Annotated in this window: 79 protein-coding genes, 3 pseudogenes and 2 other annotated features (1 of these 84 cut by a window edge); of the genes and pseudogenes, 70 read left to right on the top strand and 12 right to left on the bottom strand. The window is 41.8% G+C overall.

Annotation, left to right across the window (positions count from 1 at the left end; genetic code table 11):
- Together BLL40_RS02740 and BLL40_RS02735 are read left to right on the top strand one after the other, a co-directional pair.
- Positions 1-2388: RHS repeat-associated core domain-containing protein (locus BLL40_RS02740; protein WP_173799878.1), on the top strand; the 2388-nt coding region annotated here is incomplete at its 5' end.
- 5 nt (positions 2389-2393) lie between these two features.
- On the top strand, positions 2394-2933 hold the full coding sequence (locus BLL40_RS02735; RefSeq protein ID WP_073710351.1) for a DNA ligase-like domain-containing protein: 540 nt from the start codon (positions 2394-2396) through the stop codon (positions 2931-2933).
- Positions 2934-3134: 201 nt separating this feature from the next.
- Here BLL40_RS02735 and BLL40_RS16740 read toward each other — a convergent pair.
- Positions 3135-3279 (bottom strand): annotated as a pseudogene (locus tag BLL40_RS16740) (IS6 family transposase); the annotation flags it as partial.
- Between BLL40_RS16740 and BLL40_RS17500 the strand changes: the two are divergent.
- The 10 genes from BLL40_RS17500 (at position 3258) to BLL40_RS02690 (ending at position 8494) form a co-directional block, all read left to right on the top strand.
- Positions 3258-3557, top strand: a complete 300-nt coding sequence (locus BLL40_RS17500; protein WP_073710350.1) for a hypothetical protein — start codon at positions 3258-3260, stop codon at positions 3555-3557. The pseudogene BLL40_RS16740 and the gene BLL40_RS17500 sit on opposite strands and share 22 nt — an antisense overlap.
- Positions 3554-3964: a hypothetical protein gene (locus BLL40_RS02725; protein ID WP_073710349.1), complete on the top strand. Its 411-nt coding sequence runs from the start codon at positions 3554-3556 to the stop codon at positions 3962-3964. The genes BLL40_RS17500 and BLL40_RS02725 overlap by 4 nt, the downstream gene beginning before the upstream one ends.
- A gap of 358 nt (positions 3965-4322) precedes the next feature.
- Positions 4323-4565: a hypothetical protein gene (locus tag BLL40_RS02720; protein WP_073710348.1), complete on the top strand. Its 243-nt coding sequence runs from the start codon at positions 4323-4325 to the stop codon at positions 4563-4565.
- 710 nt (positions 4566-5275) lie between these two features.
- Entirely contained in the window at positions 5276-5575 is a 300-nt protein-coding gene (locus BLL40_RS02715) for a hypothetical protein (RefSeq protein ID WP_073710347.1), read from the top strand.
- Positions 5576-5839: 264 nt separating this feature from the next.
- On the top strand, positions 5840-6139 hold the full coding sequence (locus BLL40_RS02710; RefSeq protein ID WP_073710346.1) for a hypothetical protein: 300 nt from the start codon (positions 5840-5842) through the stop codon (positions 6137-6139).
- Positions 6140-6191: 52 nt separating this feature from the next.
- Positions 6192-6458: an ArpU family phage packaging/lysis transcriptional regulator gene (locus tag BLL40_RS02705; RefSeq protein WP_143180076.1), complete on the top strand. Its 267-nt coding sequence runs from the start codon at positions 6192-6194 to the stop codon at positions 6456-6458.
- Positions 6459-6555: 97 nt separating this feature from the next.
- Positions 6556-6699: an XtrA/YqaO family protein gene (locus BLL40_RS17300; RefSeq protein ID WP_159434180.1), complete on the top strand. Its 144-nt coding sequence runs from the start codon at positions 6556-6558 to the stop codon at positions 6697-6699.
- A gap of 37 nt (positions 6700-6736) precedes the next feature.
- The gene (locus BLL40_RS02700; RefSeq protein WP_073710344.1) at positions 6737-7600 is read left to right on the top strand and encodes a hypothetical protein; all 864 of its coding nucleotides are present in this window, start codon (positions 6737-6739) and stop codon (positions 7598-7600) included.
- Positions 7601-7617: 17 nt separating this feature from the next.
- On the top strand, positions 7618-7962 hold the full coding sequence (locus BLL40_RS02695) for an STAS-like domain-containing protein (protein ID WP_073710343.1): 345 nt from the start codon (positions 7618-7620) through the stop codon (positions 7960-7962).
- A complete protein-coding gene (locus tag BLL40_RS02690) occupies positions 7955-8494 on the top strand; it encodes a type II toxin-antitoxin system VapC family toxin (protein ID WP_073710342.1) in 540 nt (179 codons plus the stop codon). The genes BLL40_RS02695 and BLL40_RS02690 overlap by 8 nt, the downstream gene beginning before the upstream one ends.
- A 507-nt stretch (positions 8495-9001) precedes the next feature.
- On the opposite strand, the gene rpsD is transcribed toward BLL40_RS02690, so the two are convergent.
- The 3 genes from rpsD to hisJ form a co-directional block, all read right to left on the bottom strand.
- Positions 9002-9604 (bottom strand): 30S ribosomal protein S4, encoded by a 603-nt coding sequence (rpsD, locus tag BLL40_RS02685; protein ID WP_073710341.1) that lies wholly within the window; start codon positions 9602-9604, stop codon positions 9002-9004.
- Between the two features lie 238 nt (positions 9605-9842).
- Positions 9843-10322, bottom strand: a complete 480-nt coding sequence (locus BLL40_RS02680) for a GAF domain-containing protein (RefSeq protein ID WP_073710340.1) — start codon at positions 10320-10322, stop codon at positions 9843-9845.
- 2 nt (positions 10323-10324) lie between these two features.
- A complete protein-coding gene (gene hisJ, locus BLL40_RS02675; RefSeq protein WP_073710339.1) occupies positions 10325-11137 on the bottom strand; it encodes a histidinol-phosphatase HisJ in 813 nt (270 codons plus the stop codon).
- 206 nt (positions 11138-11343) lie between these two features.
- Between hisJ and ezrA the strand changes: the two genes are divergently transcribed.
- From ezrA to BLL40_RS02640, 7 genes are all read left to right on the top strand, one after another.
- Complete coding sequence (ezrA, locus tag BLL40_RS02670; RefSeq protein WP_083566218.1) at positions 11344-13068, top strand: septation ring formation regulator EzrA; 1725 nt, start codon at positions 11344-11346, stop codon at positions 13066-13068.
- Positions 13069-13136: 68 nt separating this feature from the next.
- Positions 13137-14276 (top strand): cysteine desulfurase family protein, encoded by a 1140-nt coding sequence (locus tag BLL40_RS02665; RefSeq protein ID WP_073710338.1) that lies wholly within the window; start codon positions 13137-13139, stop codon positions 14274-14276.
- Complete coding sequence (gene thiI, locus BLL40_RS02660) at positions 14273-15466, top strand: tRNA uracil 4-sulfurtransferase ThiI (RefSeq protein WP_073710337.1); 1194 nt, start codon at positions 14273-14275, stop codon at positions 15464-15466. Before BLL40_RS02665 ends, thiI begins: the two co-directional genes overlap by 4 nt.
- Positions 15467-15549: 83 nt before the next feature.
- A complete protein-coding gene (gene rarD / locus BLL40_RS02655) occupies positions 15550-16455 on the top strand; it encodes an EamA family transporter RarD (protein ID WP_073710336.1) in 906 nt (301 codons plus the stop codon).
- 74 nt (positions 16456-16529) lie between these two features.
- Entirely contained in the window at positions 16530-17030 is a 501-nt protein-coding gene (tpx, locus tag BLL40_RS02650) for a thiol peroxidase (protein ID WP_073710335.1), read from the top strand.
- Between the two features lie 86 nt (positions 17031-17116).
- Positions 17117-18109, top strand: a complete 993-nt coding sequence (locus BLL40_RS02645) for a class I SAM-dependent methyltransferase (protein ID WP_073710334.1) — start codon at positions 17117-17119, stop codon at positions 18107-18109.
- 7 nt (positions 18110-18116) lie between these two features.
- Positions 18117-18962: an EcsC family protein gene (locus BLL40_RS02640; RefSeq protein WP_073710333.1), complete on the top strand. Its 846-nt coding sequence runs from the start codon at positions 18117-18119 to the stop codon at positions 18960-18962.
- 18 nt (positions 18963-18980) lie between these two features.
- Here the strand turns inward: BLL40_RS02640 and BLL40_RS02635 are convergent, their stop codons facing one another.
- Positions 18981-19301 carry a hypothetical protein gene (locus BLL40_RS02635; protein ID WP_073710332.1) on the bottom strand — a complete coding sequence of 107 codons (321 nt, stop codon included), beginning with the start codon at positions 19299-19301 and terminating at the stop codon, positions 18981-18983.
- A gap of 241 nt (positions 19302-19542) precedes the next feature.
- On the opposite strand from BLL40_RS02635, the gene BLL40_RS02630 reads away from it, so the two are divergent.
- Both BLL40_RS02630 and argH read left to right on the top strand, forming a co-directional pair.
- The gene (locus BLL40_RS02630; RefSeq protein WP_073710331.1) at positions 19543-20745 is read left to right on the top strand and encodes an argininosuccinate synthase; all 1203 of its coding nucleotides are present in this window, start codon (positions 19543-19545) and stop codon (positions 20743-20745) included.
- A 2-nt stretch (positions 20746-20747) separates the two neighbouring features.
- Positions 20748-22124 carry an argininosuccinate lyase gene (gene argH / locus BLL40_RS02625; RefSeq protein WP_073710330.1) on the top strand — a complete coding sequence of 459 codons (1377 nt, stop codon included), beginning with the start codon at positions 20748-20750 and terminating at the stop codon, positions 22122-22124.
- Between the two features lie 165 nt (positions 22125-22289).
- On the opposite strand, the gene BLL40_RS02620 is transcribed toward argH, so the two are convergent.
- The gene (locus BLL40_RS02620; RefSeq protein WP_073710329.1) at positions 22290-22739 is read right to left on the bottom strand and encodes a universal stress protein; all 450 of its coding nucleotides are present in this window, start codon (positions 22737-22739) and stop codon (positions 22290-22292) included.
- 340 nt (positions 22740-23079) lie between these two features.
- Here BLL40_RS02620 and BLL40_RS02615 point away from each other — a divergent pair, with 340 nt between their 5' ends.
- Positions 23080-24393: a DRTGG domain-containing protein gene (locus BLL40_RS02615; protein WP_073710328.1), complete on the top strand. Its 1314-nt coding sequence runs from the start codon at positions 23080-23082 to the stop codon at positions 24391-24393.
- 251 nt (positions 24394-24644) lie between these two features.
- Here the strand turns inward: BLL40_RS02615 and BLL40_RS02610 are convergent, their stop codons facing one another.
- Positions 24645-24953 carry a YtpI family protein gene (locus tag BLL40_RS02610; RefSeq protein ID WP_073710327.1) on the bottom strand — a complete coding sequence of 103 codons (309 nt, stop codon included), beginning with the start codon at positions 24951-24953 and terminating at the stop codon, positions 24645-24647.
- 84 nt (positions 24954-25037) lie between these two features.
- Here BLL40_RS02610 and BLL40_RS02605 point away from each other — a divergent pair, with 84 nt between their 5' ends.
- The 8 genes from BLL40_RS02605 to pyk all read left to right on the top strand — a co-directional run bounded on the left by BLL40_RS02605 (position 25038) and on the right by pyk (position 35995).
- Positions 25038-25973: a DHH family phosphoesterase gene (locus BLL40_RS02605; RefSeq protein ID WP_073710326.1), complete on the top strand. Its 936-nt coding sequence runs from the start codon at positions 25038-25040 to the stop codon at positions 25971-25973.
- A 92-nt stretch (positions 25974-26065) separates the two neighbouring features.
- Positions 26066-29323: a DNA polymerase III subunit alpha gene (dnaE, locus tag BLL40_RS02600; protein WP_073710325.1), complete on the top strand. Its 3258-nt coding sequence runs from the start codon at positions 26066-26068 to the stop codon at positions 29321-29323.
- A 96-nt stretch (positions 29324-29419) separates the two neighbouring features.
- Positions 29420-30658 (top strand): NADP-dependent malic enzyme, encoded by a 1239-nt coding sequence (ystJ, locus tag BLL40_RS02595; RefSeq protein ID WP_073710324.1) that lies wholly within the window; start codon positions 29420-29422, stop codon positions 30656-30658.
- Positions 30659-31198 carry a FadR/GntR family transcriptional regulator gene (locus BLL40_RS02590; protein WP_083566215.1) on the top strand — a complete coding sequence of 180 codons (540 nt, stop codon included), beginning with the start codon at positions 30659-30661 and terminating at the stop codon, positions 31196-31198.
- Positions 31199-31235: 37 nt separating this feature from the next.
- Complete coding sequence (accD, locus tag BLL40_RS02585) at positions 31236-32096, top strand: acetyl-CoA carboxylase, carboxyltransferase subunit beta (protein WP_073710396.1); 861 nt, start codon at positions 31236-31238, stop codon at positions 32094-32096.
- The gene (gene accA, locus BLL40_RS02580; RefSeq protein ID WP_073710322.1) at positions 32093-33064 is read left to right on the top strand and encodes an acetyl-CoA carboxylase carboxyl transferase subunit alpha; all 972 of its coding nucleotides are present in this window, start codon (positions 32093-32095) and stop codon (positions 33062-33064) included. Before accD ends, accA begins: the two co-directional genes overlap by 4 nt.
- 178 nt (positions 33065-33242) lie before the next feature.
- Complete coding sequence (gene pfkA, locus BLL40_RS02575; protein WP_073710321.1) at positions 33243-34202, top strand: 6-phosphofructokinase; 960 nt, start codon at positions 33243-33245, stop codon at positions 34200-34202.
- A 23-nt stretch (positions 34203-34225) separates the two neighbouring features.
- A complete protein-coding gene (pyk, locus tag BLL40_RS02570; RefSeq protein WP_073710320.1) occupies positions 34226-35995 on the top strand; it encodes a pyruvate kinase in 1770 nt (589 codons plus the stop codon).
- On the opposite strand, the gene ytvI is transcribed toward pyk, so the two are convergent.
- Positions 35982-37010 (bottom strand): sporulation integral membrane protein YtvI, encoded by a 1029-nt coding sequence (gene ytvI / locus BLL40_RS02565; RefSeq protein WP_073710319.1) that lies wholly within the window; start codon positions 37008-37010, stop codon positions 35982-35984. The genes pyk and ytvI overlap by 14 nt on opposite strands.
- A gap of 70 nt (positions 37011-37080) precedes the next feature.
- On the opposite strand from ytvI, the gene BLL40_RS02560 reads away from it, so the two are divergent.
- The 23 genes and pseudogenes from BLL40_RS02560 to BLL40_RS02455 all read left to right on the top strand — a co-directional run bounded on the left by BLL40_RS02560 (position 37081) and on the right by BLL40_RS02455 (position 59026).
- Positions 37081-37536 (top strand): DUF441 domain-containing protein, encoded by a 456-nt coding sequence (locus tag BLL40_RS02560; protein WP_073710318.1) that lies wholly within the window; start codon positions 37081-37083, stop codon positions 37534-37536.
- 94 nt (positions 37537-37630) lie between these two features.
- A complete protein-coding gene (locus BLL40_RS02555) occupies positions 37631-37861 on the top strand; it encodes a hypothetical protein (RefSeq protein ID WP_073710317.1) in 231 nt (76 codons plus the stop codon).
- 303 nt (positions 37862-38164) lie between these two features.
- Positions 38165-39283, top strand: a complete 1119-nt coding sequence (gene citZ, locus BLL40_RS02550; protein WP_073710316.1) for a citrate synthase — start codon at positions 38165-38167, stop codon at positions 39281-39283.
- Positions 39284-39397: 114 nt separating this feature from the next.
- On the top strand, positions 39398-40666 hold the full coding sequence (gene icd, locus BLL40_RS02545) for an NADP-dependent isocitrate dehydrogenase (RefSeq protein WP_073710315.1): 1269 nt from the start codon (positions 39398-39400) through the stop codon (positions 40664-40666).
- Between the two features lie 67 nt (positions 40667-40733).
- A complete protein-coding gene (gene mdh, locus BLL40_RS02540) occupies positions 40734-41675 on the top strand; it encodes a malate dehydrogenase (RefSeq protein WP_073710314.1) in 942 nt (313 codons plus the stop codon).
- 141 nt (positions 41676-41816) lie between these two features.
- Positions 41817-42177: pseudogene (locus BLL40_RS18185) on the top strand (response regulator); the annotation flags it as partial.
- 65 nt (positions 42178-42242) lie between these two features.
- Positions 42243-42533 (top strand): annotated as a pseudogene (locus tag BLL40_RS18180) (winged helix-turn-helix domain-containing protein); the annotation flags it as partial.
- A complete protein-coding gene (pnpS, locus tag BLL40_RS02530) occupies positions 42530-44305 on the top strand; it encodes a two-component system histidine kinase PnpS (RefSeq protein WP_073710312.1) in 1776 nt (591 codons plus the stop codon). The pseudogene BLL40_RS18180 and the gene pnpS, both read left to right, overlap by 4 nt.
- A 244-nt stretch (positions 44306-44549) precedes the next feature.
- Positions 44550-47171 carry a DNA polymerase I gene (polA, locus tag BLL40_RS02525; RefSeq protein ID WP_073710311.1) on the top strand — a complete coding sequence of 874 codons (2622 nt, stop codon included), beginning with the start codon at positions 44550-44552 and terminating at the stop codon, positions 47169-47171.
- Between the two features lie 12 nt (positions 47172-47183).
- Positions 47184-48026: a DNA-formamidopyrimidine glycosylase gene (gene mutM, locus BLL40_RS02520; protein WP_073710310.1), complete on the top strand. Its 843-nt coding sequence runs from the start codon at positions 47184-47186 to the stop codon at positions 48024-48026.
- Entirely contained in the window at positions 48023-48619 is a 597-nt protein-coding gene (coaE, locus tag BLL40_RS02515; RefSeq protein WP_073710309.1) for a dephospho-CoA kinase, read from the top strand. The genes mutM and coaE overlap by 4 nt, the downstream gene beginning before the upstream one ends.
- A gap of 147 nt (positions 48620-48766) precedes the next feature.
- The gene (locus tag BLL40_RS02510; RefSeq protein WP_073710395.1) at positions 48767-49798 is read left to right on the top strand and encodes a glyceraldehyde-3-phosphate dehydrogenase; all 1032 of its coding nucleotides are present in this window, start codon (positions 48767-48769) and stop codon (positions 49796-49798) included.
- Positions 49799-50017: 219 nt separating this feature from the next.
- Complete coding sequence (gene speD, locus BLL40_RS02505) at positions 50018-50401, top strand: adenosylmethionine decarboxylase (protein ID WP_073710308.1); 384 nt, start codon at positions 50018-50020, stop codon at positions 50399-50401.
- 104 nt (positions 50402-50505) lie between these two features.
- Positions 50506-50964, top strand: coding sequence for a transcriptional regulator NrdR (gene nrdR, locus BLL40_RS02500; RefSeq protein ID WP_073710307.1), 459 nt, complete (start codon positions 50506-50508; stop codon positions 50962-50964).
- A 55-nt stretch (positions 50965-51019) separates the two neighbouring features.
- Entirely contained in the window at positions 51020-52411 is a 1392-nt protein-coding gene (locus tag BLL40_RS02495) for a replication initiation and membrane attachment family protein (RefSeq protein ID WP_073710306.1), read from the top strand.
- Positions 52398-53327: a primosomal protein DnaI gene (gene dnaI, locus BLL40_RS02490; protein WP_073710305.1), complete on the top strand. Its 930-nt coding sequence runs from the start codon at positions 52398-52400 to the stop codon at positions 53325-53327. Before BLL40_RS02495 ends, dnaI begins: the two co-directional genes overlap by 14 nt.
- A 334-nt stretch (positions 53328-53661) precedes the next feature.
- Entirely contained in the window at positions 53662-55593 is a 1932-nt protein-coding gene (gene thrS / locus BLL40_RS02485; protein ID WP_073710304.1) for a threonine--tRNA ligase, read from the top strand.
- 123 nt (positions 55594-55716) lie between these two features.
- Positions 55717-55851 (top strand) — a sequence feature (ribosomal protein L20 leader region).
- A gap of 91 nt (positions 55852-55942) precedes the next feature.
- Positions 55943-56446 carry a translation initiation factor IF-3 gene (infC, locus tag BLL40_RS02480; protein WP_143180075.1) on the top strand — a complete coding sequence of 168 codons (504 nt, stop codon included), beginning with the start codon at positions 55943-55945 and terminating at the stop codon, positions 56444-56446.
- A 23-nt stretch (positions 56447-56469) separates the two neighbouring features.
- The gene (gene rpmI, locus BLL40_RS02475) at positions 56470-56667 is read left to right on the top strand and encodes a 50S ribosomal protein L35 (RefSeq protein WP_018394127.1); all 198 of its coding nucleotides are present in this window, start codon (positions 56470-56472) and stop codon (positions 56665-56667) included.
- A 33-nt stretch (positions 56668-56700) separates the two neighbouring features.
- A complete protein-coding gene (rplT, locus tag BLL40_RS02470; RefSeq protein ID WP_018394126.1) occupies positions 56701-57057 on the top strand; it encodes a 50S ribosomal protein L20 in 357 nt (118 codons plus the stop codon).
- A gap of 142 nt (positions 57058-57199) precedes the next feature.
- Entirely contained in the window at positions 57200-57439 is a 240-nt protein-coding gene (locus tag BLL40_RS02465) for a DUF1294 domain-containing protein (RefSeq protein ID WP_073710394.1), read from the top strand.
- Positions 57436-57921 carry a dUTP diphosphatase gene (locus BLL40_RS02460; protein ID WP_073710302.1) on the top strand — a complete coding sequence of 162 codons (486 nt, stop codon included), beginning with the start codon at positions 57436-57438 and terminating at the stop codon, positions 57919-57921. The genes BLL40_RS02465 and BLL40_RS02460 overlap by 4 nt, the downstream gene beginning before the upstream one ends.
- A gap of 16 nt (positions 57922-57937) precedes the next feature.
- Positions 57938-59026, top strand: a complete 1089-nt coding sequence (locus tag BLL40_RS02455; RefSeq protein ID WP_073710301.1) for a M42 family metallopeptidase — start codon at positions 57938-57940, stop codon at positions 59024-59026.
- A 10-nt stretch (positions 59027-59036) separates the two neighbouring features.
- On the opposite strand, the gene asnB is transcribed toward BLL40_RS02455, so the two are convergent.
- On the bottom strand, positions 59037-60917 hold the full coding sequence (gene asnB / locus BLL40_RS02450; RefSeq protein WP_073710393.1) for an asparagine synthase (glutamine-hydrolyzing): 1881 nt from the start codon (positions 60915-60917) through the stop codon (positions 59037-59039).
- 106 nt (positions 60918-61023) lie between these two features.
- Positions 61024-61227 carry a small acid-soluble spore protein SspI gene (gene sspI / locus BLL40_RS02445; RefSeq protein ID WP_073710300.1) on the bottom strand — a complete coding sequence of 68 codons (204 nt, stop codon included), beginning with the start codon at positions 61225-61227 and terminating at the stop codon, positions 61024-61026.
- A 92-nt stretch (positions 61228-61319) separates the two neighbouring features.
- On the opposite strand from sspI, the gene BLL40_RS02440 reads away from it, so the two are divergent.
- From BLL40_RS02440 to pheT, 3 genes are all read left to right on the top strand, one after another.
- A complete protein-coding gene (locus BLL40_RS02440; RefSeq protein WP_073710299.1) occupies positions 61320-62075 on the top strand; it encodes a TrmH family RNA methyltransferase in 756 nt (251 codons plus the stop codon).
- Positions 62076-62120: 45 nt separating this feature from the next.
- Positions 62121-62351, top strand: a binding site (T-box leader).
- A gap of 44 nt (positions 62352-62395) precedes the next feature.
- On the top strand, positions 62396-63430 hold the full coding sequence (pheS, locus tag BLL40_RS02435) for a phenylalanine--tRNA ligase subunit alpha (protein WP_073710298.1): 1035 nt from the start codon (positions 62396-62398) through the stop codon (positions 63428-63430).
- An 18-nt stretch (positions 63431-63448) separates the two neighbouring features.
- Positions 63449-65863: a phenylalanine--tRNA ligase subunit beta gene (gene pheT / locus BLL40_RS02430; protein ID WP_073710297.1), complete on the top strand. Its 2415-nt coding sequence runs from the start codon at positions 63449-63451 to the stop codon at positions 65861-65863.
- A 92-nt stretch (positions 65864-65955) separates the two neighbouring features.
- On the opposite strand, the gene rnhC is transcribed toward pheT, so the two are convergent.
- On the bottom strand, positions 65956-66873 hold the full coding sequence (rnhC, locus tag BLL40_RS02425) for a ribonuclease HIII (RefSeq protein ID WP_073710296.1): 918 nt from the start codon (positions 66871-66873) through the stop codon (positions 65956-65958).
- Between the two features lie 91 nt (positions 66874-66964).
- On the opposite strand from rnhC, the gene zapA reads away from it, so the two are divergent.
- From zapA to uvrC, 11 genes are all read left to right on the top strand, one after another.
- Positions 66965-67243 carry a cell division protein ZapA gene (gene zapA / locus BLL40_RS02420; RefSeq protein WP_073710295.1) on the top strand — a complete coding sequence of 93 codons (279 nt, stop codon included), beginning with the start codon at positions 66965-66967 and terminating at the stop codon, positions 67241-67243.
- Positions 67244-67310: 67 nt separating this feature from the next.
- Positions 67311-69017 carry a DNA polymerase/3'-5' exonuclease PolX gene (polX, locus tag BLL40_RS02415; RefSeq protein WP_073710294.1) on the top strand — a complete coding sequence of 569 codons (1707 nt, stop codon included), beginning with the start codon at positions 67311-67313 and terminating at the stop codon, positions 69015-69017.
- Between the two features lie 24 nt (positions 69018-69041).
- A complete protein-coding gene (locus tag BLL40_RS02410; RefSeq protein ID WP_073710293.1) occupies positions 69042-71396 on the top strand; it encodes an endonuclease MutS2 in 2355 nt (784 codons plus the stop codon).
- An 18-nt stretch (positions 71397-71414) separates the two neighbouring features.
- Positions 71415-71822, top strand: a complete 408-nt coding sequence (locus tag BLL40_RS02405; RefSeq protein WP_073710292.1) for a DUF350 domain-containing protein — start codon at positions 71415-71417, stop codon at positions 71820-71822.
- A 201-nt stretch (positions 71823-72023) separates the two neighbouring features.
- A complete protein-coding gene (locus BLL40_RS02400) occupies positions 72024-73712 on the top strand; it encodes a long-chain-fatty-acid--CoA ligase (protein ID WP_073710291.1) in 1689 nt (562 codons plus the stop codon).
- Between the two features lie 105 nt (positions 73713-73817).
- Complete coding sequence (locus tag BLL40_RS02395) at positions 73818-74411, top strand: fatty acid metabolism transcriptional regulator FadR (protein ID WP_073710392.1); 594 nt, start codon at positions 73818-73820, stop codon at positions 74409-74411.
- A gap of 1 nt (position 74412) precedes the next feature.
- Complete coding sequence (locus BLL40_RS02390) at positions 74413-75186, top strand: enoyl-CoA hydratase (RefSeq protein ID WP_073710290.1); 774 nt, start codon at positions 74413-74415, stop codon at positions 75184-75186.
- 19 nt (positions 75187-75205) lie between these two features.
- A complete protein-coding gene (locus tag BLL40_RS02385) occupies positions 75206-75979 on the top strand; it encodes an electron transfer flavoprotein subunit beta/FixA family protein (RefSeq protein WP_073710289.1) in 774 nt (257 codons plus the stop codon).
- Positions 75980-76007: 28 nt separating this feature from the next.
- Positions 76008-76988 (top strand): electron transfer flavoprotein subunit alpha/FixB family protein, encoded by a 981-nt coding sequence (locus BLL40_RS02380; protein ID WP_073710288.1) that lies wholly within the window; start codon positions 76008-76010, stop codon positions 76986-76988.
- 248 nt (positions 76989-77236) lie between these two features.
- A complete protein-coding gene (trxA, locus tag BLL40_RS02375; RefSeq protein WP_073710287.1) occupies positions 77237-77551 on the top strand; it encodes a thioredoxin in 315 nt (104 codons plus the stop codon).
- Positions 77552-77611: 60 nt separating this feature from the next.
- Positions 77612-79387, top strand: coding sequence for an excinuclease ABC subunit UvrC (uvrC, locus tag BLL40_RS02370; RefSeq protein ID WP_073710286.1), 1776 nt, complete (start codon positions 77612-77614; stop codon positions 79385-79387).
- A 234-nt stretch (positions 79388-79621) separates the two neighbouring features.
- On the opposite strand, the gene BLL40_RS02365 is transcribed toward uvrC, so the two are convergent.
- A complete protein-coding gene (locus tag BLL40_RS02365) occupies positions 79622-80056 on the bottom strand; it encodes a YslB family protein (RefSeq protein WP_073710285.1) in 435 nt (144 codons plus the stop codon).
- Between the two features lie 221 nt (positions 80057-80277).
- Here BLL40_RS02365 and BLL40_RS02360 point away from each other — a divergent pair, with 221 nt between their 5' ends.
- From BLL40_RS02360 to sdhB, 3 genes are all read left to right on the top strand, one after another.
- Entirely contained in the window at positions 80278-80886 is a 609-nt protein-coding gene (locus BLL40_RS02360) for a succinate dehydrogenase cytochrome b558 subunit (protein WP_073710284.1), read from the top strand.
- A gap of 71 nt (positions 80887-80957) precedes the next feature.
- Positions 80958-82724 carry a succinate dehydrogenase flavoprotein subunit gene (gene sdhA / locus BLL40_RS02355; protein WP_073710283.1) on the top strand — a complete coding sequence of 589 codons (1767 nt, stop codon included), beginning with the start codon at positions 80958-80960 and terminating at the stop codon, positions 82722-82724.
- Positions 82724-83434 carry the 5' portion of a succinate dehydrogenase iron-sulfur subunit gene (sdhB, locus tag BLL40_RS02350; RefSeq protein WP_073710282.1) on the top strand. Its footprint extends 57 nt past the window's final position, so only the first 711 of its 768 coding nucleotides appear in the window; its start codon is at positions 82724-82726; its stop codon lies beyond the right edge, outside the window. The genes sdhA and sdhB overlap by 1 nt, the downstream gene beginning before the upstream one ends.

The raw sequence follows: 83434 nt of genomic DNA, 5'->3' as shown, positions 1-83434 counted from the left end.
GACCCACTCGGCTATAAAGTTTCTTACACGTATAATAACTTTAGCCAGCCGCTAACCGTTACCGATGTGGATGGCACAATGACATACCAATACAATGCGTATGGAGATGTGATTAAGGAAATTAATCCGCTGAATGAAGAAACAACATATACGTACTATGAACCATATGGAAATGTAAAAACAATGACGCCTCCAGGCGGAGTGGCAGAAACCTATGAATATGATGCGATGCAAAACTACGCCAACAAGTTTTCCGATGCGCTTGGACGGAAAACATCGATTATCAATGACAAATACGGAAACGCAAAAGAAGTAACCGATCCAAAAGGAAATAAAGTTACGTTCGATTACGACGAGCAGGAACGACTGAAATCGGCAGTCGATGAAAAAGGGAATAAAACTTCGTATGTATATGATGATAACGGGAATTTAAAAACTATTACCAATCCGCGCGGCTATACGACAACAATGGACTATAACAATCAAAACCAGTTTATGTCAAGGGAAGAGCCACTTGGACAGAAGACTATCTATGGATACGATGCGCTCGGCAATATGACAACCGAGACAAAGCCGGATGGTGCGATTGTCAAAACCGACTATGATGCCAACAGCCAACCAACGGATATCCGTATTAATGGGTATTTAAAATGGCATTACGAGTATGATAAAAATGGAAACACTACCGTAATCCAAAACGGAGAAGACCAGAAGATTACGAGCCTTACGTATGACAAGGCTGATAAGCTGAAAACCGTTACAAAAGAGCAGCAGGCCATTGAATATGGCTATTCAGTCACTGAAACACTAACAGATATTAAAGGGATGTCGGGAGCTGCTTTCTTTACCCAGCGTCTTGCCTTTGATCCAGCGGACCGGTTGAAAAATGTGTACCGGAATGGTGCCGTTCAAGGAGCCTATGACTATTACCCAACCGGGGAGCCAAAACAGCGAAGATATGTAAACGGAATCTGGACCGATTATACGTACGATAATGCGCAGCAGATGAAAACGCTGAAAGTGACCAAAGGAACGACCGTTCTTTTAGACGAATCACTGGGTTACGACTTAAACGGAAATATAAATGCGGTTACTTCTTCTTCCGGCAACAAGGCGTTTACGTATGACAAAACTAATCAGCTGGAAACACAATCCATTGATTCTGCCCAGCTGTCTGAATCCTATGTCTATGACGCCGTCGGCAACCGGGAAAGCAAAACGACTGTCAAAAATGGGGTCACTACGACCACGGCTTATACCTATGATGCCAACAATCAGTTAAAAACGGTGGGTGGTGGACAGGCCTATACGTATGACAGCAATGGCAACCGGACCAAGGACAGCCAGTACACGTATGTGTATAATAAATTTGACCAGCTCACGGATATTAAAACAAATGCGGGCGTAACTGTCGCCACATTTAAATATGATGATGAGGGGCGCCGAGTCAGCAAGACCGCTGGCGGCCAGACGACAAACTATCATTATGGCCAAGGTATCAATGTCCTATTTGAAACAGATACAGCCGGCAATATTACAGCCGAATATCTGTATGATCCGGATGGCTTCCCGCTGGTGATGACCAAGGGCGGGCAAAACTATTACTACACGTATAATGTGCTAAAAGAAATTACCGGCTTAACGAATGCATCGGGTACTGTGGTTGCGTCTTATACGTACGATGCGTGGGGCAATATTTTGTCGCAAAGCGGTACAATGGCAGTCGAAAATAAGATCCGCTACAAAGGATACCGGTATGATGACGAAACAAAACTATATTACCTAATTGCGCGCTACTACCAGCCGACAGAGGGCGTCTTTCTTTCTCCTGATCCAGAAGGCGGCGATACGAACGACCCAAAAACACAGAATGGTTATGCATATGCTAGCAGTAACCCGGTTATGATGTCTGATCCAGATGGCAACGTCGCTTGGTTAGTGGTTAATGCTGGATTTGCGGCGTATAGTGGTTATAAAGCTTATAAGAGTGGGAAAGGCTGGCAAGGCGTTGCTGGAGCAGCAGCAATGGGCGCTATCGGTGGAGGCAAATTCAAAGTTGCTAAAGCGGGTATAAAAAGCATAAAGAAAAAACCATTTCAAGTACACCACTTTGCCACTAATAAAAGTAAGAGGTATACAAAACAGTTTCAAAAAATAGCTAATAAATACGATTTAGATTTGGATGCTGGTTGGAATAAAAAGCGAATGAGACACCAAGGAAGACATCCTAACGCTTACCACGATTATATGCTAAGAAATATGAAGAAGTTAGATAGGTATGCCAAAGGAAATAAAAAAGATTTTCAAAGAGGTTATCGAAGCTTACGTAAAAATGTGCAAAAAAATCCCGCCATGTTATACTCTAATTATTGGAAAAAAGGAAGGTAGAGAAGATGGACTTAATCTATGATTACTTAGATGATATTCAATACGATATTTTGTCTTTAGATAGTAAAGCACTAGAGAAAAAATACTTTGAAATTTGCAAGGACACAGCTAATAAGGATATAGCAAAAGAAATCCAACAAGTAGATTTAAATAATTATATTGCTTCCTTGACAGAAAAATTCCAACAGACTTTGCAGCATTCCCACAATCAAAATATAAAAGCTATTTATTTTGAATATGATATTGATAACAATTGGGAAGGAACTTTTTTTCTGTGTTCAGAATATAACTCTTTAAGCGAAGAAGATGATGATTGGGCCTCTGATTGGATTGAAGTTATCGATGGATCTTCTCTGCCTGAATTTAGTCAAATTTACGATCAATATGGTGGATTTGAAGAAGATGATGAAGCAGGTGTAACTATTTATTTAATTGTACGAACTATCTTAGCTTTTATGGCTTCTGTCCAACTTTTTAATACTGATGTACCAGTATGTATAGCTTATCATGACCAAGATCCCATTATACGTATAAAAGAAGATTAATATTTAAAATAAGTATACAGAAGGTATTAACGAAAGTAGAATTTCTTTTGCAAAGATTGGTATTAAGTGGATAGATAAATAAATATTTAATAGAAGTAGGAAAAGGAGCAGATTACTATATTCTGCTCCTTTTATTGGGTTCTGGTGCAAATAATTGGGGAAGGTATAAAGAGACGAAAAGTTTCCTAGTGGAATCTGGTCTTAAGCAACAATTCCAAATAGTTGATGGATGAACCTTCACTTGATTTTGGACAGACTTATCCCGTAAAACAAATTGCCCTTTTTTTACCATATGCATCGCATCTATTCCAAAAATAATGGACGTTGCTGTGCGAAAAGATTTCAATTTATAAAACTTCAAAAGCAAAGAATATTGCGAAAAAATTCAAATATGATAGTAAAGCTTATGAACATGCAAGTACAAATAGATATGTACCACGTCATATCATCGCAAATACTATTGTATATGGTAAAAAAGAAAAAGATGGTGCTAAAGGATATAACAAATATACAACTACCATCTATAAAAATAATGTACCACGTAATTTTAAGGTTGTTTATAATCCTAAAACAAAAAAAGTAAGACATTACCATTACAGTGACAAAAAGAAGAAAAAGAAATGAAAGGACCAATTAGGATGATTTCATTAATTGAAGATGAATTTTGGAAAATAGAAATAGAGAATCAGAATAAAAGATTTCGTTTTAAAATTAATCACGGCGATAGTATTGAAATATATACTGCTTATATGGAATTTGACTTAGAAATCCTTCTTATTGCTCAAAGAACATTGCAGGATTTAGTTAAAGAGAGTGAGAATGGCAAAAGAAAAAGTAAATACGATTCCCTTGAACTCTTAGAAGACCTAAAAGGTCAATTCCTTGTGACAATCGATTTGAAAGAATACCATAACTTTGATTTCAAATTTATCAACTACTCTTCAGAATTTCAACTAGATTTAAATGGACATGCTAATGAGATATTTCAACTGCATAAGGCAATTAATTTACTTGTTCAAAAAATGTCATAACCTATAGTAAAATTAATTTTAGGATAACCCGCTCTAATAATAACTGTTTGAGCGGGTTATTTGTTTTTTAGTGTTTTCTCTGAATTCGCATTGTTATACAAGTTAATGAAGGAATCCCACCTTATCAGCAAAACCGACGGCCGCACGACGACATATTATCACTACGCAAGGGATCAATGTCCTATTTGAAACATCAGGCTCTTTTCCCGTCATTAAATGCTCTAAAATAGCATATTTGCAAACAGGCTATAAATCCATATATCAAGGTTTGAGTGGAGTTTACATAGGGAATTGGCCTTTATTTTTCCTTATGATTTAGGATGTAACAGACCATGACACCATGTAAAGGAGCGTGACCATGAATCTAAAATATGATTGGGAGCAGGCAGAACGGTACTTTATCGGATCGGGAGAAGAAAGTGGTCTTACCTTAAAGGATACCAGCGAGCAGTTTAATATCCCTTATCAGACTGTACGAAGATATGCAGCCGCGCATAAATGGCATAGCAGACGATATAGAGCATGGATAAAGAAAAAGCACGGAATGGAGTTTGAGGATCATTTAAAGGCTTTGCATGATGAAGTAATGAACGGCGGTTAAATGCTACAAAGGCGACATTTCCCACACCCTAAAAAGGGATTGAATTAAAACGCTACAAATGATGGTAAATGGTGGTCAAAACGACGAAAATCTTAATGCTACAAACCCTAGTAAAACCTAGTATTTTTACAATGTAAACCGTAAGCATTCGTAAGGTTTTCAAATGCTACAAAGGTTAGCAAATGTTAAGGTTTTTCTTATACTGTAAAATGACAGTGAACCTGAATTTTAAAAACAAACTCAAACTTAAATATTGCTGTAACGTTAAAACTTAACGTTACAAACCGCTTACCAGTGCGGGTTGAAAGCATGTTGAAACGTTACAAAGAGTTCCTTTTGAATGGTAACACTCAATGGTAACGTTACTATTGGAATGCTCCTTTTATTCGGAACGTTCCCAATAGAGCACTCTGTAAAATACTATAAAACAGTGCATATAAAATAAGAAAAAGGATGCAACGTTTGTGTGCAACGCGTTGCAACTTTAATGCAACCTTTTGTTGTGCTTATCGTTGTATAAAAGCTGATGAAACGCTTGTTTTTAGCGGGATGGAGTGTGAGAAAAAGCAACTGCCACCGTACTTTCACCATACCAAAATAGGGGATTGTGTAAGGAATTGGTGAGGGAAAAGTTGTAACAATTATTCAACAATCACACAACAAAAAAACATTATTTTTTCCGAAACGAACACGGTAAAGGGGTGCAACGGATGCAACGCGATCCAGAGACTGGCCGTTTCCTGCCGGGCAATCAAATAGGGGTGGGAAATAGCGGCAATAGACGGCCAAAATGGGGCAATAAGAATGCGGTGAAACATGGATTTTACGAGACTTTCATTGCTCCCAGAATGCAGCCGGATGGGAGCCTGCATCTTTATAAAAAGGGTGCGGGTATTGTGGCCATACAGCCGGAAGGATTCAGACAAGAAGAGGATGGCAGTATAAGTATCCGTGATGATGTAGCGGCTGTGCTGGATGGAATGGGCTTTATACTAGAGCAAAGAACCTAACTCTTCACGCACGTATAGTGACAAATGTGACACCCTAAAAAGAGAAGGGCCAACAAAACAAAAAACAGGACTATCATTTTGGCATTTTCGGCAGTCCTAAAAAAGAATTATTGGAATAATTGGAGTCCATAAAAAAAGTCGGCTCTTTCGGCTGCCTTAAAAAGGGGCGTACCAAAAAGTACAGGCTTTCAGTGTCGGGTATGCTGTCTTTTTTTCAGAAGGTAGAACCGCTTCCAAATAACTCATTGATAGGAGTGATTGCCAATGTACCATGATTTGTTCACGGATGAACTGGAACGGCTTAAACAGAGCAAACAGGCTACTCAGTGGGTTTTAAAAGCGGGTGGCATACAAATAGGCTTTGAAGCAACAATAAAGGATGTACATGGTTTACCGCGCAGATCAGTCCGCTTCTCGAAAATTAAAAACGTGTATGTATCGTTCGATGACGAATGTGAATTACAAATGCAGAATGAGCATATTATGCATATCGTGAATGAATCCGGTGAAATTGTTGCACGGTTTGGCGAAAAGCCAGCTCCTAAAGTGAATGTGCAATCATGAGCGCCTTTTATTGCTCCTGGAACGACAATGCTTTTACAGAAAAGCCCGGGATATGCGCCAGGAGCCGCTTCTCGAAAAGGAATATGAATGGCTTCAACAGGCATTGAATCAACTGATAGGCGATGAAAAAGCAATCATTAAGCGACGTTACTTAACTGATGATGTTTATGATTATATGGTTTGGCCAGAATTGAAATGGAGTGAACGGACATATCAACGCAAAAAGCAAAAGGCTCTTTGCAGATTGGCGATCATGATACAAAGCGAGAGTAACATTATTGAAAGCACTGGTGGCATTGTCGCCTGGTTTGGGCAGTAACCAAATATAAGAGTGTAAGAAGGAGCGGATCAGCCGCTTCTTTTTTGTTTGAATAATTTGATAGTAGAACTATGTGACACAGCTAAAGTCAGATATAATGAAAATACTAAGCAGTTATGTGGTGGTGATCTGTGACGACAAGGTCAAGATCAGAGAGCTACCGCTGCACGGTGAATATAAGGTCGTCATGCATCAGGGTAAGGTGAAGAGGATGAGGCGGCAGGAAGGGGAGGAGTTTTAAATGTATATACTAGAAACAAATCGCCAAGGGATATTTCATGGATAGTATTAAGATTGAAATTCCGGTTACAGTCGAAAATGATTATTATGGATTTAATTTTATGTCTTATTTATTTACAAGTACGGAAGGTTTTGCCGATAAAAATATAGAATTAAATTTTAAATCGACAAGATGGTTTGAAGCAAATCTAGCTTCAGTTTTAGGAGCATGGATTGAATCAAAAGTCTACGATGGCTGTACTATTATAATGAGTGATATTAACGTTTCGATTGAAAAGGTTTTTAAGAAAAACGGTTTTTACGAAACATATAACCTAGGTGCTATAAATGACACCTTTGATTCAACAATCAAATACCATGTTTTCTCAGTGTCAGAGGTAGATGAGTTTTCAAACTATGTGACAGATAACGTTATCCCTAAAATTAGATTAGATCTATCCAATTCTGTTGAAAAGAGCTTTAAATTAAGTTTAAATGAAGTTTTTCTGAATGTGAATCTTCATGCTAGAAGTGACAAAGTTTATACCTGCGGACAGTATTATCATAAAAATAATAAAGTAGCTTTTACAATATCAGACCTAGGAAATACTATTGGATTAAATGTACGTAATAAATATCCACATATAGAATTCTTAGATCATGAGGCAATTGACTGGGCTACTCATTATGGTCACACTACAAAAGACATAACTGAGGCTGGAGGTATTGGACTTCATATAATTGATGAGTTTTTAACAAGTAATAATGGGATTTTTCAAATAATATCAGGAAATGGTTTTTGGGAAAACAATGAAGGGAACATAAATACACGGTTGCTGGAATATTATTTTCCTGGAACAGTAGTGAATATTATCTCAAAACTAGAGCAAACTTTTAGCTTAAATAGTGAAATATTTTTTTAATCCAAGGAGGGTTAAATATGGAGCGTGTCTTTGTTAAGGATATTATAAATTCAAAAATTGCAGTTTCTCCAGAGAAAGGGGAGTTATTATATCGTTATTTAGAAAATGCTATTCATAAAAGAAAAAAAACTACTTTAAGCTTTTTGGATGTAAATGATACAACAACCGCGTTTTTAAATAAAGCTATAGGAAATCTTTACAATCATTTTTCATCGGATGTGCTTAATCAAACTCTTACAATCGCGGATATGGATAACTTAGATAAGTACTTGTTAAGTAAAGTTATAACTAGAGCAAAACTTGACATCAAAACTAATGAAAATTTAACAAAAAATATTGATGAGGTATTTGAAAATGAGTGATTACATTCATCTGGATAGTTTCAATCCGAATGCCGAAGACAAAATATTTTTAGACACGAATATTTGGATGTATTTATACTGCAGTATTGGTAATTACAATGAGAATGTAGTCGGGAAATACAATCATCTTTTTGAAAAGATAATTGATTCGGAGGCACGAATATATACAAGCGCTCTTCAAATATCCGAGTTTTTTAATGCTTATTGTAGACTTGAGTATAATCTAGCTAAAGAATCTAATCCTGGATTACATTACAAAAGAGATTTCAGGAATAGTCAGGAGTTTAAGGACACTATTGACTATTTAAAAATTATTATTAATGATCGAATTTTCAAATATGCAACAAAGTTAGATGATGGTTTTGCATCACTTAAATTAGAGGAAATCTTTAATGTGGGTAATTCTTTTGATTTTAATGATGAGTATTTTGTTAGTCTGTGTTTAAAAGATTCTATTTTGATAGTTACAAATGATCGAGATTTCCTTCAACATCCGAGTGAAGTAAAAATAATTTCAAATTTACATATTTAAAAAGTTCTCTCAGTCATCTAAAGGGATACTAAGCAGATATGGAAAATCGTGCACTGTTTGGTGTCTTTTTTTTATTGCATTATGCTCCCCTTAAACGTTACAAAGAGAAGCGGCGAAGTATGAACGAAATTTCCGCTTCATCTAATTACGAGAGGGCTGATTAGGTGTAACGCAAAAACTTACCGTTACAGGCAGCTACTCAAAAATGAGTAAAAGCGGGTGGACTTTTCAACCGTCCCCAATTTGACGACAGTCATTACTCGGCAATTACTCGATGTTTCGTCAAATAAAAAAGATTGAAGCGCTATGCTCCAATCTGTTATCCCTTACATATTTCTATACACACGCCGCCTAGTTTTTATTAGCCCCGATCTAGCCCCACTTAGCCCCAAAACAGGGTTATTCTATGCAGTATTTTGCCTAGTTCATATAAAGAAAAAACCCTATAACCATTGATATATCAAGGTTTCTAGGGTTTTGATCGCTACTCTTTGCAAAGAAAAATGATTAACGAGAGTAGAACTCAACGATAAGTGCTTCGTTAATTTCAGCAGGAAGTTCTGAACGCTCTGGAAGGCGTGTGAATGTACCTTCAAGTTTGTCAGCATCAAACGTCAAGTAGTCAGGTACGAAGTTATTTACTTCTACTGCTTCTTTAACGATTGTGAAGTTGCTTGATTTTTCACGAATACCGATTGTTTGACCAATTTTCACACGGTAAGATGGAATGTCAAGACGTTTTCCATCAACAACAACGTGACCATGGTTAACAAGCTGACGTGCTTGACGACGAGTGCGGGCAAGACCTAGACGGTAAACAAGGTTATCAAGACGTGATTCAAGAAGAATCATGAAGTTTTCGCCGTATACACCTTTCATTTTGCCAGCGCGATCGAACAAGTTACGGAATTGACGCTCAGTCACGCCGTACATGTGACGAAGTTTTTGCTTCTCTTGAAGCTGCATTCCGTATTCAGACAATTTTTTACGCTGATTCGGGCCGTGTGGACCTGGAGCGTAAGGACGTTTTTCGATTTCTTTACCTGTACCGCTTAGTGAAATGCCGAGTCGGCGGGATAATTTCCAGCTTGGACCTGTATAACGAGCCATAATATGACTCCTCCTTCAATGTTTTTATTTTGTTGTAAAATAAAAACCGGTGTGAATTAACTGCAAGCACATTTTGTTTTCATGCACCATCGCCCTGCAGCAACGGGTTACACGATGCCCCTTTTCCGAATCATACCGGACAAAGAAACAAAATGAAATCAAAACAGCATACACATAGGCTGCATTTATTTTACACAAAGAATAGTATATAACGCACAAATAAGACTGTCAATCTTTTTTAAAGGAAACGAGTCAATACGTTCGCAAAGTGTGTGAGACCAATTTCATCTACTTCTTTGAAGCGGTTTACTTCCGGACTGTCAATATCGAGTACACCAATCAGTTCACCATCTTTTACGAGAGGCACGACAATTTCTGAGCGAGATGCCGCGTCGCATGCAATGTGTCCGGGAAAATCATCGACATTAGCGATACGAATCGTTTTTTGTTCAATTGCAGCTGTTCCGCAGACGCCTTTACCTAAAGGGATACGGACACAGGCAGGCAATCCTTGAAATGGACCAAGGACAAGTTCATAGCCATCATATAAATAAAAGCCGACCCAGTTGATTCGGTCCAAAAATTGGCCGAGAAGTGCAGATGCATTGCTTAAATTTGCTATTTGGTTAGGCTCTCCTGCTAAGAGTGCTTCCAGCTGCTTCGTCACGAGTGCATACTGTTCTTGTTTTGTATCAGAATAGTGAACATGTTGAAACAAGATTAAACACTTCCTTCCAATAATGTAAAATCTATTTTGTCAAAACCTTGTCCGATGCCAGCTGCTGTATGCGCATCCGATCCATAAATAAGGGGGATACCGAGTGAACGGGCTGAGTGCGCAATGTGCTCGGGAGGATAGGATTCAAGACAAAGCGGTTTGACGGTGCCGGCTCCATTGTAATCCAATGAATAGCCGTTCTTTTTCACTGCTTGTAAAATCGCCATGATCCGGTCATCAAACGATACATGGCACGGATACATACGCTGAAATTTATGAACAAGAGTTATATGTCCAATGCGTTCTGGTTTAAATGCTCCAAGATTTGCTTCCACTGATTGCAGTAATGTATCATAATACGATGTATAGACGGCTTCAACTGATCCGAATCGTTCTGCTATGAGACGAAACTCATCTTCGCTAAAATCAACACAGTAATAACGGTCTGCATGACGTAAAAAATGCACTGATAAAATGCTATCATCAAGGTATGACCCGTATTCATTAAGCAGATGAGTTGTCTCACGCTCAAAACCTTGGATGAAATCAACTTCAAGGCCTGTTCGAATACGGATGGACGCTTTATACTGTTTTTTCGCTGCTTCGACATCTTTTAAATACGGTTCCAAATCGTTCCAGTCCATTGCGCTGTCCCATTCAGGGGCGGGATCGATGAAGTTTTTGGGAAGCGGCGCGTGTTCAGTGAAGGTAATATCGGTAAATCCGCACTCAATTGCGCGTTCAATATATTGATTAAGTGAATCTTTTGAACCGTGTGGACAATAGGTAGTATGAATATGTCCATCTCTAAACATATGCTAAATCTCCTTTTTTAAAAATGTGACGGCTTTTTTGACATTTTTTTGCGAAAACTATACGAAAAAACACAAGTTCCCATCCAAAAAATGTGTAGTCGTGCTATTATTAATACTAGTGAAATTATACGTAATTGTACTAAAGGACGCAATGTGTGGCGTCTATTTTACATATATCTTATTTATTCGTTGTTACGAGGGGGCTTATGATGGTGAAATTCGTCATTGGAGCGGTAATTGTCGCATTGGTTTTGCTCATTTACATAATAATAACTAGGAAAAAAAATGCGACGGAAATTGATCGGCTTGATATGAAAAAGACGGAGCTTTTGCATCGTCCTGTGAATGAAGAATTGACAAAAGTAAAACGGCTCAACATGACTGGACAGACGGAAGAACTGTTTGATAGATGGCGTGCAGAGTGGGATGAAGTTGTAACAGTTGATATCCCTGCTATCGATGAAAAGTTATTTGAATCTGAAGGAAAGATAGATCAATTTCGGTTCGGAACAGCCAAAAAGACGAATGCTGACATTGCCGGCCACCTCGATCAAATTGAGAAAAAAGTGGATGGGATTTTAACTGAACTTGACCAGCTTGTAGGCAGTGAAGAGAAAAACCGAGCTGAAGGAGAAGACATGCATGCGCGGCAGCGTGATGCTAGAAAACGGCTTCTTGCACATCGTCATACGTTTGGGAAAGCGGCAGCTGTTCTTGAAGTGCAGTTAGATGTATCAACGGGGCGATTTGAAAAATTTGCTGACTTAACAGAAGATGGTAATTATTTAGAAGCGCGAGAGCTATTGATGGAAATTCAAGTGGAAATGGACAAGATCCAGCATAAAATGGAACGTATTCCTGTGCTGATGACAGAAGTAAATCACATATTGCCGGCACAATTGGCTGAAATTGAAAACGGTTATAAAGAAATGAAGCAGGATGGTTATTTACTTGACCACTTGCAAATTGAAAAAGAAGCGAATGTGTTAAAAGAAGATCTCAGCCGTTGTCGTGACTTTCTCGTAAAAACGGAAGTGGAAGAAACAGAACTCATCGTATCAGATGCAAAAGACAGCATTGAATTTTTCTATGACTTGCTTGAAAAGGAAGTCATAGCTCGGCACAATGTTATGAAAGATGAAGGTCAAATCGGTTTGATTATTGATGAGATAAGAGGATATAATGGCGATTTAATTGAAGAAACAGATGTTGTGAAGCAAAGCTACCAGCTGGATGAGGAAGAGTCAAGCGTACCGCGCTATCTAGAGGAAGAAATTTATCATCTCGAAAAACAATATGAAATTTTACATGGACGGATTGCGGAAGAAAAAACAGCTTATTCGTTTTTATATGATGAATTGAAAGATATTCAAGCACGGATTAAAGAAATGAAAAAAGAGCAGGAAGGATTTACAGCCTTTTTGCAAACGCTCCGAAAAGATGAAGTAGAAGCAGGGGAAGAATTACAGTCATTGCGGCTGCATGTACAGCAAATTACACGTAAAGTGAAGCAAAGCAATTTGCCAGGGCTGCCAGATTATTACCGCGATATGGCGGAAGAAGCACACCATCGCTTAAAGGAAACAAACACCTATTTAAATGAGAAACCGCTTAATATGAAAGCTGTCCGTGAGAAACTGGATGCAGCGAAAAGTGCGATCAATCATTTGACGAATAAAACAGATGAATTAATTGAGCAAGTTGAGCTGTCTGAGCGAATGATCCAGTTTGGTAACCGGTACCGGGGGACACATCCATCAATCGGGTCAAAGCTAAATGAAGCAGAAATAGCTTTCCGTCATGCGGATTACGGAAAAGCACTTGAATTATGTGCCACGGCGATTGATAAAGTTGATTCAAGGGGATTAAAAAGATTCGATGCGCAATATACCGAAGAACGAAAAAAGAAAGAAACAGCCGTCTCAAAATAAAAGAGGCGGTTTTTTTTTAGTTGATGTGCTAACATGGATAGGTGAAAAAAGATGAGGAGTCTTAAATGATGATTTATTTTGATAATAGTGCGACGACGATGCCGGATGAATCGGTCATGGACACGTTTGTGAAAGCAGGTATTCGCTTTTTTGCAAATCCCTCCTCTTTGCATTCACCGGGGATGGAAGCGGAGCGTTTAATAGAAAAAGCACGTGAACAAATTGCTGGGTTAATGAAGGTGTCTACAGATGAAATCATCTTTACTTCTGGAGGCACCGAATCGAATAATCTGGCGATAAAAGGAGTTGCCTCTTTTTATAAAGGCCGCGGCCGCCATATCGTCACAACGATGATCGAGCACCCATCTGTATTTGAAGCATGTCGTGACCTTGAAAAGAGCGGATATAGCGTTACATATGTAAAGCCAGATGAAAACGGGATCGTTCAAAAGAAAGAGATTGAACAGGCGATCACAGGTGAGACGGTTCTTGTATCCGTTATGCACGTGAATAACGAAACAGGTGCTGTACAGCCGGTTAAAGAGATAGGGAAGCTATTGAAAAAATATCCATCTGTTCTATTTCATGTTGATGACGTACAAGGCTTTGGGAAAGTGCCCCTTGATTTACAAGCAGCGTGTGTAGATTTATTGTCTGTATCTGGGCATAAATTACATGGCTTAAACGGAACAGGTTTTTTATATAAGCGACAGGGTGTACAGGTTGCCCCTCTTTTTTCTGGCGGGGGACAGGAACGGGGTTTTCGGAGCGGTACAGAAAATGTATCGGGAATTGCATCATTAGCAAAAGCGATACGTCTTCTGCAACAAAGTGATCCGGAAAAGACAAGAGAGATGACAGGATTTATTCGCGGCCAGCTAATAAAGCGTGAATGGTCTATTATTCATACACCGCCTCAGTCAGCCCCGCATATACTTCATTTTTCCATACCAGGTATAAAGGGGGAAGTGCTTGTTCATGCGCTTGAGAAGGAAGAAATTATTGTTTCTACAACAAGTGCATGTTCATCAAAGCAAAATAAGCCAAGTCGGATACTCGAAGCGATGAATGTAAATAGAGAACATGCTGCGTCTGCTATTCGAATCAGTCTTTCACGGTATAACACAATGGAAGAATCAGTAAAATTTATTGACGCACTGGACCGCATCGTGCCGGTTCTGGCGAAAAAAAGGAATGAACGAACATGAACTATGACCGCATTTTAATCCGTTACGGTGAAATGTCAACAAAAGGACGCAACCGGAGCAAATTTACAAATAAAATGAAATCAAATATTAAGCGGCTGCTCGCAGATGATCGCATTCAGGTGGAAGCGCAGCGTGATCGTATGTTTATTTATTTAAATGGTGCCTCATTTTACGAGGTAAAAGAACAGCTTTTGCACGTATCGGGCATTCAATCATTCAGTCCAGTTGTGAAAACGTCTCAGGAACTTGATGAAATGAAAGAAGCAGCACTTGAATTGGTGAAAAGAGCAATGATTGGTGCGACGACATTTAAAGTCGAAACACGCCGCGCTGATAAAACATTCCCACTTGATACACACGCGTTAAATCATGAAATTGGTGGTCATGTATTGCGGGGGACAGAAAATGTAACAGTTGATGTACATCATCCGAATCTCACACTTGTTGTTGAAGTCCGTCAGGAAGCGGTCTATTTGTCTTGTGAAACGTATCCTGGAGCAGGTGGATTGCCAGCAGGTGCGGCGGGGAAAGCAGTCTTGCTATTATCCGGCGGTCTTGATAGTCCTGTCGCAGGTTATATGATGATGAAACGCGGTGTGGAAATTGAAGCAGTCCATTTTTTTAGTCCACCTTACACAAGTGAACGAGCGAAGCAAAAAGTGATGGATTTAGCGGATACCTTAACGAAGTATGGCGGCCATGTACGCCTGCACATCGTGCCATTTACACATATTCAAGAAACGATACATAAGCAAGTACCGGAAAATTATACGATGACGTCGACGCGCCGCATGATGATGCGAATTGCCGACCGTATTCGTGAACAGACAGGTGCACTTGCCATTGTGACGGGGGAAAGTCTTGGACAAGTTGCGAGTCAGACGATGGAAAGCATGGCGGCGATTAATAATGTCACAAATACACCGGTCTTGCGTCCGCTTATTGCGTCAGATAAACTTGACATTATGGATACGGCCCGTAAAATTGGCACGCATGATATTTCCATTTTACCGTATGAAGACTGCTGTACGATTTTCACACCGGCCGCACCAAAAACACGGCCAAGAACAGAGAAAGTCCAATATTTTGAAAGCTTTCTCGATTTTGAACCGCTTATTGAGCAAGCAATACGTGATACAGAAACGATTATGCTGCCGAAAAAAGAAAAAGAAATGGATGACTTGTTATAAGATCAAACCGCGTCTGCGTTTGAAAAATGGCGCGGTTTCTGACTGGAAACGATTGTAGGTATAGAAAGAAATCAGGTGCAAATATGCAAAATGAAGTGAAAACGGGTATTTTATTGACAGCCGCTTCTTATGTGATATGGGGGCTTATTCCTATTTACTGGAAAATGGTCACGCACGTGTCAGCATATGAAATACTGGCCAATCGAGTCATCTGGTCGTTTGTTTTTACGATCATCCTGCTTATCGTCTTAAAAAAGCTAGCCCCGTTGCAGAGCGTATTAAAAGAAATGAGGATGTACCCCAAAAAAGCCCTCGCTCTTGCCGCTGCATCATGTTTAATTAGTATAAACTGGTTCGTTTATATATGGGCAGTAAACCATGATCAAATTATTGAAACGAGTATGGGGTATTATATTAACCCCCTTATGAGTGTCTTGCTTGGCGTTGTTGTGTTAAAAGAAGTGCTGTCGAAAATACAGATTTTATCGTTTCTTCTCGCTGCATGCGGCGTGCTTGTTATGACATTTTCATATGGTTCTTTTCCGTGGGTGTCGCTGTCGCTTGCGGTCTCATTTGCGCTATATGGACTCGTGAAAAAAATGATTAAAATGGATGCGGCAGTCGGATTAACAATTGAAACGGCTGTTGTAACGCCATTAGCCCTTCTTTATCTTGTATACGGATCGATGCAGGGCAGCATTCACTTGTTTTCAGGCGATATAAAAACGGATTTGCTACTAATGGGGGGTGGAATATTGACAGCTATTCCATTGTTGTTATTTGCAAAAGGTGCGCAAAAGCTCTCGCTGTATATGCTCGGTTTTCTACAATATATTGCGCCGACGATGACATTGTTGCTTGGCGTGTTCGTGTACAAGGAGATGTTTACCCAATCGCAAATGCTATCATTTTTCTTTATATGGAGCGCGCTCGCTATGTTTACATACGCTCAACTGAAGGGAGTACAAAAGAAAAAAGCAGCGGCTTAACTCTTTTCCGTTGCAATCGCTATAACATGTTCTGTATGATGTAAATATACTGCTGAATTTGGAGGGAATTATATATGACAAGCGTAACATTTAAAGGAAATCCAATGACATTGATTGGCAATGAAGTGAAGGTAGGGGACAAAGCACCTGATTTTAACGTACTTGCAAACAATCTATCTTCAGTAACTCTTGCAGATACAACGGGTAAAGTCCGCTTGATCAGTGTTATACCTTCGATTGATACTGGTGTATGTGATGCACAAACACGCCGTTTTAACGAAGAAGCATCGAAAGTAGACAATGTTCAAGTACTGACGATTTCAGCTGACCTTCCGTTTGCTCAAGCACGCTGGTGTGCAGCTGCAGGTCTTGAAAATGTAAAAACGTTGTCAGACCATCGCGATTTTTCTTTCGCTGAAGCGTATGGTGTCGGTATGAAAGAACTTCGTCTGCTTGCACGCTCTGTATTTGTTATTGATTCAAATGATACGGTTACATACGTAGAGTACGTTGGTGAAGGAACAGATCATCCGAACTACGATGCAGCAATTGAAGCAGCAAAAGCAGCAAACTAATTCAGTTCAGGCTCGTTTTCTCAGCCGGCTTTGACATTTTGTCGGAGCCGGCTGTTTTTCGCGAAAAGAAAGAGAGGATTTTAATTATGAATCAAGAAGTAACCATTGAACAATTATTTTCAGTGTTCGATGAATCGGCTGTATTGCTGGGCCGTGCACTGTCAATTGCATACTTGGAGGCACTCGGTGAAACGGCGGAAAATTTGTTTCATGGCTATGTCATGCAGGAAGAATTAAACGATATGGATGAAAAACGTCTTCAAAAATTATATGACAATGTCAAGCTCGATTGCTATTCAAAAGAATCGATCCGTAAATCCTATCAGCTGGCCATTTTAAAAGGCATGAAAGAGCACGTACAGCCGAATCATCAAATGACACCTGATTCAATCGGGATATTTATTTCCTATTTAATACGAAAAAGCAATGGCAATAAAAGAACGTTTACACTTCTTGACCCGGCGATTGGAACAGGCAATCTTGTGATGACTGTACTAAATGAATTTGACGAAATGGTGGAAGCGCATGGGGTTGATCTTGACGATGTCTTATTAAAGCTTGCGTATGCAGGAGCAAATATGCTTCATCATCCCATTACCTTGCACAATCAGGATGCACTTGAACGACTATTAATTGATCCGGTTGATGTTGTTGTCTGTGATTTGCCGATTGGCTATTATCCAAATGACGTCGGAGCAGCGAAATATCGTTTAAAAGCAGATAACGGTCATTCGTATGCACATCATTTATTTATTGAGCAAAGCTTGAACCATATTAAACCTGGCGGACAACTATTTTTTATCATCCCGAATAACCTGTTTGAATCGGTAGAAGCAAAAAAACTGCAGTCATTTTTAACAGAAGAGGCGTACATTGAAGGAGTCATTCAGCTGCCAGAATCATTATTTAAAAATAAGCAGGCAGCTAAAAGTATTTTGATGATGCGTAAAAAAGCATTGGGTGTGAAAAAGCCGAAAGAAGTACTGCTTGCGTCTATGCCATCTTTGACCGATAAAAAAGCGATAGCGAATATTATGCAAAAAATTGACCGCTGGTTCAGCGTTCAGCAGAAAGGATGACGTCGTAATGTGGACAGAACGTGACCGCGTTTACTGGGACAGGCTCATGAACTGGGAGCAGCAGCTTATTTCATATGAAGGAAATGATATTGAATATTCTACGGCCAGTGTGATTGAGCGGCTTATGCAGGAAATTCCAGAAAATATGCGTGATCAGGTATTTTCACAAATAGACAATGTGTTGTTTAATGTACATTCCCTATTGCAAGGATCGCAGCTGCAAACAGAAGCGCGTGATCGCATTTTAACAACGGCGCGTATTTTTCGAGAAGATATTGAAACGGTGTTGGATTTGCGCAAGTTAACGATCGACCAACTACGCTACATAAGCCGCCAGCAAATAGCAAGAAGCCGGTTTTATTCTGCGACGCAAGGAGCGGTCACAGGAACAGGCAGCGTACTGGCTGTTGCTGCAGATTTTCTGGCAATGGCTGCAGTCAATTTGCGTGCAGTGCAGCTTACCGCATTTTCATACGGATATGACGTTGCGTATCCATTTGAAATGACCGCCTCATTAAATGTATTTCATGCATCCATGCTGCCAGACCGTTTAAAAGCAGACGGATGGGCACAGTTAATAACAGACGTGGAAGATGGCAAAGAACCTTTTTATTTTTATGAAGGAACAGAACATATAACGGATGAATCGTGGCTGGAAGAACCGCTCCGTCAAAGTGTGAAGCTGGCTGCGGTTATGGCGCTTCGCAATAAAAAAGTATCAGGTATTCCACTCTTGTCTGTCGCAATCGGTGCTGGCGTGAATTACCGTTTAACGAAAAAAGTGACCGAGTTTGCGGAAAGCTATTATCAATACCGCTATTTAAATGAAAAAAAAGAAAGAACCGGGGGATAATGCCGGTTCTTTCTTCCGTTAGGAATGAATTTTTTGCTGTGCATCAACTTCAGTTACATTCGGCACTGTACGGAACCAGAGCCATAGATCATTAATGATGGAAGCGAGTTCGCTAATCTCCGTGTTCAACTGGCATGATGTTGCAAAACGCTCTTCATTATTCAAAGCATCCTGTTTTTCATTGATTGACCTTTCCAGCTCTTGAATCCGATCAGGAATTGTTCCTCGCTCTGTTTCCCATTTATGCATAATGAACTGTTGCTCTTCAAGTTGGTATTCCGCCCATTCACGTGTCAGAATAGGAATGGATATACCAAGCCGATCATCATATTGAAACATCCTATCACCTACTAAAATGATTTCTATCTATCTTAATAGATGTTACGTGAAATGGCAAAATCGGTGTTCTTTACGCTTATACATGATATCTACATAAATACACAAAAAGGTGTATTTTTTTCTGAAAAGCACTTGAAAGGAAGGGGATAACATGATATTCTTTATACATATTAACAGAATAAAAATAAAAATTAATGAATAATTATACTGGTTTTCGCAACTTAGAGGAGGAAAAAGGTAAATGGGTAATAAAGTCGTTCTGGCTTATTCAGGTGGTCTTGATACATCCGTCGCGATTCCGTGGCTGAAAGATAAAGGATATGACGTTGTAGCAGTATGTCTTGATGTTGGAGAAGGAAAAGATCTTGAATTTATTAAAAACAAAGCACTTCAAGTTGGTGCTGTTAAAAGTTATATGATTGACGCAAAAAAAGAATTCGCTGAAGATTTCGCGCTCGTTGCCTTGCAGGGGCATACATGGTACGAAAATAAGTACCCGGTCGTATCCGCGTTATCACGTCCGCTTATTTCAAAGAAACTAGTTGAGATCGCGGAGCAAGAAAACGCAACGGCTGTTGCTCACGGCTGTACAGGAAAAGGAAATGACCAAGTGCGTTTTGAAGTGGCGATCCGCGCATTGAATCCGGATCTTGAAGTGTTAGCACCTGTTCGTGACTGGGCTTGGTCACGTGAAGAAGAAATTGAATACGCGAAGCAGCACAATGTTCCAGTTCCAATTGGAAAAGAAAGCCCGTTCTCAATTGATCAAAATCTTTGGGGGCGCGCGAATGAGTGTGGCGCGTTGGAAGATCCTTGGGCAGCACCGCCGCTTGACGCATACGACTTAACGGCTCATTTAGAAGATACACCAGATACACCAGATATCATTGAAATTGACTTTGAAGAAGGCGTTCCAACAGCGGTAAACGGTGAAAACATGGAATTGGCCGAATTAATTCTTCATTTAAATGATGTCGCAGGCAAACATGGAATTGGCCGTATCGATCATATCGAAAATCGCCTCATTGGCATTAAATCTCGTGAAGTATATGAAACACCAGGTGCAACAACACTAATTACAGCACATAAAGAGCTGGAAGATATTACACTTGTAAAAGAATTGGCGCACTTTAAGCCAGTCATCGAAAAACGCCTGACTGAAATTATTTATGATGGACTATGGTTCAATCCGATTCGTGAATCACTTGTGGCGTTCTTAAAAGATACGCAGAAATATGTAACAGGGACAGTGCGTGTAAAACTCTTTAAAGGCCACGCTATTGTTGAAGGAAGAAAATCACCATATTCATTGTATGATGAAAGCTTGGCAACTTATTCTAAAGACGATGCGTTTGACCATGCATCAGCAGTTGGCTTTATCAACCTATACGGCCTTCCAACAGTTGTCAGCTCACGTGTTCATAAAGAGAAGGGGCTTAAGTAATCATGACGAAAAAGTTGTGGGGCGGCCGATTCCAAAAATCAGCGGAAGAATGGGTAGACGAATTCGGTGCCTCCATCTCCTTTGATCAGGAACTTGTCTTTGAAGACATCGAGGGAAGCATCGCCCACGTTACGATGCTCGGTGAAACAGGCATTTTAACAAAGGAAGAAATGGATCAAATCAAGACTGGACTTGAGGCTTTAAAGAAGAAAGCTGAATCCGGTGAAATCGAATATTCGACTTCTCTTGAAGATATTCATTTAAATTTAGAAAAAGCATTGATTGATTCAATCGGTCCGGTAGGAGGAAAGCTTCACACTGGACGGAGCCGTAACGACCAGGTTGCAACCGATATGCATTTGTACTTGAAGAAGCAAGTCAAAGAGATTATCGGCCTTATCAGCCAGTTCCAGTCTGTTTTAGTGGAGAAAGCAGACAAACATATAGAAACAATCGCGCCAGGATACACTCATTTACAGCGTGCGCAGCCGATTTCATTTGGGCATCATTTAATGACGTACTTCTGGATGCTGCAACGTGATAAAGAACGGTATCAAGAAGCGTTGAAACGAATCGATGTGTCTCCGCTTGGGGCAGGGGCACTTGCTGGTACAACGTTTCCTATTGACCGTAAACGTTCAGCTGAACTATTAGGCTTCTCTGCTGTGTATCAAAATAGCATCGATGCTGTCAGTGATCGTGATTTCATTTTAGAATTTTTAAGTGCTTCATCTATTTTAATGATGCATATGTCTCGGTTTGCGGAAGAGATTATTCTCTGGTCGAGTCAAGAGTTTCGCTTCGTCGAGATGGACGATACGTTCTCAACAGGTTCAAGTATTATGCCGCAAAAGAAAAACCCGGACATGGCGGAGCTTATCCGTGGCAAAACGGGACGTGTCTATGGCAACCTGTTCAGCTTACTGACTATTTTAAAAGGCATTCCGCTTGCCTATAACAAAGATATGCAAGAGGATAAAGAAGGTATGTTTGATACCGTGCATACGGTTCTAGGCTCACTTAAAATTTTCGCTGGCATGGTCGATACAATGACGGTAAACGAAGGCCGCATGAAAGACGCTGTGAATAATGATTTCTCAAATGCGACTGAGCTGGCGGATTATCTTGCTGCGAAAGGCATTCCGTTTCGTGAAGCGCATGAAATTACCGGTAAACTTGTCTTTACATGCATTCAAAAGAACTGCTTCTTGCTTGATCTTTCAATGGAAGAGCTGAAAGAAGCGTCGAATGTGATCGAAGAAGATATTTACGGTGTTCTATCCCCTTATGAAGCGGTTAAGAGAAGGAAGTCTCTCGGCGGCACTGGTTTTGATCAAGTCGAAAAACAGATTCAGACGGCGAAAGAACTGCTTAAATAAAATAAAAATCCGCCAAAGGAGTGGCGGATTTTTGTTGTTGGAAATGATGGCGATTCGTCATATCTAGAGAGAACAGCTTCCTATGATTGGAACTTACTCATGCTCTATTTAAGTTATTCAGATGAAAAATCGCTGTCCATTTTGTGGACGGCGATTTTTTCGTGGTTACTCTGCTGTTTCATCTGTACGAACGATTAGCACATCGCATTTTGCAGCGCGTGTAATATGTTCAGAAACACTTCCGATTAGGAACCGTTCCATCGCATTTAAACCAGTTGCTCCACAGACGATGAGATCCGCTTGTACTTGTTTAGCTACATCTTTTGGAATAATGACTTTGGGGGAACCAAATTCTGTAAAAATGTTAACTTGCTTGACACCGGCATCTGCCGCTTCTTTTTTGTACTCGTCGAGAAGTTCTTTGCCGTATTTCGTTGCGCGTTCTGCAATTGAACGGTCATAGGCTTCAATTGCGGCGAATGAACGTGTGTCAATGACGTGCACAAGATTCAAGGTAGCATCATTCCGTTTGGCAATGTCAACAGACTTTTTAAATGCCCACTCTGCTTCTTTTGAACCATCAACCGCTACTAATACATTTTTGTATTTTAACATAAGTCATTCCCCTTTCTGTATCATCTTTATTGTACAACAAAACAGATAAATAGGAAGTAAGAATTGTGAACAGTTCCACAATTTAACTGGTTAATTGACAACTTTTCAACAAGAATGTGTCCGATTTTATTGACTAATGGAAGAGTAATGAAACCGGGAGGCTCTATTCAACTGTAAGGAGAAGGCTGTCTCATTTGAGGTGACTTCTTTTTTTTGATGCTCTTTTGTTCTATAATAAACATGAAGAAAAGATCAAAGGCTAAATTCGCGGCACCACGCCGCAACACCTTTGTAACCCACATCTTGTGGGCCCAAGTGCGGAAAGGGACGGGTGGATCAGTTGGTAACTAAACACGAACAAATTCTTCAACATATTGAGGAATTGCCAATCGGTGAAAAAATTTCCGTTAGGCAGATCGCGAAGGTCCTTTCATTAAGTGAGGGAACAGCTTATCGAGCGATTAAAGATGCGGAAACAAAAGGGCTTGTCAGTTCAATAGAACGAGTCGGAACCATCCGGATTGAGCAAAAAAAGAAAGAAAATATTGAAAAGCTGACGTTTGCTGAAGTTGTCAATATTGTCGACGGACAAGTGCTGGGCGGACGGAATGGATTACATAAAACACTGAATAAATTTGTCATCGGCGCGATGCAGCTCGAAGCAATGATGCGCTACACGGGATCCGGTAATTTACTGATTGTTGGAAACCGTGTAAAAGCCCATGAGCTTGCTCTTCAGGCAGGGGCAGCTGTCCTCATCACAGGCGGATTTGAAGCGGGGGAGGAAGTAAAGAAACTTGCTGATGATCTTGAACTGCCAGTTATATCAACAAGCTATGATACGTTTACTGTTGCAGCGATGATTAACCGGGCGATTTACGATCAGCTCATCAAAAAAGAAATTGTCCTCGTCGGCGACATTTTTACACCAGTAGAAAGCAGTGTTTTTTTAGAACTCGGTGATACGGTTGGTCACTGGCTCGATACAAACCGGGAGACATCGCATAGTCGTTTTCCAGTTGTAGATGAAAATTTGAAGGTATTCGGCATTGTGACGGCGAAAGATATTATGGGGAACGGCCGTGAAATCATGATTGATAAAGTAATGACAAAGCACCCGATTACGGTCACGCTGAAAACAAGTGTGGCGTCTGCTGCCCACATAATGATCTGGGAAGGCATTGAATTATTGCCGATTGTCGATGAACAAAGCAGGCTACAGGGTATCATTAGCCGCCAAGACGTATTGAAAGCTATGCAAATGGCGCAACGTCAGCCGCAAACAGCGGAAACACTCGATGATACGATTGCGAAACAGCTAATCTTGCCAGAAGATCGAGAAGCAGGAAATGTCTATCAATTTGAAGTGACACCGCAAATGACGAATCATCTTGGAACGATATCTTATGGTGTTTTTACAACCATTGTGACAGAAGCAGCGAAAAGGGCGCTTCGTGCGCATAAGCGCGGAGATCTCATCGTGGAAAATATAACAATATACTTTTTAAAACCCGTACAGATGGAATCAAAACTAGATATATATCCAAAAGTGATGGAAATTGGACGGAAATTTGGAAAAGTGGATGTAGAAGTGTACAATGCAGGCGTTCTTGCAGGCAAAGTCATGATGATGTGCCAGCTTATTGACAGATAAAGTGAATCTACCATCTGTGTGGGGGATCATCCCACACAGATGGTAGAGGAACTCAGGTAAAGAGCGCCGCGTCCTGCGGCAATACCTGAGTGACCAGGCTCAGCCTGGCCCGAACCAATCGGGCCTTTACAGGCAGTTTGTCCCCCACTTATCTTTTTTAAATTCCTCCTAAGTCTTGAAGTGGGGGTCTTACTGCCCGTTAATCTGCGATAAAAAGCAGACTTGAAAGCAGTCTGCTCTTCGGGCGAATATTAGCGATCCATTTCATCTGCTTCAGATTGAGCAAACGGCAAGTAATGCTTGTACATTTTATATCCGGCAATCATGCTGGCAAATCCATATAAAATGAAAACCGCGGCGATGATATAAGCAACGGTTGTTTGCTGAATGAGCAATGTGTTAATACCGAAAAGGCCGACGAACAACCCGAGCGCCATGCTTGATTTGGCAGATAGCCATTTTCGCTCCACCGGGCGTCTGCTGCGGACATACTGTACTTTGTACAAAAGGTAAAAAACAAACGCTATTACAATGGCAACGACAAAAAAGAAATTGGGCATAAATAAAGTACCTCCGTTTTTAAGCTCTTGTTCATTGTAACGGGAATTCCACCCGGAATCCACCTTTAGAGAAGGAGAAATTACGTGAAACAACACATTATTGACAAAATTAAAGAGTACGATACGATCATACTTCACCGTCACGTGCGCCCAGATCCGGATGCATACGGATCACAAGGAGGACTGGCAGAGATTATTAAAGCAACATTTCCGGAAAAAACAGTTTTTACAGTCGGTGAAGAAGAACCGACACTCTATTTCATGCGGCGTCTCGATCAAATCGATGACAGCGTATATGAAGGAGCACTCGTTATTGTATGTGATACAGCGAATCAAGCCCGCATTTGCGACCAGCGTTTTAAACTAGGCAAAGAAGTGATTAAAATTGACCATCATCCAAATGAAGATCCTTACGGGGACCTGCTATGGGTTGATACAGATGCCGCTGCGTGCAGTCAGATGATTTACGAGCTATATAAAACATCTGACGGTCAGTTGAAAATGAGTAATGAAGCAGCCCGTCTTTTATATGCTGGTATTGTAAGTGATACAGGCCGCTTTCTTTATTCTTCAACAACGATTGAAACAATGCAATATGCCGGTGAATTAATGCAATATGATTTTAACCGTCAAGAACTATTTAACGGTATGTATGAAAAAGAGGCGCACGTACTGAAAATGGAAGGCTATATTTTGCAAAACTTTCATATGGAGCAGTCGGGTGTAGCGGAAGTACGGTTAACAAAAGAGCTGCTTGAAAAGTTCAAGGCGACACAGGCTGAAACGTCGCAGCTCATTAGTATTTTAAATGGTGTGAAAGGCATTCAGGCATGGGTATTTTTCATTGAAGAAGATGATCAAATCCGTGTTCGCTTCCGTTCGAAAGGAACCGTTATTAACAGTCTTGCTGTAAAATATGGCGGTGGCGGTCATCCACTGGCAGCCGGTGCAAGTATTTATTCATGGGAAGAAGCTGAAAATGTCTTTAACGATTTAAAAGCATTGATTACGGAAAGATAGATGAAACTTCATTCAATAAGGAGAATTTTTTCTCCTTCTTTTTTTACTAAAACAAGAACATACATTCACTATAAAAGAAAGGAGCGGAGAATGTGTTTATTCATCTTGAAACAGAAACAGCTTTTAGCTTTCGGTCATCGACGTTGATGCCTGAATCATTAGTTAAAAAAGCACAACAATCCGGATGCAGCGCTGTTGCATTGACAGATTACAATACACTTCACGCAGTCATTCCGTTTTACAAAGCTTGTTTAACATCAGGCGTTAAACCAATACTTGGATTGAAAGCAGTTATTCAATCGAAATCTAGGAGCGGTCAATCGTATCCGCTCCTTTTATACGCGAAAAACGAAAAGGGATTTTCCCAACTTGTGAAAATATCGAGTGCTATTCAAACGAAGGCAAAAGACGGGCTCCCATTAAAATGGCTGGAGGCCTACGCAGATGGATTAATAGCGGTGCTACCAGGAATGGACGGTGAAGTGACAGAAGATGCGGCAGTTTATTTCAATGAGCTGTTTGAGCACTTTTATATCGGTATTCGCGGGTATACATCTGAACAAAGAGTAAGAGAGATCGCGATCGCTTTTGGGATCCCGCTTGTAGCGATCGGTAATGTTCAATATGCAGAAAAAACAGGTGCATTTGCATCGCGCTGTCTCCAGGCTATCCGTGACAATAGACTGCTCGAAATAGAAGACGAAATAACAGAACCAGTTCATGCATTTGCATCAATTAATGAAATAAAAAAGAAGTTCCGTGACAATCCCGAAGCGATTAAAAACACAGAGGAAATTGCGCGGTTATGTGAGGTGAAACTGTCATTTGATGAGCGGCTGATCCCATCATATCCACTGGCAAATGGAGAAACGGCAGATTCTAGACTACAAAAATTATGTCTCCAAGGATTAAAACAGCGAGATGATGTGTACATGAACCGGATTAAATATGAATTGTCCGTCATTAGCAAGATGAGGTTTAGTGACTACTTTTTAATTGTTCATGACTTTATGTCATACGCAAAAAAACAAGGCATTTTAACTGGACCGGGTCGTGGTTCTGCTGCGGGTTCACTTGTTGCTTATGCCCTGGGGATTACGACGGTTGATCCGATTGAGTTCGGGCTTTTATTTGAACGGTTTTTAAACCCGGAGCGTGTGACGATGCCAGATATTGATATTGATTTTCCAGACAACCGCCGGGATGACGTGATTCGATACATTGTCGGCAAGTATGGTGCGCTTCATGCAGCAAAAATTGTCACGTTTGGCACATTATCAGCGAAAGCAGTCATGCGGGATGTAGCACGTATATTTGGATTTGAGACAGCGGAACTATCCCGTCTTTCAAAGCTCATTCCTTCCGCTTCGGGAACGAAGCTTTCGGATACGGACTTAACAGATTGGATTAATGAGTCACCTGTTCATGAACGTATTTATAGGACGTCTTTGCTGCTAGAAGGACTGCCGCGCCATACATCGACACATGCAGCGGGTATGATTATATCGGAAGAACCGCTGACAAACCAGGTGCCGATCATGGATGGGCATGATGGTGTATATTTAACGCAATATGCGATGGATGCACTCGAATCAATCGGGCTGTTGAAAATTGACTTGCTTGGGCTGCGTAATTTAACCACTATCGAGCGCATTCAATCATCGATTAAACGTGCGACAGGGAAGTTAGTTGATTTCAATTCGCTGCCGCTGGATGATGAATTGGTCTTTGAACTGCTTGGCAAGGGGAAAACAGCAGGTATTTTTCAATTCGAATCAGATGGTATGAAAAATGCACTTATGCAATTAAAACCGGACCGTTTTGAAGATATGGTGGCTGTCAATGCATTGTACCGGCCAGGTCCGATGAGTCAAATCTCTGTTTATATAAAAAGGCGCTATGGTGCGGAGCAGGTTAACTATATGCATCCAGTATTAGAACCCATTTTAAAGCCGACGTATGGCATTATTGTATATCAAGAGCAAGTTATTCAAATCGCGGTTGAATTGGCCGGTTTTACACCCGGCGAAGCGGATATGCTTCGCCGCGCTGTCAGCAAAAAGAAAAAAGAAACGCTGGAAAAAGAGCGTGGCCATTTCATTAACGGTGCACGCCAAAAAGGCATTGGAGAAAACATTGCATCTACTGTGTATGATTTTATTGTCCATTTTGCCGATTATGGATTTAATAGAAGCCATGCAGTCGCCTATAGTATGATAGCTTACTGGCTTGCTTGGCTAAAAGCGCACTATCCTGCGCATTTTCTAGCCGAGCTTTTACAATCTTCTGTTGGCAATGAAGATAAGTTTCGACAATATATGGCGGAAGCAGCTGAATATTTGATTCCGTTTCTCGCACCGTCTGTTAATAAAAGCGGTTATTCATTTCAAACGGCGAAAGAAGGGATCCGGTTTGGACTTATTCCGCTGAAAGGGATCGGTCAGTCTGCCGCAAAAGCCATTATTGATGCAAGACGAAACGAGCCGTTTAAAGACTTATTCGACTTTTGTCTGCGCGTTCCGCTCCAGATCATCAACCGGAATGTCATCACATCGCTTATTGTCTCGGGTGCAATGGATGAGTTTGGGAAAGATCGGGCCGTTTTGCTTGCGAGCATGGATGCAGCGCTTGAACATGCGGCGCTGTTAAATCCAGATGAAGGGAGCTTGTTTGAAGGACTGGGACTCTCGTTTAAACCAAAATACACGGAGGCAGACGAAATGCCAGTGGACGTTAAACTTGAAAAAGAGAAAGACGTGCTTGGCGTCTATATTTCTGATCATCCGATTGCAAGAAGCCGGCCATCATTAACAGCGGCTGGTGCAGTTCCGCTTATATCCCTTTCAATAAGCCGCCACGTTCAAGCGGGTGGATTGATCGGTGCCATTCGTGAAATTCGGACGAAAAATGGCGATAAAATGGCCTTTATAAACGTAATGGATGAGACAGGAGAGAGGGATGCGGTTCTATTTCCAGAAGTATACCGGAAATACGCGACGACGATTGAAAAAGGGGCTGCCGTGTTCATCACTGGTTCAGCAGAAGAGCGTAATCATGCGGTGCAGCTTGTTGTCCAAATGATTCAGCCGCTGAACGAAGGTTTGAATCAAGTGCTTGAAGAAAGACTTACACTGTATATTAAAGTGCCGGAAGGGCCTGGAACCGATCAACTGGCGGAGCGTGTGTATGAATTATTGCTCGATTCTCCCGGGCGTACGTCTGTTGTTATTCATTATGAACGAACGAAAGAAACAGTACGGCTTGGCAAAAAATATTTCGTTTCACCAGGAGAAAATCTTGTGCATGCATTGAGCAAAGAATGTGGGACAGAAAATGTCGTGTTGAAGTAGGGATAAGCACTTTACAATTATACGATAATCGTATAAAGTGTTATAGTAAATCGTGTGGTCTGACCACTTCAATGAATATACGGGAGAGATGAGAAAATGTCCAATCGCGAAGATGCTCTGCATATGCACAGAGAGAACCAGGGGAAACTGTCCACAGGTATTAAAACGCCAGTGAAAAATGCGCATGATTTGAGTCTAGCATACTCACCAGGTGTGGCAGAACCATGTAAAGAAATTTATGAAAAACCAGAAACCGTGTATGATTATACGATGAAAGGTAACATGGTAGCGGTTGTTTCCGATGGTACTGCTGTACTTGGGCTAGGCAATATTGGTCCCGAAGCATCTTTGCCGGTTATGGAAGGGAAAGCTGTTTTATTTAAAAGCTTCGCGGGGGTAGATGCATTTCCAATCTGTTTAGATACGACAGATACTGACAAAATTATTGAGACAGTCAAATTGATGGAGCCAACATTTGGCGGTATCAATTTAGAAGATATTGCAGCACCGAACTGCTTTATTATTGAAGAGCGGTTGAAAAAAGAAACGAATATTCCTGTTTTCCATGACGATCAGCACGGTACAGCGATTGTTACGACGGCAGGCCTTATTAATGCGCTTAAAATAACGGGACGAAAAATGACCGATATTAAAGTTGTTGCAAATGGCGCGGGAGCTGCAGGTATTGCGATCATTAAACTATTGACAGGCTATGGCGTGCAAAATATCATTATGTGTGACTCACGTGGAGCAATCTATGAAGGTCGTCCAGAAGGAATGAATTCTGTCAAAGAAGAAGTTGCAAAATTCACAAACCGTGAGAAGCAAGCAGGCAGTCTTGCGGATGTTATTCAAGATGCAGATGTTTTTATCGGGGTATCGGTTGCTGGTGCGCTTACGAAAGAAATGATTCAAACGATGAACAAAGAACCAATTATTTTTGCCATGGCAAATCCGACGCCGGAAATTATGCCGGAAGAAGCAAAAAAGGCTGGTGCAAAAGTAATCGGAACAGGCCGTTCAGATTTTCCAAACCAAGTCAATAATGTACTTGCATTTCCAGGTATTTTCCGAGGTGCACTGGATGCACGCGCAACGCATATTAATGAAAAGATGAAGCAGGCGGCTGTCGAAGCGATCGCAGGACTCATTGAAGAACATGAACTTCATTCAGATTATGTTATTCCAAGTCCGTTCGATGCACGCGTGGCACCAGCTGTTGCAGCAGCAGTGGCAAAGGCCGCAATGGAGACTGGGGTTGCCCGATTGAAAGTGGACCCAGAAGAAGTTCGTGAAAAAACGCTTCAATTATCGTTAATTGGCAAAGGTGAATAAATGATGGAATCAAAGCGTCCGCCATCTAAGTTTGTGGCAGCTATTTCACACATACGAGAGATGATTAAAGCGGATCGGATCGGTTCAGGAGATAAACTTCCATCCGAGCGTGAACTATCAGAGCGGCTATCTATTGGCCGCTCTTCTGTTCGCGAAGCATTGCGTGCACTTGAACTTCTCGGCATGATTGAAACGAGAAGAGGGGAAGGAACATACCTTCGTGATTTTAAAGACCATCAACTCGTGCCGTTAATCGGTACGTTTATTTTTAATGATGATCAGAAAAAAGAACACGTTCATGATATAAAAACCATTTTAGAAATGGGCTGTCTCGCCCTATTGGCCGTGCAGCCTGATTTTAATCAACATTCAATTAACTATACAGAGACGGCATTTCATGAGCTGATGGATGCTTCGGGCAATAGCCTGCTGAAAAAAATGTGGATAATCATTTCTGACTATGCCGGTGATAGCGGTGGACAAGCAGATGAACGTTTAACTGAGCTTTTATCAGGAATCAGACACATTAATCACTCATAAGGATTATTAAAGGGGTGGGACAGTGGCAATAAAAGATATGTTTACAAAACAAAAACCGAAAAAGAAAAAGTATGCAACAATTCCATCAGAGGCGGCTAAACAGGACGTTCCTGAAGGCATTATGCAAAAATGCCCAAAATGTAAAAAAATTATGTATAAAAAAGAATTGAAGAAAAATCATCAAGTTTGTCTTGGCTGTGGCTATCATTATCAAATGACGGCGTATGAGCGTATTGAATCACTTCTCGATGAAGGATCATTCCGTGAACTAGATGCGGAACTTTCAACAGCCAATCCGCTTAATTTTCCAAACTATGATGAAAAAATAGCAGCTGACCAGAAAAAAACGGGTATGACTGAAGCGATTGTAACCGGCATTGGTTCGATTGATGGACATGAAGCAGCATTTGCCATCATGGATGCGTCATTCAGAATGGGAAGCATGGGTTCAGTTGTCGGTGAGAAAATTGCCCGCGCTGTTGAAGAAGCCATTCGTCTTCATATTCCATTTATTATTTTTACAGCTTCAGGAGGTGCACGTATGCAGGAAGGCGTTTTGTCCTTGATGCAAATGGTAAAGACCGGTGCAGCATTAAAACGGCTCAGTGACTGCGGAGGACTTATTATATCTGTTATGACTCATCCAACAACAGGTGGTGTGTCTGCAAGCTTTGCATCACTAGGTGATTATAACTTTGCAGAACCAGGTGCATTAATTGGCTTTGCTGGCCGCCGTATCATCGAACAGACGATTCGGGAAAAGCTGCCGGAAGACTTCCAGACAGCTGAATTTTTATTGAACTGTGGACAACTAGATGCGGTTCTTCATCGCAGTGACATGAAAGAAAAGTTATCCTTTTTACTAGACATTCATCAACCAGGCGGTGATAAAAAATGACGGGACTTGAATTTGAAAAACCGGTCCGTGATCTGCAAGAAAGGATTGCAGAACTTAAAAACTTTACATCCACGACTGACGTTGATTTGTCAGATGAAATTGCCAAGCTTGAGCTCAGGTTAAAAAAGCTGGAAGATGATATTTATAACAGTATGACACCTTGGGATCGAGTCCAAATGGCACGTCATCCAAATCGTCCGACAACACTTGATTACATATCACACTTATTTGAAGATTTTTTTGAACTACATGGTGATCGGACGTACGGGGATGACGCAGCGATTGTCGCAGGTGTCGCCAAATACCATGGCACTCCTGTGACAGTGATTGGTCATCAGCGTGGGCGTGATACGAAGGAAAATATTAAACGTACATTTGGCATGCCGCACCCGGAAGGGTATCGAAAAGCTTTGCGCTTGATGAAGCAGGCGGAGAAATTTAAACGTCCGATTATTTGTTTAATCGATACAAAAGGAGCGTATCCTGGTAAAGCAGCAGAAGAACGTGGACAGAGCGAAGCTATTGCCCGTAATATTTTTGAAATGGCCGGTCTCCACGTTCCAATTATCTGTATTGTTATTGGTGAAGGTGGAAGCGGCGGGGCACTTGCGCTTGGCGTCGGAGACCGTTTGTTTATGCTTGAAAACTCCACTTATTCCGTGATTTCACCGGAAGGCGCAGCAGCTCTATTGTGGAAAGATGCATCACTTGCAAAACGAGCTGCGGAAACAATGAAAATTACTGCACTAGATTTGCACTCACTTGGTATTATCGATAAAATTATTCCTGAAGTGCGCGGGGGTGCACATCGAGATGCATTAGGTCAGGCCTTATTGATTGATGACGTGTTAAAGCCGGCGCTTCAATCGTTGCAGATAATTGATTCAGATACGCTTATCGAACAGCGATATGAAAAGTATAAGCAGATTGGCGGCTATGCTGAAGAAAAAACCGGCCCAAAAGGATAACCTTTTCGGGTTGTTTTTTTTGGGTCTTAAAACGTCCCAATATTTGACTTTTTTTCATTGTGAACGCTTACTTTTCTACTAAAGATTGTGAAGCGTAAAACGTTCTGTTATCTTAAAAGAAGGTGTACATAAGAGAGTTGTGACTGATAGACAATAATGAGCTAGAGGTGAAAGAGTGATGAAAAGAATTGGTGTATTAACAAGTGGCGGGGACGCTCCCGGAATGAATGCAGCCGTACGGGCGGTTGTTCGTAAAGCGATTTATCATGAAATGGAAGTATTCGGTGTGTATCAAGGATATCTGGGCTTGATGACTGGGCAAATTCAACAATTGGACAGGGGTTCTGTTGGCGACATCATTCACCATGGTGGCACAGTACTTCGTTCTGCACGCTGTCTTGAATTCCAGACGCTTGAAGGACAAAAACAGGGAATTAAGCAACTTGAAAAGTATGGAATTGAAGGGCTTGTCGTGATAGGCGGTGATGGATCATATCGTGGCGCAAAGGCATTGACAGAGCACGGATTTCCATGTGTAGGCGTTCCAGGTACAATTGATAATGATATTCCAGGAACAGAACTTACAATCGGTTTTGACACAGCTCTCAATACCGTTATTGAGGCGATTGATAAAATTCGTGATACAGCAAGTTCTCATGAACGGACGTTTGTTGTCGAAGTAATGGGCCGTCACGCAGGTGACCTTGCTCTTTGGAGTGGACTTGCTGGAGGTGCAGAAACGATTTTAATTCCAGAAGCATCATACGACATCAATAACATTGTTGAAAAGCTGAAGCGGGGACAGGAACGTGGCAAGAAACATAGTATCATTGTCGTAGCAGAAGGGGTCACAGATGGTAGAGAGCTTGGCGAAATTATTGAAAAAATGACAAATTTCGATACGCGTGTATCTGTGCTTGGTCATATGCAGCGCGGGGGTGCACCATCCGCAGTGGATCGAGTGCTTGCTAGCCGTCTCGGTGCTTATGCAGTAGAACTGCTTAGGGAACATAAAGGCGGACGTGCTGTTGGCATAGAACGAAATCAAATTGTTGATTATGATATTATAGAAGCGTTAGCAAAACCGCATAAAATTGATCAGCGTATGTATGAGTTGTCGCAAGAATTGTCGATTTAATGAAAAAACAGGAGGAACTATCCATGCAGAAAACGAAAATTGTTTGTACGATCGGACCGGCAAGTGAAAGTCTTGAAATATTGCAATCATTAATGGAAGCCGGTATGAATGTTGCCCGTTTGAATTTTTCACATGGCAGCCATGAAGAACATGCAGCCCGCATCCAAAATATCCGCCAAGCAGCAAAAAACACAGGAAAATCAATTGGAATATTACTTGATACAAAAGGTCCGGAAATACGCACACATAATATGGAAAATGGTTCGATTGAAATGATCAGTGGTACAAACGCCGTTATTTCGATGACAGAAGTGACAGGCACTCCGGAAAGATTTTCAATTACGTATCCAGGGCTTATTGATGACGTAGAACCAGGTTCAAGCATTTTGCTTGATGATGGACTAATTGGTCTTTCAGTAACAAGTATTAACCATGAAAAAGGCGAAATTGAAGTCCGTGTATTAAACAGCGGCACATTGAAAAATAAAAAAGGCGTAAATGTACCAGGTGTATCTGTTAAACTGCCAGGTATTACGGAAAAAGATGCAGCAGACATCCTTTTTGGTGTTGAACAAGATGTTGATTTTATTGCAGCATCGTTCGTGCGCCGTGCATCAGACGTTCTTGATATTCGCCAGCTTCTTGAAAAACATAATGCGACGCATATTCAAATTATTCCGAAGATTGAAAACCAGGAAGGCGTCGACAACATTGATAGTATTTTAGAAATATCAGAAGGATTGATGGTTGCTCGTGGAGATCTCGGTGTGGAAATTCCGGCTGAGGAAGTGCCAATTGTTCAAAAAAAGCTGATCAAAAAGTGTAATATGCTAGGGAAACCAGTTATTACAGCGACTCAAATGCTTGATTCAATGCAGCGAAACCCTCGTCCGACACGTGCGGAAGCAAGTGACGTTGCCAATGCTATTTTCGATGGAACGGATGCGATTATGCTTTCTGGTGAAACAGCAGCAGGTAATTATCCACTCGAGGCTGTTCAAACGATGCAGAACATTGCGATACGTGCAGAAGAAGAACTTCCAATGAAAAAAGACATACCGGCGCGCCGACGCAACAATACAGGCCGTTTAACGGTAACAGATGCAATTGGTCAATCTGTTGCGAAAATAGCGGAAGCACTCGAAGTTCGTGCCATTATCGCACCGACAGAAAGCGGCCATACAGCACGAATGATTTCACGTTATCGTGCAAAAGCATCTGTTATTGCGGTTACAGAAAGCGAACGTATATCTAGACGATTATCACTTGCTTGGGGTGTATTCCCTGTACTTAGTCCTAATAAAGTGAAATCAACAGATGAAATGCTTGAAATGGCCGTTGCACGCTGTCTAGAAGAGCGATTAATCAGCCGCAGTGATCTCGTTGTCATTACAGCAGGTGTCCCAGTTGGTGAATCAGGTACAACGAACTTAATGAAAATTCACATCGTCGGTGATATTTTAGTGAAAGCACAAGGGATTGGCCGCCATTCCGCTTATGGGAAGGTTGTAAAGGCAAAAACAGCCGCAGAAGCAATGCAAAAAGTAGAGCAGGGCGATATTCTTGTCACGTACGGAACAGACCGTGATATGATGCCTGCTATTGAAAAATGTTCAGCGATCATTACGGAAGAAGGCGGTTTGACAAGCCATGCAGCAGTTGTTGGAATCAGTCTAGGCATTCCGGTCATTATTGATTTGAAAGATGCGCTTACAAAGCTTGAAGACGGTCAGGAAATTACGGTTGACGCAGCACGCGGTATTATATATAACGGCCATGCTAACGTTTTGTAAAAAGCATCTGCAATAAGCCGGAGCGGTGAACGGACAAAATAGCTAAAAGTAAAAAGGGTCCAGCTGCCATGCCCGCTGCGCCCAAAAAAGAGAGTCCGGCAAAGATAGAAAATAAAACGGCAAGCGGATGAAGACCGACAGCGCCTGATACGAGCTTTGGTTCTAGCAGTTGACGCATAATCATCAGTACGGTGTAGAGAACGGCTAATAAAGTGGCAGAAACAGGTTGGCCGATTAAGAGAAAAAACGCGATCCATGGTAAAAAAATAAGACTAGATCCGATAATTGGAATAAATTCGGCTACCGCAGCTAAAAAAGCAACTTCGACTACGTGTGGGGCTCGGAGAAGAAGCAAACCGAATGCTGCTGTCATAAACGTTGCCGAAAACAGGATGCATTGTGCTTTTATAAATGAACGGAAAGAGGATGAAAAATCTGTAAACGTAAACAGAAGACGCTCGTGTACGGAAACCGGCAGCCTCTTTATCATATGGCCCCCATCTTTTGCGATGAAAAAAGCAGAAAGGGCTGCGACAATGATTTCGGTGGCGGCGCCGGGAATGCTTAGCATAAAGGAAGTACCAGAGAGAATCCATGTTTCTGCATAATCACCGGTTATTTTTAATATAGACCCATTCAATGTTTGAATAAGCTGGATGATGGTTTCTTCTTGTGTATTTGACAGGCGGGCGGAAATGATATCGATTCCATGTTCAATGTGAAAAGCGGCAATCTCCATATAGCTTGGAATAACAACGACAAGATGAGAGACTGTTCGAGCAGCGATAAGCAGAACGATGGAACATGCGGTTCCAAAAAGAAAAGCGACAAAAATTAATGCTGAAACAATGGATAATGAAGGTGGAAACCTGCCTTTTGTTTGAAGGAAGTGGGCCGGTTTTTGAGCGGCAGCGGCAAAAAATGCCCCTATAATAAATGGTTTTAAAACAGGCATGAACCAATAAAAGGCTAGTCCAATAGCTAATAACACGATGAAATGGTGAATGAATCGCATGGCGTCCCCCCCTTCTTTACTCGTATGAAGAAATGGAGGTAGCCATGCGTCTTTTTTTTAGGAGGGTAGCATGCAGGCTTATTTATTTTTATTTTTATTGCTGGCAATCAGTCTTATTGCCAAAAATCAATCGCTCCTCATCGCGTCTGGATTGCTTATTGCATTAAAAGCAATAAGCCTTGAGGCGAAGTGGTTTGATATTATGCAAAAAAATGGAATCAATTGGGGTGTAACCGTGATCACGATTGCAGTACTGGCACCAATTGCGACCGGTGCAATCGGATTTAAAGATCTTGGTGCTTCGCTCAAGTCGCCTTATGCGTGGATTGCACTTATTGCAGGTATGCTCGTTGCGCTCATTGCGAAAAATGGAGTGATGCTGCTAGCGGAAGATCCCCATATTACAGCTGCACTTGTTTTCGGAACCATTTTAGCGGTTGCGCTTTTTAACGGTGTGGCAGTAGGGCCGCTTATCGGTGCTGGCATCGCATACTATGCGATGAAATTATTTTCTTTTTTTAATTAATAAAAAACAGATTTTTTATAAAGATTAATGAAACTATTATATTCATTTTATCGTATAAGTATAGTGAGAAAACGGAGAAAGGAGCAAGATGAATATGATAAAAAATCCAGGTATCGCTGCCGTATTGAGTTTTTTCTGGTCAGGCGTTGGCCAAATTTATAATGGACAGATTATGAAAGGGCTTATCTTGATTGTTTTACAGATGGTCAATGCGGCGCTTATGTTCGTGTTAATAGGCTTCATAACGTATCCAATCGTCTGGATCTGGGGCATTTATGATGCGTATAAAACAGCTGAACGACAGAATAACACTTCAAGTTTTTAGGTGAAACTTTTCATAATAACATAAATCCAATACGTGTCGAGTTCGAAATGTAAATGATTCATAAAAAAATTTCGAACTTTTTGACACGTTTTAATTCACAAACAGGTGCTTATTGTTTATAATAAGCAGTGTAAGCGTCCACTTTTTCGAATGTTACATCCATTTTTTTGTTCAAAAAAGCGTATATAAAGAATTAAGCTTTTTTATTTTTTAAAATGGTACTGAGCAGTTGCTCAGTCACGTGCATACATAAATAAAAAAGTGGATAATGGGGAAATTAAAAGGCGAAGGAGAGATAATCTTATGACAACTGCACGCGGACTTGAAGGAGTAGTTGCTACGACGTCATCTGTCAGCTCTATCATTGATGACACACTTACATATGCAGGCTATGATATTGACGATTTGGCTCAAAATGCGAGTTTTGAAGAAGTCATTTATTTACTTTGGCACCGCAGTCTTCCAACACAGGCACAGCTTAATGAGTTGAAAGAACAACTTAAGGAAAGCTATGACATACCTCAAGAAATTATTGAACATTTCAAAATGTATCCCATTAACAAAGTTCATCCGATGGCTGCTCTTCGTACAACAGTTTCACTACTTGGTCTTTACGATGACGAAGCAGACGTGATGACAGATGAAGCAAATTACCGGAAAGCGATTCGTATTCAAGCTAAAATTCCGGCACTTGTTACAGCTTTTGCACGCATTCGTAAAGGCCAAGAGCCTGTTGCACCTAAAAAGGAATACGGCATCGCGGCAAACTTTTTATACATGTTGTCCGGCAAGGAGCCGACAGATGTTGAAATTGAAGCATTTGACAAAGCACTCGTTCTTCATGCTGACCATGAATTGAATGCTTCTACATTTACAGCGCGTGTATGTGTTGCCACTCTTTCTGACATGTATTCAGGCGTGACCGCAGCTCTTGGCGCATTGAAAGGTCCGCTTCATGGTGGCGCAAACGAGCAAGTTATGAAAATGTTGATGGAAATTGGTTCTCCGGATAATGTAGAACCGTATATTCTCGAGAAATTAAATAAAAAAGAAAAAATCATGGGATTCGGCCACCGTGTATACCGCCAAGGAGATCCACGTGCGAAGCATCTTCGGGAGATGTCGAAACGTTTAACAGAACAGACAGGTGAGCCGCAATTATATGATATGTCTGTGGAGATTGAACGTCTTGTGACGGGGCAAAAAGATCTTCCGCCGAACGTTGATTTTTATTCAGCTTCTGTTTACCATAGTCTCGGAATTGAGCATGACTTGTTTACACCGATTTTTGCGGTCAGCCGTGCATCTGGTTGGCTTGCCCATATTATGGAGCAGTATGCGAATAACAGACTGATCCGTCCGCGTGCTGAGTATACAGGTCCGGATATGCAAAAATACGTGCCAATCAACGAACGAGGCTAATTAAAGTAAGCATTTGCAACTAAACTAAAAATTAGTGTACTATGAATGTGGCAAACGAAGGTCAGAAAATATAGACTCTAACCTTTGATTATGGAACTTGGAGGGAATAGTAAGATGACTCAAGGCGCAAAAATTACAATGCAAAATGGAGAGCTAAACGTACCAAACAACCCGGTCATTCCTTTTATTGAAGGTGATGGAATTGGTCCTGATATTTGGGAGGCAGCATCACGCGTATTAGACGCGGCAGTTGAAAAAGCATACAGCGGTGAAAAGAAAATCGTTTGGAAAGAAGTTCTTGCCGGTGAAAAAGCATTTAACCAAACAGGCGAGTGGCTCCCAAAAGCAACGCTAGATGAGATCGATCAATATTTAATCGCCATTAAAGGACCTCTCACAACTCCTGTCGGCGGCGGTATTCGTTCATTGAACGTAGCACTTCGTCAAGAATTGGATCTTTTCGTATGTCTTCGCCCGGTTCGCTATTTTGACGGTGTTCCTTCACCTGTTAAGCGTCCTGAAGACACAGATATGGTTATTTTCCGTGAGAATACAGAAGATATTTATGCAGGTATCGAGTACGCAGAAGGCTCTGATGAAGTGAAAAAATTGATTGGCTTCCTTCAAAATGAAATGGGTGTAAATAAAATCCGTTTCCCTGAAACATCTGGTATCGGCATTAAGCCTGTATCAAAAGAAGGAACGGAACGTCTTGTACGCGCAGCTTTGAATTATGCGATTAAAGAAGGACGTAAATCGCTAACACTCGTCCATAAAGGCAACATTATGAAATTTACAGAAGGTGCATTTAAAACATGGGGCTATGAGCTTGCTGAAAAAGAATTTGGTGATCAAGTCTTCACATGGGCTCAATATGATAAAATTAAAGATGAACAAGGTGCGGATGCGGCAAACAAAGCACAATCTGACGCGGAAGCAGCTGGCAAATTAATCGTGAAAGATTCAATTGCAGACATCTTCTTGCAACAAATTTTGACTCGTCCAAAAGAGTTTGATGTTGTCGCAACAATGAATTTGAACGGCGATTATATTTCCGATGCTCTTGCAGCGCAAGTAGGCGGAATTGGCATCGCTCCTGGTGCGAACATTAACTATGAAACAGGCCATGCCATTTTTGAAGCAACTCATGGGACAGCTCCTAAATATGCAGGTCTTGATAAAGTAAACCCATCTTCTGTTCTTTTGTCAGGTGTTCTTCTTCTTGAGCATCTTGGATGGAACGAAGCTGCAAACATGATCACAAAATCAGTTGAAAACACGATTTCATCTAAAGTTGTAACATATGACTTTGCCCGCCTTATGGACGGTGCAACAGAAGTAAAATGCTCTGAATTTGCTGATGAATTGATCAAAAATCTTTAATGTAAAAGCTCCCTTTTTAGGGAGAAGCTATACATTTGCAAGCTAATGAATAAGGAGGGCTTTTATTATGACAACATATAATCGTAAAAAAGTATCTGTCATCGGCGGCGGTTTCACTGGTGCAACAACAGCTTTCCTTCTTGCTCAAAAAGAACTGAGCGATGTTATTCTCGTTGATATCCCACAAGCTGAAGGACCAACGAAAGGAAAAGCGCTTGATATGCTAGAAGCAAGTCCTGTTCAAGGCTTTGATGCAAATATTACGGGTACATCTGATTATGCAGATACAGCCGACTCTGATGTTGTCATCATTACAGCAGGTATTGCACGTAAACCAGGCATGAGCCGTGACGACCTTGTTCAAACGAATCAAAAAGTAATGAAATCTGTTACAGCTGAAATCGTCAAATATTCTCCGAACTGTACAATCATCGTATTGACAAACCCAGTTGATGCTATGACATACACGGTATTGAAAGAATCAGGATTCCCGAAAAACCGTGTCATCGGTCAATCAGGTGTTCTAGATACTGCTCGCTTCCGCACATTTGTAGCCCAAGAATTGAAAGTGTCTGTGAAAGACGTAACTGGATTTGTTCTTGGCGGACACGGTGACGACATGGTACCACTCGTGCGCTACTCTTACGCAGGAGGCATACCACTTGAATCATTGATTTCGAAAGATCGTCTTGATGCAATTGTTGAACGTACACGTAAAGGCGGCGGCGAAATTGTTCAGCTTCTAGGCAACGGTTCAGCTTATTATGCACCAGCGGCGTCACTTGTTGAAATGACAGAGGCTATTTTGAAAGATCAACGCCGTATTTTACCGGCAATTGCCTACCTTGAAGGCGAATATGGCTACAATGAATTGTACCTTGGCGTTCCAACTATTCTAGGCGCTGGTGGTATTGAAAAAATTATCGAGCTTGAATTGACTGCAGATGAAAAAGCGGGTCTTGATAAATCGGCTGAAGCTGTCCGTAATGTCATGTCTGTTCTTGCATAGATGTAATAGAAAAGGGCCTGCCAATTTACTGGCAGGCCCTTTTTCATGAGGTGATATCAGTATTGACAAGTAGAACGGCTCTTTCTCAAGCGAAACAAATTCGCTATAATAGGAGGTAGACATTTAACGAGGGAGGACAAAATGAAGAAAATTTTAGTCGTAGATGACGAGTCATCTATCGTTACGTTAATTAAATACAATTTAGAGCAATCTGGGTTCATGGTGGAAACAGCATTTGATGGAGAAGAAGCACTTCGTCGTGCAGAAGAAATATCACCGGACTTGATTATTCTTGACTGGATGCTTCCGAAGTTTGACGGAATGGAAGTGTGCAAAGATTTACGGCAACGCCGTGTGACAACACCGATCTTGATGTTAACGGCAAAAGATGAAGAGTTTGATAAAGTGCTTGGTCTTGAACTTGGTGCAGATGATTATATGACGAAGCCATTTAGTCCCAGAGAATTAATTGCCCGTGTAAAAGCAATCTTACGACGTGTGCAGAAGCCATCATCTGAACCAATTGAAGTAGAAAGTAAAACGGATCAATATATTGAAGTAGCAGATTTAACGTTATTCCCTGAAAAATACGAAGCGTATTACCAAAAGAACTTGCTAGATTTGACGCCGAAAGAATTTGAGCTTCTTTTGTTTCTAGCTGAAAATAAAACACGTGTTTTAACAAGAGATCAATTGCTTAGTGCGGTCTGGAAATATGACTTTGTCGGAGATACACGCATTGTCGACGTTCACATTAGTCATTTGCGTGAAAAAATAGAGGAAAATACGAAAAAACCGCAATATATTAAAACAATTCGCGGTCTTGGATACAAGTTGGAAGAACCGAAAGACGCATGATTAATTCTCGGACGCGACTCTTTTTATCACTCCTTACACTTATTGTAATCATGCTCCTGGCACTTGGTATATCGCTCGGTCATTTATTTAAAATGTATTATTTGGAGACAATCAATGAAAGGCTTGAAAAAGAAACCGTGCTGTTCGCAGATGTAATTGGAAATAGGGGAGGCATTGCCTTTATGAACCCCATTATGCTTAGCGAATGGAGTGAGCAAATGGGGACACGATTAAGTGTAGCGAACAGTGATGGAACCATATTATATGACAGTGGCGGCATGGATGCGAGTAACACTGAAATACATTTGGATGTCGTCAAGCGGATCGCGGGATCGCTTAATCCGGAAACATATCAAAATTCACTGCGCCGGAAAATGGACGTGCAGTACCATTGGCGAGACATTGTTAACACAAACGGGGAAAAAGAAGGATATATCGTCACGAGTATGCGTGTCGATGCTCTAGAGGGCCTATACAAACAAATATGGCTTATATTATTAGTCACTCTTGGCTTGTCACTTATATTAATCGCATTGATAGGAATGAAAATCACACGCAATTATATTAAACCTATTGAGTCTGCAACCGCTGTTGCCATTGAGCTGGCTAAAGGGAATTATCGGGCGCGTACGTATGAAATGCCACCAGATGAAATTGGCACGCTGAATACGTCGGTTAATATACTTGCACGAAACTTGCAGGAAATGATGCAGGCGCAGGAAGTTCATCAAAATCGATTAACAACATTAATTGAAAATATTGAAAGTGGCCTGCTGCTTATTGATGACCGAGGATATATTATTATGGCCAATCGTGCATTTAAAAAAATGTTTGGCAACGGGCGGATTATCAAAAAGCGGTATCATGAAGCAATCGTACAAAAAGAAGTGACAGGTATTGTGGAAGAAGTATTTATGACGGAAAAAAATGTTCGCCGGCAAATGATGATTCCGCTGCAATTGGAGCAAAAAGAATTTGAAGTGTCGGGGGCGCCTATTATTGGAACGAATGATGAATGGAAAGGCATTTTAGTTGTTTTTCATGACATTACCGAATTGAAGCACTTGGAACAAATGAGAAAAGACTTTGTTGCAAATGTATCACATGAACTGAAAACACCGATTACATCTATTAAAGGATTTTCGGAAACATTGCTTGACGGCGCCTTAAATGATCCAGACGCAGCAACCTTGTTTCTGGATATTATTTGGAAGGAAAGCGAACGGATGGAAACACTTGTCGCAGACTTATTAGACTTGTCGAAAATTGAGCAGAAGGGACTCGTACTGAATGTCTCGTCTATTTCATTAAATAAACTGCTGGAAGAAGTTATTATGACACTTGAAAATAGAATGGAAACAAAGCAAATTGATTGGCATGTTGAACTGACAGAAGAATTGCTGATTTCAGGAGATGAATACCGTTTAAAGCAAGTGTTTTTAAATTTAATTACGAATGCGATTTTGTACACACCGCAGGGTGGATCGATCATCGTTAAAGGCAGCCATGCAGGAGAAATGGTCCATGTGACTATTTCTGATACAGGCATTGGTATTGAAAAAACAGAAATGTCCCGTATATTTGAGCGCTTTTATCGTGTGGATAAAGCACGAAGCCGTGATTCAGGCGGAACTGGGCTTGGCCTTGCAATTGTGAAACATATTATGGAAGCACATCATGGGAAAGTTAGTGTAGAAAGTGAAGTAGGTAAAGGAACATCATTTACCGTTTCTTTTGAAAAAAAATTCTCGAATGATTTTACAAAAAATTAATGAACCGTTTACATTTCATTTATAATTAACTGCTATGATGTAAATATCAACCCCCCTTTATCCAGCTTTATGTAGGAGAGTCCTCTTTTTATAAAATCTTTGTTTGAAGGGGTCTCTCACTTTTTTAAATCGGGTCTGATGAAAGAAGCCGTTGTTTTCTTTTTTTGTTCTGCACATGGTAGAATAAGAAAGAAAATAACGGCTTTTTTTGATGTGCACTTATCTAGAGTGCAAAGGAGGACCTATGGAAAAAAAACTCGTACTGATTGACGGAAACAGTATTGCATATCGGGCGTTTTTTGCGTTGCCCCTTTTGAGCAATTCAAAAGGTGTGCACACGAATGCAGTATATGGTTTTGCCATGATGTTAAATAAAATTGTGAAAGACGAAAAGCCGACACACATTCTTGTTGCATTTGATGCCGGCAAAACGACATTTCGTCATGAAACATACAAAGAATATAAAGGAACGCGCCAGAAAACGCCGCCGGAATTATCCGAGCAATTTTCATACGTACGCGAATTATTGAAAGCATATGGGATTGCGTATTACGAACTTCAAAATTACGAAGCAGATGATATTATCGGGACGTTGTCACTTGAAGCAGAAAAAGAAGATTTTCTTATAAAAGTGTACTCTGGAGATAAAGATTTGACGCAGCTGGCAACAGATAAAACGACAGTGTGCATAACAAGAAAAGGCATTACGGATATTGAAGAGTATACACCAGAGCATGTGCAGGAAAAGTATGGACTGACACCTAATCAAATTATTGATATGAAAGGGCTGATGGGCGATACATCTGACAACATTCCGGGTGTGCCAGGCATTGGCGAAAAAACAGCGATTAAACTGTTAAAGCAATTTCACACAGTAGAAGCATTGCTTGAATCGATCGATGACGTGAGCGGGGCAAAATTAAAAGAAAAATTGCATGAACATAAAGATTTGGCACGCTTAAGTAGAGAACTGGCGACGATTATGCGCACTGTACCGCTTGATTTAACAATAGACCGGCTTATTTATAACGGAGCAGACGAAGATCAACAATACAATTTGTTCCGTGATCTTGAATTTAAAACGCTTCTTGATGGGCTAAATCGATCGGAAGAAACAGTAATGGAAGATGTTTCATTTGATATCATAGATTCCCCAGAACCGGCTCATTTTGAACAGGTCAACGCAATATATGTCGAAATGATCGATGTAAACTATCATAAATCACCTGTCGTAGCAGTCGCTGTTTCGGGACGGAATGGTACGTGTTTTATGTCAGCAAAGAACGCTATTGAATCAGATGTATTTAAACAATGGGCAGAGAATAAGTCTATCCGCAAAACGGTTTTCGATGCAAAAAGAACCATCATTGCTCTGCGCCGTCATGGAATTGAACTCGCAGGCATTGATTTTGACGTGTTTCTGGCTTCGTATTTAATCAATCCATCTGAGTCTCCAGAAGATTTTGCAGCTGTTGCTAAACTTCACGGCGAAACAGGAATCGCATCGGATGAAGCGGTTTATGGAAAAGGAGCGAAGCGAGCGCTGCCGGCTGAAGAGGTATACGCTAAACACGTTAGCGCAAAAGCAGAAGCGCTTAGTCGACTTGATGATACGTGCCGGAGAGAACTATCTGAAAACAGTCAGAGTAAATTGTTTGATGAGCTAGAGCTGCCACTCGCCCTTATTTTAGCAGATATGGAATCAGAAGGCGTCCGAGTTGATATGAATCGTTTAGAGGAAATGGGTATTGAACTGAAAAAACGACTTGCTGAAATGGAGCAGACCATTCATCGTCTTGCGGGCACTGAATTTAATATTAATTCACCAAAACAGCTTGGGGTCATTTTATTTGAAAAGCTTGGACTGCCGCCGTTTAAAAAAACGAAAACGGGCTATTCTACATCGGCGGACGTATTAGAAAAACTGGCTCCGTCTCATGAGATCGTTCAGCATATTCTAGACTACCGCCAAATCGGCAAGTTGCAATCGACTTATATTGAAGGGCTTTTAAAAGTAGCTGATTCAGATACACATAAAATTCATACGCGTTTTAATCAAGCATTGACACAGACTGGCCGTTTAAGTTCAACAGAACCAAACTTGCAAAACATTCCAATTCGTTTGGAGGAAGGACGGAAAATTAGACAAGCATTTATTCCTGGAAAATCAGACTCTGTTCTATTTGCCGCCGATTACTCACAAATTGAACTACGCGTTCTCGCTCACATTTCCGGTGATGAAAAATTAATTGAGGCGTTTCGTCAAGATATGGATATTCATACAGCAACAGCAATGGAAGTATTTCATGTTGACAGTGAGGCTGTAACATCGGATATGCGCCGCCAGGCAAAAGCCGTCAATTTTGGCATCGTATACGGGATCAGTGATTACGGCTTATCCCAAAATCTTGGCATTACGAGAAAAGAAGCGGCCGAATTTATTGAGCGCTATTTAAAAACGTATCCGGGTGTAAAAGAATATATGAGCAATGTTATTCGTGAAGCGAAAGAAAATGGGTATGTGACGACGCTGTTAAATAGACGACGCTATATTCCAGAAGTAACGAGCCGCAACTTCAATTTGCGTTCATTTGGTGAACGGACGGCAATGAACACGCCAATTCAAGGAAGTGCAGCAGATATTATTAAAAAAGCAATGATTGATGCCGCAGCACGGCTTGAAAAAGAAACGTTAACATCAAAACTTCTGTTACAGGTGCACGATGAATTAATTTTTGACGTACCAAAAGAAGAAATTGACAAAATGAAAAGCGTTGTTCCGGACGTCATGGAGCAGGCGTTTAAACTTGATGTACCGCTCAAGGTCGATTATTCATTTGGACCGACGTGGTATGATGCAAAGTAAGGAGTGAATAATATGCCGGAATTACCAGAAGTCGAAACGGTTCGGCGTACATTAATTGATCTGGCTGTTGGTAAAACAGTCGCTATAACCGATGTCCGTTGGCCTAACATCATTAAACATCCTGAAGAACCGGCGCAGTTTCAAGACGCACTTGCTGGTGAGACTATTCAAAATATCACACGGCGCGGGAAGTTTTTAATATTTCATTTGAATCACTACGCACTCGTTTCTCATTTGCGAATGGAAGGGAAATTTAGTGTAAACGCACAGTCCGAGCCGGAAGCACCGCATACCCATGTTGTGTTCACATTTACAGACGGAACACAGCTGCGCTACCGGGATGTACGCAAATTTGGCACAATGCATTTGTTTGAAAAAGGAACAGAAAACGGCTTAGCACCGCTTATCGGTCTAGGTCCCGAACCGTTTGATGTGACATTCACACCAGATTATTTATACGAGCGGCTGCAGCGGACATCGCGTCAGGTAAAAACGGCCTTGCTTGATCAAATTATTGTCACCGGGCTTGGTAATATTTATGTCGATGAAGTGCTATTTCGTTCGCACATACATCCGCACCGTGTCTCGTCTACGATTACAGAAGAAGAGGCGGAGCGCATCCATCATTATACGAAAAGTGTGCTTGCTGAAGCAGTTGAACGTGGCGGAAGCACAATTCGCACATACGTAAACAGCCAAGGACAAAAAGGGACATTTCAGGAAGTATTAAACGTATATGGACGCACTGGTGAAGCGTGTGTGGAATGCGGCGCGGAAATTGTCAAAATAAAAACAGGCGGACGAGGCACACATATTTGTCGTGAGTGCCAACCATTGCCGGAGCCTCTGTCATGATTATCGGACTGACAGGCGGCATTGCAAGCGGGAAGAGCACAGTAAGCAATTTATTGAAAGAAAAAGGATTTGCTATTATTGATGCAGATATAGCGGCACGCGTCGTTGTCGAGCCTGGACAACCAGTACTGGAAAAAATGATAGAAGTGTTTGGTCCAGGTATACGAGCAGCAGACGGCGCCCTTGATCGGCCGGCATTAGGTAAAATGGTTTTCTATGATGAGGAAAAACGAAAGCAGTTAAACGAAATCATTCACCCGGCAGTACGCGAATGGATGATGGAGCAAAAAGAAAAAGCGATCATGGCAGGTAAAAAAAACATTTTCTTAGATATCCCACTTTTATTTGAGAGTAATCTTACTTGGATGGTTGAAAAAACATTGCTCGTGTATGTAGATCCAGAAATACAGCTGAAGCGGTTAATGGAGCGAAATGATTACTCGGAGGAGGAAGCGAAAGCGAGAATTCAATCGCAGATGCCAATTGAGGAAAAAAGAGCATGGGCAGACGATATTATTAATAATAATGGAACGTTAGAAGAAACGAAAAATCAAGTGGATAAATGGATTACCCGATTAAGGTTACAGCCTTAATCGGGTCTTTTAATGTCCCTTTATAACAAAAAGGAAAGAAAGTATAAATCGGGTCATTTTATTGTTCCGTTTCGCGTTTAATGTGTTATACTAAATTTAAATAATTCAATATAGAGTATAACATTAAAGCGTAGGGGGACATAAATGATGACAAAGACGAAAATAGCGATTAATGGATTTGGCCGTATTGGCCGTATGGTGTTCCGTAAGGCGATTTTGGACGACGAACTTGATATTGTAGCAGTAAACGCCAGCTATCCAGCGGAAACGCTTTCACATCTGATTAAATATGATACAAATCATGGGAAATTTGAGGGCGACGTACAAATAGAAGAAGATGCAATCATCGTGAATGGCAAACGTGTACAGCTGCTCTCAAGCCGCGATCCTCTTGAACTGCCATGGAAGCAACTAGCTATTGACATTGTCATTGAAGCAACCGGTAAATTTAATGCACGAGAAAAAGCAGCACTTCATCTGGAAGCGGGTGCAAAAAAAGTAGTCTTGACAGCTCCAGGTAAAAATGAAGATGTCACAATCGTCATGGGTGTGAATGAAAATGTACTAGATGTAGAACAACATGATATCATTTCTAACGCCTCGTGCACAACAAATTGTTTAGCACCGGTTGTGAAAGTACTTGATGATCAATTTGGCATTGAAAACGGATTAATGACAACTGTTCATGCCTATACAAATGATCAAAAAAATATTGATAACCCACATAAAGACTTGCGTCGTGCTCGTGCATGTGCACAATCTATTATACCAACATCAACAGGAGCGGCAAAAGCATTATCACTTGTGCTGCCGCATTTGGAAGGGAAGCTTCATGGAATGGCCCTTCGTGTACCGACATCTAATGTATCACTAGTGGACCTCGTTGTTGATGTGAAACGTCCGGTAACAGTCGAAGAAGTAAATGCGGCATTTATTAAGGCATCACAAAATGAATTAAGCGGCATTCTTGATTTTACGTTAGAACCGCTTGTATCGGTTGATTATAATACAAATCCATACTCGGCTACGATCGATGGATTAACGACGATGGTAATGGGTGAAACGAAAGTGAAAGTACTCGCTTGGTATGATAACGAATGGGGCTACTCGTGCCGCGTTGTTGATCTTGTCCATTTCGTGGCAGATGAAATGAGAAAAAAAGTAGAGAACTTTGTATAACATAGGCGTTGATGGACTCCGGCGAATGTCGGAGTTTTTCTGTTATATAAAAAATTAAAAGAAACCTGTTGCAAAATATGATGGCAGGTCGTATACTCAATTTTGTGAAATAAGTTCTGCTTAAAGGGTTAGGACCTCTTCGGACTAACTTTCCCCCGTGGCAGTGATCACTTTTACAATTTTTTTCAAAAATTCACTTTGTAAAAGGGGGAAACGATCATGGAAACAATGGGTCGTCATGTCATATCAGAATTATGGGGCTGCAATTTTGACAAATTAAACGATATGGAAGTAATCGAGAGAACTTTTGTCGACGCCGCTCTTAAATCCGGTGCGGAAATTCGCGAAGTCGCGTTCCACAAATTTGCTCCGCAGGGAGTAAGTGGAGTCGTCATCATCTCCGAGTCACATTTAACGATTCACAGTTTTCCTGAACATGGATACGCAAGCATTGATGTATATACATGCGGGGATCTTGATCCGAATATTGCTGCGAACTATATCGCAGAAGCACTTGAAGCTGATACACGTGAAACAATTGAACTGCCTCGTGGTATGGGGCCAGTGCGTTCGCAACTTAAACAAACAGTAAACGCTATGTAAATGAAACGGGATGTATGATCTTCATACATCCCTTTTCTATTTTCAAGGCGCTTTTTTTTTAGTATGATAAAGAGTAAAGACAGAAAAATCGGAGTTGATTTAACATGATTTGCCCTGATTGCCGCTATAACGGGACAAAAGTAGTTGATTCACGTCCTGCAGATGATGGGCATTCCACCCGCCGCCGTCGAGAATGTGAAGCGTGCGCTTACCGGTTTACGACATTTGAACGGGTGGAACATACGCCGCTTATTGTCGTCAAAAAAGAAGGAATGCGTGAAGAGTTTAACCGTGAAAAAATGCTGCACGGATTAATTAAAGCATGTGAAAAGAGGCCGGTTCCGCTCGGTACGCTTGAAAAAGTGACAGCGGATATTGAACGGGATATACGGGCAAAAGGCATTTCGGAAATTCAATCAAAGCGTGTCGGTGAAATGGTGATGGACCGGCTGGCTGACATAGACGAAGTGGCATATGTCCGATTTGCGTCTGTATACCGCCAGTTTAAAGATATTAATGTCTTTTTAGATGAGTTAAAAGATATCATTAACAAAGAAAAATAAGAACCCGGGAGAAATGACTCCGGGCTTTTTTTTCTTCTAGCAGGGAGTGTACAGCATGAATAGACATTGGAATGAAATACAACCTTCAGACCCTTATACAATTTCGATCTCGGGGTGCATTGATAGTTTGGAACAGAAAGTAATTACCCTCTTGTATCAACCACTTGTTGGTGCGCAGGCACTTAGTTTGTACATGACGATGTGTGCGGAAGTAGAAAACGGCAAACTTTCGTCTGGGGGAGCGCCGCATTATCATTTAATGAATACACTTTGCTGCAATTTGCAGCAAATTTATGAAGACAGATTGAAGCTTGAAGGAATTGGTCTTTTAAAAACGTATGTAAAAAAGATTGATGAAAGCCGAGAATTTTTATATGAAATCCAGCAGCCGCTTGCACCAGATCAATTTTTTTCCGATGGATTGCTGAATGTGTTTTTATACCGGAAAATAGGCAAACCGCATTTTCTTCGTTTAAAGCATATGTTTTGCGATAAAGAAGTAAAATCAGCCGAATTCCGTAATGTGACCCATGATTTTACGGATGTGTTTTCAACGGGTTATATAGACAGTCAAGAAGCAGAGAAAGACAGCATTCCACAGCAGGACAGCCGATTCGCGGGGAAAGGGGAAAGCAGTAGTCCTGTAATAGCGGATTCCTTTGATTTTTCAGCGCTTGAATTAACATTAAAAGATGCGCTGATTCCAAAGGCGGCTTTAACGCCATTTGTAAAAGAAACGATTGAAAAGCTATCCTTTCTCTATGGCATTCGACCGCCCGAAATGAAAAATTTTGTATTGTCTGCGATCAATGAACAGGATGAAATAGACGTCGAAGGATTACGGAAATCTGCGCGTGATGCGTATCAGTTTGAATCAGGCGGTCGTTTGCCGGATATGACGCCTCGTATTCAAACAGCTCTGTCTAGTCCTGCTGCGCCGGAGTTAAAAACGCAGGAAGAAAAACTGATTCATTATTTGGAGACGGTATCACCACGCCAATTATTAATTGACATTTCTGGCAGTGTGCCGTCAAAAGCAGATATGCAGATTGTGGAGCAAGTGATGCTGCAATATAAATTAGCACCAGGTGTTGCCAATGTACTCATTCAATATGTTATGCTGAAAACAGATATGAAGCTTTCGAAAAGCTACGTTGATAAAATTGCTTCTCACTGGGCGCGTAAAAAAGTAGTGACAGTACTTGAGGCAATGAATTTAGCGAAAAGCGAGCAGCGTCAATACGATGATTGGGCGCAAAATAAAGAGAAGCCAAAAACGCCGAAACGAAAGGCGACGCGACAGGAAAAATTGCCTGCGTGGTTTACAGATACGAACAAAAAAGAAGAGAAACAAACTGTCGATCAAAGCTTTGAAGAAGAAAAACGAAAACTGGAAGAAGCGTTGAAAAAACGTACAGAAAGGGCGTCAGCCGGTGAAAAAGATTAACGATGCACTCCGGAATATATCAACCTCACCTGGGTTCAATGAACGATATGAACAGATGAAGAAGGAGTTGTTGAATGACCCGTTGCTCCGTTCATTTATAAAAGAAAACCAATTAAGCGAAACAGATATTGAAAAAGCACTTGTGAAGCTGTATGAATATAAATCGCAAAGCCATAAATGCGATAAATGCCCATCGCTTAAAGAATGCGTAAATGACGTGATGAAAGGCTATGAACCAGAGCTTGTTTTTCGCCATGGAGGAGTAGAGCTTGATTACAAGCGCTGTCCGCGAAAAGTACGAGATGATGAGATAAAGCATTTACACCGTCATGTAAAAAGTTTATATGTGCCAAAAGATGTACTCCAGGCAACATTTACCGAAGTGGACCTCGACAACAGGAGCCGTCTTGATGCTGTGAAGGCAGCAAAAGATTTTGTCGATCAATATGATATAGAAAAAAAACCGAAAGGGCTATACATATTTGGATCATTTGGTGTTGGGAAATCATTCTTATTCGGTGCGATTGCGAATGAACTGGCGGAAAAAAATATCGCCTCATTGATCGTTTATTTCCCGGAATTTGTAAGAGAGATGAAGCAGTCACTCAATGATCAATCGACTGCTTCGAAAGTGGATGCGGTGAAGTCTGCACCTGTACTAATGATTGATGATATTGGTGCCGAAACGATGTCGAGCTGGATTCGAGACGATATTCTCGGAACCATTCTGCAATACCGCATGCTTGAAGGACTGCCGGTTTTGTTTACATCGAATTTTGACCATGCCGGACTTGAGCATCATTTAACGTATTCGCAGCGAGGCGAATCAGAAGCTTTAAAAGCAGCACGTATTATGGAACGTATTAAATATTTGACCGTGCCTGTTGAAATGAACGGTGTAAACCGACGCAAGTAAATCGTACTTGATTTTCACGCGGTGAGATACTATAATAACGACAGATGAAAAGTGATGACAGGGACATGTTTGATTAGGAACGTCTTTAGAGAGGGAAAGCATCTAGGCTGTAACTTTCCTGGCGTGAACAATCTATTCACCACCCTCGAGCTCTGTTTGTGAACGCAAATTTTTTGCCAGTAATAAGCGGCGGCACCAGACCGTTATCTGACTGCAATTGAGCCGGGGGAAAATCTCTCCGGAAAGTTGGGTGGAACCGCGATTAAACCTCGCCCCTTCGTTTATGGAGGAGCGGGGTTTTTTGTCGTTTTTCAGAAAAGAGGAGGAAACACACATGTCGATTCAATTAACATTTCCCGATGGAGCCGTAAAGGAATTCCCCGCTGGAACAACAATGGAAGACGTTGCACAGTCGATCAGCCCAGGGCTGCGCAAAAAAGCACTCGCTGGTAAAATAGCCGGAGCACCCATTGATTTAAAAACACCGATTGAACAAGGTGGTTCGATTGAAATTATCACGCCTGACCATGCGGACGCATTGGAAATTTTGCGTCACAGCACAGCGCATTTAATGGCACAGGCGATTAAGCGTGTGTACGGCGCAGACAAAGTAAAGCTTGGTGTCGGTCCGGTTATTGAAGGCGGTTTTTATTACGATATCGACTTAGATGAGTCGATTACGCCGGAAGATTTGCCAGTAATTGAAAAAGAAATGAAAAAAATCATCAATGAGAATGTGCCAGTCATCCGTAAAGAAGTTACACGTGATGAAGCGAAGAAATTTTATGAAGGAATCGGCGATGAGTACAAAATTGAGCTTCTTGAGGCGATTCCGTCTGATGAAACGGTTACGCTTTATGAGCAAGGCGATTTTACAGACCTTTGCCGCGGTGTGCACGTACCGTCAACAGGCAAGCTGAAAGAATTTAAATTGTTGAACATTGCTGGTGCGTATTGGCGCGGCAATTCGGACAATAAAATGCTTCAGCGTATTTATGGAACAGCCTTTTTCAAAAAAGAAGAGCTTGTTCATCATTTGAAAATGCTGGAAGAAGCGAAAGAGCGTGATCACCGTAAAATTGGGAAAGAACTTGATTTATTTATGAATTCCCAAAAAGTCGGTCAAGGATTGCCTTTATGGCTACCAAAAGGCGCGACAATTCGCCGTATTATTGAGCGCTATATCGTTGATAAGGAACAAAGCCTTGGTTATGATCATGTGTACACACCGGTGCTTGGCAGCGTGGAGCTGTACAAAACGAGCGGCCACTGGGGGCATTACCAGGATGGTATGTTCCCACTTATGGAAATGGACAATGAAAGCCTTGTTCTTCGTCCGATGAACTGCCCGCATCATATGATGGTTTATAAAAATGATATTCATAGCTACCGAGAGCTGCCAATCCGTATTGCGGAGCTAGGCACGATGCACCGTTATGAAATGTCAGGTGCGCTTGCCGGACTTCAGCGCGTTCGCGGCATGACGTTAAATGATGCGCACATTTTCGTCCGTCCAGATCAAATTAAAGATGAACTAAAGCGTGTCGTTGAATTGGTTCTTGCTGTATATGAAGATTTTGATTTAACCGACTACTCATTCCGTTTGTCTTACCGTGACCCGCAAGATACAGAAAAATATTATGACGACGATCAAATGTGGGAAAAAGCGCAGGGGATGTTGAAAGAGGCAATGGATGAGATTGGGATTGACTATGTGGAAGCGGAAGGAGAAGCGGCGTTTTACGGACCAAAGCTTGATGTTCAGGTAAAAACAGCGCTTGGCAAAGAAGAAACACTCTCAACTGTTCAGCTTGATTTCTTGATGCCAGAACGATTTGACTTAACGTATGTCGGTGAAGATGGCAAGCAGCATCGTCCGGTTGTTATTCATCGCGGTGTTGTGTCGACAATGGAACGGTTTGTCGCTTTCTTGATTGAAGAATACAAAGGCGCATTCCCGACATGGCTTGCCCCGGTACAAGTACAAATCATCCCGGTATCGAATGAAGTTCATTATGATTATGCGAAACAATTGAAAGATCAATTGAAGTCAGCAGGAATCCGTGTTGAAATGGATAGCCGTGAAGAAAAGCTCGGTTATAAAATTCGTGAGTCACAAATGAAAAAAATTCCTTTTATGCTTGTTGTTGGCGACAAAGAGCTTGAGAGCGGCTCGGTTAACGTCCGTAAATACGGGGAACAGAAGTCAGAAACCATGTCATTCAACGATTTCCGCGAGCATGTTCAAAAAGAAGGCAAGCGTTAAGAAAAAAACTATTGTTTTTTCTGAAAAGCAATGGTATGATTTAAAACGTTGGTTCTTTCAGTAGTCTACTGGACATATGAAAGAAGATATGATATAGTTGCTTAGGTGAATAAAACACTCGATAAAAGAAAGCAGAAGCGCCCGCTTCTCACCTCGTCTGACAAATCTGTTGGCAGGTTGACATGGTAAATGACAAAGCTATTTAAAAGCTTTTTACTGGCGGGGCATCTACTTTAGATGCCTCGCCTTTTTCATGCAGGCAGCGCTCTGTTTTCCCATGTGAACCCCGTTCTTTTAAAGATACGTGTTTTCTAACATTACCTGGAGGTGGCTTATTATTAGCAAAGATATGAACTTAAACGAAGGCATCCGTGCCCGTGAAGTACGCCTAATTGATCAAAACGGCGAACAGCTCGGTATTAAACAAAAACGTGATGCTCTCGACATTGCAGCACGTGTTAATCTTGATCTTGTGCTCGTTGCACCGAATGCGAAACCACCTGTAGCCCGTATTATGGATTACGGAAAGTTCAAATTTGAACAGCAGAAGAAAGAGAAGGAAGCCCGCAAAAACCAAAAAATCATCCTATTGAAAGAAGTGCGTCTCAGTCCTACGATAGATGAGCATGATTTTAATACAAAACTTCGCAATGCGATTAAGTTTTTGGAAAAGGGTGACAAAGTAAAAGCTTCGATCCGATTTAAAGGACGTGCGATTACGCATAAAGAAATTGGCCAACGTGTACTTGACCGCTTTGCAGAAGAGTGCAAGGAAGTTGCGGCAGTTGAGTCCAAGCCTAAAATGGATGGCCGTAGTATGTTCCTAATTATGGCGCCGAAAAACGAAAAGTAAACCAGTTTGAGGAGGAAGTCGAAATGCCAAAAATGAAAACTCACCGTGGTTCTGCCAAACGTTTCAAGAAAACAGGTTCGGGTAACCTGAAACGTTCAAAAGCTTATACAAGCCACTTGTTCGCGAATAAATCCACGAAACAAAAACGCAAATTGCGTAAAAGCACAATGGTTTCTAAAGGCGATTTCAAACGCATTCGCCACATGCTCGACAACCTGTAAGAAAATTATGTAACATCATTAGGAGGGAATAGTATGCCACGCGTAAAAGGCGGTACTGTAACACGCAAACGTCGTAAAAAGGTTCTTAAGTTAGCAAAAGGTTATTTCGGTTCGAAGCATCGTTTATATAAAGTTGCCAATCAACAAGTCATGAAATCCCTGCAATACGCATACCGGGATCGTCGTAACAAAAAACGTGACTTCCGCAAATTGTGGATTACACGTATTAATGCAGCTGCTCGTATGAACGGTCTTTCTTATAGCCGTTTAATGCACGGTTTGAAACTTGCTGGTATTGAAGTAAACCGCAAAATGCTTGCTGAACTCGCTGTTAGCGATGAAAAAGCATTCACGCAGCTTGCTGATGCAGCTAAAAAACAACTCGGTTAATTGTAACTGAAAAACTGCCCTGAATCTATTTCAGGGCAGTTTTTTATTTGATGTGAAGGCTGCATTTTTTACCTTTTCCGTTTAATTTTGATAAAATAAGAAGGGAGGTGCATCGGTGTCGATTTTATCTATATATTTTATAATGATCAACTTTTTCGCTTATGTCGTAATGGCAGGGGATAAACGGAAAGCGCGGCAGAACAAATATCGGACGAGTGAACATACCCTCTGGCTGCTGGCGTTGCTGGGAGGTGCACCTGGCAGTTTTGTCGCGATGCAGACGTACCGTCATAAAACAAAACATACATCGTTTAAATATGGGATACCGGTGCTTGCGGTCATTGATCTTGTCATATTGGGTATAATAGGGGGAGTAATGTGAATATTGAAAAGTTGTTTGATATGCAGCGAGGGCTTGATCGTTACATAGAAGAGGGACATGATTTAGCAGGGAAAAATTTATTTGACCAAAAAGTGCTGGCGTTACTCGTTGAAATTGGCGAACTGGCGAACGAAACACGATGCTTTAAATTTTGGAGCACGAAAGGTCCATCTGAACGAAGCGTTATTTTAGAAGAGTTCGTCGACGGGGTTCACTTTATTTTATCACTTGGGATTATGGGTGGCTTCGATCAGGCTAAGCCATCATTTGAAGCAGGTAATGTGGATCAGGCACAACAATTCATTCTGGTGATGGAGTCGGTTCATGCGTTCCATAAAGAGAAAATAAAATCGAATTATGAGCAGTTGATGAATCGGTATTTTGAGCTTGGAGATTTGCTCGGATTTTCACCGGATGAAGTGGAAGCAGCCTACATCGCGAAAAATGAAGTGAATTATGAGAGGCAAAAATCGGGCTATTAGAAGGGAGAATATATAAATGAAGAAACTAGATGAAACGTTAACGATGTTAAAAGAATTGACAGACGCAAAAGGGATTGCAGGCAATGAACGTGAAGTGCGTCAAGTCATGCAAAAATACATTGAACCGCATGTTGATGTTGTGACGACAGATGGACTGGGTAGTTTAATTGCGAAAAAAACGGGCAATGGGGACGGGCCGAAGATTATGGTCGCCGGTCACCTTGATGAAGTTGGATTTATGGTGACACGTATTGACGAGAAGGGATTTATCCGTTTTCAAACGGTAGGTGGCTGGTGGAACCAGGTAATGCTGGCGCAGCGCGTGACGATCGTGACAAAAAAAGGGGATGTAACAGGTGTTATTGGTTCAAAGCCGCCGCATATTTTATCTCCGGAAGCACGGAAAAAGCCGGTTGATATAAAAGATATGTTCATTGATATTGGAGCATCAAGCCGTGAAGAAGTCACAGAATGGGGTGTACGCCCAGGCGATATGATCGTCCCCTATTTTGAATTTACGGTGATGAACAATGAGAAAATGCTCCTTGCGAAAGCGTGGGACAATCGAATTGGCTGTGCGATTGCGATTGATGTGATGAAGTATGTGAAAGACAAGCAGCATGAGAACATTGTATACGGTGTTGGTACGGTACAGGAAGAAGTCGGACTGCGTGGCGCGAAAACGTCTGCTCATATGATTGAGCCGGATATCGCATTCGGTGTGGACGTCGGCATTGCCGGTGATACGCCAGGCGTGACTGAAAAAGAAGCAATGGGGAAAATGGGCAAAGGTCCGCAAATTATTTTGTATGATGCATCGATGGTATCACATAAAGGGCTACGTGATTTTGTAACAGATACAGCGGATGAACTCGATATTCCCTATCAATTTGATGCGATGGCGGGCGGCGGAACAGATTCTGGGGAGATCCATAAATCAGCAAATGGTGTCCCGACATTGTCTGTGACGATCGCAACACGTTATATTCATAGTCATGCGGCGATGCTTCATCGTGATGATTACGAAAATACAGTGAAGTTGCTTGGTGAAGTGATTCTTCGTCTCGATCGGAATACAGTAAATACGATCACATTTGACGCATAAGAAAAGCCGCTCACGATACAGTGAGCGGTTCTTTTTCGATTTTTGTTGCTGAATCTTCAATAAATAGCTTGTGCCATTGCATAAAAATAAGCAGGGTCCACAATTTGCGGCTGTTATCTTCTATTCCTTCAACATGATCGTCAAGTAACTGATGAACGTATGATTTGTTCATTAAATGATCGACGGGACTTTCTTGAATCATTGTACGAGCCCAGTCATATAATTCATTTTTCAGCCAGACACGGATCGGTACAGGGAATCCAAGCTTTTTCCGCTCAAGGACATGATCCGGAACGATGCCTTCAGCAGCACGTCTGAGTAAGTATTTCGTCGTTTTATTTGATGTTTTGTCTTTTGTATTTAAGCGACGGGCCACATCGAATACTTCTTTATCAAGAAATGGAACACGCAATTCAAGCGAATGTGCCATCGTCATTTTATCTGCTTTTAATAAAATATCCCCGCGCAGCCATGTTTGCATATCAATGTATTGCATTTTTTCAACATCATCCGATGAATAGCAGTCTTTATAATAAGGAGATGTGATATCTGTATAAGGAACATTCACGTTGTAATGCTGCATAAATTGCTGTTTTTCACGCTCCAAAAACATTTTCGCATTGCCGACATATCGTTCTTCAATCGCTGTACAGCCGCGCAATAAATAGTTGCGGCCTTTAAAACCGGCCGGCAGTTTTCGAAAGACTTCTTTCATACCAGGTTTTAATCCATCGGGCACATAGCGGAAAACGGAGAGAGCCTGTGGTTCGCGGTAAATATTATACCCGCCAAACAGCTCGTCAGCTCCTTCTCCTGAAAGAACAACCGTTACGTGCTTTTTCGCTTCTCTTGCGACGAAATAAAGAGGAATAGCGGCAGCATCTGCAAGCGGATCATCCATATGCCAGACAATCTTCGGCAGCTCCTGTAAAAATTCTTCGGGCGTAATATTGTATGTATGGTGATGAACACCAATTTTATCCGCTGTCTCAGCGGCTACATCGATTTCACTGTAGCCATCAATTTTAAACCCAACAGAAAACGCATGAAGATCAGGATTCATTTCTTTTGCAATGGCTGTCGTGATCGACGAATCAATCCCACCTGATAAAAAGCAACCGACTGGAACATCACTGCGCATATGATATTTTACGGAATCATATAAAACATCTTGAATTGCTTTAATCTTTTCCGACTCTGCCTGCATAACCGGCTGAAACGATGGCTTCCAATAGCGTTCAATGTACATCGGTTCATTTTTTCGCATTGTAAAACACGTGCCTGGCTCTAGTTTTTGAATCCCAGTGACCATTGTTGCAGGCTCAGGTACATATTGAAACGTTAAATAATGCTGAAATGAGCGATCATCGACTTCTTTTTGAGGTAAAAATGCTTGGAAGCTTTTGCTTTCTGATCCGAATAGACAATAGCCGTCCTGCTCACTATAGTAAAATGGTTTAATGCCGAACCGGTCACGTGCGCCAAATAATACCTCATCATGCTTGTCCCAAATTAGGAAAGAGAACATTCCGCGGAGTTTTTCTACAGCGTCTCTGCCCCAATGACAGTAAGCAACAAGAAGCACTTCTGTATCCGAGTGTGTATGAAACGTATAACCAAAATCTATTAACTCATTGCGAAGTTCAATATAGTTATAAATTTCACCGTTAAAAATAATCCAGTAGCGCTCATTTTCATATGAAAGCGGCTGATGGCCGTTTTCCGTATCAATAATACTAAGGCGTCTGAACGCAAATTGTACTGTGTTATCATTAAAATATCCTTCATCGTCTGGACCACGATGGAAGATGAGATGGTTTGCTTTTTGAATTAATTCATCATTAAAAATTGTCTTTTGATTATGGTGAAATACACCGACAAAACCACACATTATTTTCACCTCATTGTAAATTTGTACGTAGAAAATGAGTATACGCTTTTTGGAATGAATTTGCAAAAAAAGACCTCTTTTCTATGAAAGAAAAGAGGACAAAGTACTACGATTGAAGGGCTGAGGCCATTTTTTGAAGAACCACTTGTTTTTCATCATTTTGGCTATTTTTCCAAAAAAGTTCAAACATCACACCGAGACCAGGCAGCGTCTTTTCTTCACCTTGCGCCACTGCATCTTGAATCGTGGCAGACAACTGATTTTCATTTTGACCGTGTAAATTTTGAATAATCGCATTTCGTAAATTCATTATATCCCCTCCTTGTTACTCTTATTTTGACCGGAGCGGCTTATGTTATACAGAAAAGATGCTATAATAAATCGACGAAAGGGGATTTGAACGTGAATTATATCCAATCGGCGAACAATCCACGCATAAAACAGCTCAAAAAGTTACTGACAAAAAAAGAACGCGACAAAACGGGGCAATACCTTTTAGAAGGTTTTCATCTTGTTGAAGAAGCACTTTGTCATAAAGAAACGATCGATGAATTAATTTTTTCAGAAGAAGCAGTCATTCCATCCGAATGGAATACAGATGATCTCGAACTGACGATTGTGTCGCCGGAAGCGGCAGCCAAATTGTCTGACACAGAAAACGGACAGGGTGTCTTTGCAGTGTGCCGGAAATCGGATCAAACGGTACTGCCTGATGGAAACATGTTTTTATTAATTGACGCTGTACAAGATCCAGGTAATGTTGGCACAATGATCCGTACTGCCGATGCAGCAGGCATTGATGCGGTCGTTCTCGGCGCAGGTACTGCTGATGTGTACAACCCAAAAGTACTTCGTTCTGCGCAGGGAAGCCATTTTCATGTGCCGGTCGTCAGCATAAATTTAGGTCAAGCAGTGGAGCAATTGAGAGAGCGGGACATCACGATTTACGGAACAGCGCTTGAAGGGGCGTCTGATTACCGCAAAGAATCATCCGGCCCATTTGCGCTGTTAGTTGGCAATGAAGGAAGCGGTGTTCGACCTGAATTGCTGCAGGAAACGACGAAAAACGTGTACATTCCGATTTTTGGCCGGAGCGAATCGCTCAATGTTGCTGTTGCTGCAGGTATTCTTCTTTATCATTTTCGGGAAAACAATTGAATTTCAAAAACGGGTTGTCTATAATAATGAATGTGAATTTAATACTAAAAGGCGATGACGGAGAAAAGTATGCCGCGCCTCTTTTTTAAGGAAGAAAATGCCCTGACTGAAAGCATTTTTAAAAAGAGATGGCAGAAGTTCACCTCCCGAGCCGGTGCCAGGACCGCTCGACGTAAAGGCACACCGGTTTTAAAAAGCCGTTATCCGAATGAAGTGAATGCGTGTATGTATGCGTATTAAAAAGGGTGGTACCGCGATCAAAGCCTCGTCCCTTTCCGGGAACGGGGCTTTTTGTATTTGTCAAAAAAGGAGGAGTAAACGTGGAACAACAGCTAAAAGAATTGCAAAACCAGGCGCTTGAACAAATTGCAGCTGCAGCAAACTTAAAAGAATTAAACGATGTGCGTGTCGCCTATCTTGGCAAAAAAGGACCGGTGACAGAAGTATTAAAAGGGATGGGGAAGCTCTCAGCAGAAGAACGCCCGAAAATGGGGGCGCTTGTCAATGTAGTACGTGAAACCATTTCAGAAAGTATTGAAGAAAAACAAGAACTGCTTGAAGCAGCAGCGATTGAGCAGAAACTTGCGCAAGAATCAATCGACGTGACACTGCCAGGTCGTCCGGTGAAGCAAGGTGGTCACCATCCACTGACACGTGTTGCAGAAGAAATTGAAGACTTATTTATCGGTATGGGGTACACGGTAGCAGAAGGACCGGAAGTCGAGCAGGACTTCTATAACTTTGAAGCGCTCAATTTGCCGAAAGACCATCCGGCACGCGATATGCAAGATACGTTTTATATTACACCGGAACTGTTAATGCGTACGCATACGTCACCGGTGCAAGTAAGAACGATGCAGAAGCATGAAGGCCGCGGCCCGGTCAAGATCATTTGCCCTGGTAAAGTGTATCGCCGTGATAGCGATGACGCGACACATTCACATCAATTCGCACAAATTGAAGGGCTTGTCGTGGGTGAAAACATCCGTATGAGCGACTTGAAGGGCACACTTGATATGTTTGCTAAAAAAATGTTCGGGGAGGACCGTGAAATCCGTCTCCGTCCAAGCTTTTTCCCGTTCACAGAGCCATCTGTTGAAGTCGACGTGAGCTGCATGTGCGGCGGCAAAGGCTGCTCGATTTGTAAAGGAACAGGCTGGATTGAAGTACTTGGCGCAGGTATGGTGCACCCGAACGTGCTAGAAATGGCCGGTTTTGATTCAAATAAATATACAGGATTTGCATTCGGTATGGGACAGGAGCGCATTGCGATGCTGAAATATGGCATTGACGATATTCGCCATTTTTACACGAATGATCTTCGGTTCTTAAAGCAATTTTCAGTACATGAATAAATAAGGAGGAGTATACACATGTTTGTTTCATATAAATGGCTCGCACAATATGTTGATCTGGCAGGCCAGTCTCCGCAGGAATTGGCGGAAAAAATTACACGTGCCGGTATTGAAGTCGAAGGAGTCGAAATCCCCGCTTCTGAAATGAAAAACATTGTCGTTGGTTACGTAAAGACACGTGAACAGCATCCGAATGCCGACAAATTAAGCAAATGTCTCGTTGACGTCGGAGAGGAAGAGCCTGTACAAATTATCTGTGGTGCGAAAAATGTCGATGCAGGGCAATATGTGGCTGTGGCAAAAACAGGAGCAGTCCTTCCTGGTAACTTTAAAATTAAACGGGCGAAACTGCGCGGTGAAGAATCAAATGGCATGATCTGCTCGCTATCTGAGCTCGGCATTGAAAGCCGTCTCACGCCGAAAGAATACGCAGAAGGTATTTTCAATTTCCCGAACGATGTGACACCAGGAGAAGATGCACTCGCAGCACTAAACCGTGACGATGCCATTCTCGAATTGTCGTTGACACCAAACCGTTCTGACGCATTAAGTATGATGGGTGTTGCCTATGAAGTAGCGGCAATTTTGGACCGTGATGTAAATCTTCCTGCGCCAAATCCGGCTGAATCCGATGAAAAAGCTTCTGATGCGATTCACATTCACATCGATGCGCCAAAGGATAACCCGATTTACATCGCACGCGTTGTGAAAAATATTAAAATGGGTCCATCGCCGATCTGGATGCAAACGTATTTAATGAATGCAGGCGTCCGTCCCCATAATAATGTTGTTGATATTACGAACTACGTATTGATGGAATACGGTCAGCCACTTCACGCATTTGACTTGGATCGTCTCGGCTCAAATGAAATTGTTGTTCGTCGCGCGGTTGAAGGTGAAAAACTGATCACTCTCGATGATACAGAACGTATATTGTCTGCCGATCAGCTTGTCATCACAAACGGCAAGGAACCAGTTGCACTTGCAGGTGTGATGGGTGGGGCTAATTCGGAAGTACATGACGGCACTGTCAATGTGTTAATCGAATCGGCTTATTTTGATGGCCAGATCGTTCGTGCAGCATCGAAAGCGCATGGCCTTCGCTCTGAAGCAAGCGCCCGCTTCGAAAAAGGTGTTGATCCGGCACGTATTCAAGCCGCATGTGACCGGGCTGCTGAATTAATGGTGGAATTAGCAAGCGGCACCGTCCTTTCTGGAAGTGTTGTAGCCGGTGAATTAGCGATTGAACCAAAACGAGTGTCGATTACGCTTGAAAAATTAAATATGAGACTCGGCACGGATCTTCAAATGGGGGATGTAGAAGATATTTTCCGCCGTTTGCAATTTGAAACAGAAACGAAAGACAATGAAATTACGGTCACAGTGCCAACACGCCGTGCGGATATTATGATACCTGAAGATTTGACGGAAGAGGTAGCACGCCTCTATGGGTATGATCACATTCCGCTTACATTGCCTGAAGGAGCCACGCAGCCAGGTTCGCTTACATCGTATCAATTAGGCCGCCGTGTCGTGCGCCGTTATTTAGAAGGAACGGGATTCAATCAGGCGATGACGTATTCTCTTACATCCGCAAAGCGTGCATCCGAATTTGCGCTTGAACACCGAGCTCCGGTAGCGCTATCCATGCCGATGAGTGAAGAACGTGCGTATTTGCGACAAAGCTTGATTCCACATTTAATTGAAGCTGCAGCATACAATAACGCCCGCCAAATGCCATCTGTCGCTTTGTATGAAACAGGCTCTATTTATTTAAACGAAGGCGAAAACGTTCAGCCAAAAGAAGAAGAGAGACTTGCAGGTATCATAACAGGCATGTGGCATGAACATTTGTGGCAAGGTGAAAAGAAAGCCGTTGATTTCTTTACTGTAAAAGGGATTGTTGAAGGACTTGCGGCACAGATTGGTCTTGCGGAGCGAATGACGTTCCAAAAAGCGGCACCTGCTGGGTTCCATCCTGGCCGTACAGCCGAAGTATTGCTCGACTCTGAATCAATCGGATTTGTTGGACAGCTTCACCCAACAATCTCTAAAGAAATGGATATAAAAGAAGCGTATTTGTTTGAATTAAAGCTTGATGTTTTATTGAATGCATCGCGTGAAGATCTGGCATACATGGCCATTTCACGTCATCCATTCATTAGCCGAGACATCGCGCTTGTTGTTGACAGCACGGTTGAAGCGGCTGCTCTTGAAGCCGTCATTAAACAGGCAGGCGGTGCACTTTTAACAGGTGTCCGGGTGTTTGATGTATACGAAGGTGAACGGATGGAAGAAGGCAAAAAATCGGTCGCATTCGCACTAACGTATGCCGATCCGGAGAAAACATTAACGGATGAAGAAGTGACCGCCGTACATGAAAAAGTACTTGCTGCACTAAAAGAACAAGCAGGCGCTGACTTGCGCGCATAATAAGAAAAAGGACTCGATCCATGACGATTGAGTCCTTTTTTTATTCAGTAGGGGATGAAGAAAGCCCCCAATGAATGGAATTTCACTTTATATTACATTTCACGCAACATATTTTTTGCTTTGCCTGTATTAGCAAAATGAAGCTTTGTGAAATGACGCAGCACGCTTTCGTCATACGTTTTCATCAATCGGGCAGCTGCTTTATCAACAAGGGCCCCGGCGCCTTTCGGAATAGTAAAGCCAGCTTCTTCCGACAGTATATCCATTTCTTTTAAAAAGGCATAGCGTGCAAGAATGGATGCCGCTGCAACGGCTAGATGGATGCTTTCGCCTTTCGTACTGAAAAAAACATTTTCACGCACAATATTTTTTTGTTCGTTTAAATAACGATAATACACTGTTTTTTCAGCGAATTGATCGATAAGTACTGCATCTGGTCGTACCGGTGTTATTTTTTCATGCAGTTTGCCGAGTGCCTGATTGTGTAAAAGGGCTTTTATTTTACCTTGAGACATCCCGCTTTCCTGCAAATCGTTGTATTTTTCATTGCGCAAAATAAGCAAGCTGTACGGAATGTCTTTCAGTAATTTTTTTGCCACAGACACAATTTCCGGATCTTTCATATCTTTTGAATCACGTACGCCAAGTGCTTTTAATTCCGCAATTCGACTTTTTTCAACATAAGCGGCAACGACCGTGATCGGACCGAAATAATCGCCTGTTCCGACTTCATCGCTGCCCATGACGGACATCGCTGCAAAGCCATCCGGCAGCACAGCATTTGACACTGCTTTTTTCTTCGGCTCAGCTGTTTTACCAGCCCATTTCGATGATTCTTGTGCTGCGTTTCTCCCTTGAAAGAGCACTTTTCCAGAACGGTAACCAGTCACGGAACAGCCGTCAACTTTTGCTGAAAAGATAGCACCAGCTGGTAGTTTTGCCAAGATCCCATAATGATTTTTCATTTCTTTTAAGATTTCATTTGTGACAATTAATACAGTATGACTCAATTCAACAACCTCCAGACTTTCTTCCTTTTCACACTAAAACAGTCGTGGTATGATTAATAACAGGATTTCATGAGAAATGGGGGCCGTACAATTGTCGGACGGACAAAAAACTCGCCTAACAGTTGACATCTACGGATATCAGTACACCATTGTAGGAACTGAATCAGAATACCATATTCGTCGTGTAACGGAAATGGTTGATGATAAAATGCGTGAAATCGGCAACCGTAACGCGACACTGGATACGCAAAAAATTGCGGTGCTGACCGCAGTCAATATGGTGAATGATTACTTGAAGATGGAAGAAGAATTGCAGGAAATGAAAATGGAATTAAGCCGTTTGAAAAACAGAACAGTCGTCAATGGCTGAAAAACTTCTCTCGATTTGGTAGAGAAGTTTTTTTCTGCTACTATATAAGGAAAAGCAGGTGGCATAGATGGTTAATAAAAAAGATGTTATTCGGTTACTTGAAAAAATTGCAGTCTATATGGAATTAAAGGGAGAGAATCCGTTTAAAATATCGGCCTTTCGCAAAGCGGCAGCAGCGTTAGAAACGGATGACCGCAGTTTGTCTGAAATTGATGATGTGACAAAATTATCAGGCATCGGCAAAGGCACCGCCGCGGTGATTACAGAATACATAGAAACCGGGGAATCCGCCGTACTGACAGAACTTGCAGGCGAAGTGCCAGAAGGACTTGTTGCGTTGCTAGGGCTGCCGGGCCTTGGTGGAAAAAAGATTGCTAAACTATATAAAGAGCTCGGCATTACCAATATGGATGAATTGAAAGAAGCATGCGAGCAGCATCGTGTACAGGAGCTTGCTGGATTTGGTGCGAAAACGGAAGAAAAAATTCTCGCGGCTGTTGAAAAAGCAGGTACACAGCCGGATCGTCTGCCCATTATGTATATGCTGCCGGTTGCCGAAAAAGTGGAAGCGTATTTAGCAGATTTGCCGCAAGTGACTACATTTTCGCGTGCAGGCAGTTTGCGCCGCTTGCGTGAAACAGTGAAAGATCTTGATTTTATTATTGCCACAAAAGAACCGGAACAAGTAAAAGAGAAGCTACTTGCAATTCCAGATAGGAAAGAAATCATTGCGGCCGGACCGACGAAAGTGTCGATCATCATTGACGGTGAGTTTGACGTGTCGATTGATTTTCGTATTGTTGAGCCGGCACAATATGCGAGTGCATTGCATCATTTTACAGGTTCAAAAGATCATAACGTGAAAATTCGTCAGATCGCCAAAGAGCGTAATGAAAAGGTGAGCGAATACGGTGTTGAGCGGCAGGACGGTTCTGTGAAAACGTTTGATTCAGAAGAAGCGCTTTACAATCACTTTGACTTGCCCTGGTTTCCGCCTGAAATTCGTGAAGACGGAACGGAAACGGATAAGTACAAAGCAGGTACACTGATCGAATTATCTGACATTAAAGGCGATTTGCATATGCATACGGCTTGGTCAGATGGCGCATTTTCGATTGAAGAAATGATTGAAGCATGCCGTGCACGAGGATATGAGTACATGGCGATAACAGACCATTCGCAGTATTTAAAAGTGGCAAATGGATTAACTGTTGACCGCCTCCTGCGTCAAAATGAGGAAATAAAAGAGTGGAATGAAAAATACAGTGATATCGAAGTACTATCGGGTATTGAAATGGACATTTTACCAGATGGAACGCTTGATTATGAGGACGATGTGCTGAAAGAGCTCGACTTTGTGATCGCATCGATTCATTCAAGTTTTTCACAACCGCAAAAAAAGATTATGGATCGGTTAAAAACGGCCTTGCATAATCCATATGTGAAATTGATTGCTCACCCGACCGGCCGGATTATTGGCCGCCGTGATGGTTATTCAGTTGATATGGAGGAACTTATTAAAATTGCGGCAGAAACGAACACGGCACTTGAATTGAATGCAAACCCACATCGCCTTGATTTATCCGCCGATCATTTAAAATGGGCACAGGATGCAGGGGTAAAAATATTCATTAACACAGATGCTCATGCGATTGAGCACCTTACATTTATGGAAACTGGCGCAAGTGCAGGGCGAAAAGGATGGCTTCGGTCGGAAACGGTTGTGAATACGTGGCCGAAAGAGCAGTTTCTATCTTTTATACGCGGCCAATGATGTCAATAGAGGAGTGAACCAGATTTGAATAAAAAAGTGTTGGCAACACTTGAGTTTGATAAAATTATCCAGCAGTTAGCACATCATGCTTCATCGGAGGTCGGGCGCAGCTTTGCAGAAGACTTAAAGCCGTCTCTCCGTGCAGAAGAAGTACAAGTTTGGCTTGATGAAACGGAAGAAGCAGTAGCGGTTCTCCGCATAAAAGGCAATGTACCGCTTGACGGTATTTATGACATCCGTCCGCATGCAAAGCGGGCTCAAATTGGCGGTGTATTAAGCGGTATTGAGCTTGTTCGAATTGCGAGTACGATTTATGCGAGCCGGATGATTCGTCAATTTATAGAGGATGTTCGTTTAGAAGGACAGGTAACGCTACGCATCTTACCAGAGAAAACAGCGGTCATTCCAGTTTTGACAGATCTTGAACATAAAATTAAACGGACGGTGGATGAAAACGGACGAGTTCTTGATTCAGCGAGCGACGAATTGCGGCATATTCGTCATGGCATCCGGTCAGCAGAGTCACGGATTCGCTCCAAATTAGAAAGCTTGACACGCGGGCAAAGCGCACAGAAAATGCTGTCCGATGCAATTGTAACGATACGGAATGAGCGTTACGTCATTCCGGTCAAACAGGAATACCGCTCTCATTATGGTGGCATCGTTCATGATCAGTCATCATCCGGACAGACGTTATTCGTCGAACCGGCTTCGGTTGTGAACTTAAATAACGAACTGCGTGAATTAAAGGTGAAAGAACAATATGAAGTAGAGAAAATTTTAGGTGAATTAACGATGGAAACAGCGGAACATGCGCCATCATTATTCACAATGACAAAAATGCTGTCAGAAATCGATTTTATATTCACAAAAGGGAAATTTGCCCATTCGATGAAAGCGACAAAGCCATTCATTAATGAGAATGGTTACATACGTTACATCCAGGCGCGTCATCCACTTTTGCCAGCTGATGAAGCAGTACCGAGCGATATTGAAATTGGTCAAGATTATACAGCGATCGTCATTACCGGACCGAATACAGGCGGGAAAACGGTGACGCTAAAAACGACGGGCTTATCCGTCTTAATGGCGCAGTCCGGCTTATTTATTCCGGCTGAATACGGCTCAGAGACCGCTATCTTCCAATCTGTTTTTGCTGACATTGGCGATGAGCAGTCGATTGAGCAAAATTTAAGTACATTTTCATCTCATATGGTGAACATTTCTGGTATTTTAAAAGAAGTCGACGATCAAAGCCTTGTGCTATTTGATGAACTTGGTTCTGGAACGGACCCGCAGGAAGGCTCAGCACTGGCCATCTCTATTTTGGATGAGGTGATTGCCAGAGGAGCACGGATTATTGCGACAACGCATTATCCCGAATTGAAAGCATACGGATACAACCGTGAACAAGTGATTAATGCAAGTGTAGAGTTTGATGTTGAAACGCTCAGTCCGACATATCGGTTATTAATTGGGATTCCAGGACGAAGCAACGCATTTGAAATTTCAAAACGAATTGGCCTTGACCCGGAAATTATTGAACGGGCACGCAGTTTAATCGGAGCCGATTCACATGAAGTTGACAATATGATTGCTGCACTTGATACAAGCCGCCGTCAGGCAGAAAAAGATGCTAAGGACGCTCACGATTATTTACGTGAAACGGAGAAGCTGCATCGTGATCTGCAAAAAGAAGTGATTGCTTATCATGAACAGAAAGAGAAAATGGAAGAAAAAGCACGTGTTGAAGCGGCTGCTATTATTGAAAAGGCAAAAGCAGAAGCGGAAGAAGTGATGCGCGACTTGCGCGCTATCCGTTTAGCAGGCGGAGCAAACGTAAAAGAACATGAACTGATTGAAGCGAGAAAGCGGCTCGAAGGAGCGATACCGGAACAAAAACAGAAAAAACCGGCTATTGAACCGGCAAAGCGTTCGTGGAAACCAGGCGATGAAGTGAAAGTGATCAGTTTTGGCCAAAAAGGCAGTATTATTGAAAAAGCAACGGGTGACGAATGGGTTGTTCAAATGGGGATCATTAAAATGAAAGTCGAAGAAAGCGATATGCAATTTATTAAATCAGAAAAAAAGAAAGAGCCAAAACCAATTGCGACCATTCGTGGCAAAGGCCATCACGTATCATCGGAACTTGACTTACGAGGTGAACGATATGAAGAAGCGCTCAACCGTGTGGAGAAATATTTGGATGACGCACTGCTAGCAGGCTACCATCAAGTATCGATCATTCATGGGAAAGGAACGGGTGCACTTATGAAAGGGGTACGAGGCTATTTAACGAAGCACCGGATGGTCTCAAGCATTCGATTTGGTGGGTCTGGAGAAGGTGGACTGGGCGTCACGATCGCTGAATTGAAATAATGAGGAGGCCCCGACTACATGACTGGCTTTTGGGAAAATCAATTTGTACAGCTCGCCGGCTATTACAGCATCGCAACCATTTGTATCATTTTATGTCTGGCTGTTTTTGAACTTGTCACATCCTATCGCAACTGGAAAGAAATAAAGAGTGGCAATATGGCCGTCGCACTGGCAACCGGTGGGAAAATCTTTGGAATCGCCAATGTGTTTCGGCACTCGATCTTAAACAATGATTCGGTGCTGACGATGGCGGGATGGGGTATTTTTGGTTTTATTTTACTTCTCATTGGCTACTTTATGTTTGAATTTTTAACGCCAGGATTTAAAGTTGATAAAGAAATTGAGCGTGATAATCGGGCAGTCGGTTTTATTTCGTTCATTATTTCCGTAGGGTTGTCGTATATGATTGGCGCGGCACTTCTGTAAAGAGAAAAGAGGAGTTTTCAAATGGAAACATTGGCAAAAGTACTGCTCGGTTTTTGCGCTGCTTTTTTGCTAGTTGGGATTCTATATATGTATTTAAATTAAAGCTGTCACCACGACAGCTTTAATTTTCTTGTATAATGAATCATTATTCATTATACTTTAGTGAGAGTACTAATTCTTCTGACAAAGGGGTGGATGAAGATGACTGAAAAACCGTGGCTAACGCATTATCCGCCGGAGATCCCAGCAACGATTCAGTATGGAGAACAGCCGCTTCCGCTTTTTTTAACGAAAGCTGCCGCTGAATACAGGGACAAAATAGCGATTGAATTCCTCGGAAAGAAATTGACCTATGAAACAGTGTACGATTCCGCATTAAAAATGGCCGCCTATTTAAAAAAAATAGGTATTAAAAAAGGAGATCGTGTAGCGATTATGCTGCCGAATAGTCCGCAGGCTGTCATTAGTTTTTACGGTGTTATGTATGCCGGTGCTGTTGTCGTACAATTTAATCCACTATACAAAGAACGGGAAATCGAATACCAGTTGAAAGACTGTGGCGCGAAAGTTATGATTGCGCTTGACCTGTTATATCCACGCATCCAACACATCATCGGTAATACTCAACTTGAACACACCATTGTAACCGCCATCAAAGATTACTTGCCATTTCCGAAAAACATTCTGTACCCACTTATTCAAAAGAAACAAACCGGTATGGTTGTCCACATTGAAGACCGGAATAACAATCATCATTTCACCAAAATTATGGCAGGGCCAGCTGTAAAAGAAGAGCTGCTAAATATCAATATTGAAAATGATCCTGCCGTTTTGCAGTATACAGGAGGGACGACGGGCTTTCCAAAAGGGGTTATCCTGACGCATAAAAACCTTGTGGCGAATGCATCGATGTGTGCCGCATGGATGTACAAGTATCGTCCAGGTGCCGAAATTATTTTGGGGATCATTCCATTTTTCCACGTGTATGGGATGACGACTGTGATGATTTTATCTGTTATGCAAGGCTATAAAATGGTGTTGCTTCCGAAGTTTGATGCAAAAACGACACTGAAAACAATTCAAAAACAAAAGCCGACGATTTTTCCAGGGGCGCCGACGATTTATATTGCCCTTTTGAATGATCCGAACATGAAAAAATACGATTTGTCTTCTATCGATGCCTGTATTAGCGGTTCTGCACCGCTTCCTGCCGATATACAGAAAAAATTTGAGGATGTGACAGGCGGTAAGCTCGTTGAAGGATACGGATTAACAGAAACATCACCAGTCACTCATGCAAATTTCATCTGGGGTGACCGGATAAAAGGAAGCGTCGGCGTTCCATGGCCGGATACAGATGCCGCTATTTATTCTATGCAGACGAACGAACTGGTGGAAAGACCCGGTGAATTAGGTGAAATTGTCGTGAAGGGGCCGCAAGTAATGAAAGGGTACTGGAACCGTCCTGAAGAAACAGAGCAGTCATTTAAAGACGGCTGGTTGTTAACAGGAGATATTGGCTATATGGATGAAAACGGATTCTTCTATATCGTTGACCGGAAGAAAGACATTATTATAGCTGGTGGATTCAATATTTATCCGCGTGATGTAGAAGAAGTGCTGTATGAGCATGAAGCGATTCAAGAAGCAGTCGTTGCAGGTATACCGGATCCATATCGCGGGGAAACGGTGAAAGCGTACATTGTGTTAAAAGAGGGCCGCCAAGTGACAGAAAAAGAACTCGATGACTATTGCCGCAAAAATCTAGCTGTATACAAAGTGCCACATGTTTATGACTTCCGAGAAGAACTGCCTAAAACGGCTGTCGGGAAAATTTTACGGCGTGTGCTTGTAGACGAAGAAAAGAAAAAAATGGAAAGAGAAGAATAACCCTACCTGATCGTCTGCTTGACGAAGTGAAGTATAGGTTGTAAGATAAGCGCATGAATGAACAACCATTCATTTCATCTCAGTCAGGAAGGCGACTTGTTTATTATGAAAAAAAACAAACCAAAATATCATCAAATCATTGATGCCGCTGTTATTGCCATTGCTGAAAATGGATACCATCAGGCGCAAGTATCCAAAATTGCTAGGCAAGCTGGTGTAGCGGATGGAACAATTTATTTATATTTTAAAAATAAAGAAGACATCCTTATCTCTCTTTTTCAAGAAAAAGTAGGGATGTTCGCTGTAAAAATGAGAGAAAGTATTCAAATAAAAGCGAAAGCAGCTGAGCAATTGAGGATGCTTGTTGAAAATCATTTTACAATGCTGACAGAAGATCCTCATTTAGCCGTTGTGACACAGCTTGAACTGCGTCAGTCTAATAAAGAGCTGCGATTGAAAATTAATGAAGTGCTGAAAGAATACTTTCTGTTAATCGATCAGATTTTACAAGACGGGATCGACAATGGTGAGTTCCGAAGCAATTTAAATATTCGTCTTGCCCGGCAAATGATTTTTGGAACCCTTGATGAAATGATTACAACATGGGTTATGAATGACCAAAAGTATGATTTGACTGCATCTGCACCGGACGTTGTAGAAATGCTCTTGAATGGATTTTCAGCTGAAAAGAGGAGATGACATGCTGTATATATCTGTAAGGAAGGAAAAGCGGGTAGCAGAAGTTGTCATGAACCATGCTCCTGCTAATGCACTTGCAAGTGTAGTCTTCACTGAAATGGAGCAGGCACTGGATATAATCGAACAGGATCATGACGTACGGTCCGTTATTTTATACGGAGAAGGCCGTTTTTTCTCGGCTGGAGCCGATATAAAAGAATTTACCACCGTTCCGTCTAAGGAAGAGTTTGTAAAATTATCGACAAGAGGACAACGTTTGATGGAGCGAATCGAAACCTTTCCTAAGCCTGTGATTGCTGCGATTCACGGTGCTGCACTTGGCGGCGGATTGGAACTTGCCATGAGCTGCCACATTCGTTATGTCGCAGAAAACGCGAAACTCGGTCTGCCCGAATTGCAGCTTGGTCTTGTACCGGGCTTCGGTGGATCACAGCGGCTTACCCGGTATGTAGGAATGGCGAAAGCAGCGGAAATGATGTTAACGAGTGAACCAATATTAGGTCGTGATGCTGTTCAGTGGGGCCTTGCGAATGCGGCCTATCTAGAAGAGGAATTACTTCAGGAAGCGAGAAGATTAGCGCAGAAAATCGCGGCGAAAAGCCCAGTTAGTGTAAAAGCAGCCATGAGCTTACTTCATTATGCAAAACACGCCGAATATTATAAGGGGATTGAAAAAGAAGCGGATGTTTTTGGAACCGTTTTTTTATCGGATGATGCGAAAGAAGGTATTAGCGCATTTATCGAAAAACGCTCACCTGACTTTAAAGGCTATTAATGAATGGGAGGGCTTGGCGATGAACATTTACGTTTTGATGAAAAGAACATTTGACACAGAAGAAAAAATATCGATTAACGGCGGTCAAATTGAAGAGGATGGCGCTGAATTTATTATTAACCCGTACGATGAATATGCCGTAGAAGAAGCAATCCAAATTCGTGATGCGCATGAAGGGGAAGTAACAGTCGTCTCAGTCGGCAGTGAGGAAGCGGGAAAACAGCTGCGTATGGCTCTTGCGATGGGGGCAGATAAAGCCGTTTTAATCAATACAGAAGATGATCTTAAAGAAGGCGATCCATTTACGACGGCTAAAATTTTAGTGCAATACTTTAAGGATAAAGAAGTGGACCTCATTTTAGCCGGAAATGTCGCAATTGACGGAGGAAGCGGGCAAGTCGGGCCGCGTGTAGCCGCTATGCTAGACATTCCGTATGTGACGACGATTACGAATATCGATATCGATGGATCAAACGTCTCCATCACGCGCGATGTTGAAGGTGATTCAGAAATGATTAAGACGTCACTGCCTGTGCTCGTTACATGTCAGCAAGGGTTAAATGATCCGCGTTATCCATCTCTCCCAGGCATTATGAAAGCGAAGAAAAAACCACTCGAAGAATTGGAACTGGCTGACTTGGACCTTGAAGAAGACGACGTTGAATCGAAAACGAAGATCTTAGATATTTTCCTACCTCCAGATAAATCAGCTGGTCGCATTCTTGAAGGCGACTTGACTCATCAAGTACAGGAACTCGTCAGCTTACTTCGGTCAGAGGCAAAAGTCATTTAATGTTCACGTACAAGAGGGAGGGTTTTTCATGGGGAAGAAAGTACTCGTATTAGGTGAAATCCGTGATGGACAGCTGCGCAACGTGTCGTTTGAAGCTGTTGCTGCCGGTAAAAAAGTGGCGCAAGGCGGCGAAGTGATCGGTGTGTTAATTGGTGAATCTGTTAGTGTGCTTGCAAATGATCTCATTCAATATGGTGCAGATCGTGTGTTAACAGTCGAAGATGCAAAACTGTTTCAATATACACCTGATGGCTATTCGCAGGCGTTTATGGCGGTGGTGGAGCAGGAACAGCCTGAAGGGATTGTGTTCGGTCATACGGCACTTGGAAAAGATCTATCACCGAAAATAGCAGCGAAACTGAATGCCGGTTTAATATCTGATGCCACATCTGTGGAAGAAGAAGGCGATACCATTGTGTTTACACGACCCATTTATTCCGGAAAAGCCTTTGAAAAAATCATAGGAAAAGAAGAACTTGTCTTTGTGACTGTGCGTCCGAATAATATTGAATCGCTTGAAAAAGATGAGTTGCGTTCAGGTGACATTGCGAGCGTTTCTGTATCCATTACTGATTTGCGTACGGTCATTCAAGATGTCATCCGTAAAGTAGCAAGCGGTGTGGATTTGTCGGAAGCAAAAGTAATTGTTGCCGGCGGACGTGGTGTGAAAAGCGATGAAGGATTTAAACCGCTCAAAAAACTAGCAGACGTTCTAGGAGGAGCTGTCGGCGCCTCACGTGGTGCTTGTGACGCAGGATACTGTGATTATTCCATGCAAATTGGTCAGACAGGTAAGGTTGTGACACCCGATTTATACATTGCATGCGGCATTTCTGGTGCGATTCAGCACCTTGCAGGTATGTCTAACTCCAAAGTGATCGTGGCAATTAACAAAGATCCGGAAGCCAATATTTTTAATGTGGCGGATTATGGCATCGTCGGTGATTTGTTTGAAGTTGTGCCGATGTTGTCAGAAGAGATTAAAAGATTGAAGGCAGCTCAACCATAAATAAAGGTTATTTTCTTTTATCCCGCATTAACGGGCAGTAAGACCCTCGCTTCAAGACATCGAAAAGAAAAGAAGGATAAGCGGGGGGATCCACTGCCCGTAAAAGCCTGATTGGTTCAACTAACATTCAATAGGGGATGAAGAAACCCCACTGAATGAAGTTTCACTTTATGAGCAAATTAATAGCATCCACTAAAAAACGATGATATACTTTCCTTATTATTTAGAAACATGGGAGGTAAGTATATATGGCAATCGTAAAAGCAACTGATCAAAACTTTTCAACTGAAACAGGCAGCGGCCTCGTGCTCGCTGATTTTTGGGCACCTTGGTGCGGCCCTTGTAAAATGATCGCTCCCGTTCTTGAAGAATTGGATTCGGAACTTGGTGGAAAAGTGAAAATCGTTAAGCTTGATGTTGATGAAAATCAGCAAACAGCAGGCAAATATGGCGTTATGAGTATCCCAACATTGATTCTTTTTAAAGATGGACAGCCAGTTGACAAAGTCATCGGCTACCAGCCAAAAGAAGCACTTGAAGAGCTTATAAACCGTAACGCATAATTAACATGAGGCGTCCCGCTTTAACGGGGGCGCTTTTTTTGTACGAAAGAGGTGGTCGTAGTGAATGAACGAATCCGGCATAAATTATCTCTTTTGCCCGATGAACCCGGCTGTTATTTAATGAAAGATCGGCATAGTACCATTATTTATGTGGGCAAGGCAAAAATATTAAAAAATCGGGTGCGATCTTATTTTACTGGCTCAAATGACGTGAAAACGACTCGTCTCGTTAGTGAAATTGTTGATTTTGAATACATTATCACATCATCGGATTTAGAAGCGCTTATTTTAGAGCTGAATCTAATTAAAAAACATGATCCGAAATACAACATTATGTTGAAAGATGATAAGAGCTATCCGTTTATTAAGCTGACAGCTGAACGTCATCCGCGCTTAATGATTACAAGGAAAGTGAAAAAAGATAAAGCAAAGTATTTTGGCCCTTATCCGAATGCGTATGCTGCAAATGAAACGAAAAAGCTACTCGATCGGCTTTATCCGCTTAGAAAATGTTCGACGCTGCCAGACCGCGTCTGTCTTTATTATCACATGGGACAGTGTCTCGCACCATGTATAAAAGATGTACCAACCGGGACATACAAAGAAATGGCGGCAGAAATTACTCGGTTTTTAAATGGCGGCCATCATGATGTGAAAAAAACACTTACCGATAAAATGAATGAAGCAGCGGAAAAGCTGGAATTTGAGCGGGCTAAAGAATATCGTGACCAAATTTCAAATATCGATACGCTTATGGAAAAACAGAAAATTAATATGGCCGATTTTACGGACCGTGACGTCTTTGGTTACACCGTTGATAAAGGGTGGATGTGTGTACAAGTGTTTTTTGTCAGACAGGGAAGATTGATTGAGCGGGACGTGTCCACATTCCCTATTTACAGTGAACCAGAAGAAGAATTTTTAACCTATCTTGGCCGTTTCTATGAAGCCCCGGAACACTTTAAACCAAAAGAAATATTATTGCCGGATGCAGTAGACGAACACATAGCGGAACAGCTTATTGGAGTGCCGATGATTAAACCGCAACGTGGAAAGAAAAAAGAACTTGTGAAGCTTGCTGAAAATAATGCAAAAGCATCGCTGAGTGAAAAATTCGCATTGATCGATCGGGACGAAGAACGCACCATTAAAGCAGCTGAACAGCTCGGCGAAGTAATGAATATTCATGTACCTTTACGCATCGAAGCATTTGATAACTCAAATATTCAAGGAACGAATCCTGTATCCGCAATGGTTGTATTCATCGACGGGAAGGCGGAAAAAAAAGAGTACCGGAAATATAAAGTTAAAACAGTGACAGGACCGGATGATTACGGGTCAATGCGTGAAGTCATCCGCCGCCGTTACGCACGTGTTCTGCAGGAACATTTGCCGTTGCCTGATTTAATTATTATCGATGGGGGAAAAGGGCAGATTGAAGCAGCCCGTGACATTTTGTTAAATGAGCTTGGTCTCGATATTCCGATTGCCGGTCTTGCGAAAGACGACCGGCACCGTACATCGCAGCTTTTATACGGAAACCCATTACAAATTGTGCCGCTAAAACATAATAGCCAAGCGTTTTATTTGCTTCAGCGTATTCAAGATGAAGTACATCGATTCGCGATTACCTTTCATAGGCAAATCCGTGGGAAAAGTGCATTTCAGTCTCTACTCGATGATATTGAAGGTATTGGTCCGCAGCGGAAAAAGCAGCTATTAAAAACATTCGGGTCATTGAAAAAGTTAAAAGAGGCAACGAAAGAAGAAATTATCGCAGCGGGCATTCCAGACAAAACAGCGGAGGCTGTATTGAATGCATTGAGAGAAGAATAATGGGGGATACTTTTTTCGTATAGACGGTCACGTTGTTGCATCGTAGTAAAGCAGGCTGTCTATTGTCGACAGCCTGCTTTATTTATCCCGCATTAACGGGCAGTAAGACCCCCGATTCAAGACATTGAAAAGAAAAGAAGGATAAGCGGGGGATCAACTGCCCGTAAAAGCCCGATTGGTTCAACTAACATTCAGTGGGGGATGAAGAAAACCCCCACTGAATGAAGTATCACTTTATTCCCATTTCACTGTAATATCAACATGCTTACCGCGTTTATTTAAATGGCAGATTGCTTCTGCTGGAGTATCAAATCGTGCCGCAGTCTGCTCAGCCAAGAATCCACTTTCAAGCGTAAAAGCAGGATCAGTTTGAATATCAAACCGTCGTTTTGTCAATCCGCCGGATAAACGATAAATCATTTCTTTTTTATGTTCTTTTACAAGTTCAATCTGTCCCCAGCCAGCCTCTATAAAAAAAGCAGATAACTCATCCGCGTCCACACAAGGAAAACGACGGGCTAGTGACTTGCCGCCCCAATATAAAATGTCAGCGGCATCGCTTCCTAAAATATCGCCGAGAAGCACGTCGCGAATTAGTTCGTACCCAAAAACGGTGATGGACGAATCTAGCTGTACAATCTGTTCCTGCTCTTCCTTTTCTTTCGCCAAAATAAACTCCCCACTTTCTCTCTAAATATTATATACAATTGCAACACTTGAAAAAAGAAAATTCTGTTCCGAGATCTGGACAAAAATGTGCCCACCTTTCCTTGACGCTGTTACTTTATGAGAGTAAAATGAAACTTGTCACATCGTAAATTAAACATGTGAAGCAATATACGAATAGTGAAAATATTTGTGTTGTGCTTCAAGAATAAGGAGGGAAAATGGTGGCTGACAATCGAGAATTTTTTTACCGCAGGCTGCACTCATTGCTCGGTGTCATTCCGATCGGATTGTTTATGACACAGCATTTAGTCGTCAATCATTTTGCGACGCAAGGAGAAGAGGAGTTTAATCAAGCAGCTGACTTTATGGCAAATTTGCCATTTGTTCTAATACTTGAGTCACTCGTCATCTTCTTGCCGCTGTTGTTCCACGCTATTTATGGTTTATACATTGCGTTTACAGCGAAAAATAATATTGGAACACATGGCTATTTCCGAAATTGGATGTTCATGCTTCAACGTGTGTCAGGCGTTGTTACACTCGTATTCATTGCATGGCACGTTTGGGAAACAAGAGTCCAGGCAGCATTTGGTGCAGATGTAGATTTTCAAATGATGGAGAATATTTTAAATAATCCATTCATGCTCGTATTTTACATAGTGGGCGTGCTATCAGCTATTTTTCATTTTTCCAATGGTCTATGGTCGTTTTGTGTTGGCTGGGGAATTGCTGTATCACCACGTTCACAGCAAATTGTTACATATGCAACACTAATTGTTTTTGTCGTTTTATCTATCATCGGTTTGCGTGCAATCTTCGCATTCGTTTAATTACATCGGCAATGAATCGGTTTCTGTAAAAAATATAGTACAGAACTGGAAAAAAGGGAGTGAATCTCACAATGAGTAAAGGTAAAGTTATCATAGTCGGTGGAGGTCTCGCTGGGTTAATGGCTACGATTAAGGTGGCGGAAACGGGTACACCCGTTGAGCTGTTTTCAATTGTTCCGGTAAAACGATCTCACTCCGTTTGTGCACAGGGCGGTATTAACGGTGCCGTTAATACAAAAGGGGAAGGGGATTCTCCGGCGGTCCACTTTGATGATACAGTTTATGGCGGCGATTTTCTTGCCAATCAGCCACCTGTAAAAGCAATGGCAGAAGCAGCACCGGGAATTATTCATTTGCTTGACCGCATGGGTGTTATGTTTAACCGTACACCGGAAGGGCTTCTTGATTTCCGTCGTTTTGGGGGTACACAGCATCACCGAACAGCATTTGCTGGTGCGACAACGGGACAGCAGTTATTGTATGCGCTTGACGAGCAAGTGCGCCGTTACGAAGTAGAAGGTCTTGTGACGAAATATGAAGGCTGGGAATTTCTCGGTTCGATTATTGATGATGAAGGCATTTGCCGCGGGATAGTTGGACAAGACCTTTCAACGATGGATATTCAGTCATTCCCGGGTGATGCAGTTATTATGGCAACCGGCGGACCTGGCATCATATTTGGCAAATCAACGAACTCGATGATCAATACAGGTTCTGCGGCATCCATCGTTTATCAGCAAGGTGCTAACTACGCAAATGGCGAGTTCATCCAAATTCATCCGACAGCGATTCCAGGCGATGATAAGCTTCGTTTAATGAGTGAATCCGCGCGTGGTGAAGGCGGCCGTATTTGGACATATAAAGACGGAAAGCCATGGTATTTCCTTGAAGAAAAATATCCGGCATACGGAAACCTTGTGCCGCGTGATATCGCAACACGTGAAATTTTTGATGTGTGTATAAATCAAAAACTCGGTATTAATGGTGAAAACATGGTTTATCTGGATCTTTCTCATAAAGATCCGCATGAACTTGATATTAAACTAGGCGGTATTATTGAAATCTATGAAAAATTCATGGGAGACGATCCGCGTAAAGTACCGATGAAAATTTTCCCTGCTGTCCATTATTCAATGGGCGGACTATGGGTTGATTATGAACAGCAGACAAGCATTCCTGGTCTATTTGCAGCCGGTGAGTGTGACTATTCACAGCATGGAGCAAACCGTCTCGGTGCGAACTCGCTTCTTTCTGCTATTTATGGCGGTATGGTCGCAGGACCGAATGCAGTGCGTTATATTAGCGGTTTAGAGAAAAGTGCAGATTCTATCTCTTCTTCTATATTTGACAACCATGCCAAACAGCAAGAAGAAAAGTGGAACGACATTATGTCACTAAACAAAGGATCGGAAAATGCATACGTTCTTCACAAGGAATTAGGTGAGTGGATGACGGCGAATGTAACGGTTGTCCGCTATAATGATAAACTGCAGAAAACAGACGATAAAATCGTCGAATTGCTTGAGCGTTACAAAAACATCGATATTAATGACACGGCAAAATGGAGTAATCAAGGGGCGATGTTTACACGTCAGTTGAAAAATATGCTGCACCTTGCCCGCGTTATTACGATTGGTGCATTGAATCGGAATGAAAGCCGCGGTGCGCATTACAAGCCAGACTTCCCGGACCGTAACGATGATCAGTTTATGAAAACAACAATGGCAACTTTTACAGGTGAAAATACTGCGCCCGCTTTTCATTATGAAGACATTGATGTGTCGCTAATTCCGCCTCGTAAACGTGATTATACGAAAAATAAGGAGGAGAAAAAATAATGAACGAGCAAAAAACAGTCCGCTTCATTGTTACACGCCAGGATACGGCTGATTCTGCTCCGTACAATGAAGAGTTTGAAATACCTTACCGCCCGAATATGAATGTTATTTCCGCACTGATGGAAATTCGCCGTAATCCGGTTAATAAAAAAGGTGAAAAAACGACGCCTATTACATGGGATATGAACTGTCTTGAAGAAGTATGTGGCGCATGTTCAATGAATATTAATGGCAAACCGCGCCAGTCCTGTACGGCACTTGTCGATCAACTCGAGCAGCCGATCCGTCTTGCACCGATGAATACATTCCCGGTTACGCGTGACTTGCAGGTCGACCGCAGCCGTATGTTTGACACGTTGAAACGCGTCAAAGCATGGGTGCCAATTGACGGTACGTATGACCTCGGTCCCGGACCGCGTATGCCAGAGCGTAAACGCCAGTGGGCTTATGAATTGTCTAAGTGCATGACGTGTGGAGTATGTCTTGAAGCGTGCCCGAACGTAAACAGCAAATCTGACTTTATCGGCGCTCAGCCGCTTTCACAAGTACGATTATTCAATGCACATCCGACAGGTGCAATGAATCGTGATGAACGTCTGGAAACAATTATGAGTGACGGCGGCCTTGAGGGCTGTGGTAACTCGCAAAACTGTGTCCAATCTTGTCCAAAAGGCATTCCATTAACAACATCGATTGCTGCACTAAACCGT

The sequence above is a fragment of the Domibacillus mangrovi genome (assembly GCF_001906925.1).
GTDB classification, from domain to species: domain Bacteria; phylum Bacillota; class Bacilli; order Bacillales; family Domibacillaceae; genus Domibacillus; species Domibacillus mangrovi.
Note: the sequence above shows the minus strand (reverse complement) of the source record. Positions and strands in the feature narration are given on the sequence as shown.

Bases quoted from the DNA above. Each gene is read 5' to 3' on its own strand.
- BLL40_RS02555 (WP_073710317.1), top strand. From the start codon at position 37,631: ATGATAAAAAATCCAGGTATCGCTGCCGTATTGAGTTTTTTCTGGTCA.
- accD (WP_073710396.1), top strand. From the start codon at position 31,236: ATGTTTACAAAACAAAAACCGAAAAAGAAAAAGTATGCAACAATTCCA.
- argH (WP_073710330.1), top strand. From the start codon at position 20,748: ATGACGAAAAAGTTGTGGGGCGGCCGATTCCAAAAATCAGCGGAAGAA.
- pheT (WP_073710297.1), top strand. From the start codon at position 63,449: ATGTTTGTTTCATATAAATGGCTCGCACAATATGTTGATCTGGCAGGC.
- pyk (WP_073710320.1), top strand. From the start codon at position 34,226: ATGCAGAAAACGAAAATTGTTTGTACGATCGGACCGGCAAGTGAAAGT.
- BLL40_RS02725 (WP_073710349.1), top strand. From the start codon at position 3,554: ATGAAAGGACCAATTAGGATGATTTCATTAATTGAAGATGAATTTTGG.
- BLL40_RS02395 (WP_073710392.1), top strand. From the start codon at position 73,818: ATGAAAAAAAACAAACCAAAATATCATCAAATCATTGATGCCGCTGTT.
- asnB (WP_073710393.1), bottom strand. From the start codon at position 60,917: ATGTGTGGTTTTGTCGGTGTATTTCACCATAATCAAAAGACAATTTTT.
- BLL40_RS02735 (WP_073710351.1), top strand. From the start codon at position 2,394: ATGGACTTAATCTATGATTACTTAGATGATATTCAATACGATATTTTG.
- polA (WP_073710311.1), top strand. From the start codon at position 44,550: ATGGAAAAAAAACTCGTACTGATTGACGGAAACAGTATTGCATATCGG.
- mdh (WP_073710314.1), top strand. From the start codon at position 40,734: ATGACAACATATAATCGTAAAAAAGTATCTGTCATCGGCGGCGGTTTC.
- rpmI (WP_018394127.1), top strand. From the start codon at position 56,470: ATGCCAAAAATGAAAACTCACCGTGGTTCTGCCAAACGTTTCAAGAAA.
- pfkA (WP_073710321.1), top strand. From the start codon at position 33,243: ATGAAAAGAATTGGTGTATTAACAAGTGGCGGGGACGCTCCCGGAATG.
- sdhA (WP_073710283.1), top strand. From the start codon at position 80,958: ATGAGTAAAGGTAAAGTTATCATAGTCGGTGGAGGTCTCGCTGGGTTA.
- pnpS (WP_073710312.1), top strand. From the start codon at position 42,530: ATGATTAATTCTCGGACGCGACTCTTTTTATCACTCCTTACACTTATT.
- rpsD (WP_073710341.1), bottom strand. From the start codon at position 9,604: ATGGCTCGTTATACAGGTCCAAGCTGGAAATTATCCCGCCGACTCGGC.
- BLL40_RS02400 (WP_073710291.1), top strand. From the start codon at position 72,024: ATGACTGAAAAACCGTGGCTAACGCATTATCCGCCGGAGATCCCAGCA.
- BLL40_RS02390 (WP_073710290.1), top strand. From the start codon at position 74,413: ATGCTGTATATATCTGTAAGGAAGGAAAAGCGGGTAGCAGAAGTTGTC.
- BLL40_RS02455 (WP_073710301.1), top strand. From the start codon at position 57,938: ATGAAGAAACTAGATGAAACGTTAACGATGTTAAAAGAATTGACAGAC.
- sspI (WP_073710300.1), bottom strand. From the start codon at position 61,227: ATGAATTTACGAAATGCGATTATTCAAAATTTACACGGTCAAAATGAA.
- BLL40_RS02590 (WP_083566215.1), top strand. From the start codon at position 30,659: ATGATGGAATCAAAGCGTCCGCCATCTAAGTTTGTGGCAGCTATTTCA.
- speD (WP_073710308.1), top strand. From the start codon at position 50,018: ATGGAAACAATGGGTCGTCATGTCATATCAGAATTATGGGGCTGCAAT.
- infC (WP_143180075.1), top strand. From the start codon at position 55,943: ATGAACTTAAACGAAGGCATCCGTGCCCGTGAAGTACGCCTAATTGAT.
- BLL40_RS02620 (WP_073710329.1), bottom strand. From the start codon at position 22,739: ATGTTAAAATACAAAAATGTATTAGTAGCGGTTGATGGTTCAAAAGAA.
- BLL40_RS02665 (WP_073710338.1), top strand. From the start codon at position 13,137: ATGATTTATTTTGATAATAGTGCGACGACGATGCCGGATGAATCGGTC.
- icd (WP_073710315.1), top strand. From the start codon at position 39,398: ATGACTCAAGGCGCAAAAATTACAATGCAAAATGGAGAGCTAAACGTA.
- BLL40_RS02640 (WP_073710333.1), top strand. From the start codon at position 18,117: ATGTGGACAGAACGTGACCGCGTTTACTGGGACAGGCTCATGAACTGG.
- BLL40_RS02380 (WP_073710288.1), top strand. From the start codon at position 76,008: ATGGGGAAGAAAGTACTCGTATTAGGTGAAATCCGTGATGGACAGCTG.
- BLL40_RS02710 (WP_073710346.1), top strand. From the start codon at position 5,840: ATGTACCATGATTTGTTCACGGATGAACTGGAACGGCTTAAACAGAGC.
- BLL40_RS02610 (WP_073710327.1), bottom strand. From the start codon at position 24,953: ATGCCCAATTTCTTTTTTGTCGTTGCCATTGTAATAGCGTTTGTTTTT.
- BLL40_RS02510 (WP_073710395.1), top strand. From the start codon at position 48,767: ATGACAAAGACGAAAATAGCGATTAATGGATTTGGCCGTATTGGCCGT.
- mutM (WP_073710310.1), top strand. From the start codon at position 47,184: ATGCCGGAATTACCAGAAGTCGAAACGGTTCGGCGTACATTAATTGAT.
- accA (WP_073710322.1), top strand. From the start codon at position 32,093: ATGACGGGACTTGAATTTGAAAAACCGGTCCGTGATCTGCAAGAAAGG.
- BLL40_RS17300 (WP_159434180.1), top strand. From the start codon at position 6,556: ATGAAAATACTAAGCAGTTATGTGGTGGTGATCTGTGACGACAAGGTC.
- BLL40_RS02690 (WP_073710342.1), top strand. From the start codon at position 7,955: ATGAGTGATTACATTCATCTGGATAGTTTCAATCCGAATGCCGAAGAC.
- rplT (WP_018394126.1), top strand. From the start codon at position 56,701: ATGCCACGCGTAAAAGGCGGTACTGTAACACGCAAACGTCGTAAAAAG.
- rarD (WP_073710336.1), top strand. From the start codon at position 15,550: ATGCAAAATGAAGTGAAAACGGGTATTTTATTGACAGCCGCTTCTTAT.
- BLL40_RS02465 (WP_073710394.1), top strand. From the start codon at position 57,200: ATGATCAACTTTTTCGCTTATGTCGTAATGGCAGGGGATAAACGGAAA.
- nrdR (WP_073710307.1), top strand. From the start codon at position 50,506: ATGATTTGCCCTGATTGCCGCTATAACGGGACAAAAGTAGTTGATTCA.
- BLL40_RS02695 (WP_073710343.1), top strand. From the start codon at position 7,618: ATGGAGCGTGTCTTTGTTAAGGATATTATAAATTCAAAAATTGCAGTT.
- coaE (WP_073710309.1), top strand. From the start codon at position 48,023: ATGATTATCGGACTGACAGGCGGCATTGCAAGCGGGAAGAGCACAGTA.
- BLL40_RS02705 (WP_143180076.1), top strand. From the start codon at position 6,192: ATGCGCCAGGAGCCGCTTCTCGAAAAGGAATATGAATGGCTTCAACAG.
- ytvI (WP_073710319.1), bottom strand. From the start codon at position 37,010: ATGCGATTCATTCACCATTTCATCGTGTTATTAGCTATTGGACTAGCC.
- tpx (WP_073710335.1), top strand. From the start codon at position 16,530: ATGACAAGCGTAACATTTAAAGGAAATCCAATGACATTGATTGGCAAT.
- BLL40_RS02495 (WP_073710306.1), top strand. From the start codon at position 51,020: ATGAATAGACATTGGAATGAAATACAACCTTCAGACCCTTATACAATT.
- ezrA (WP_083566218.1), top strand. From the start codon at position 11,344: ATGATGGTGAAATTCGTCATTGGAGCGGTAATTGTCGCATTGGTTTTG.
- trxA (WP_073710287.1), top strand. From the start codon at position 77,237: ATGGCAATCGTAAAAGCAACTGATCAAAACTTTTCAACTGAAACAGGC.
- BLL40_RS02645 (WP_073710334.1), top strand. From the start codon at position 17,117: ATGAATCAAGAAGTAACCATTGAACAATTATTTTCAGTGTTCGATGAA.
- ystJ (WP_073710324.1), top strand. From the start codon at position 29,420: ATGTCCAATCGCGAAGATGCTCTGCATATGCACAGAGAGAACCAGGGG.
- polX (WP_073710294.1), top strand. From the start codon at position 67,311: ATGGTTAATAAAAAAGATGTTATTCGGTTACTTGAAAAAATTGCAGTC.
- BLL40_RS02635 (WP_073710332.1), bottom strand. From the start codon at position 19,301: ATGTTTCAATATGATGATCGGCTTGGTATATCCATTCCTATTCTGACA.
- BLL40_RS02700 (WP_073710344.1), top strand. From the start codon at position 6,737: ATGGATAGTATTAAGATTGAAATTCCGGTTACAGTCGAAAATGATTAT.
- BLL40_RS02560 (WP_073710318.1), top strand. From the start codon at position 37,081: ATGCAGGCTTATTTATTTTTATTTTTATTGCTGGCAATCAGTCTTATT.
- BLL40_RS02385 (WP_073710289.1), top strand. From the start codon at position 75,206: ATGAACATTTACGTTTTGATGAAAAGAACATTTGACACAGAAGAAAAA.
- BLL40_RS02630 (WP_073710331.1), top strand. From the start codon at position 19,543: ATGGGTAATAAAGTCGTTCTGGCTTATTCAGGTGGTCTTGATACATCC.
- thrS (WP_073710304.1), top strand. From the start codon at position 53,662: ATGTCGATTCAATTAACATTTCCCGATGGAGCCGTAAAGGAATTCCCC.
- BLL40_RS02720 (WP_073710348.1), top strand. From the start codon at position 4,323: ATGAATCTAAAATATGATTGGGAGCAGGCAGAACGGTACTTTATCGGA.
- hisJ (WP_073710339.1), bottom strand. From the start codon at position 11,137: ATGTTTAGAGATGGACATATTCATACTACCTATTGTCCACACGGTTCA.
- citZ (WP_073710316.1), top strand. From the start codon at position 38,165: ATGACAACTGCACGCGGACTTGAAGGAGTAGTTGCTACGACGTCATCT.
- BLL40_RS02405 (WP_073710292.1), top strand. From the start codon at position 71,415: ATGACTGGCTTTTGGGAAAATCAATTTGTACAGCTCGCCGGCTATTAC.
- thiI (WP_073710337.1), top strand. From the start codon at position 14,273: ATGAACTATGACCGCATTTTAATCCGTTACGGTGAAATGTCAACAAAA.
- BLL40_RS02715 (WP_073710347.1), top strand. From the start codon at position 5,276: ATGCAACGCGATCCAGAGACTGGCCGTTTCCTGCCGGGCAATCAAATA.